The sequence below is a fragment of the Streptomyces sp. NPDC090994 genome (assembly GCF_044768905.1).
Classification (GTDB): domain Bacteria; phylum Actinomycetota; class Actinomycetes; order Streptomycetales; family Streptomycetaceae; genus Streptomyces.
In genome coordinates this window covers 393,221-505,097 of the sequence record NZ_JBIVWS010000002.1, presented here as the reverse complement: position 1 = coordinate 505,097, position 111,877 = coordinate 393,221, and the positions used below count along the sequence as shown (strand labels likewise).

108 protein-coding genes (2 of these 108 cut by a window edge) are annotated in these 111,877 nt (G+C 73.7%); 57 read left to right on the top strand and 51 right to left on the bottom strand.

Annotated features, from left to right (window positions below; genetic code table 11):
* The 6 genes from ACIQR3_RS06875 to rhaI all read right to left on the bottom strand — a co-directional run.
* A protein-coding gene (locus ACIQR3_RS06875) for a lactate utilization protein C (protein ID WP_403535156.1) crosses the window boundary here: on the bottom strand, positions 1-65 show its start. It extends 571 nt beyond the left edge of the window; 65 of the gene's 636 nt are visible here — the first part of the coding sequence; its start codon is at positions 63-65; the stop codon falls past the left edge of the window.
* Complete coding sequence (locus ACIQR3_RS06870; RefSeq protein WP_403535154.1) at positions 62-1,567, bottom strand: LutB/LldF family L-lactate oxidation iron-sulfur protein; 1,506 nt, start codon at positions 1,565-1,567, stop codon at positions 62-64. Before ACIQR3_RS06870 ends, ACIQR3_RS06875 begins: the two co-directional genes overlap by 4 nt.
* Positions 1,564-2,319, bottom strand: coding sequence for a (Fe-S)-binding protein (locus tag ACIQR3_RS06865; RefSeq protein WP_403535152.1), 756 nt, complete (start codon positions 2,317-2,319; stop codon positions 1,564-1,566). Before ACIQR3_RS06865 ends, ACIQR3_RS06870 begins: the two co-directional genes overlap by 4 nt.
* Positions 2,320-2,391: 72 nt before the next feature.
* Entirely contained in the window at positions 2,392-3,840 is a 1,449-nt protein-coding gene (locus ACIQR3_RS06860; protein WP_403535149.1) for a rhamnulokinase family protein, read from the bottom strand.
* Positions 3,837-5,876, bottom strand: a complete 2,040-nt coding sequence (locus tag ACIQR3_RS06855) for a bifunctional aldolase/short-chain dehydrogenase (RefSeq protein WP_403535146.1) — start codon at positions 5,874-5,876, stop codon at positions 3,837-3,839. The genes ACIQR3_RS06860 and ACIQR3_RS06855 overlap by 4 nt, the downstream gene beginning before the upstream one ends.
* A gap of 109 nt (positions 5,877-5,985) precedes the next feature.
* A complete protein-coding gene (gene rhaI, locus ACIQR3_RS06850) occupies positions 5,986-7,146 on the bottom strand; it encodes an L-rhamnose isomerase (RefSeq protein ID WP_403535144.1) in 1,161 nt (386 codons plus the stop codon).
* Positions 7,147-7,415: 269 nt separating this feature from the next.
* Here rhaI and ACIQR3_RS06845 point away from each other — a divergent pair, with 269 nt between their 5' ends.
* Positions 7,416-8,933, top strand: a complete 1,518-nt coding sequence (locus ACIQR3_RS06845; protein ID WP_403535142.1) for a sugar ABC transporter ATP-binding protein — start codon at positions 7,416-7,418, stop codon at positions 8,931-8,933.
* Here the strand turns inward: ACIQR3_RS06845 and ACIQR3_RS06840 are convergent.
* Entirely contained in the window at positions 8,899-9,207 is a 309-nt protein-coding gene (locus ACIQR3_RS06840; protein ID WP_403535139.1) for a hypothetical protein, read from the bottom strand. The two genes, ACIQR3_RS06845 and ACIQR3_RS06840, sit on opposite strands and share 35 nt — an antisense overlap.
* Before the next feature lie 15 nt (positions 9,208-9,222).
* Between ACIQR3_RS06840 and ACIQR3_RS06835 the strand changes: the two genes are divergently transcribed.
* From ACIQR3_RS06835 to ACIQR3_RS06790, 10 genes are all read left to right on the top strand, one after another.
* Entirely contained in the window at positions 9,223-10,263 is a 1,041-nt protein-coding gene (locus tag ACIQR3_RS06835) for an ABC transporter permease (protein WP_403535136.1), read from the top strand.
* A complete protein-coding gene (locus tag ACIQR3_RS06830; protein WP_403535133.1) occupies positions 10,256-11,281 on the top strand; it encodes an ABC transporter permease in 1,026 nt (341 codons plus the stop codon). Before ACIQR3_RS06835 ends, ACIQR3_RS06830 begins: the two co-directional genes overlap by 8 nt.
* Before the next feature lie 23 nt (positions 11,282-11,304).
* On the top strand, positions 11,305-12,387 hold the full coding sequence (gene rhaS / locus ACIQR3_RS06825) for a rhamnose ABC transporter substrate-binding protein (RefSeq protein ID WP_403535130.1): 1,083 nt from the start codon (positions 11,305-11,307) through the stop codon (positions 12,385-12,387).
* 35 nt (positions 12,388-12,422) lie between these two features.
* The gene (locus ACIQR3_RS06820; RefSeq protein ID WP_215170841.1) at positions 12,423-12,743 is read left to right on the top strand and encodes an L-rhamnose mutarotase; all 321 of its coding nucleotides are present in this window, start codon (positions 12,423-12,425) and stop codon (positions 12,741-12,743) included.
* 19 nt (positions 12,744-12,762) lie between these two features.
* The gene (locus tag ACIQR3_RS06815; protein ID WP_403535127.1) at positions 12,763-14,178 is read left to right on the top strand and encodes a BNR repeat-containing protein; all 1,416 of its coding nucleotides are present in this window, start codon (positions 12,763-12,765) and stop codon (positions 14,176-14,178) included.
* Between the two features lie 102 nt (positions 14,179-14,280).
* The gene (locus ACIQR3_RS06810) at positions 14,281-15,306 is read left to right on the top strand and encodes a LacI family DNA-binding transcriptional regulator (protein WP_403535124.1); all 1,026 of its coding nucleotides are present in this window, start codon (positions 14,281-14,283) and stop codon (positions 15,304-15,306) included.
* 109 nt (positions 15,307-15,415) lie between these two features.
* Complete coding sequence (locus ACIQR3_RS06805) at positions 15,416-16,717, top strand: alpha/beta fold hydrolase (protein WP_403535121.1); 1,302 nt, start codon at positions 15,416-15,418, stop codon at positions 16,715-16,717.
* A gap of 57 nt (positions 16,718-16,774) precedes the next feature.
* A complete protein-coding gene (locus tag ACIQR3_RS06800) occupies positions 16,775-17,527 on the top strand; it encodes a PIG-L deacetylase family protein (protein WP_403535119.1) in 753 nt (250 codons plus the stop codon).
* 5 nt (positions 17,528-17,532) lie between these two features.
* Complete coding sequence (locus tag ACIQR3_RS06795) at positions 17,533-18,414, top strand: sigma-70 family RNA polymerase sigma factor (protein ID WP_403535471.1); 882 nt, start codon at positions 17,533-17,535, stop codon at positions 18,412-18,414.
* A 41-nt stretch (positions 18,415-18,455) separates the two neighbouring features.
* On the top strand, positions 18,456-19,277 hold the full coding sequence (locus tag ACIQR3_RS06790) for a pentapeptide repeat-containing protein (protein WP_403535117.1): 822 nt from the start codon (positions 18,456-18,458) through the stop codon (positions 19,275-19,277).
* Here ACIQR3_RS06790 and ACIQR3_RS06785 read toward each other — a convergent pair.
* Entirely contained in the window at positions 19,239-20,846 is a 1,608-nt protein-coding gene (locus ACIQR3_RS06785; RefSeq protein WP_403535114.1) for a cytochrome P450, read from the bottom strand. The genes ACIQR3_RS06790 and ACIQR3_RS06785 overlap by 39 nt on opposite strands.
* Before the next feature lie 130 nt (positions 20,847-20,976).
* Between ACIQR3_RS06785 and ACIQR3_RS06780 the strand changes: the two genes are divergently transcribed.
* Together ACIQR3_RS06780 and ACIQR3_RS06775 are read left to right on the top strand one after the other, a co-directional pair.
* Entirely contained in the window at positions 20,977-21,585 is a 609-nt protein-coding gene (locus ACIQR3_RS06780; protein WP_403535111.1) for a TetR/AcrR family transcriptional regulator, read from the top strand.
* A gap of 105 nt (positions 21,586-21,690) precedes the next feature.
* Complete coding sequence (locus ACIQR3_RS06775) at positions 21,691-22,416, top strand: DUF2470 domain-containing protein (protein WP_403535109.1); 726 nt, start codon at positions 21,691-21,693, stop codon at positions 22,414-22,416.
* A gap of 87 nt (positions 22,417-22,503) precedes the next feature.
* On the opposite strand, the gene ACIQR3_RS06770 is transcribed toward ACIQR3_RS06775, so the two are convergent.
* The gene (locus ACIQR3_RS06770) at positions 22,504-23,751 is read right to left on the bottom strand and encodes an aromatic acid exporter family protein (RefSeq protein ID WP_403535106.1); all 1,248 of its coding nucleotides are present in this window, start codon (positions 23,749-23,751) and stop codon (positions 22,504-22,506) included.
* A gap of 291 nt (positions 23,752-24,042) precedes the next feature.
* On the opposite strand from ACIQR3_RS06770, the gene ACIQR3_RS06765 reads away from it, so the two are divergent.
* Positions 24,043-25,419, top strand: coding sequence for an erythromycin esterase family protein (locus ACIQR3_RS06765; protein ID WP_403535470.1), 1,377 nt, complete (start codon positions 24,043-24,045; stop codon positions 25,417-25,419).
* Here the strand turns inward: ACIQR3_RS06765 and ACIQR3_RS06760 are convergent.
* A complete protein-coding gene (locus ACIQR3_RS06760) occupies positions 25,416-25,910 on the bottom strand; it encodes an FBP domain-containing protein (protein WP_403535104.1) in 495 nt (164 codons plus the stop codon). The genes ACIQR3_RS06765 and ACIQR3_RS06760 overlap by 4 nt on opposite strands.
* Positions 25,911-26,187: 277 nt before the next feature.
* On the opposite strand from ACIQR3_RS06760, the gene ACIQR3_RS06755 reads away from it, so the two are divergent.
* Entirely contained in the window at positions 26,188-26,496 is a 309-nt protein-coding gene (locus ACIQR3_RS06755) for a hypothetical protein (protein ID WP_403535101.1), read from the top strand.
* Between the two features lie 102 nt (positions 26,497-26,598).
* On the opposite strand, the gene ACIQR3_RS06750 is transcribed toward ACIQR3_RS06755, so the two are convergent.
* From ACIQR3_RS06750 to ACIQR3_RS06730, 5 genes are all read right to left on the bottom strand, one after another.
* Complete coding sequence (locus ACIQR3_RS06750; protein ID WP_403535098.1) at positions 26,599-27,633, bottom strand: SDR family oxidoreductase; 1,035 nt, start codon at positions 27,631-27,633, stop codon at positions 26,599-26,601.
* A gap of 107 nt (positions 27,634-27,740) precedes the next feature.
* Entirely contained in the window at positions 27,741-28,703 is a 963-nt protein-coding gene (locus tag ACIQR3_RS06745) for an SDR family NAD(P)-dependent oxidoreductase (protein WP_403535096.1), read from the bottom strand.
* A gap of 318 nt (positions 28,704-29,021) precedes the next feature.
* Positions 29,022-30,320: an aromatic acid exporter family protein gene (locus ACIQR3_RS06740; protein WP_403535093.1), complete on the bottom strand. Its 1,299-nt coding sequence runs from the start codon at positions 30,318-30,320 to the stop codon at positions 29,022-29,024.
* Positions 30,321-30,351: 31 nt separating this feature from the next.
* Positions 30,352-31,008 carry an HAD family hydrolase gene (locus ACIQR3_RS06735; protein WP_403535090.1) on the bottom strand — a complete coding sequence of 219 codons (657 nt, stop codon included), beginning with the start codon at positions 31,006-31,008 and terminating at the stop codon, positions 30,352-30,354.
* 101 nt (positions 31,009-31,109) lie between these two features.
* Complete coding sequence (locus tag ACIQR3_RS06730; protein ID WP_403535468.1) at positions 31,110-32,147, bottom strand: PHP domain-containing protein; 1,038 nt, start codon at positions 32,145-32,147, stop codon at positions 31,110-31,112.
* 205 nt (positions 32,148-32,352) lie between these two features.
* On the opposite strand from ACIQR3_RS06730, the gene ACIQR3_RS06725 reads away from it, so the two are divergent.
* Both ACIQR3_RS06725 and ACIQR3_RS06720 read left to right on the top strand, forming a co-directional pair.
* Positions 32,353-33,150 carry an SDR family oxidoreductase gene (locus ACIQR3_RS06725; protein WP_403535087.1) on the top strand — a complete coding sequence of 266 codons (798 nt, stop codon included), beginning with the start codon at positions 32,353-32,355 and terminating at the stop codon, positions 33,148-33,150.
* A 104-nt stretch (positions 33,151-33,254) separates the two neighbouring features.
* Positions 33,255-33,491, top strand: coding sequence for a hypothetical protein (locus ACIQR3_RS06720; RefSeq protein ID WP_403535085.1), 237 nt, complete (start codon positions 33,255-33,257; stop codon positions 33,489-33,491).
* A 23-nt stretch (positions 33,492-33,514) separates the two neighbouring features.
* Here ACIQR3_RS06720 and ACIQR3_RS06715 read toward each other — a convergent pair whose 3' ends face one another.
* The 4 genes from ACIQR3_RS06715 to ACIQR3_RS06700 all read right to left on the bottom strand — a co-directional run bounded on the left by ACIQR3_RS06715 (position 33,515) and on the right by ACIQR3_RS06700 (position 36,482).
* Positions 33,515-34,057 carry a VanZ family protein gene (locus tag ACIQR3_RS06715; RefSeq protein WP_403535082.1) on the bottom strand — a complete coding sequence of 181 codons (543 nt, stop codon included), beginning with the start codon at positions 34,055-34,057 and terminating at the stop codon, positions 33,515-33,517.
* Positions 34,058-34,131: 74 nt separating this feature from the next.
* Complete coding sequence (locus ACIQR3_RS06710; protein ID WP_403535079.1) at positions 34,132-34,794, bottom strand: DUF4230 domain-containing protein; 663 nt, start codon at positions 34,792-34,794, stop codon at positions 34,132-34,134.
* A gap of 174 nt (positions 34,795-34,968) precedes the next feature.
* On the bottom strand, positions 34,969-35,373 hold the full coding sequence (locus tag ACIQR3_RS06705) for an anti-sigma factor antagonist (RefSeq protein ID WP_403535076.1): 405 nt from the start codon (positions 35,371-35,373) through the stop codon (positions 34,969-34,971).
* Between the two features lie 158 nt (positions 35,374-35,531).
* The gene (locus ACIQR3_RS06700; RefSeq protein ID WP_403535073.1) at positions 35,532-36,482 is read right to left on the bottom strand and encodes an NADP-dependent oxidoreductase; all 951 of its coding nucleotides are present in this window, start codon (positions 36,480-36,482) and stop codon (positions 35,532-35,534) included.
* Between the two features lie 71 nt (positions 36,483-36,553).
* Here ACIQR3_RS06700 and ACIQR3_RS06695 point away from each other — a divergent pair, with 71 nt between their 5' ends.
* A complete protein-coding gene (locus ACIQR3_RS06695; protein ID WP_403535070.1) occupies positions 36,554-37,510 on the top strand; it encodes a GlxA family transcriptional regulator in 957 nt (318 codons plus the stop codon).
* A 286-nt stretch (positions 37,511-37,796) separates the two neighbouring features.
* Positions 37,797-38,189, top strand: coding sequence for a VOC family protein (locus tag ACIQR3_RS06690; protein ID WP_403535068.1), 393 nt, complete (start codon positions 37,797-37,799; stop codon positions 38,187-38,189).
* A gap of 54 nt (positions 38,190-38,243) precedes the next feature.
* On the opposite strand, the gene ACIQR3_RS06685 is transcribed toward ACIQR3_RS06690, so the two are convergent.
* Both ACIQR3_RS06685 and ACIQR3_RS06680 read right to left on the bottom strand, forming a co-directional pair.
* Positions 38,244-38,516: a DUF4235 domain-containing protein gene (locus ACIQR3_RS06685; RefSeq protein ID WP_215167037.1), complete on the bottom strand. Its 273-nt coding sequence runs from the start codon at positions 38,514-38,516 to the stop codon at positions 38,244-38,246.
* Positions 38,517-38,590: 74 nt separating this feature from the next.
* Positions 38,591-39,616 (bottom strand): glutathione S-transferase family protein, encoded by a 1,026-nt coding sequence (locus ACIQR3_RS06680; protein ID WP_403535066.1) that lies wholly within the window; start codon positions 39,614-39,616, stop codon positions 38,591-38,593.
* Positions 39,617-39,882: 266 nt separating this feature from the next.
* Here ACIQR3_RS06680 and ACIQR3_RS06675 point away from each other — a divergent pair, with 266 nt between their 5' ends.
* Positions 39,883-40,794 (top strand): cation diffusion facilitator family transporter, encoded by a 912-nt coding sequence (locus ACIQR3_RS06675; RefSeq protein WP_403535465.1) that lies wholly within the window; start codon positions 39,883-39,885, stop codon positions 40,792-40,794.
* 73 nt (positions 40,795-40,867) lie between these two features.
* On the opposite strand, the gene ACIQR3_RS06670 is transcribed toward ACIQR3_RS06675, so the two are convergent.
* Positions 40,868-41,317, bottom strand: coding sequence for a nitroreductase family deazaflavin-dependent oxidoreductase (locus ACIQR3_RS06670; RefSeq protein WP_403535463.1), 450 nt, complete (start codon positions 41,315-41,317; stop codon positions 40,868-40,870).
* Between the two features lie 174 nt (positions 41,318-41,491).
* On the opposite strand from ACIQR3_RS06670, the gene ACIQR3_RS06665 reads away from it, so the two are divergent.
* The 3 genes from ACIQR3_RS06665 to ACIQR3_RS06655 all read left to right on the top strand — a co-directional run bounded on the left by ACIQR3_RS06665 (position 41,492) and on the right by ACIQR3_RS06655 (position 43,576).
* The gene (locus ACIQR3_RS06665) at positions 41,492-42,682 is read left to right on the top strand and encodes a cytochrome P450 (protein ID WP_403535063.1); all 1,191 of its coding nucleotides are present in this window, start codon (positions 41,492-41,494) and stop codon (positions 42,680-42,682) included.
* A gap of 14 nt (positions 42,683-42,696) precedes the next feature.
* On the top strand, positions 42,697-42,900 hold the full coding sequence (locus ACIQR3_RS06660) for a ferredoxin (protein WP_403535061.1): 204 nt from the start codon (positions 42,697-42,699) through the stop codon (positions 42,898-42,900).
* Positions 42,901-43,006: 106 nt separating this feature from the next.
* Complete coding sequence (locus ACIQR3_RS06655) at positions 43,007-43,576, top strand: flavoprotein (RefSeq protein ID WP_403535059.1); 570 nt, start codon at positions 43,007-43,009, stop codon at positions 43,574-43,576.
* Here the strand turns inward: ACIQR3_RS06655 and ACIQR3_RS06650 are convergent.
* A complete protein-coding gene (locus tag ACIQR3_RS06650) occupies positions 43,516-44,385 on the bottom strand; it encodes a hypothetical protein (protein ID WP_403535057.1) in 870 nt (289 codons plus the stop codon). The two genes, ACIQR3_RS06655 and ACIQR3_RS06650, sit on opposite strands and share 61 nt — an antisense overlap.
* A gap of 257 nt (positions 44,386-44,642) precedes the next feature.
* On the opposite strand from ACIQR3_RS06650, the gene ACIQR3_RS06645 reads away from it, so the two are divergent.
* Complete coding sequence (locus ACIQR3_RS06645) at positions 44,643-45,611, top strand: aldo/keto reductase (protein WP_403535054.1); 969 nt, start codon at positions 44,643-44,645, stop codon at positions 45,609-45,611.
* Between the two features lie 10 nt (positions 45,612-45,621).
* Here the strand turns inward: ACIQR3_RS06645 and ACIQR3_RS06640 are convergent, their stop codons facing one another.
* A complete protein-coding gene (locus ACIQR3_RS06640) occupies positions 45,622-46,326 on the bottom strand; it encodes a DUF4232 domain-containing protein (protein ID WP_403535051.1) in 705 nt (234 codons plus the stop codon).
* A gap of 102 nt (positions 46,327-46,428) precedes the next feature.
* Positions 46,429-48,822 (bottom strand): SpoIIE family protein phosphatase, encoded by a 2,394-nt coding sequence (locus tag ACIQR3_RS06635; protein ID WP_403535048.1) that lies wholly within the window; start codon positions 48,820-48,822, stop codon positions 46,429-46,431.
* 261 nt (positions 48,823-49,083) lie between these two features.
* Here ACIQR3_RS06635 and ACIQR3_RS06630 point away from each other — a divergent pair, with 261 nt between their 5' ends.
* The 6 genes from ACIQR3_RS06630 (at position 49,084) to ACIQR3_RS06605 (ending at position 58,670) form a co-directional block, all read left to right on the top strand.
* Positions 49,084-52,173 (top strand): glycoside hydrolase family 2 TIM barrel-domain containing protein, encoded by a 3,090-nt coding sequence (locus tag ACIQR3_RS06630; RefSeq protein ID WP_403535046.1) that lies wholly within the window; start codon positions 49,084-49,086, stop codon positions 52,171-52,173.
* Between the two features lie 293 nt (positions 52,174-52,466).
* Positions 52,467-53,726, top strand: a complete 1,260-nt coding sequence (locus ACIQR3_RS06625; RefSeq protein WP_403535043.1) for a hypothetical protein — start codon at positions 52,467-52,469, stop codon at positions 53,724-53,726.
* Between the two features lie 164 nt (positions 53,727-53,890).
* The gene (locus tag ACIQR3_RS06620; protein WP_403535040.1) at positions 53,891-56,128 is read left to right on the top strand and encodes a glycoside hydrolase family 9 protein; all 2,238 of its coding nucleotides are present in this window, start codon (positions 53,891-53,893) and stop codon (positions 56,126-56,128) included.
* A gap of 88 nt (positions 56,129-56,216) precedes the next feature.
* Complete coding sequence (locus tag ACIQR3_RS06615) at positions 56,217-56,465, top strand: hypothetical protein (protein ID WP_215166918.1); 249 nt, start codon at positions 56,217-56,219, stop codon at positions 56,463-56,465.
* A gap of 3 nt (positions 56,466-56,468) precedes the next feature.
* The gene (locus ACIQR3_RS06610) at positions 56,469-56,846 is read left to right on the top strand and encodes a toxin Doc (protein WP_215166919.1); all 378 of its coding nucleotides are present in this window, start codon (positions 56,469-56,471) and stop codon (positions 56,844-56,846) included.
* Positions 56,847-57,071: 225 nt separating this feature from the next.
* A complete protein-coding gene (locus ACIQR3_RS06605) occupies positions 57,072-58,670 on the top strand; it encodes an RICIN domain-containing protein (RefSeq protein ID WP_403535036.1) in 1,599 nt (532 codons plus the stop codon).
* On the opposite strand, the gene ACIQR3_RS06600 is transcribed toward ACIQR3_RS06605, so the two are convergent.
* From ACIQR3_RS06600 to ACIQR3_RS06555, 10 genes are all read right to left on the bottom strand, one after another.
* Complete coding sequence (locus tag ACIQR3_RS06600) at positions 58,671-59,840, bottom strand: lactate 2-monooxygenase (RefSeq protein WP_403535034.1); 1,170 nt, start codon at positions 59,838-59,840, stop codon at positions 58,671-58,673.
* A gap of 108 nt (positions 59,841-59,948) precedes the next feature.
* The gene (locus ACIQR3_RS06595) at positions 59,949-60,188 is read right to left on the bottom strand and encodes a CDGSH iron-sulfur domain-containing protein (protein ID WP_403535031.1); all 240 of its coding nucleotides are present in this window, start codon (positions 60,186-60,188) and stop codon (positions 59,949-59,951) included.
* The gene (locus tag ACIQR3_RS06590; RefSeq protein ID WP_403535028.1) at positions 60,169-60,822 is read right to left on the bottom strand and encodes a HemK2/MTQ2 family protein methyltransferase; all 654 of its coding nucleotides are present in this window, start codon (positions 60,820-60,822) and stop codon (positions 60,169-60,171) included. The genes ACIQR3_RS06595 and ACIQR3_RS06590 overlap by 20 nt, the downstream gene beginning before the upstream one ends.
* A gap of 21 nt (positions 60,823-60,843) precedes the next feature.
* Complete coding sequence (locus ACIQR3_RS06585) at positions 60,844-61,857, bottom strand: iron-containing redox enzyme family protein (protein WP_403535025.1); 1,014 nt, start codon at positions 61,855-61,857, stop codon at positions 60,844-60,846.
* Positions 61,858-61,951: 94 nt separating this feature from the next.
* Positions 61,952-62,143, bottom strand: coding sequence for a hypothetical protein (locus ACIQR3_RS06580; protein WP_403535023.1), 192 nt, complete (start codon positions 62,141-62,143; stop codon positions 61,952-61,954).
* Between the two features lie 80 nt (positions 62,144-62,223).
* On the bottom strand, positions 62,224-63,279 hold the full coding sequence (locus tag ACIQR3_RS06575) for a Ppx/GppA family phosphatase (protein WP_403535020.1): 1,056 nt from the start codon (positions 63,277-63,279) through the stop codon (positions 62,224-62,226).
* Positions 63,280-63,358: 79 nt separating this feature from the next.
* Complete coding sequence (locus ACIQR3_RS06570) at positions 63,359-66,178, bottom strand: NHLP bacteriocin export ABC transporter permease/ATPase subunit (RefSeq protein WP_403535017.1); 2,820 nt, start codon at positions 66,176-66,178, stop codon at positions 63,359-63,361.
* Between the two features lies 1 nt (position 66,179).
* Positions 66,180-68,402: an NHLP family bacteriocin export ABC transporter peptidase/permease/ATPase subunit gene (locus tag ACIQR3_RS06565; RefSeq protein ID WP_403535014.1), complete on the bottom strand. Its 2,223-nt coding sequence runs from the start codon at positions 68,400-68,402 to the stop codon at positions 66,180-66,182.
* Complete coding sequence (locus ACIQR3_RS06560) at positions 68,399-69,205, bottom strand: HlyD family efflux transporter periplasmic adaptor subunit (protein ID WP_403535012.1); 807 nt, start codon at positions 69,203-69,205, stop codon at positions 68,399-68,401. The genes ACIQR3_RS06565 and ACIQR3_RS06560 overlap by 4 nt, the downstream gene beginning before the upstream one ends.
* Positions 69,206-69,323: 118 nt before the next feature.
* Positions 69,324-69,539: a type A2 lantipeptide gene (locus ACIQR3_RS06555; RefSeq protein WP_403535009.1), complete on the bottom strand. Its 216-nt coding sequence runs from the start codon at positions 69,537-69,539 to the stop codon at positions 69,324-69,326.
* A gap of 543 nt (positions 69,540-70,082) precedes the next feature.
* On the opposite strand from ACIQR3_RS06555, the gene ACIQR3_RS06550 reads away from it, so the two are divergent.
* From ACIQR3_RS06550 to ACIQR3_RS06515, 8 genes are all read left to right on the top strand, one after another.
* Positions 70,083-71,363 (top strand): S1 family peptidase, encoded by a 1,281-nt coding sequence (locus ACIQR3_RS06550; protein WP_403535006.1) that lies wholly within the window; start codon positions 70,083-70,085, stop codon positions 71,361-71,363.
* A gap of 147 nt (positions 71,364-71,510) precedes the next feature.
* Positions 71,511-73,955: a SpoIIE family protein phosphatase gene (locus ACIQR3_RS06545; protein WP_403535004.1), complete on the top strand. Its 2,445-nt coding sequence runs from the start codon at positions 71,511-71,513 to the stop codon at positions 73,953-73,955.
* A 67-nt stretch (positions 73,956-74,022) separates the two neighbouring features.
* Complete coding sequence (locus tag ACIQR3_RS06540) at positions 74,023-74,442, top strand: CBS domain-containing protein (RefSeq protein ID WP_403535002.1); 420 nt, start codon at positions 74,023-74,025, stop codon at positions 74,440-74,442.
* Between the two features lie 70 nt (positions 74,443-74,512).
* Positions 74,513-74,698 carry a hypothetical protein gene (locus tag ACIQR3_RS06535; protein WP_403535000.1) on the top strand — a complete coding sequence of 62 codons (186 nt, stop codon included), beginning with the start codon at positions 74,513-74,515 and terminating at the stop codon, positions 74,696-74,698.
* Positions 74,699-74,853: 155 nt separating this feature from the next.
* Positions 74,854-75,921 carry a glucose-1-phosphate thymidylyltransferase gene (locus ACIQR3_RS06530; RefSeq protein WP_403534998.1) on the top strand — a complete coding sequence of 356 codons (1,068 nt, stop codon included), beginning with the start codon at positions 74,854-74,856 and terminating at the stop codon, positions 75,919-75,921.
* Positions 75,918-76,898, top strand: coding sequence for a dTDP-glucose 4,6-dehydratase (rfbB, locus tag ACIQR3_RS06525; RefSeq protein WP_403534995.1), 981 nt, complete (start codon positions 75,918-75,920; stop codon positions 76,896-76,898). Before ACIQR3_RS06530 ends, rfbB begins: the two co-directional genes overlap by 4 nt.
* Positions 76,895-77,767, top strand: a complete 873-nt coding sequence (gene rfbD / locus ACIQR3_RS06520) for a dTDP-4-dehydrorhamnose reductase (protein WP_403534992.1) — start codon at positions 76,895-76,897, stop codon at positions 77,765-77,767. Before rfbB ends, rfbD begins: the two co-directional genes overlap by 4 nt.
* Complete coding sequence (locus ACIQR3_RS06515; RefSeq protein WP_403534989.1) at positions 77,764-78,567, top strand: class I SAM-dependent methyltransferase; 804 nt, start codon at positions 77,764-77,766, stop codon at positions 78,565-78,567. Before rfbD ends, ACIQR3_RS06515 begins: the two co-directional genes overlap by 4 nt.
* A gap of 244 nt (positions 78,568-78,811) precedes the next feature.
* Here the strand turns inward: ACIQR3_RS06515 and rfbC are convergent, their stop codons facing one another.
* The 4 genes from rfbC to ACIQR3_RS06495 all read right to left on the bottom strand — a co-directional run bounded on the left by rfbC (position 78,812) and on the right by ACIQR3_RS06495 (position 82,588).
* Complete coding sequence (rfbC, locus tag ACIQR3_RS06510; protein ID WP_403534987.1) at positions 78,812-79,408, bottom strand: dTDP-4-dehydrorhamnose 3,5-epimerase; 597 nt, start codon at positions 79,406-79,408, stop codon at positions 78,812-78,814.
* Between the two features lie 3 nt (positions 79,409-79,411).
* A complete protein-coding gene (locus ACIQR3_RS06505; protein WP_403534984.1) occupies positions 79,412-81,355 on the bottom strand; it encodes a glycosyltransferase family 2 protein in 1,944 nt (647 codons plus the stop codon).
* A 136-nt stretch (positions 81,356-81,491) separates the two neighbouring features.
* A complete protein-coding gene (locus ACIQR3_RS06500) occupies positions 81,492-82,073 on the bottom strand; it encodes a hydrolase (RefSeq protein WP_403534981.1) in 582 nt (193 codons plus the stop codon).
* A gap of 47 nt (positions 82,074-82,120) precedes the next feature.
* Positions 82,121-82,588, bottom strand: a complete 468-nt coding sequence (locus tag ACIQR3_RS06495) for a MarR family winged helix-turn-helix transcriptional regulator (RefSeq protein ID WP_403534978.1) — start codon at positions 82,586-82,588, stop codon at positions 82,121-82,123.
* A gap of 107 nt (positions 82,589-82,695) precedes the next feature.
* On the opposite strand from ACIQR3_RS06495, the gene ACIQR3_RS06490 reads away from it, so the two are divergent.
* Positions 82,696-83,214 (top strand): metallophosphoesterase family protein, encoded by a 519-nt coding sequence (locus ACIQR3_RS06490; protein WP_403534975.1) that lies wholly within the window; start codon positions 82,696-82,698, stop codon positions 83,212-83,214.
* 70 nt (positions 83,215-83,284) lie between these two features.
* Here the strand turns inward: ACIQR3_RS06490 and ACIQR3_RS06485 are convergent, their stop codons facing one another.
* Positions 83,285-85,039 (bottom strand): ABC transporter ATP-binding protein, encoded by a 1,755-nt coding sequence (locus tag ACIQR3_RS06485; RefSeq protein WP_403534972.1) that lies wholly within the window; start codon positions 85,037-85,039, stop codon positions 83,285-83,287.
* Positions 85,040-85,155: 116 nt separating this feature from the next.
* Here ACIQR3_RS06485 and ACIQR3_RS06480 point away from each other — a divergent pair, with 116 nt between their 5' ends.
* The 5 genes from ACIQR3_RS06480 (at position 85,156) to ACIQR3_RS06460 (ending at position 89,083) form a co-directional block, all read left to right on the top strand.
* Positions 85,156-86,244, top strand: coding sequence for an S-(hydroxymethyl)mycothiol dehydrogenase (locus ACIQR3_RS06480; RefSeq protein WP_403534969.1), 1,089 nt, complete (start codon positions 85,156-85,158; stop codon positions 86,242-86,244).
* A complete protein-coding gene (locus tag ACIQR3_RS06475; RefSeq protein ID WP_403534966.1) occupies positions 86,244-86,873 on the top strand; it encodes an MBL fold metallo-hydrolase in 630 nt (209 codons plus the stop codon). The genes ACIQR3_RS06480 and ACIQR3_RS06475 overlap by 1 nt, the downstream gene beginning before the upstream one ends.
* A 99-nt stretch (positions 86,874-86,972) precedes the next feature.
* Complete coding sequence (locus ACIQR3_RS06470; RefSeq protein WP_403534963.1) at positions 86,973-87,887, top strand: SDR family oxidoreductase; 915 nt, start codon at positions 86,973-86,975, stop codon at positions 87,885-87,887.
* Between the two features lie 118 nt (positions 87,888-88,005).
* Complete coding sequence (locus tag ACIQR3_RS06465) at positions 88,006-88,191, top strand: hypothetical protein (protein ID WP_215166945.1); 186 nt, start codon at positions 88,006-88,008, stop codon at positions 88,189-88,191.
* Positions 88,192-88,255: 64 nt separating this feature from the next.
* Complete coding sequence (locus tag ACIQR3_RS06460) at positions 88,256-89,083, top strand: EamA family transporter (RefSeq protein ID WP_403534960.1); 828 nt, start codon at positions 88,256-88,258, stop codon at positions 89,081-89,083.
* A 7-nt stretch (positions 89,084-89,090) separates the two neighbouring features.
* On the opposite strand, the gene ACIQR3_RS06455 is transcribed toward ACIQR3_RS06460, so the two are convergent.
* Positions 89,091-90,410, bottom strand: a complete 1,320-nt coding sequence (locus ACIQR3_RS06455) for a S1 family peptidase (protein WP_403534957.1) — start codon at positions 90,408-90,410, stop codon at positions 89,091-89,093.
* Positions 90,411-90,494: 84 nt separating this feature from the next.
* Here ACIQR3_RS06455 and ACIQR3_RS06450 point away from each other — a divergent pair, with 84 nt between their 5' ends.
* The gene (locus tag ACIQR3_RS06450) at positions 90,495-91,652 is read left to right on the top strand and encodes a MalY/PatB family protein (RefSeq protein WP_403534954.1); all 1,158 of its coding nucleotides are present in this window, start codon (positions 90,495-90,497) and stop codon (positions 91,650-91,652) included.
* Between the two features lie 52 nt (positions 91,653-91,704).
* Positions 91,705-92,109, top strand: coding sequence for a PPOX class F420-dependent oxidoreductase (locus ACIQR3_RS06445; RefSeq protein WP_403534951.1), 405 nt, complete (start codon positions 91,705-91,707; stop codon positions 92,107-92,109).
* Between the two features lie 7 nt (positions 92,110-92,116).
* Here the strand turns inward: ACIQR3_RS06445 and ACIQR3_RS06440 are convergent, their stop codons facing one another.
* Both ACIQR3_RS06440 and ACIQR3_RS06435 read right to left on the bottom strand, forming a co-directional pair.
* Positions 92,117-92,530 (bottom strand): Zn-ribbon domain-containing OB-fold protein, encoded by a 414-nt coding sequence (locus tag ACIQR3_RS06440; protein WP_403534949.1) that lies wholly within the window; start codon positions 92,528-92,530, stop codon positions 92,117-92,119.
* A 113-nt stretch (positions 92,531-92,643) separates the two neighbouring features.
* Complete coding sequence (locus tag ACIQR3_RS06435; protein WP_403534946.1) at positions 92,644-93,420, bottom strand: TetR family transcriptional regulator; 777 nt, start codon at positions 93,418-93,420, stop codon at positions 92,644-92,646.
* A 113-nt stretch (positions 93,421-93,533) separates the two neighbouring features.
* Here ACIQR3_RS06435 and ACIQR3_RS06430 point away from each other — a divergent pair, with 113 nt between their 5' ends.
* Positions 93,534-94,022, top strand: a complete 489-nt coding sequence (locus ACIQR3_RS06430) for a flavin reductase family protein (protein WP_403535461.1) — start codon at positions 93,534-93,536, stop codon at positions 94,020-94,022.
* A gap of 30 nt (positions 94,023-94,052) precedes the next feature.
* Here ACIQR3_RS06430 and ACIQR3_RS06425 read toward each other — a convergent pair whose 3' ends face one another.
* The 3 genes from ACIQR3_RS06425 to ACIQR3_RS06415 all read right to left on the bottom strand — a co-directional run bounded on the left by ACIQR3_RS06425 (position 94,053) and on the right by ACIQR3_RS06415 (position 98,094).
* Positions 94,053-96,482 (bottom strand): SpoIIE family protein phosphatase, encoded by a 2,430-nt coding sequence (locus ACIQR3_RS06425; protein ID WP_403534943.1) that lies wholly within the window; start codon positions 96,480-96,482, stop codon positions 94,053-94,055.
* 174 nt (positions 96,483-96,656) lie between these two features.
* Entirely contained in the window at positions 96,657-97,040 is a 384-nt protein-coding gene (locus ACIQR3_RS06420) for a hypothetical protein (protein WP_403534940.1), read from the bottom strand.
* Between the two features lie 139 nt (positions 97,041-97,179).
* Positions 97,180-98,094: a MurR/RpiR family transcriptional regulator gene (locus ACIQR3_RS06415; RefSeq protein ID WP_403534937.1), complete on the bottom strand. Its 915-nt coding sequence runs from the start codon at positions 98,092-98,094 to the stop codon at positions 97,180-97,182.
* A gap of 125 nt (positions 98,095-98,219) precedes the next feature.
* On the opposite strand from ACIQR3_RS06415, the gene ACIQR3_RS06410 reads away from it, so the two are divergent.
* Positions 98,220-98,384 carry a hypothetical protein gene (locus ACIQR3_RS06410; protein ID WP_403534934.1) on the top strand — a complete coding sequence of 55 codons (165 nt, stop codon included), beginning with the start codon at positions 98,220-98,222 and terminating at the stop codon, positions 98,382-98,384.
* Between the two features lie 43 nt (positions 98,385-98,427).
* Here ACIQR3_RS06410 and ACIQR3_RS06405 read toward each other — a convergent pair whose 3' ends face one another.
* Together ACIQR3_RS06405 and ACIQR3_RS06400 are read right to left on the bottom strand one after the other, a co-directional pair.
* Entirely contained in the window at positions 98,428-98,925 is a 498-nt protein-coding gene (locus ACIQR3_RS06405) for a nitroreductase/quinone reductase family protein (protein ID WP_403534931.1), read from the bottom strand.
* Positions 98,922-100,451, bottom strand: a complete 1,530-nt coding sequence (locus ACIQR3_RS06400; protein ID WP_403534928.1) for an FAD-dependent oxidoreductase — start codon at positions 100,449-100,451, stop codon at positions 98,922-98,924. Before ACIQR3_RS06400 ends, ACIQR3_RS06405 begins: the two co-directional genes overlap by 4 nt.
* Before the next feature lie 75 nt (positions 100,452-100,526).
* On the opposite strand from ACIQR3_RS06400, the gene ACIQR3_RS06395 reads away from it, so the two are divergent.
* The 4 genes from ACIQR3_RS06395 to uppS all read left to right on the top strand — a co-directional run bounded on the left by ACIQR3_RS06395 (position 100,527) and on the right by uppS (position 104,840).
* Entirely contained in the window at positions 100,527-101,906 is a 1,380-nt protein-coding gene (locus tag ACIQR3_RS06395; RefSeq protein ID WP_403534925.1) for a cytochrome P450, read from the top strand.
* Between the two features lie 108 nt (positions 101,907-102,014).
* A complete protein-coding gene (locus tag ACIQR3_RS06390) occupies positions 102,015-102,617 on the top strand; it encodes a DUF6230 family protein (RefSeq protein ID WP_403534922.1) in 603 nt (200 codons plus the stop codon).
* On the top strand, positions 102,614-102,994 hold the full coding sequence (locus tag ACIQR3_RS06385) for a DUF6114 domain-containing protein (RefSeq protein ID WP_403534919.1): 381 nt from the start codon (positions 102,614-102,616) through the stop codon (positions 102,992-102,994). The genes ACIQR3_RS06390 and ACIQR3_RS06385 overlap by 4 nt, the downstream gene beginning before the upstream one ends.
* Before the next feature lies 1 nt (position 102,995).
* Positions 102,996-104,840, top strand: coding sequence for a polyprenyl diphosphate synthase (gene uppS / locus ACIQR3_RS06380; RefSeq protein ID WP_403534916.1), 1,845 nt, complete (start codon positions 102,996-102,998; stop codon positions 104,838-104,840).
* Positions 104,841-104,876: 36 nt separating this feature from the next.
* On the opposite strand, the gene paaK is transcribed toward uppS, so the two are convergent.
* Positions 104,877-106,223 (bottom strand): phenylacetate--CoA ligase PaaK, encoded by a 1,347-nt coding sequence (paaK, locus tag ACIQR3_RS06375; protein WP_403534913.1) that lies wholly within the window; start codon positions 106,221-106,223, stop codon positions 104,877-104,879.
* On the bottom strand, positions 106,220-106,669 hold the full coding sequence (paaI, locus tag ACIQR3_RS06370) for a hydroxyphenylacetyl-CoA thioesterase PaaI (protein ID WP_403534910.1): 450 nt from the start codon (positions 106,667-106,669) through the stop codon (positions 106,220-106,222). Before paaI ends, paaK begins: the two co-directional genes overlap by 4 nt.
* A 216-nt stretch (positions 106,670-106,885) precedes the next feature.
* Here paaI and paaA point away from each other — a divergent pair, with 216 nt between their 5' ends.
* From paaA to paaE, 5 genes are read left to right on the top strand one after another with little or no spacing between them, the layout of a single operon-like run.
* Positions 106,886-107,872, top strand: coding sequence for a 1,2-phenylacetyl-CoA epoxidase subunit PaaA (paaA, locus tag ACIQR3_RS06365; protein WP_403534908.1), 987 nt, complete (start codon positions 106,886-106,888; stop codon positions 107,870-107,872).
* Positions 107,869-108,162, top strand: a complete 294-nt coding sequence (gene paaB, locus ACIQR3_RS06360) for a 1,2-phenylacetyl-CoA epoxidase subunit PaaB (RefSeq protein WP_403534905.1) — start codon at positions 107,869-107,871, stop codon at positions 108,160-108,162. The genes paaA and paaB overlap by 4 nt, the downstream gene beginning before the upstream one ends.
* A gap of 10 nt (positions 108,163-108,172) precedes the next feature.
* Positions 108,173-109,015: a 1,2-phenylacetyl-CoA epoxidase subunit PaaC gene (gene paaC, locus ACIQR3_RS06355; RefSeq protein WP_403534902.1), complete on the top strand. Its 843-nt coding sequence runs from the start codon at positions 108,173-108,175 to the stop codon at positions 109,013-109,015.
* Entirely contained in the window at positions 109,009-109,587 is a 579-nt protein-coding gene (gene paaD, locus ACIQR3_RS06350) for a 1,2-phenylacetyl-CoA epoxidase subunit PaaD (RefSeq protein WP_403534899.1), read from the top strand. The genes paaC and paaD overlap by 7 nt, the downstream gene beginning before the upstream one ends.
* Entirely contained in the window at positions 109,587-110,705 is a 1,119-nt protein-coding gene (gene paaE, locus ACIQR3_RS06345; RefSeq protein ID WP_403534896.1) for a 1,2-phenylacetyl-CoA epoxidase subunit PaaE, read from the top strand. Before paaD ends, paaE begins: the two co-directional genes overlap by 1 nt.
* A gap of 657 nt (positions 110,706-111,362) precedes the next feature.
* Here paaE and ACIQR3_RS06340 read toward each other — a convergent pair.
* Positions 111,363-111,877, bottom strand: the 3' portion of a protein-coding gene (locus ACIQR3_RS06340; RefSeq protein WP_403534893.1) for a nucleoside/nucleotide kinase family protein. The gene runs 178 nt beyond the window's last position; only the last 515 of its 693 coding nucleotides appear in the window; the start codon falls outside the window, past its right edge; the stop codon is at positions 111,363-111,365.

Sequence of the window (111,877 nt, the reverse complement as noted above, 5' to 3'; positions counted from 1 at the left end):
TCCTCCTCCGGTACGTCCGCCAGCGCGCGCCGCACCCGGCCCAGGATCCGTTCCCTGCTGCTCACTTGGCCCCGCCTTCCTCGCCGCCGTGCGTGCGCTGCCACCAGTCCCGGAACGGCTCCGCCGGCACCGCCGGCAGATCCCGGCCCCCGGTCCACGCCCGGCCCGGCCCGGGCAGCGTGCGCGGATGGAAACGCCGGGTGCGCGACGCCAGCCGCTGCCCGGCGCGCAGCGCGCCCGGATGGGCGAACGCCCACTGCGCGGCCCGCATCGCCGCCCGCTCGGCGGCGTGTCCCTTGGCCGGTCTCAGGACGACCCTGTTGCCCTCGCGGACCGCCGGCCCGCCCTGCACCACCCGCTCCCGCAGGTGCACCAGTACCTCGGGGATGTCGATGGCCACCGGGCACACCTCGTAGCAGGCCCCGCACAGCGAGGAGGCGTACGGCAGGGAGGCGTCGATCTCGCTGCCGGTGCCCCGCAGCTGGGGGCTGAGGATGGCGCCGATCGGCCCCGGGTACACCGACCCGTAGGCGTGGCCGCCCGCCCGCTCGTACACCGGGCAGACGTTCAGGCAGGCCGAGCAGCGGATGCAGCGCAGCGCCTGGCGGCCGACCTCGTCGGCGAGGGTGTCGGTGCGGCCGTTGTCGAGGAGCACCAGGTGGAAGGTGCTCGGGCCGTCGCCGTCCGTGGTGCCGGTCCAGGTCGAGGTGTACGGGTTCATCCGCTCGGCGGTGGAGGAGCGGGGCAGGGTCTGGAGGAAGACCTCCAGGTCCCGCCAGGTCGGCACGATCTTCTCGATGCCGACGACCGAGATGAGCGTCTCCGGCAGGGTCAGGCACATCCGGCCGTTGCCCTCGGACTCCACGACGACCAGGGTGCCGGTCTCGGCGACCATGAAGTTGGCGCCGGAGACGCCGACCTTGGCGCGCAGGAACTTCTCCCGCAGGTGCAGCCGGGCCGCCTCCGCCAGTTCGGCGGGGGTGTCGGTCAGTCCCTCGGGGGCCGGGCGGCCCCACTCGCTCATCTCCCGCTCGAAGATCTCCCGGATCTCACCCCGGTTGCGGTGGATCGCCGGGACCAGGATGTGCGAGGGGCGGTCCTTGCCCAACTGCACGATCAGCTCGGCGAGATCGGTCTCGTAGGCGCGGATGCCCTCCGCTTCGAGGGCCTCGTTGAGACCGATCTCCTGCGTGGCCATCGACTTGACCTTGACGACCTCCGTCTCGCCGGTCGCCTTGACCAGATCGGTGACGATCCGGTTGGCCTCGGCGGCGTCGGCGGCCCAGTGGACGATGCCGCCCGCTGCCGTCACCGACGCCTCCAGCTGCTCCAGGTAGCGGTCGAGGTGGCGCAGCGTGTGGTCCTTGATCCGCTTGCCGGCCTCGCGCAGCTCGGCCCAGTCCTCGACCTCGGCGACGGCCTTGGCCCGCTTGGCGCGGATGGTGTGCGTGGCGTGGCGCAGGTTGCCCCGCAGGGTCGTGTTCCGCACCGCCTCGTGCGCGGCCTTCGGGAAGGCCGGGTGGGCGGGCGGGGGAAACGCAGGCATTCCCACGAATGTGCCGCTCATACCGCCGGTTCCTCCTCCGTGCTCGCCAGGATCTCGGCGATGTGCACCGGCCGCATGCCGGTCCGCAGCCGGGTCATGGTCCCGCCGATGTGCATCAGGCAGGAGTTGTCGGCCGCGCACAGCACCTCGGCTCCGGTCGACTCCGCGTTGCGTACCTTGTCCGTGCCCATCGCCAGCGACACGTCCGCGTTCTTCATGGCGAAGGTGCCGCCGAACCCGCAGCACTCCTCCGCGCCCGGCAGCTCGACCAGGTCGAGGCCCTTCACGGCGCGCAGCAGCGCGAGCGGACGCTCACCGAGCCCGAGGGAGCGCAGCCCGTGACAGGTGGGGTGGTACGTCACCGTGTGCGGGTAGTACGCCCCGACGTCCGTCACCCCCAGCACGTCCACCAGGAACTCCGTCAGCTCGTACGTCTTCGGCACCACCGGCGCCAGCGTGGCCGCGAGGGAGTCCCCGCGGCCCTCGGCCCGCGCCCGCTCGCCCATCCGCGGGTACAGCTCCCGCACCATCGCCCCGCAGGACCCCGAGGGCGTCACGATCGCCTCGTACTCCTGGAAGACCTCGGAGAAGTGCCGGGCCAGCGGCTCCGCCTCGTGCCGGTAACCGGTGTTGTAGTGCGCCTGCCCGCAGCAGGTCTGCCCGGCCGGGAAGTCGACGTCGACGCCCAGCCTGGTCAGCAGTTTCACCACCGCGCGCCCGGTATCGGGATAGAGCGTGTCGTTGACGCAGGTCAGGAACAGGGCGACACGCATCGCGGCTCCTTGCTGTTGATCATCGGACGGAAAAAGGGTAGTGCGCGGGCCGGGACCCGGGACAGGCCCCGGTCACCGGTCGGCGAGCCGTGCCTCGGCGGCCCGCCAGCGGGCGGCGTCCCCGCGCGGCTCGTAGCGGACCGGCCGCTGGGTGCGGACCAGCAGGTCGCGCATGCCGGCCAGGTCACCGACCAGGCCACCGGCCCGGGCCTGGACGAGGACGTTGCCGAGCGCGGCGGCCTCCGCCGGGCCGGCCACCACCGGCAGCCCGCAGGCGTCGGCGGTCAGTTGGCACAGCAGCGCGTTGCGCGCCCCGCCGCCGACGACGTGCACGACGTCCACCGGGTGCCCGGCGAGCCGCTGCGCGTCCTCGACCGCCTTGCGGTGGGCCAGGGCGAGGGAGTCCAGGATGCACCGGGTGATCTCGGCGGGCGTGACCGGCACCGGCTGCCCGGACGCCCGGCACGCCTCGGCGATCCGCTCCGGCATCCGGCCCGGCGCCAGGAACGCCGCGTCCCCGGCGTCCACCACCGACCGCAGCCCGGGCACCTCGCCCGCCGCCCGCAGCAGCTCGCCCAGGTCCGTCTCGCCCCAGGAGCGCAGGCACTCCTGGAGCAGCCACAGCCCCATGATGTTGCGCAGGTAGCGGACCGTGCCGTCCAGCCCCAGTTCGTTGGTGAAGTTGGCGGCGCGGCTCTCCTCCGTCAGCACCGGCGCGGACAGCTCCAGACCGGCCAGCGACCAGGTGCCGGTGCAGATGTACGCGAACCGCTCGTCCGTCGCCGGTACGGCGGCCACCGCCGAGGCGGTGTCGTGCGAGCCGACCGCCGTCACCGGCACCGGCCCGCTCAGCCCCGTCTCCTCCAGCACCTCCGGCCGCAGCACACCCGCCGGATCACCGGGCAGGCGCAGCGGCGGGAAGAGCCCGAGGTCGATGCCGAGCCGGTCGGCGACGTCGTACGCCCAGTCGCGGGTGCGCGGGTCGATCAGCTGGGTGGTGGAGGCGTTGGTCAGCTCCGTGCCCTGCTCACCGGTCAGCCAGTACGTCAGCAGATCGGGGATCAGCAACAGCCTTTTCGCGTACGCCAGTTGCGCGGTGGAGCGGGCCGCCGTCAGCTGGTACAGCGTGTTGAACGGCGCGTACTGCAACCCGGTCGCCGCGTACAGCTCGGTGGCCGGCACGCTCGCCCACACCTTCTCGGCGACGCCCTCGGTGCGGGCGTCGCGGTAGTGCACCGGGTTGCCGAGCAGCGCGCCGTCCGCGTCCAGCAGGCCGTAGTCCACCGCCCAGCTGTCCACGCCGACGGACGCCACCTGACCGGCCGCCCGCAGCCCCTCCAGCACCCCGGCGTACAGTCCCAGCACGTCCCAGCGCAGCCCCTCGGGCACCCGCACCGGCCGGTTGGGGAAGCGGTGCGCCTCGGTCAGCTCCAGGGTGCCGGGGCCGACGCGGCCGACCATGACGCGCCCGCTGGACGCGCCGAGGTCGACCGCGGCGTACGAGGTCACGGAGGTGCTCATCGCAGGAACGCGGCGGCGACGCCGGCGTCGACCGGGACGTGCAGGCCGGTGGTGTGGGTCAGGTCTCCGCCGGTCAGCGCGAACACGGCGTTCGCCACGTGCTCCGGGAGCACCTCGCGCTTGAGCAGCGTGCGCTGGGCGTAGAACTCGCCGAGCTTCTCCTCCGGCACCCCGTAGACGGCGGCCCGCTTGGCGCCCCAGCCGCCCGCGAAGATGCCCGAACCGCGCACCACACCGTCGGGGTTGACGCCGTTGACGCGGATGCCGTGCTCGCCCAGCTCGGCCGCGAGCAGGCGCACCTGGTGGGCCTGGTCGGCCTTGGTGGCGGAGTAGGCGATGTTGTTGGGACCGGCGAAGACGGCGTTCTTCGACGCGATGTAGACGATGTCACCGCCCAGCTCCTGGGCGATCATCACCCGGGCCGCCTCCCGCGACACCAGGAACGAGCCGCGCGCCATGATGTCGTGCTGGAGGTCCCAGTCCTTGACCGAGGTCTCCAGGAGCGGCTTGGAGATGGAGATGCCGGCGTTGTTGACCACCAGGTCGACCCCGCCGAACGCCAGCACGGCGTCCCGGAACGCGGCGGCGATCTGCTCCTCGTCCGTCACGTCGACCGTGACGGCGACGGCCTTGTCCGCACCGCCCAGCTCCTCGGCCACCTGCGCCGCGTTGTCCCCGTCGAGGTCCGCGATCACGACACACGCGCCCTCGGCCACCAGCCGGTGGGCGATCGCCTTGCCGATGCCGCTGCCCGCGCCGGTCACCAGCGCGACCCGCGTCGCGAGCGGCTTGGGCTTCGGCATCCGCTGGAGCTTGGCCTCCTCGAGGGCCCAGTACTCGATGCGGAACTTCTCCGACTCCTCGATCGGCGCGTACGTCGAGACCGCCTCGGCCCCCCGCATCACGTTGATCGCGTTGACGTAGAACTCGCCGGCCACCCGCGCCGTCTGCTTGTCCTTGCCGAAGGAGAACATGCCCACGCCCGGCACCAGCACGATCGCCGGGTCGGCGCCGCGCATCGCGGGGGAGTCGGGGCCGGCGTGCCGCTGGTAGTAGGCGGCGTACTCCTCGCGGTAGGCGGTGTGCAGCTCCTTCAGCCGCGCGATCGCCTCCTCCAGCGGCGCGCCCGGCGCGACGTCCAGGACCAGCGGGCGGACCTTGGTGCGCAGGAAGTGGTCCGGGCAGGAGGTGCCGAGCGCCGCCAGCCGCGGGTGCTCGGCGCGGGAGACGAAGTCCAGCACCACGTCGGAGTCGGTGAAGTGGCCGACCTGCGGCCGGTCCTGGGAGGCGATCGCCCGGACGTACGGCGCCAGCGCCGCGGCCCGCGCCCGCCGCTCGGCCTCGGGCAGCGGCTCGTACCCGTCGAGCACGGGTCCGAACGGCTCCGCCTTGCCCCGCTCCGCCAGGAACTCCTCGGCGGTGCGGATGATGTGCAGCGAGTTGCGCTCGCACTCCTCGGAGGTGTCGCCCCAGGCGGTGATGCCGTGCCCGCCGAGCACACAGCCGATGGCCTGCGGGTTGGCCTCCTTCACCGCCGCGATGTCCAGGCCGAGCTGGAAGCCGGGCCGCCGCCACGGCACCCACACGACCGTGTCGCCGAAGCACTCGGCGGTGAGCTTCTCGCCGTCGGCCGCGCAGGCCAGCGCGATACCGGAGTCGGGGTGCAGATGGTCGACGTGCGCGGCCTCGACGAGCCCGTGCATGGCGGTGTCGATGGAGGGAGCCGCCCCGCCCTTGCCGTGCAGGCAGTAGTCGAACGCGGCGACCATCTCGTCCTCGCGCTCGACACCGGGGTAGACGTCCTTGAGCGCCCGCATCCGGTCCAGCCGCAGCACGGCGAGCCCCGCCTCGGTCAGCGTCCCGAGGTCACCACCGGACCCCTTGACCCACATCAGCTCCACATCACCCCCGGTGACGGGGTCGGTCTCGGTGCCCTTGGCGGAGGCGTTGCCTCCCGCGTAGTTGGTGTTCCGCGGATCGGAACCGAGCCGATGGGAACGAGCGATCAGCGCCTCGGCTTCGGGGTGCGGTGCCATGTCTTCCAGTCCTTTTCAAACGAGGGATGAGTATCGAAGGGGCGCGGTGAACTGCGCGGCCGGCCACACCCGGCCCGCAGCCCGCGACGTCACAGAACCCGGCAGCCGCTCACGCCCCCCACCCGGCCTGCTCCCCGCCGATCCGCTCCGCGACAACCTTCTCCGCCCACCCCGACGCCTTGTACGCCTTCAGAGGCTCCGGGTCCAGCCCCATCTCCTGACGCACCTCACGGAGCAGCGGCCGCACATCCGTGTTGTACGCGTCCATCAGCACCGCGTTGGCCTCCAGCACATCCCCCGAGGCCTGCGCCGCGACCAGCGCGTCCCGGTCCACCAGCAGCGCCTTCGCCGTGGCCTCCTGGACGTTCATCACGGACCGGATGATCGCCGGGATCTTCGCCTCGATGTTGTGGCACTGGTCGAGCATGAACGCCACGTCCGACGAGAGCCCGCCCCCGCGCACCACCTCGTACATGATCCGGAAGAGCTGGAACGGGTCGGCCGCCCCGACCATCAGGTCGTCGTCCGCGTAGAACCGGGAGTTGAAGTCGAACCCGCCGAGCTTCCCCTCCCGCAGCAGCGTCGCCACGATGAACTCGATGTTGGTGCCCGGCGCGTGGTGCCCGGTGTCCACGACGACCTGTGCCTTCTCGCCGAGCTTCAGGCAGTGCGCGTACGCCGTGCCCCAGTCCGGGACGTCCGTCGAGTAGAAGGCCGGCTCGAAGAACTTGTACTCCAACAGCATCCGCTGGTCGTCACCGAGCCGCTCGTACACCTCGGCCAGCGCCTCGGCCAGCCGGTCCTGCCGCCCGCGGATGTCGTCCTGCCCGGGGTAGTTGGTCCCGTCGGCGAACCACAGCTTCAGGTCCCTGGAGCCGGTGGCGTCCATGATGTCGACGCACGCCAGCAGGTGGTCCACCGCCTTGCGGCGCACCGCCGCGTCGGGGTGGCAGACGCTGCCCAGCTTGTAGGCGTCGTCCTGGAAGGTGTTGGAGTTGATCGCCCCGACCTGCACGCCCCGCTTCTCGGCGTACTCGGCCAGCGCGGCGTAGTCGTCGACCGTGTCCCACGGGATGTGCAGGGCGACGGTCGGTGCCACGCCCGTGAACTCGTGGACCTTCGCGGCGTCGTCGAGCTTCTCGAACGGGGAGCGCGGCACACCGGCCTGCGCGAACACCTTGAACCGGGTGCCCGAGTTCCCGTACGCCCACGACGGCGTCTCGACTGCCTGCGTCTTCAGCGCGGCCTTCACCGCGGCGAGCTCGGTCACGTCGGCTCCTGATGTCGGGTCGCACCGTCCATGCGTACGACCATGAGTGAAACGATTCAGAACGCGAAGCTATGAGGCTCCCGAAGAGGTGTCAACCCTTCTGGGGGGCCGGGCTCGCCGTGACCCTGTCGTGACCTTCGGCTATCGAAAGTTTTTCGACGCGGACCCATTGACGTGACATGCCCCACCTGCCTAACGTCCCGGCAACCCAGTTGAAACCTTTCACGACGCCGTGAGGGCCGTCCCGCCGGCGTCGTCGAGGAGCCCCCATGACCCACCCGTCCGATACGGGTCCGGCCCCGGTTCTCGCATTGAAGGACGTGTCCAAGTCCTTCGGCGCGGTCCGTGCCCTGCGGGACGTCTCCCTGGAGCTGTTCCCCGGGGAGGTGCACGCCCTCGCCGGTGAGAACGGCGCGGGCAAGTCGACCCTCATCAAGACGCTCGCCGGAGTCCACCGCCCCGACGCCGGCCAGGTGCTGCTCGACGGTGAACCCGTCGTCTTCCACGGCCCCGGCGACGCCCGCGATGCCGGCATCGCCGTCATCTACCAGGAGCCGACCCTCTTCCCCGACCTGTCGATCGCCGAGAACATCTTCATGGGCCGCCAGCCGCGGCGCGCCCTCGGCCGGATCGACCACAAGGCCACCCGCGCCACCACCGCCGACCTGATGCGCCGCCTCGGTGTCGACCTCGACCCCGACCGCCCGGCGCGCGGTCTGTCCATCGCCGACCAGCAGATCGTGGAGATCGCCAAGGCGCTCTCCTTCGACGCCCGCGTCCTGATCATGGACGAGCCGACCGCCGCCCTCACCGGCAGCGAGGTGGCCCGCCTCTTCGGCGTCGTACGCACCCTGCGCGAAGAGGGCGCCGCGGTGCTGTTCATCTCCCACCGGCTGGAGGAGATCTTCCAGATCTGCAAGCGGGTCACCACCCTGCGCGACGGCGCCTGGATCTCCAGCGAGCCGCTCGACGGCATGACCGAGGACGACCTGGTGCGCCGCATGGTCGGCCGCGACCTCGACGAGCTGTACCCGAAGCAGGAGGTCACCCCCGGCGAGGTCGCCCTCAGCGTGCGCCGGCTGACCCGCGAGGGCGTCTTCACCGACGTCTCCTTCGAGGTGCGGCGCGGCGAGATCGTGGGCCTGGCCGGACTGGTCGGCGCCGGGCGCACCGAGGTCGCCCGCGCGGTGTTCGGCGTGGACCGCTGGGACGCCGGGGAGGTCGAGGTGGATGGCCGCGCACTGGTCAACGGCGCGCCGTCGACGGCCATGGCCGCGGGCCTCGCCCTGGTCCCCGAGGACCGGCGCGCCCAGGGTCTGGTGATGGACATGTCCATCGAGCGGAACATCGGGCTCACCGGTCTCCGTACCACCGTCCGGGCCGGACTGATGGACCGCGGCGCCGAGCGCAGCCGCAGCCTCGACTGGGCCGTCAAGCTCCAGGTGAAGTACGCCCGGATCGCGGACGCGGTCGGCACCCTGTCCGGCGGCAACCAGCAGAAGGTCGTCCTCGCCAAGTGGCTCGCCACCGGCCCCAAGGTACTGATCGTCGACGAGCCCACCCGCGGCATCGACGTCGGCACCAAGGCCGAGGTGCACCGGCTGCTGAGCCGGCTGGCCGCCGACGGCGTCGCCGTCCTGATGATCTCCTCCGACCTGCCGGAGGTGCTCGGCATGGCCGACCGGGTCCTCGTGATGCACGAGGGCCGGCTGACCGCCGAGATCCCCCGCGACGAGGCCACCGAGGAGACCGTCATGGCGGCGGCCACCGGGAGGGCCGCGGCATGACCCCGACCACAACGGCCACCCCGTTCGGCCGCCGTACGTTCTCGACCGCGACGCCCACGCCGGGGGCTCGCCGTACGTCCTCGACCGCGACGGCTGCCTCGGAGGGTCGCCGTACGTCCTTGACGGCGGCGGCTGCCTCGGAGGGGTGCCGTACGACTTCGCTCGCGGCGGTCGCCCCGCAGGGCAGCCGTACGTCCTCGACCACGGCGGCCGTCCCCGAGGGTCGCCGTACGACCTCGACCGGAAGGGTCGCCCCCGTGTCCCCGTGCTCCATGGGGAGGGCCGCCGCATGACGGTCACCGCCCCCGACAACGCCCCCGTCGCCGAGCTGCCCGAGGCCGGCGCCACCCGGCTGGTCGACCGCGTCTTCAAGATGCGCGAACTGGCCATCCTGGTCGTCTTCCTGGTGATGATCGCCGTCACCCAGGCGGGCAACAGCGAGTTCCTGTCCGAACAGGGCATCAAGGACCTGCTGCTCAACGCGACCATCCTGGTCCTGGTCGCCACCGGCCAGTCCCTGGTCGTCATCACCCGCAACGTCGACCTGTCGGTCGGCTCCACGCTCGGCATCAGCGCCTTCGCGGCCGGCACCTACCTCCAGGGCGGCGGCAGCTCCGTCGTCGCCATCGCCCTCGCCGTCCTCATGGGCGTCGGCTTCGGCCTGCTCAACGGCCTGCTGGTCAGCCTCGGCCAGGTGCCCGCCCTCGTCGTCACCCTCGGCACGCTGTACATCATCCGCGGCATCGACTCCATCTGGGTCGGCTCCCGCCAGATCACCGCGGCCGACCTGCCCGGCGGCTTCGTCGACTTCGGCTCCGGCGGCATCTCCGCGGTGCCCTACCTCGCGCTGATCGCCCTGGCGGTCGTGGTGGCGACGGCGTACTACCTCAAGCAGTTCGGCGGCGGACGCGAGCTGTACGCGCTCGGCTCCAACCCCGAGGCCGCCCGCCTCGCCGGCATCCCGGTGCGCAAGCGCATCCTGGCCGCCTACACCTTCTGCGGCGCCCTCGCGGGCCTCGCCGGAGCCCTGTACCTGGCCCGGTTCGGCAACGTCGACTCCGGCACCGGCAACGGCTACGAACTCACCGTCGTCAGCGCGGTCGTGGTCGGCGGCGTCGTCTTCACCGGCGGCTCCGGCAGCGTCTACGGCGCCGCCCTCGGCGCTCTGCTGCTGACCAGCATCAACAGCGTGCTGCCCGCCCTCGGCGTCAGCTCGGTCTGGGTGATGGCGATCAACGGCATCCTGCTCATCCTCGCCATCGCGGTCGACCGGATCGTCGCCCTGCGCGTGGCCACCGCCCTGAAGAAGAGGAACGCCCGCCATGGCTGACGCCCCGGCCTCACGCCTCTCGCGCGCCGTCCGCTGGGACACCGTCGTCGGCGCCCTGCTCATCGTGGTCGTCCTGCTGTCCTTCGGCTTCGTCGACGGCTTCGGCAACTCCCTGAACCTGTCGTTCCTGATCGGCAACACCCTGCCGATCGCCCTGATCGCCCTGCCGATGACACTGCTCGTGGTGGCCGGCGAGATCGACCTCTCCGTCGCCTCCACGGCCGGTCTGTCCGGCGCGGTGATGGGCGCCCTGTGGAACCAGGGCATGACCATCGAGACGATCATCCCGCTCTGCCTCGTCCTCGGCGTCGTCTGCGGGCTCGTCAACGGCCTGCTGGTGACCCGGCTCGGCCTGCCCTCGCTCGCCGTCACCATCGGCACCATGGCCGCCTACCGGGGCATCGCCCAGATCGTGCTCGGCTCCGACGCGGTCACCGACTTCCCCTCGCAGTACCTGGACTTCGCCGCCGGACGGATCGGGGACACCTTCATCCCGTACGCCCTGCTGCCCTTCCTGGTCCTGCTGGCCATCGCCGTGGTCGCGCTGCACGCCACCCCGTTCGGCCGGGCGCTGTTCGCGATCGGCGCCAGCGAGGAGGCCGCCCGGTTCGCCGGCATCCGGGTCAAGCGGCAGAAACTGATGCTGTTCGTCCTCACCGGCCTGCTCTCCTCCCTCACCGGCGTCTTCTGGGCCCTGCACTACGCCAGCGCCCGCTTCGACAACGCCACCGGCCTCGAACTCTCCGTCGTCGCCGCCGTCCTGCTCGGCGGCATCGACTTCGACGGCGGCAAGGGCACCCTCGGCGGCGCCATCGCCGGTGTCTTCCTGCTCGGCGCGCTGCAGAACGTGATGAGCCTCCAGGACGTCTCCGCCCAGTCGCAGATCGTCGTCACCGGCGTCCTGCTCGTGCTGTCCGTGCTCGGCCCGAGGGTCGCGCGCCAGATCTCCGTCGCGAGGGCGGGCCGCCGGGCAGGGTCGGCGCCACCCCTGCCGAAGACGCCCGCACCCACTTCGTAACACGTCTCCCTAAGGACTCCGCCATGCGCAAGTCGTCGATCCGCCGTACCTGTGCGGCCCTGGCCGCCGTCACCTCCCTCGCCCTCGCGGTCACCGCCTGCGGCGGCACCACCAAGAAGGACGTCGAGAACGAGGGCGGCTCCGCCGCCGCGGCCGGCAAGGCCGACCCGAACGCCGCGACCAAGAAGGGCCTGACCGTCGGCTTCCTGCCGAAGCAGGTCAACAACCCGTACTTCACCGTCGCCGACAAGGGCGGCGAGAAGGCCCTGAAGGAGCTTGGCTCCACCTACAAGGAGGTCGGCACCTCCAGCGGCACCGACACCGCCGGCCAGGTCTCCTACGTCAACACGCTCACCCAGCAGCAGGTCGACGCGATGGCCGTCTCCGCGCAGGACCCCGGCGCCCTGTGCACCGCCCTGAAGCAGGCCATGAAGAACGACATCAAGGTCGTCACCTACGACTCGGACGCCAACCCCGAGTGCCGCAACGCCTTCATCTCCCAGGCCTCCGCCGACGACCTCGGCCGCACCCAGGTGCAGCTGCTCGCCGAGCAGATCGGGGGCAAGGGCGAGATCGCGATCCTGTCCGCCGCGCAGACCGCGACGAACCAGAACGCCTGGATCGAGATCATGAAGGACGAGCTGAAGGACCCCAAGTACAAGGACATCAAGCTGGTCAAGGTCGCCTACGGCGACGACGACGCCCAGAAGTCGTTCCAGCAGACCCAGGGCCTGCTCCAGGAGCACCCGAACCTGAAGGGGATCATCTCCCCGACCACCGTCGGCATCAAGGCCGCCGCCCAGTACCTGTCCGGCTCCAAGTACAAGGGCAAGGTCAAGCTGACCGGCCTCGGCACCCCCAACGACATGCGCAAGTACGTCAAGAACGGCACCGTCGACGAGTTCGAGCTGTGGGACCCGGCCAAGCTCGGCGAACTGGCCGCCCGCACCGCCGTCGCCCTGGCCTCCGGCCAGATCACCGGCAAGGAGGGCGAGACGTTCAAGGCCGGCGACATGGGCGAGTACACCATCGGCGCGGACGGCGTGATCAACCTCGGCAAGCCCACCGTCTTCGACGCCGAGAACATCGACCAGTACGACTTCTGACGGCCAGTCGGTCCACCAAGGAGGAGCGGTACTTCATGCAGCGCGTCTGTTTCCTGCTCAAGGTCCGCGAGGACAAGCTCGCCGAGTACCGCGAACGCCACGCCGCCGTGTGGCCGGAGATGCAGCAGGCTCTCTCGGCCACCGGCTGGCACAACTACTCCCTCTTCCTGAGAGACGACGGCCTGCTCGTCGGCTACCTGGAGACCGAGGACTTCGAGGCCGCCCAGGCAGGCATGGCGGCCACCGAGGTCAACGCCCGGTGGCAGGCGGAGATGGCCCCCTTCTTCGAGTCCCTGGACGGCGACCGCCCGGACGAGGCGATGAAGCCGCTCACCGAAGTGTTCCACCTCGCCTGAACACCCACGGAGCCCCCGCATGAGACGACGCACCCTGCTGGCCGGCGCCCTCGCCGCCCCCGTCCTCACCAGCGGCACCGCCCGCGCCGCCGCCACCCCCGGCCCCTCCGTCACCTGGACGGGCACCACCACCCTGGACACCCGGGCCATCTACTTCGTGTCCTACGACGGCCTGGTCAACAACAACTCCTTCCAGAAGAACGGCCTGCTCACCTACAAGGGCCACCAGTACGCGGCCTGGTACACCGCCGACCGCGACGCGGTCGTCGCCCGCCGCGGACTGGGGGACACCACCTGGCAGACCCTCCGCATCGGCCACACCCTGCGCTACGACGACTCCCACAACGTCATCTCCATGGGCGTCTCCCGCACCGACGGCCGCCTCCACCTCAACCTGGACTCCCACAGCGACGGCTTCACCTACGTCAAGTCCGCCGCCGGGCTCCTGGACCGCCCGACCCGCAAGAGCTGGACCGCCGACAGCTTCGGCACCCCGCAGTCCACGCTCGACGGCCTCGCCCTCACCACCCAGTTCACCTACCCGCAGTTCGTCGCCACCCCCGAGGGCCGCCTCCAGCTCAGCTACCGCGCCGGCGTCTCCGGCAACGGCCGCAACGCGCTCGCCGAGTACGACGGCACCCGGTGGACGGCGCTGGGGGAGTGGAGCGCCGCCACCGGCACCTACACCAGCGAGCACGGCAGCTCCACCGCCCGCAACATGTACCTGCACGGCATCGACTACGACCGGCGCGGCCGGCTGCACGCCTTCTTCACCTGGCGCGAGCAGAACGCCGCCGTGATGTGCTCCCCGGGCGGCCTCACCAACCACGACACCGGCTACGTGTACTCCGACGACCGGGGCCGCACCTGGCGCAACGACGCCGGGGCTGCCGTGGCCACCACCGGCGGCTCCGACCTCGTCTCCGTCACCGACCCCGGCCTGGTGGTGGACCCGCTCGACCCCGACCACTCCCTGATGAACCAGGAGAGCCAGGCCACCGACTCGGCCGGCCGCCCGCACGCGATCATCTCGTACGTCCCCGGCCGCTTCGGCCAGTGCACCACCGACTACGTCGCCGACCGCACCGCCCACGGCCGCGCCTTCCACCTGCGCAAGAACGCCGCCGGCACCTGGCAGAAGACCGAGATCCCCGTCCCGCTCGGCTCCAGCCAGCGCACCCGGCTGGTCCTGGACCGGTACGACAACGCCTACGCGGTCCTCCCCTACGGCCGCATCGCCGCCGCCTCGCAGGCGTCCGGGTACACCGACTGGCGGCTGCTGTACGACGGCGCGGACCTGAACGCCTTCGGCGAGGTCCTCGTCGACGAGACACGCGTGCCCCAGGACGGGGTGCTCTCGGTGCTGTACCAGGAGCGGTCCACCGGCACCACGCCCTCCCCGCTGCACGTCGTGGACTTCCGGCTGCCCGTGTGACGGCGGCCCTTCCGGGGCGGCGACGGTAGTGTGAAGGTTCCCCGGCCGCCGCCCCGCGTCGCCCCAGCATTCCCCTAGCTCGACCCTGGAGGTCCCTCCCCGATGGCCCAGTCGGTGGGTATCAAGGACGTCGCCCGTGCCGCCGGAGTCTCCGTGGGCACGGTCTCGAACGTCATCAACCGCCCGGACACCGTCGCCACCGAGACCCGGGCGCGCGTGCTCTCGGCGATCGACCGGCTCGGCTACGTCCGCAGCGAGTCCGCGCGCCAACTGCGCGCCGGCCGCAGCCGGATCATGGGCCTGCTCGTCCTCGACATGGGCAATCCCTTCTTCGTCGACGTCGCCCGCGGCGCCGAGCGCGCCGCCCGGGACGCCGGACTCGGCGTGATGGTCTGCAACAGCGCCCAGAACCCCGGCGAGGAGGCCGAGTACCTCTCCCTCTTCGCCGAACAGCGGGTGCGCGGCGTCCTGCTCACCCCGGCCGACGCCACCGGCCGCAACATCGACGCCTTCCGGCGGCACAACATCCCCTTCGTGCTGGTCGACCGGGTCGCCGAGGGCACCACCGAGTGCTCGGTCTCCGTCGACGACATCGCGGGCGGCGCGCTGGCCGTGCGCCACCTCGTCGACGCCGGACACCGCTCCATCGCCTACGTCAGCGGCCCGCCAGGGCTCAACCAGGTCCACGACCGCCGCACCGGCGCCCTGCGCGCCCTCACCGAGGCCGGCCTCGGCCCCGACGCGCTGCGCGAACTGCCCACCGAACGGCTCGACGTCGCCGCGGGCCGGGACGCCGGCGCCCGCCTCCTCGGCCTCGCCGACCGGCCCACCGCCGTGTTCTGCGCCAACGACCTGCTCGCCCTCGGCGTCCTCCAGGCCATGTACGCGGCCGGGGTGGGCGTCCCCGACGACCTCGCCATCGTCGGCTACGACGACATCGAGTTCGCCGCCGCCGCGGCCGTCCCCCTCACCTCCGTACGCCAGCCCGCCCAGACCATGGGCGCGCTCGCCGCCGACCTGCTCCTGGAGGAGACCGAGGCGGAGGCGACGGGGGCACCGCACGAGCACCGCAAGGTCGTGCTCCAGCCCGAACTGGTGGTGCGGCGCTCCAGTCTCGCCGCCCGCTGACCACCCGCCGCGCAGGATCTCCCGGTCCCGGGGTCGGCGACCGGACGACCCTGTGCTGAACTGGGGCACGGCCGGAAAACCGTCCGCCCCAGCAGACCGGGAGTCCTCGTTGAGCGTCAGCTACCGCCAGCCCGGCGTCGTCCTCACCGACCGCCGCTTCACCGTCCCCCTCGACCACGCCGACCCCGGCGGGGAGACGATCGAGCTGTACGCCCGCGAGGCCGTCGCCGGCGACAAGGCGGACCGGGACCTGCCGTGGCTGCTCTACCTCCAGGGCGGCCCCGGCTTCGGAGCCAACCGCTTCATCGGCAAGCCGGCCTGGCTCGGCCGCGCCCTCGCGGAGTACCGCGTCCTCCTGCTCGACCAGCGCGGAACGGGCGCCTCCACCCCCGCCAACCGGCAGACCCTCCCGCTGCGCGGCGGCCCCGCCCAGCAGGCCGACCACCTCACCCGCTTCCGCACCGACTCCATCGTCCTGGACTGCGAGGCGATCCGCCCCCAGGTCACCGGCGGCGCCCCCTGGACCGTCCTCGGCCAGAGCTTCGGCGGCTTCTGCACCGTCGCCTACCTCTCCCTGGCCCCCGAGGGCCTGGCCACCGCCCTGATCACCGGCGGCCTGCCCTCCCTCGACGCCCACGCCGACGACGTCTACCGGGCCGCCTACCCCCGTGTCGAACGCAAGGTCGCCGCCCACTACGCCCGCTACCCCCAGGACGTCGAACGCGCCCGCCGCATCGCCGACCACCTCCTCACCCACGACGTGGTCCTGCCGAACGGTTACCGGTTCACGGTGGAGGCGTTCCAGTCGCTGGGCATCATGCTCGGCACCGGCGAGGGCAGCCACCGCCTGCACTTCCTGCTGGAGGACGCCTTCGTCCGCACCCCCGGCGGCCACGAACTGTCCGACGCCTTCCAGGAACAGGTACAGGGCCTGCTGTCGTTCGCGGCCAACCCGCTGTACGCGCTGATCCACGAGGTGATCTACGCCCAGGACGCCCGCCCGACCAACTGGTCGGCCGAGCGCGTCCGCGCCGAGTTCCCGCGCTTCGACGCCGCCAAGGCCCTCGCGGGCGACGAACCGCTGCTGTTCACCGGCGAGACCATCCACCCCTGGATGTTCGACTGCGACCCGGCCCTGCGCCCGCTGCGCGAGACCGCCGACCTGCTCGCCGCCCGCACCGACTGGACGCCGCTGTACGACCCGGCCCGCCTCGCGGCCAACGAGGTGCCCGTCGCCGCCGCCGTCTACCACGACGACATGTACGTCGACACCGGCCACGCCTTGACCACCGCCCGCGGCATCCGCGGCCTGCGCACCTGGGTCACCGACGAGTTCGAGCACGACGGCGTCCGGGCCGGCGGCCCCCGCGTCCTGGACCGGCTGCTCGCCCTCGCCCGCGACGAGGTCTGAGCACCGCGCGCGCCGACGCCGGGCGCGCTGTCAGTGGGCCGGGCTAGTCTGCGGAGCATGACCGAGCCGACGACGTCTGCTTCACCCCTGGAGCCCATGCCCGACGACTGGCGGCGCGCCCTCGCCGTCGTGGCCCACCCGGACGACCTGGAGTACGGCTGCTCGGCGGCGATCGCCGTGTGGACCGACGCGGGCCGCGAGGTGGCCTACGTCCTCGCCACCCGCGGCGAGGCGGGCATCGACACCCTCCCGCCCGCCGAGTGCGCCCCGCTGCGCGAGCGCGAGCAGCGGGCGAGCGCCGCCGTGGTCGGCGTGACGGAGGTCGAGTTCCTCGACCACCCGGACGGCGTCGTCGAGTACGGCACCGCGCTGCGCCGGGACATCGCCGCCGCGATCCGCCGGCACCGCCCCGAACTCGTCATCACCCTCACCCACCGGGAGGAGGTCTGGGGCGGGACGTACTGGAACACCCCGGACCACGTGGCCGTCGGCCGGGCCGCGCTGGACGCGGTGGCGGACGCCGGCAACCGCTGGATCTTCCCCGAGCTGACCGACCAGGGCCTCCAGCCGTGGAACGGCGTCCGCTGGGTCGCCGTCGCCGGCTCCGACACGCCCACCCACGCCGTGGACGTCACGGACGGTCTGGAGCGCGCGGTCCGCTCCCTGCTGGAACACCGCACCTACATCGAGGCGCTGACCGACCAGGACCCGGAAGAGTACGTCCGCGACATCGTCCTGCCGTACGCGCGGACCACCGGGGAGCGGTTCGGCGGCCGGCCGGCGGTCGCGTTCCAGGTGTTCGGCCGGTGACCGGCGTGGACGCCGCGGAGCGGCTGGCCGACCGGTTCGAGGAGCACCGCGGCCGCCTCGGCGCGGTGGCCTACCGCATGCTCGGCTCCCTGACCGAGGCGGAGGACGCCGTACAGGAGGCATGGATACGGCTGGCCCGTACCGGCGCCGACGGCATCGACAACCTCGGTGGCTGGCTGACCACCGTCACCGGCCGGATCTGCCTCGACATGCTGCGCTCCCGCGCCACCCGCCGCGAGGAGCCGATGGCCGAGGACCCCGGTACGTTCGTCCCGGACCCGCTGCTCACGCCGTTTCCGTCCGGCGACCCGGAGCAGGAGGCGCTGCACGCCGACTCGGTGGGCACGGCCCTGCTGGTGGTGCTGGAGACCCTGGAGCCCGCCGAGCGGCTGGCGTTCGTCCTGCACGACATGTTCGCGGTGCCGTTCGACGACATCGCGCCGGTCGTGGAGCGCTCCCCGGCCGCCACCCGGCAGCTCGCCAGCCGTGCCCGGCGCCGGGCACGGAACGCGGCCCCGGGCGCCGACCCCGACCTGGGCCGGCAGCGCAAGGCACTGGAGGCGTTCATGGCCGCCAGCCGCGCCGGCGACCTCGCGGCGCTGGTCGCCGTCCTCCACCCGGACGTGGTGCTGCGGGCGGACGCCGGCAGCTCCCTGTCCCGGCTGGTGCGCGGTGCCCGTACGGTGGCCGAACAGGCCAGGCTCTTCCGCCAGGACGCCCTCCGGACACGGTTCGTGCTGGTCAACGGCGCGGTCGGGGTGGTGGCCCGGCGTGCCGGGCAGCCCGTGTCCGTGCTGACCGTCACCGTCGTCGACGGCCGGATCACCGAGCTGTACATCCTGGCCGACAGCGACCGCCTCGACCGCCTGGAGCTGCCCGACGCATAAATCCGACGAGCGTCGAACGGACGTTCCGTATGCTGGCGGCCATGCGGAACGACACGGCCGAGCGGCCGTCCCTCGGGGACCTGCGAGGCGACTGCGCCCGGTGCTTCGGCTTGTGCTGTGTCGCCCTGCCGTTCGCCGCCTCGGCGGACTTCGCCTTCGACAAGGAGGCCGGCCGGCCCTGTCCGAACCTCGGCGACGACCACCGCTGCGGCATCCACGACCGGCTGCGGCAGTGCGGCTTCACCGGCTGCACGGTCTACGACTGCTTCGGCGCGGGGCAGCGGGTCTCGCGGGTCACCTTCGGCGGGGCGGACCGGCGGACCGGCGCCATGCACGAGGTGTTCCCGCTGGTGCGGCAGTTGCACGAACTGCTCTGGTACCTCACCGAGGCGCTGACCCTGCCGGCCGCCCGCCCGGTCCGCGGCGACCTGCGCCGGACGCGGGAGCGGACCGAGCGGCTGGCGGGCGGCACCCCGGAGGAGCTGGCCGCGCTCGACGTGACGGCCCACCGTCGGCAGGTCGACGTACTCCTGCTGCGCGTCAGTGAGCTGGCGCGGGCCCGGTCCGGTGGCCGCGGGAAGAGCCGCCGGCGTGCCGACCTGCTGGGCGCCCGGCTGCGCGGGGCCGATCTGCGGGGCGCCGACCTGCGCGGGGCCTGTCTCATCGCGGCCGACCTGACCGGCGCCGACCTGCGCGGCGCGGACCTCATCGGAGCGGACCTCAGGGACACCGACCTGACGGACGCGGACCTGACGGGGGCGTTCTTCCTGACCCAGCCCCAGGTGAACGCGGCCCGGGGGAGTTCCGGCACCCGGCTGCCGGGGTCAGTCACCCGCCCGGTGCACTGGACAGCGGAACTCTGACGGCTCCGGCTCCGGCTCCGGTTCCGGCTCCGGTTCCGGCTCCTGGCCCGGTGCGGGCACCGCCGGCGCCTCGGACAGGCCGGAAGCGAAGGGCGTGCCGGAAACGACGGACGTGACGGACGTGACGGACGTGACGGCCCGCCGCCGTTCGGGGCGCAGCCGCAGTCCCTCCGGCATCAGAGTCAGCCGCTCGGTCACCCGCAGCCGGTACTCCGGGTCCGGCCGCAGGTCGTAGCGGCGCAGCAGCAGCCCGAGGACCAGGGTGGCCTCGTGCAGCGCGAACTGCCGCCCGATGCAGGCCCGCGCGCCCGTCCCGAACGGCTTGAAGGTGTGCGGGGCACGGGACCGTACGGCCGCCGCCTCGAACCGGTCCGGGTCGAACCGCTCGGCGTCCGGCCCCCACACCTCGGGGTCGCGGTGCAGCATCGGCGTGAGGACCAGGGCCCACGCGCCGTGCCGCATCGGATGGACACCGCCGAGCACCGTGTCCGCGCGGGCCTCCCGGGCGAAGGCGGGCGCGGTCGGCCACAGCCGCAGCGACTCGTCGAGGACCCGGCGGACGTAGCGCAGCTTCGCCACCTGTTCGTAGCCCGGGGCCGCCGTGCCGCCCCACACCCGGTCCACCTCGGCGCGGGCCCGGTCGGCCACCTCGGGATGCCGGGAGAGGTAGTGCAGGGCGAAGGAGAGCGCGCCCGAGGTCGTCTCGTGTCCGGCCACCAGGAAGGTGATGACCTGGCGGCGCACGTTCCGCGCCGACAGCCGCTCCCCGGTGTCGGGATGGGCCGTCTCCAGCATCCGGTCGAGCAGATCCCCGTGCCCCTGTCCGGTGCGGCGGGCGCGGACCAGGTCGTCGACGGTGCGGTTCAGAAAGGCGATGTCGGCCGCGTTGCGGCGGCTCGCGCGGCGCAGCAGCCACGGGGCGAGCGGGCCGGGCACGGTGTTGCGGCGCTGCGCGAAGGTGAGCGCGCCGACCATCGCGGTCACGAAGGGATGCGGCCGGGACCGTTCGAAGGACCCGAAGTCGTGCCCGAACCCGGTGCGCGCGATCGTCTCCAGCGTCAGCTTGGTCATGTCCCCGGGCACGTCGACCGCCCGGCCCGCCGCTCCCGCGCGGTCCCAGTGGGCGAGGAGCCGGTCCGCCACGTCCAGCATCAGCGGGTGGTAGCCGGCCATCGCCTCACGGCTGAAACCCGGGGCGAGGACGTCGTGCGCGAGCTGCCAGTTGGGCTCGTGGTTGTACGCCGTGAACAGCCCGTCCCCGGCGACCGGGCGCAGATTGGCCACGCCCAGGCCGACGTGCTTGGCGAACCGCGCGTCGTCCGCCAGCTCGGCCGCGAGGGCCGCGCCCCACACGAACACGAACTCCTTGCCGAAGGCCCGCCGCCGGAAGATCGGCCCCAGCCGCTCCGCCTGGCGCATCGTGCCCTGGAGGGGAGTACGCCGGCTCGCGCCGAGCACGTCCCCGAGCAGCGGGAGCCGGTGCGGCGGACGGGGTATTCGCCCCAGCTCCGGCCAGCCCAGTTCGGCGCTGCGGAACCCTTTCGGCAGTCCGTCCCTCGTCTCCGCCATGACGCTGTCTCCGTCTGTAGGTGGGGGTGTGGTGTGCGGGGTGTGGTGCGCGGGATGTTGTACGTGGGTTCAATAGTGCGCCGCCTCAGTCTCGGCCCGTTGTTGAATCCGCGTCAAGTAAGGTGCGGGCATGGCCGCCAACCAGGGTGAGCGTGTCCGCCGCCGGCTCAGCACCGGGGAACGCCGGGAGCAACTGCTGTCGGTGGGGGCGCGACTGTTCTCGGAGAGCCCCTACGACGAGGTGTGGATCGAGCGGGTCGCCGAGATCGCGGGCGTCTCCCGGGGCCTGCTCTACCACTACTTCCCGACCAAACGGGACTTCTTCGCGGCGGTCGTCGAGCGCGAGAGCGAGCGGATGCTGCGGATGACGGCGGCGGTGCCCGGCGTCCCGGTGCGCGAACAACTCGCCGCCGGCCTCGACGCGTATCTGCGGTACGTCGAGGAGCACGCGCACGGCTACCGGGCCTTTCACCGCGCCGACGCCGCGGGGGATCCCGCCGTGCGCCGCGTCTACGGGCAGGCGCTGGCCGCCCAGCAGCGGCAGATCCTGGCCGCGCTGGCCGCCGACCCCGGCTTCGGCGCGGAGTTCGCGGGGCGGCCCGATGTCCGGCTGGCGGTCATGGGCTGGCTGGCCTTCACCACCGCCATCTGTCTGGAGTGGCTGCGCGAGGGGGAGCCGGCCCGGGAAGACGTGCGCGACCTGTGCTCCCGCGCGCTGTTCGGCGCGCTCGCGCCCTGACGCGGCACGCCCCGCACCCTGAAGGTCTCGTAAAGATCACGCGTCCTGGTTGGCGCACACCCCGATCTTCGGTAGGTTAGGTAAGGCTTACCTAAGGAGGTTGGGATGGCAGACAGCCAGACCTGGACTGCCGCGCCCGCGGCGGCGGAGCGTGCCCGGTCCGTGCTCGCCGCCGCGTGGTCCTGCGCGGTGACCGCGGAGGGAGGGCGCGAGGAGTTCGTCGGCGCGCACTCCGTGGCGGACGACGGCCGGGTGCTGCTGCACGTGCCCGAGGACAGCGCCCTGCTCGGGGCGGCGATCTGCGCGCCCAGAGGGGAGCCCTCGGCCGTCCTGGAGTTCGCCGACGTCGCGCCCGTCCCGGTGCGCGGCAGGATCCGGGCCCGGCTGTGGATGGCGGGCTGGATGGCCGTCGAGGAGGGCCACCTGGCCTTCCACCCCACGCGCGTGGTGCTGCGTCAGCAGTCCGGTTCCGTGGTGGTCGACCGGGACGAGTTCGGCGCCGCGAAACCCGACCCGCTGGCCACGGCCGAGGCCCGGCTGCTGACCCACCTCGCCGACTGCCACGGTGACGCGGTGGAGCGGCTCACCCGGCTCGTCGACCCCGACAGCCTGCACGGCGTCGTCCGGGTCCGGCCGCTCGCCGTCGACCGGCACGGGCTGACGCTGCGCATCGAACGCGCCGGTGCCCACGGTGACGTACGCCTGCCGTTCCACCGGCCCGCCGACGACGTCGCGCAGCTCACCGAGCGCATGCACGTACTGCTCACCCAGGCGAGCGGCGCGTCCTGCCCGCGCGTGCTCCAGCGCCGGCGCGCGGAGGGCGACGGCTGAGGCGGGCGGCTCGCCGGCGGTGGCGGGGGCACGCGACAGCAGGCCGTACTTCCTCGCGCCGCCCTGCCCCGCGCCCCCTCGGGCCGGTCATCCGCCGGAGGCCCCCCGCTTGCGCCGCAGCGGGCGCCTGCCGCGCAACCAGTCCCGCAGCCGGGCCAGCCGGGGCCGGCGTTCGCGTTGCTCCCGCGTGTGGCGGTCCAGTTCCTCCAGCAGCCGGCGCGACCGGTGCTCGGTGTCCATCTCGTCGATGATGCGGTTGACCTCGGTCAGCACCGCGCCCTGGAGCTGCCAGAGCCGGGAGTCGCGCCGCACCTCCTCCAGGAGCAGTTGGGCGAGCTTGTCCCGGGTCACCGCGGCCTGCCGCAGTTCGGCGGTCAGCCGCTCCTCCGCGGACTCGGCGTTCTCGCTGGCGCTGGTGGTGACCAGCACCGCGAAACTGACCACCGCGTCCCCGATCTCGGACAGCAGCTGTTCCACGGTGGCGCCTGTCTCCGCCGGGAACAGCGGCTCGGGCTCGCGTTCCTTGGCCAGGTCGGTCAGCGTGCGCGCCAGCACCCGCAGGACGACCGTGCAGATCTCCAGCGTGTCCAGGCCCGTGCGCAGCACCACCCGGTGCAGCAGCCCCTCGCGCACCCGCGGGTTGAACCGCAGACTGTCCTCCGCCTGCCGCAGGTCCTCGTCCACCTCGGCGATGTCGTGGTCCAGTGCGCGGGCCTCGTGCAGCCGCGCCGCCGCCTGCAGGAACGGGGTGTTGTCGGCGGCCTCCTCGCCCACCCGCAGCATCAGCTGCCTCAGCCGCCGCGCCAGATTCTCGATCGACGCGCCGGCCTGTTCCACCCACACCGGGGGAGCGAGGACCAGGTTGAAGGCCAGTCCGACGATCGCCCCGATCAGTGTCTCCACCACCCGGGCCCACGCCAGCGCCCCGTGCGCGGTCACCCCGAGCACCAGCATGGCGCTGATCGCCACCTCGGCCGTGAACTCGTGCGCCCGCACCAGATGGCCGACACCCAGGGCGGCCACGATGATCAGGGCCAGGCTCCACCAGCTCAGTCCCACCACCGAGCTGAAGATGATGGCCACCAGGACGCCCGCCACCACGGCGTTCACACGGCGGATGCTCATCTTCAGCGTGGCGTACAGGGTGACCTGCACGACCAGCAGCGCGGTGAGGGGAGCGGTGAGCGGCGCGGGTTCGGGACTCAGCCGCACCGCGATCACATAGGCGATCGACGCGGCGGCCGCCGAGCGGAACGCCTGCACCACCACGGGGTCGCGGTGCGCCGTCTTCAGCGACCGCGCCAGGGACACCGACCTCTCACGTACATCAAGCATCCTCGGGTCTGTTCCCCTTCCCCAGGTGCAACGAACGTCTATGGACAAAACGGACCGTAGCCGGAGGCGCAGGAGTCACCCCGCTCCCACGCGCCACGCGGGGCCGGACGTGTGGCGCGGGCCCAGGCGCCCGAACGGTGTCGGAACGGTGCCGGAAGGTGCCGCGAATGTGGCGGAACCTGTGGAAAACCTCAGTGACCGCCCGCGGTTTTCCGCAGTCGAAGACGGGGGCCGGCCTCATGGCGCCGGCCGTCCGCGGCGCGGCAGCCTTGGATCATGAGAAAGCAAGGCATGGCGCGACACATGGCAATGGCCCTGACGCTGCCCGTCGTCCTCGGCACGCTCACTCTCGGAGCCCCGGCCGTGGCGGCGGTCCCACCGTCCCCGCCGTCCTCACCGTCCTCCGCCCGGCCGGTGACAGAGCCGGGACCGGCGGCCGTGGCGGCACTCGACCGGGCCGCCCACCCGTTACGCACCGTGGAACCGGGCGGTGACACACGTGACCTGCGCCCCCTGGGCGAGATGACCGGTGACGCCCGGGTCGTCGGACTGGGCGAGGCCACGCACAGCACCCACGACTTCTTCGCCCTCAAGGACCGTGTCTTCCGCCACCTGGTGACGGAGCGGGGCTTCCGTACCTTCGCCCTGGAGGCGAGCTGGAGCACCGGCCTGCGGCTCGACGACTACGTGGTGCACGGCAGGGGCGACCCCCGGCGCATCATGCGGGACGAGTTCCAGCGCGACTACCTGTGGTGGAACAACACCGACTACCTGAAACTCGTCGAGTGGATGCGGAGGTACAACGTGCGGCATCCCGACGATCCCGTGCGCTTCCTGGGCGACGACATCGCCTGGACCGGCCCGGAGGTCTACGACGAGGTCATGGAGTACGTCGCCGGACATCATCCCGCCCTGAGCGCGCGTGTCGCCGAGCTGTACCGAGGGCTGAGGCCCGCCGTGCCGACGGGGACCTACATCGAGGAATACCTCGGCAAGCCCTACGTCGAGCGCCGCGAGGCGGCCGACCGCACCGGGGAGGCCCTGCGGCTGCTGGAGCGGCAGGGCCCCGACGGCGACCGCGCGGGGTACGACCGGGCCGTCCAGCAGGCCACCGCCATCGACCGGACCGCCCGGCAGTACGCCTTCGACTTCGACGACCCGGCGCAGACCGCCGCGGCGATGCGCTACCGGGACGAGGCGATGGCCGACAACGTCCTGTGGTGGCAGCGCCGCACCGGCACCAAGGTGCTGCTGTCCGCGCACAACGCCCATGTCTCCTACGAGACGATGGACCCGAGGCACTACCCGAGGATGCAGGGTGCCTTCCTGCGCGACCGTCTCGGCGCCGACTACGTCAGCGTCGGTCTCACCTTCGACCGGGGCTCGTTCAACGCCACCGGACAAGACGGTGCCATTCACCGCTGGACGCTCGGACCGGCGGGCCCCGGCGGCAACGAGCACATCCTGGACCGGGTGCGGCACCGCGACTACCTGGTCGACCTGCGGACCGTCGGCCCCCCGGCGGCGGCCTGGCTCCGCGAGGCCCGGCCGACCCGCAGCATAGGCACCGACTATCCGGACGGCCCCTACGACATCGCGCTCGCCCGTGCCCACGACGTGCTGATCCACCTCCACGAAGTCGAGGCGGCCCGGCTGCGCGACCGTTAGGCCGTCAGTTTGCCGAGAAACGCGTCCAGGTTGCCCAGCGTCCGGGCGACCTGCTCCTCCAGGCTGAGACTCTCCTCGAACCGGGCCCCGTTCTCCGGCACCTTCTTGCCCCGCAAGTACAGGGAGCAGGCGAGGTCGGTGCACATGTACAGCCCGACCGAGTTGCCCTCGCGCCCGGCCGGCCCCGCCTTGCGGGCGGTCATCAGCGAGACCCCGCCGCGCGGATGGGTCGTCAGGCACAGCGAACACAGGCTGCGCTGCAGGACGCCACGCCGGCCCGGCTGGAAGCGCAGCGCCACGCCGACGGGGCGGTCCTCGCGCTCGGCGACCAGATAACTCCGGTCGGGTGCGCCCGGGTCCCGCCACCCCAGGAAGTCCAGGTCGTCCCAGGGGCGGTCGCCCAGATCGCGGGGCAGGGGCAGCCGCTTGGCCTCGCCCTTCGAGCAGTTGACGAAGGACGTGCGGATGTCCCGCTCGTCGAGTGGTCTCATGGAGGTCTCCGAAAACCTAGGGGTCTGCATCCCAAGGGTCTGCACCCCAGGGGTCTCAAACCTAGGGGGTCTAGGAACCGGCCCACCGTAGGCAGCCGCGCCTGGACGAGGCCACCGAATATTCCGGGCGGGCTCGGTTCGGAGCCGAGGGCGTCGCTTCAAGGTTTCGCCGGGCGGCGCGGAGGTACCCCGGCATCGCTCGTACGAGCGCGACCGACCACAGCCAGCAGCACGACATGGAACGTCCGGAACGCGGACGGACCGGAGGGAGAGCGCCGTGACCGACCACCGTGCCGAAGGACCCGGGGAGAACGGTGCTCCGGTGCCCCGTGACATGCCGGACCAGCAGGCCGACGCGGGGGAGGACCCCTGGGACGTCGCCCCCGGTCTCGCGGCACGTGAGAGCGGCGCCGACGCGGACGACACCGAGAGCGGTGACGATGCCGAGGACGGGGCCACCGGGGCCACCGGCGTGCCGGACGCCGATGTGCCGGACACCGACGAGGCGGGGACGGGGCGGCAGGGAGCGCCGCACTCGGGAGCGGTCCACCCCGAGCACCCCGTACCGGACGAGTCCTCCGGCTGAGCTGGGCGCAGCGGGGGAGGAGGGCGCCCACCGGACGGCCCGTCCGTCGACCCGGCCGTCGGGTCGGGCCGTCCGGTGGGTCGGGCCGTCCGGTGGGCGAGGTCAGCCGGCCTTGCGTCCCCGCAGCGGTTCCGTCGGACCGCCGGCGCCCTCCCCGAACCCCTGGAGGAACTCCGCCAGCACCTCGGTGGCCGTGTGCTCCGGGCGCCAGCCCAGTTCCGCACGGGCCCGGCCGCAGTCCAGCAGCGGAAGCCGCAGTACCGCGTCGAACAGGTGCGGCGAGGCCGGCAGCAGACGCAGCCCCCAGGCGGCGGCGATCGCCGAACGTGCGGCGGACCGGGGCAGCCGGACCCGCCGCGGCGTACCGACCAGTTCGCCGAGCAGTTCCGCGTCGACCGGCGGGTCGGCCGCCAGGTTGAAGGGGCCCCGGGCGTCGGCGGAGCGGACCGCGAGCCGGTAGGCGTCGGCGGCGTCATCGGTGTGCAGAACCTGCATCCGCAGGCCCGGGATGTCCGGCAGGAAGGGCAGCAGATCCGGGCGGGCCAGCGGACCGGGCAGGTACCTGCCGCCGAAGATCCGGCGCTGCTCGCTCGCCGACTGCCGTTTGAACAGGAAGGCGGGACGCATCCGGACGACCCGGATCCCGGGGTGGTCGCGTTCGAAGACGTCCAGGGTGCGCTCCAGGTAGGCCTTCTCCCGGCAGTACGCCGCGTCGGGCCAGCCGTGTGTGGGCCAGGACTCGTCCACCGCCCGGTCCTTCGGGCCCGGCGAGTACGCGCCGACCGACGAGGCGTGCACCAGGGCCGGCACCCCGGCCGCGGCCACCGCCTCGAACACCCGGATGGAGCCGAGCACGTTCGTGCGCCATGTCGTGGCCGGGTCGTGCGTCGGCTGGAACGCCCAGGCCAGATGGACGACCGCGTCCGCTCCCGAGAACCAGCCGGTCAAGTCGGCCCGCTCGGCGGCGAGGTCGACCGCGGCCCACTCGGTCTTCGCCGGTGACCAGTCGGGGATCCGCCGGGCCAGGCCCAGCACCGAACCGGTCTCCGGATCCTCGGAGAGGAGCCGCACCACACTGGTACCCACGTTGCCGGTGGCCCCGGTGACCACGATCCTGCTGCCCGTTGCGCCGCTCACCTCGCGCTCCTCTCGGCCGCTTGTCCGGACGGAGGCCACCGAGTACCCGCACACACGGCATGCACGCGAGCCCGGGCCCGGACCCGCTTCCGCACCCCGGTGCCGGTTCAGGCGGCGAACGCGTCCACGCCGGTCAGCTCCGCCGAGAGCCGCCACAGCCGGGCGGCCTGGTCCGGGTCCACGGCCCAGTCCTTGACGCCGGAGCCCGCCCCGTCGGCCGGGGCCGGTTCGGCGACGTCGCAGTCCTCCAGGTAGACGCCGCCGAGCCCGTCCAGCCGCGGTGACGTCGCGGCCCACACCTGGGTCGCCGCGCCCTGCTGCGGTGTCTTGAAGGCGTCCGGATCGAGGAGACGGCCGTTCTCGTCGATCCAGCCGCGGTCCACCATCTCCGCCGTGGAGAGATGACGCTGGAGCGGGGTGAGGATGCCGCCCGGGTGCAGCGCGAAGGCGCGCACCCCGCGGTCCCGGGCGAGCCGGTCGAGGTGCACGGCGAACAGGACGTTGGCGGTCTTCGCCTGCCCGTAGGCCCGCCACTTGTCGTAGCCGGCGCGCCAGTGCACGTCGTCCCAGCGGATCCCGGAGGCGTAGTGCCCCCGGGAGGAGACCGAGACGACGCGGGCGCCGCCCGGTTCGAGGGCCGGCCACAGACGGTTGACCAGAGCGAAGTGTCCGAGGTGGTTGGTGGCGAACTGCGCCTCCCAGCCGGGCCCGACCCGGGTCTCGGGGCAGGCCATGATTCCGGCGCTGTCGATGACCATGTCGACCGTCCGTCCGGAGGAGAGGAACCGCTCGGCGAACGCGCGCACGCTGTCCAGGTCCCCCAGGTCCAGCTCGTCCACCTCCGCCCCGGCCAGTCCGGCCAGCGACTCCCGGGCGGCGGCGGGGCGGCGGGCGGGAACCACGACCCGCGCGCCGGCCCCGGCGAGAGCCCGCGTCGTCTCCAGGCCGATGCCCGAGTAGCCGCCGGTGACGACCGCGAGCCGTCCGGTCAGATCGAGGCCGGCGAGAACGTCGTCGGCGGTGCTGCGGCGCCCGAAGCCCGAGCCGATCTTGTGCTGTGGAGTGCTCATGCCCGCGACGCTACGAACTGGAGCGCTCTCGAAGTCAAGCGGCGTCGAGCGGTGTCAAGCGGCGTGGCCGGTCGTGGTGGGCCGGCGGGGCAGAGGAAAGCCCCGACCGGACGGGGGGATCACGGTCGGGGCGGCTCAGTGTGGGCACGGATGGCGGTCGCCTCTCGGCGAGGGGCTCCACAGGGCTTCAGCCGAACGATCTTCCCTGTGGGCGATAGGTGAGGCCCGGGGACACTGTCCCATCCGTACCCACGCCTTCTCCAACGGCGCGGGCCCCTCGGGTGTTCCGCGTTCTGGCCCGCTTTGGGGTGATGTGCGTCACCGCTGCTCGCCCTCCGCCATCGCCCCGGCGTCCCGTGCCGTCTCGGCGTCCGGCATCGCCCCGGCGTTCCGTGCCGTCTTGCCGTCCGGCATCGTCCCGGCGTCCCGTGCCGTCTCGGCGTCCGGCATCGTCCCGGCGTCCGGCAGCGTCCCGGCCCAGAGGTTCTCGGCCTGGAGCAGCAGGGTGCCCAGGACCGCCGCCGTCTCCGACCCCCGCTGAGCGTGTTCCCGCAGCCCCTCCTGGAGCCGCTGGTGCAGATCCTCCATCGCCTCCCGCGTCGGCAGTTCCGGGCCGGTCCGCCCGTCGCCTCCCCGCAGCCGCTCGGCCTCCACCAGGCAGGCATCGCCGATCAGCTCCAGCAGACGGGCGTACAGCCGAAGTACCGGCCCCTCGGGCGGAGCGGGCGTCCGGTGCTCGTCGGCCGTCACCGCCAGCGTCCGGGTCAGCGCGGTGACGTTGTCGGCGATGTGTCCCCACCGCCGGTCCTCCTCCTCGGGCGGCACGGTCGACGCCGGCGGCACCCGGTGCAGGGCCCGCAGCGGCCCGTAGGTCAGGCGCAGACTCTCCCGGCTCCAGGCGCGGGCGGAGCGCAGCGCCTCGACGCGGTACCGCAGCCGCGCTGCCTCGCTCGACCAGTCGGCGGCGCTCTGCTCGTCCCAGTCCTCCCGCAGGCCCTCGGCGACGGTGCGCAGGACGTCGCCCGTCTCCCGGGCGAGCAGCGCGAGGTTCTCCCGGACGTCCCGCAGATGCACCGGGGGCAGTACCAGGGCGTTGACGGCGACGCCGATGACCGCGCCGAGCGCCGCCTGCCCCAGCCGGTGGGCGACGGCGTACTCCGAGACGGTCCCGGAGGCCAGGATGAACACGGCCGTCGTGGCGGTGTAGATGCCCTGCGCCCCGAAGCGCGGCCAGTTGGCGAGCAGCATCAGCAGCGGCAGGGACACCGCGAGCGCGACGGTGGTGTTGTCGGTGAGCTCCTGGGCGCCGGAGGCCAGCAGCGTGCCGACGCAGATGGCCGCGAACTGCTGCGCGGCCTGCCGTACCGAGCTGTAGACGGTGGCCTGCACCAGCACCACGGCCACCCACGGCGCCATCAGCGCCATCGGGTCGTCCATCCACACACCCGCCACGAGCCAGGCGAGCAGTCCCGCCCCGGCCGCCTTCAGCGACTGCTTGACCAGGTCACGCTCACGTCCCGGTCCGCGCACCACGGCCGCGGCCGCCCGGCCCGCGGTGGACACCTCCCGCCGCACCATGTCCACGAGCCATACGGCCCCCTCGCTCAGCCCCATCATGATCCGCCGGGTATCCGCATGATCGGCACGCTCACCTCAGGGGGCTGTCGGCCAGCTCCGCCAGCAGGCCGGCGGGATCGTCGTAGACCGCGTCCGCGCCGGCCTCTACCAGGTCGGCGCGCGGGATGCCGCCGCTGAGCACACCGACGCAGCGGACCCCGGCCCGGCGGCCCGCGGCCATGTCCCAGACGGTGTCGCCGACGAAGACGGCCCGTTCGGCGGGGACACCGGCCAGTTCCAGGGCATGCCGCACGGGTTCGGGCGCGGGCTTGCCCGCGTCGACGTCGTCGGCACTCGCGGTCGCGGTGATCGCCTCGTCGGCGTCGATCGCCCGGCGCAGCGCGCTCAGTTCCGCGCCGCCCGCCGAGGTGGCCAGCACCACCCGCCAGCCGTCCCCGGCCAGCCGCCGCAGCAGTTCCCCGGCGCCCGGCAGCGCGGGCAGCCGGTCGAAGTACTGCCCGTACAGCGCCTTGTGCGCGGCGCTCAGTCCGGCGTCCTGGCCGGTGTCCCGGTCCTCGCCCAGCAGGTGGGCGATCAGGTCGGTGGAGGGCAGCCCCACGGCGCGGTGGACGGCGTGCATGGGAACCCGGTGGCCCGCCTGCCGGAACGCCTCCCACCAGGTGACGACATGCAGGTGATTGGTGTCGGCGAGAGTGCCGTCCACGTCGAACACGGCCGCGCGCTCCATGCACCGGTCCTTTCCTCTTGTCTCGATGGGTGTGCACCGATCGGATGCCTTCGTCGGTGTGTCCCGGTCGATGTGTCCGGGCCGGGCGGGCGGGTACCACGTCAGCCGCGCGTCACGCCGGGCGGTGTGCGGCCCTCGCGGGTCCAGGCGAGCAGGTCGTCCAGGGACCAGGTGGTCACCACGCGCTCCGGCGGCACACCGCACTCCTCGGCCCGCGCGCACCCGTGGATCTGCCAGTCCAGCTGACCAGGGGCGTGGGCGTCCGTGTCGATCGAGAACAGCACCCCCGCCCCCACCGCCCGGCGCAGCAGCCGCCGGGGCGGATCGAGCCGCTCCGGCCGGCTGTTGATCTCCACCGCGGTGCCGCTCTCGGCGCAGGCCGCGAACACCGCGTCCGCGTCGAACTCCGACTCCGGCCGCCCCCGCCCGCTCAGCAGCCGCCCGGTGCAGTGCCCCAGGATGTCGGCGTGCGGATCGCGTACGGCGGCGACCATGCGGCGGGTCATCGACCGGGCGTCCATCCGCAGCTTGGAGTGGACGGAGACGACCACGACGTCGAGCCGCTCCAGCAGCTCCGGCTCCTGGTCGAGCGAGCCGTCGTCGAGGATGTCGCACTCGATACCGGTCAGCAGCCGGAAGGGCGCCCAGGTCTCGTTGAGCCGCGCCACCACGTCCAGCTGTTCGCGCAGCCGGTCCGCGGACAGGCCGCGCGCCACCGTCAGCCGGGGGGAGTGGTCGGTGAGCGCCGCCCACTCGTGCCCCAGGGCCGCCGCGGTCCGGCCCATCTCCTCGATCGGGCTGCCGCCGTCCGACCAGTCGGAGTGCAGATGGCAGTCGCCGCGCAGCCGCGCCCGCAGCCCCTCACCGCCCTCGGCGAGCGGGGCGTCCACCTCGCCGGCCAGTTTCTCCAGGTAGCCGGGGACCTGACCGGCCAGTGCCTCCCGCACCACCTGTGCCGTCTTCGGGCCGACGCCCTTGAGCGACTCCAGCGAACCGGCGTCCGCCCGCTGCCGCACCTCGTCCTCGGGCAGGCCGGCCAGCACCTGGGCCGCCGTGCGGAAGGCGCGGACCCGGTAGGTCGGTGCCTGGGACCGCTCCAGCAGGAAGGCGATCCGCTCCAGCGCCCCCACGGGGTCCACGGGGTCCACGGGGGCCGCGGGGTCCACGGGGGCCGTGGGGTCCACGGGGTTCAGGGGCTCTTCGGGGTCCATCGGACCATCCACCTCCTCGCCCCACCAGGGTTCCCCGGCGACGGGCGGTTCGCACGACGGGTACCGACGGTTTGTCCCCCCGTCGCCCGGGTACTGCGTCGGCCCGTTACACGCCGCCACCGAGGAGGCCGCCATGTCCCCCACCGCCCGCGTCGCCGTGATCACCGGCTCCGACTCCGGCATCGGCCGGGCCACCGCCGTACGTCTGGCCGAGGCCGGACTGGACATCGGCATCACGTGGCACACCGACGAGCGGGGCGCCGAGCGCACCGCCGAGGAGGTACGGGCACGGGGGCGGCGGGCCGAGACCGCCCGGGCCGACCTCACCCGGCTGCCGGAGGCCGCGGACACCGTCGACGGGCTGTGCGAACGCCTCGGGCGGGTGGACGTCCTGGTCAACAACGCCGGTACGGGGACGGCCACGCCCTTCCTCGACCTGGGCCTGGACGACCTGCGGCACGTCCTGGACGTCGATCTGGCCGGGCCGTTCCTGTGCGGGCAGCGGGCGGCCCGGCGCATGATCCGGCAGGGCGACGGCGGCCGGATCGTCAACGTGACGTCCGTGCACGAGCACCAGCCGCGAGTGGGCGCCGCGCCGTACTGCGCGGCCAAGGGCGGCCTCGGTCTGCTCACCCAGGTGATGGCCCTGGAACTGGCCGAGCACGGCATCACCGTCAACGCCGTCGCCCCCGGCGAGATCGCCACGCCGATGACCGGGCAGGAGGACACCGACCCGCACACCGAGCGCCGCCCCGGCGTACCCCTGGGACGGCCCGGTGACGCCCGTGAGGTCGCCGCCGTGATCGCCTTCCTCGCCGGCCCCGACGCCTCGTACGTCACGGGCGCCTCCTGGAGCGTGGACGGCGGCATGCTCCGGATGGGCCCGATGGCCGGATCGCACCTCCGGAACGACGACTGGCGGCGGCCCTGACCAGGAACGACCCGGGAACGGCGGCGGGGGCGACGGCGCCGGAGACGGCGGGGCGGGGGAGTCCGGAGACGGCCCCGCCCGCCCGTTCGTTCTAGGCTCGATACATGACCGAAATCGTGAGCCCGCACATCGCCCGGCCGCGCATCCTGGTCCTGGGAGTCCAGCCGGCCGTTCCCCCGTTCCGGATCGTGGAGATCGACGGACAGGTCGTCGGTGAGGCGAGGACCGTCATCGACGTCCTGGAGGCCGCCGCCGCGTACGGCATCACGGTCCACGACCTGGACGATCCGGAGGTGGTCCGCTGGGTCGGCGGGGACAAGTTCACCTGGACGACCCGCTAGACAGCGGCGGACCACCCCTCGCCTCAGGCCGGTGAGCGGCGGGCATGCACCGCGCGGCTCATCCGCCGCCCCAGCAACAGATAACCCAGCAGCGCGCCACCGGTGTTGAGGATGACGTCGTCGATGTCGAAGGCCCGTCCGGTCACCATCGAGCCCTGCGCCAGCTCCACCAGCAGCATGACGACGGCGGTCAGCAGCAGCACTCGCAGGAGTCCGCGGGTACGCGGGGCGACGACCGGCACCAGCATCCCGAACGGCACGCCGAGCAGGATGTTGCCGCCGACCTGCTTGACCGCGTCGCGCAGCGCGGGCTGGCCCAGGTACTCGCGCAGGGAGCGGCCGGGATGCAGGTTGGTGTGGGTCAGCGCCTCCGAGGCGGGCGAGGGATGCAGGGTGAGCCGGGCCAGTACGACGGCGAACGCCACCATGAAGACGAAGGCGCACGCAGTGGCCAGCAGGCGCAACGGCCAGGGGACCACGTGCCGTTCACGCGGAGCGGGGTCCGCGCTCCGCGCGGCGCGGGGGCGGAGCAGGGAACGCGGCCGTGGGGTGGCGGCGCGGGCCATGGGGGATCCTCCAGTTCTCAGCGGGGACGGGGACGAGGACGGGGACGGGGACGGCGACGGAGACGTGCGGCCGTTCAGTCGGGGTAGGTGACCCGGACCTCCTTGAAGCCGAGCGAGCGCAGCAGGTTCTGGAGCATCTGCGTGGTGTTGGTCTCGGCGCGCGAGGTCAGGCCGCTCTCCTTCGCTGCCTCGCCGATGTGCCGCACCGCGAGCTTCTGTACGGCCTGCTCGCTGTTGGGGTTGTCCGAGAACAGGTCGCCGAGGCGGTCGAGCAGGCCGCGCTGCTTGGACACGGCGTAGGAGCGCTCGGGGTCGAGGGCCGGCTTGCCGAGGGCGGCGTGCGGCAGCCGGAGGGTGGCCGAGGTGCGGTCCTCGTCGACCGTGACATCGTCGCGGCCGACCTTGCCGAGGTCGACGTAGGCGTCCACCGAGCCGGCGCCGACGTACAGCGTGCGGGAGCCGCGGACCGCGTCCGGCAGGAACTTGGTGTCCTTCTCCAGGTCGACGACGACCTGAAAGTTGCCGGAGGCGGCCTCGTACCGGCTGATGTCCTGGATGGACTCCAGCAGCGCGGGGCCCGAGCGGTCGCGGGTCTCGCTGCCGAACAGGTCCTTCAGGCCCGGGATCACGCTCAGCCGGAGCCCGGCGAACAGCACGACCAGCACCAGCGCGACGGCACCGACCGCCTTGGCCCAGCCGGGCACGCGCCCGGGGAGGCGCCTGTGGGGAGTCGTCATTGGCTACGGCCCTCCTTTCTACTCACCGCATGCCCCCCACTTCGCCTGCCAGACAGGCGAGTTGGGGGACCGGGAGCAGCAGTGGGGCACGGCCGGCGCGCGCCGGCCGCCGACCTGCCGATCGGCGTCCAAGGATGTCCGGGGATGTCCGGAAGGAGTCGGAGGGAGGAGGAGCTACCGCGACGGCGGGGTACGGCTCGACGGTGGACCGGACCGGGGACCGGACCGGCCCACCACCTCGTCCACCGTCCGCCGCGGCGGCAGCAGCCGGGCCAGACCGGTGACCCGCAGGACGCGCAGCGTCAGGGCGTGGGTGCACACCAGGTGCGGTTCGCCGCCGCGGTCGAGCACCCGCTGCCTGGCCCGGACCAGCAGCCGCAGTCCCGAGCAGTCGAAGAACTCGACCCCGCTGAGGTCGAGCACGACCCGGGCGCCCGGATCGCCGGTGGCCCGGTCCAGGAGCGGGGCGATCTCGTCGGCCACGGCGAGGTCGATCTCGCCGTGGAACTCCAGCACCGTGTGTCCCCGGTCGTCGCGGACCCGCAGATGCCGGGTGAGCGGTGCGGGATCCTGCCGCACGGCTGCATCACCTCCCCGCCTGCCCTCCACAGTTTCCCTCGGTCGGAGGGATTTGAGCATGTTCGATTGACATATGTCATCGATTTCTCATGCTCGTCGCCGGTGGCGCGGGAGGAGGGGGAGGGCGGGAGGAGCGGTGGGCGTGGGCCGGACGCCGCTCAGTCCACGACCAGGACCAGCTTGCCCGTGGTGCGGCCGGTCTCGCCGAGCGCGTGCGCCTGGGCCGCGTCGGCCAGCGGGAAGCTCCGCTCGACGGCGGCCCGCAGCCTGCCCGACTCGGCCAGCGCGGCGATCTCCCGCATTCCGCCCCGGTCGGCGTCGACGAGCATCCGGGCCGCCCGCACGCCGAGCCGCTCCGCCTCCCGGTACAGCTCGTCCGACCCGGCCGGCAGGATCGAGACCACGATCCCGCCCGGGCGCAGCACGCGCAGCGAACGGGTCAGCGTGTCCCCGCCGATCGTGTCCAGGACGACGTCCACGTCCTTCGCCGCCTCGGCGAAGTCGGTCTCCCGGTAGTCCAGCGGCTCGTCCACGCCGATCGACCGCAGGAAGCCGTGCTTGGCGGCGCTGGCCGTACCGATCACATGGGCGCCCCGGGCCTTGGCGATCTGCACCGCCACGTGGCCCACGCCGCCGGCCGCCGCGTGCACCAGCACCCGCTGCCCCGGCTGGACATCGGCCCGCTCCACCAGCGCCTGCCACGCGGTCAGCGACACCAGTGGCAGCGCGCCGGCCTGTACGTGGTCGATACCGGCCGGCTTGTGCCAGAAGCCGCGCGCCGGAGCGGCGACGTACTCGGCGTGGGAGCCGTGGCCGTACGGGTACGACAGCATGCCGAAGACCTCGTCGCCCGGCTGGAACTCGGCGACGCCGATGCCCACCGCCTCGACCGTGCCGGAGACGTCCCAGCCCAGGACGAACGGCGGCTCGCCGAGGAAGCCGCCGTTCGCGCGGTGCTTCCAGTCGGTGGGATTGACGCCGGCGGCGCGCACTCGCACCAGTACCTCGTTGGGGCGGGGCGTGGGGCGCTCCAGCCGTACTTCCTTCAGGACCTCGGGTCCGCCGAGGGAGTCCTGGCGGATGGCTCGCATGGTGTTCACATCGTTCATGGTCACCCAGCCTGCCGGTCCCCGCTCGTCCGGGAAATGGCATGATGGTCATGCTCCGATAAGATCGTGCCATGTCGCACGCGGAACGCCCGGAACGAGTCGTGGTCCTCGCCCTCGACGGCGTCTATCCCTTCGAGCTCGGCATCCCCAGCCGTATCCTCGGCGCGGCCGACGGCCGGTACGAGGTGCTGACCTGCACCGTCGACGGACGTCCGGTGCGCACGGAGGCGGACTTCACCGTCACCGCCGAGCACGGCCCCGAGGTACTGGCCACGGCCGACACGGTGGTGGTCGCCGCCGTCGCGCCGTCCCGGATCACCGACGCCCTCACCGACGAGGCCACCGCCGCCCTCGCGCGCGTCCCACCGGACGCCCGCCTGCTGTCCATCTGCACCGGCGCCTTCGTGCTGGCCGCGGCCGGACTCCTCGACGGCCGCCGGGCGACCACCCACTGGCAGCTCACCGACGTCTTCCGCCGGATGTTCCCGCGCGTCACCCTCGACCCGGACGTGCTCTTCGTCCACGACGGCCGCATCCTGACCTCGGCCGGGGCCGCCTCCGGGGTCGATGTCTGCCTGCATCTGATCCGTGAGGACCACGGCAGCGCACTGGCCAACGCCGTTGCCCGGCGCTGCGTCGTCCCGCCGTTCCGGGACGGCGGTCAGGCGCAGTACATCGAGCAGCCGGTTCCGCGGACGGGAGCGGCGAGCACCGCCGCCACCCGGGCCTGGGCCCTGGAACGGCTCGACGAGTCGCTGACCCTCGCGGACCTCGCGGCGCACGCCGGGATGAGCCTGCGCACCTTCGCCCGCCGCTTCGACGACGAGGTGGGCCTCAGCCCCGGCCGCTGGCTGATCCAGCAGCGCGTCGCCCGGGCCCGGCACCTGCTGGAGTCCAGCGACCTGCCGGTCGATCAGATCGCCGGCCGGGTCGGTTTCGCCACGGGCGCCTCACTGCGCCAGCACCTGCACGCGGCGATCGGCGTCTCTCCCCAGGCGTACCGCCGCACGTTCCGCGCGCCCCGCTGACCGTCTCGCGCGCCCGCCGGCCCCACCGCGCCCGCCGGCCCCACCGCCCGCCCGGGCCCCACCGCGCCCCCCGCCGATCGGACCCCGCACACCGCCGACCGCTTCCACGCGCCCCACCGCCTGCCGCCGCCCGCCTCCGCACGCCCACCGCCCGCCCCGGCGCAAACCCGCGCCCCCGCCGCTGCCCGCCCCCCCCCGCCCGACTGATTCCGCCGGACGCGGATATCAGCTAGGTACAGGGCACGGGGCAGGCCGCCCCGCGCCCCGGACCTTCGGAGGAGAAGAGATGGCACTGGTGAATGCGGGCGTCGTGGTGCTCGACTGTGCCGAGCCCGAGATGCTCGCGGAGTTCTACAAGGAACTGCTCGGCGCGCGGGAGACCGACGCGGCCGCCAACCGGATCGAGATCAGGGGAGCCGACGGCTTCCGCATGGCGTTCCGCCGGGACGTCAACGCCACTCCGCCGAGCTGGCCCCGTCCCGAGAACTCCCTCCAGGTCCATCTGGACTTCGTGGTGGACGACCTCGACGAGGCCGAGCGCGGCATCGTGGGGCTCGGTGGGCGCCCGGTGGAGGCGAAGGACGCGCCCGGCCCCTACGAGGAGCGAGGCTTCTCCGACCCGGCCGGCCACTCCTTCACCCTGCGCCGCAATCCCTCGACCGCGCCCAAACAGGGCTGAGCCCCGCGGCGGACGGTCCGCTCGCGGGGCGTCGGCGGCGCGCCGGGGCGGTGGTCAGTCCCGGCCGCCCGAACCCGCGGCCGGCCACACCCCGGTGGAGCGCTCGATGACCTTGGCGCCCGAGCGGTCCACGGCGCTGCGCACCACGGCGAAGATGGCACCCTGGATCGCGGCGGCCAGCAGGATCTCGCCCCAGCCGCGGTCCGGGTCCAGGGCGTCGGGCGCGTCGTCCTCGTGCCGGATCAGCTTCCACGTCTTCTGGAACGCCATCCCGGCCAGCGCGCCGCCCGCCCAGCCCAGCACGAAGCCGACCGGCTTGTAGGCCATCGGCAGCTTCTGCTTCTTCTTCTTCTTTCCCACGAAATTCCTCCTTGGTACGGCGAACGGATCGGTAGGGCGGATCAGGGCCTGCCCCGCGCCGGGACCTCCTCGCCGGCGGGGACCGGGCCGGGCGGGGTGCCGTCGCCGAACGGCCGGCCCCCCAACTCCTCGCGGTGGTGCGGTGTGAGCCAGCCGGACAGGTCGGGGCCCAGCGGCACGATGCGGGTCGGATTCACGCCCGTATGCACCTGGTAGTAGTGACGCTTGATGTGGTCGAAGTCGACGGTGTCGCCGAAACCCGGCGTCTGGAACAGATCGCGGACGTAACCCCACAGCACCGGATTCTCCGTCAGCTTCCAGCGGTTGCACTTGAAGTGGCCGTGGTAGACGGCGTCGAACCGGACCAGCGTGGTGAACAGCCGGATGTCCGCCTCCGTGATGGTGTCGCCGACCAGGTAGCGCTGCCGCTCCAGCCGGGGCGTCAGCAGCTCCAGCCGCCGGAACACGCCCGCGCACGCCTCCTCGTACTCCTCCTGGCCGGTGGCGAAGCCCGCCCGGTACACCCCGTTGTTGACGTCCTGGTAGACGCCCGCCATCACCTCGTCGATCTCGTCCCGCAGCTGCTCGGGGTACAGGTCGGGCGCCCCCGGCCGGTGCAGGGCCGTCCACTCGGTCGCCAGGTCCAGGGTGATCTGCTGGAAGTCGTTGGTGACCAGTGCGCCGCTCGGCACGTCCACGATCGCCGGTACGCTCACCCCGCCCGGATACCCGGTCTCCCGCCGGTCGTACGCCTCGCTGAGGTAACGGATGCCGAGCACCGGGTCGCGGCCGTCCGGATCAAGAGTGAACCGCCAGCTGCGGTCGTCCTGGATCGGGTCGGCGATCGCGAGGGACAGGGCCTGCTCCAGGCCGAGCAGCCGCCGGGAGACCAGCGCCCGGCTCGCCCACGGGCAGGCCCGGCTGACCACCAGCCGGTACCGCCCGGCCGCCACCGGCCAGCCGTCCCGGCCGTCGGCGGTGACGCGGTCCGCGAAATGGCTCCGGGACCGTTTGAACGCCTTCCTGCCGTACGCGCTGTTGCCGGTCTCCCCGGCGTCCTCGCCCATGGCCCTCTCCTCCCTGCCGCACGGATGCCCTGGTTGACGCGTTCCCAGTTTTCGGCGCCCGGCACGGGCCGGCCACCCACAAGAGGGTGTGATCCGGGCCGGCCGGGGGCATCCGGCGAAACGTGAGCGGAACGACTACGCGGCAGACGACGCCCCGGACGGGCGAGGACAGCGAACCCGGGACACCGGAGAGCGGACCCAGGACGCCAGAAAGCGGATCGAAGACACCGGAGAGCGGGGCGACCGACCGGCGTACCCGCGTCACCGTGCTGGTGGCGCTGGCCGCCAACCTGGTGATCGCCGTCGCCAAGGCGGCCGGCGGCTTCGTCGCCGGATCACCGGCGCTGCTGTCGGAGGCGGCGCACTCCGTGGCCGACAGCCTCAACGAGGTCTTCCTCCTCGCCGCGCTGCGCCGCAGCCGCCGCCCGGCCGACCGCCGGCACCCCTTCGGCTACGGCAAGGAGCGGTACTTCTGGTCGCTGCTCGCGGCCGTCGGCATCTTCGTCATGGGCGGCTGCTTCTCCTTCTACCAGGGCGTCGAGGCCCTGCGCACCGGCGCCGAGGAGGAACTGAGCGGCTACGTCGCCGGTCTGGTCGTGCTCGGGGTCGCCTTCCTCGCCGAGGGCGCCTCGCTGCTGCGGGCCCTGCACCAGGTGCGCCGGCAGGGCGGCGGCCTGAGCGACCCGGCCCTGCGCACGGTCGTCGCCGAGGACGGCACCGCGGTGCTCGGCGTGACCCTCGCCATGATCGGCATGGCGCTGCACATGGTCACCGGACAGGTGGTCTGGGAGGCGTCCGCCTCGCTCGCCATCGGCGCGCTGCTCGTCTACGTCGCCTACCGGCTCGGCCGCGAGGCCCGCGACCAGCTGATCGGCGAGGCCGCCGACCCGGAGGCCACCGGCCGGATCCGGGCCCTGCTGGAGGCCCAGCCGGAGATCGACAGCGTCGAGGCCCTGTTCACGATGAAGACCGGCCTCGACTCCACCCTGGTGGCCGCCCGCATCGACCTGGTGCCCGGCCTGGACAGCGAACGGGTCGAAGAGGTCGCCGTACGCATCAAGCGGTCCCTCGCCAACACCGTGCCCGAGGCGGGGCAGATCTTCCTGGACGTGACCGACCGGCTCGCGCGGGAGGCAGGCGAAAGCCCCGCCGCGACGGGGGAACGCGGCGGGGCCTGACCTCCGGGTGCCCGGCGGCGGCCGGTTCATGCACGGCCGGGCAAGAAATTCTCAGCGGCCTCCCGGCCTGCTCTCAGGAACCGTCGGCGGGCTCCAGCACGAAGACCGGGATCTCCCGGTCCGTCTTCCTCTGGTAGTCGGCGTAGTCCGGGAACGCCGCGACGGCCCGCTCCCACCACTCGGCCTTCTCCGCGCCCGTGACCTCACGGGCCGTGAAGTCCCGCTTCACCGCCCCGTCCTGGAGTTCCACCCGCGGGTCGGCCTTGACGTTGAAGTACCACACCGGATGCTTCGGCGCTCCGCCCAGCGAGGCGACCACCGCGTACCGGCCGTCGTGCTCGACGCGCATCAGCGGCGTCTTGCGCAGCTTCCCGCTCTTCGCGCCCCTGGTCGTCAGCAGGATCACCGGCAGACCGGTGTCCCGCAGGGTCGTGCCCTCGGTGCCGCCGGACCTCTCGTACAGCTCCACCTGCTCCCGCACCCACTGCGTCGGGCTGGGTTCGTACTCGCCCTCAAGAGGCATCTGCATCCGTCCATTCGTCGGTCGTACGGCTCACTGGCACCGAGGTCAACGCCATCCGGTACGGAATCCATTTCTACCGCCTCCCGGACGCGATCCCCGGCTGCTGTCCCGGTGCGCCGATCTGGCCGAACTTCGCGTCGCCGCCCGGCGGAGCGCGGCATCTAATGGACTGTCATGCCGGATATGACCGAACCCGTCACCTTCCCCCAGGACCGGACCTGCCCCTACCAGCCGCCCGCCGGCTACGACCGGCTGCGCGCCACCCGGCCGCTGACCCGCGTCACCCTCTACGACGGCCGCCCGGCCTGGCTGGTCACCGGACACGCCACCGCCCGCCGGCTCCTGGCCGACCAGCGGCTGTCCACCGACCGCACCCGCCCCGGATTTCCCGCCACCTCACCACGGCTGGCCGCCACGGCCGGCCGCAAGGCCGCGCTGCTGGGCGTCGACGACCCCGAACACCGGGCCCAACGCCACCTGGTGCTCCCCGAGTTCACCCTGCGGCGGGCGACGGACCTGCGCCCGCGCATCCAGGAGATCGTCGACGAGCACCTCGACGCGCTGACCGCCCAGGGCCCGCCCGCCGACCTGGTGACCGCCTTCGCGCTCCCCGTGCCGTCGCGGGTGATCTGCGCGCTGCTCGGCGTCCCCTACGCCGACCACGCCTTCTTCCAGGAACAGTCCCGCCGGCTGCTGCGCGGACCCGCCGCCGACGCCCTGGACGCCCGCGACCGCCTGGCGGCGTACCTCGGTGACCTGATCGACCGCAAGCGCGCGGACCCCGGCACCGGCCTGCTGGACGAACTGGTCCACCGCCCCGGCCCGGACACCCCCGGCCGCGAGGAACTCGTCGCCCTGGCGGTCATCCTGCTGGTCGCCGGCCACGAGACGACCGCCAACATGATCTCCCTGGGCACCTACACCCTGCTCCGCCACCCCGAGCGCCTCGCCGAACTGCGAGCCGGCCCCGCCCTGCTGCCCGCCGCCGTCGAGGAACTGACCCGGACCCTGGCGATCACCGACGGTCTGCTGCGGCTGGCCGTCGAGGACATCGAGACGGACGGGGAGACCATCCGGGCCGGCGACGGCGTCGTCTTCGCCCTCTCCCTCATCAACCGGGACCCGGCCCTGTGCCCGGAGCCGGACGCCCTCGACTGGCACCGCCCGACCCGCCTCCACCTCTCCTTCGGCTCCGGCATCCACCAGTGCCTCGGCCAGCACCTGGCCCGTGCCGAGATGGAGATCGCCCTCGGCACCCTCCTGCGCCGGCTGCCCGGCCTGCGCCTGGCCGTCCCGGCCGAGCGGATCCCCCACAAACCCGGCGACACGATCCAGGGAGTGCTGGAACTCCCCGTGACCTGGTAGGAAGCTGACGGACCATGCGCATCGACATCGACACAGACGTCTGCATCGGCGCCGGCCAGTGCGCCCTGACCGCCCCCGACGTGTTCACCCAGGACGACGACGGCTACGGCGCCGTCCTCCCCGGCCGCGAGGACGGCGGCGGCAGCCCCCTGGTCCGGGAGGCGGCCCGCGCCTGCCCGGTGGGCGCCGTCCTCGTGACGGATCATCCAGCGGGCTGACACCTGGCATGGCATCCGGCCACCCTGCCCCGGGGGACCGGGCGGCGGCACACGAGCCGGCCGGAGACCGTCACCTCGCCGGCCGCCCGCTGAGTAGGCTTCCCGGGTGACCGAACCGGACCGGAAACCCTTCCTCTACGTGGTCGTCTGCGCCGCCGGCGTCGCCGCGGACGTCGGCGAGCTGATCGAAGCGGCGCAGGGGCGCGGCTGGGCGGTCGGGGTGATCGCCACCCCGACCGCCGCGACCGACGGCTTCTTCGACGTCGCGGCCGTCGAGACGCTGACCGGCCGCCCGGTGCGGGCCCGCTCACGCCGCCCCGGCGAACCCCGCCCGTTCCCCGCGCCGGACGCCGTGATCGTCGCGCCCGCCACCTTCAACACCCTCAACAAATGGGCCGCCGGCATCGCCGACACCCTGGCCCTGGGCACTCTGTGCGAGGCGTACGGCCTCGGCGTGCCCATCGGCGTACTGCCCTACGTGGGCGACGCGCTGGCCGCCCACCCGGCCCACCGGGAGAGCCTCGCCCGGCTGCGCGCGATGGGCGTCCGCTTCGGCACCCAGGACGCGGCCGGGTTCCCCTGGGAGCGGGCGCTGGACCTCGTCGATCGTCCGGGTCAGGACCGGTCGCAGCCCACCGTCGGCCCCACCAGCATGCCGCCGGTGAACACCTCCTGACCGCGCGGCATCCAGTACCCCAGCTTCGACACCACCGTCGAGCAGGCCGCCTTCAGGGCGACACGGACCCGCACGGTGGCCGGCCGGCCCGGCTGGAGGTCGGTGAACGCGCAGTCCAGGGAGTGCTTGAGCCGGTCGGTCGACGGGTGACGGCCCACCAGCGGATTGACGCAGCGGGCGTCGTCCGTGGCCAGCTCCACCCCCGACCCCTCCTCGCCGATGAGCCCGAAGCGGGCGCTGCCGTCCCCCGCGTCGCTGTCCCGGTGGACGGTGTAGGTGAGGGTGGTGACGGTGTCCGGCCGCAGCACGCGACGGTCGACCTCGACGCGGTGGGTGGGGGCGGGCCTGGGCGCGCTCAGCCGGAGCGTCGCGCGCACCGTGCCGCGCAGGTCCACGCCCCCGGGCTCGGAACGCGCGTGCACGGTCGCGGTGATCTCGTACGTCCCCGGGCCCGGGTAGGTGGCGTCCGCGCCGGGCAGCGTCCCGGAGGCGGCGGTCGCGCCGTCGCGCCGCGCGGTCCAGGTCCCGGAGGTCAGACAGGCGTGCCGGACGGCCGCCCGGGAGCCGGTGGTACAGGTGGCGGGCGCCGAGACGGACAGGCCGCGGGCGCCGCCGCTCGCGCACAGGCTGACCGCGGCCCGCTGACCGCCCGCGCCGCGCAGGGTGCCGGCCGGGGCGCACAGCGTCGACGCCGTCCCCTCCGCCGGCTTCGGCACGGGACCCGGCCGGCCCCAGGCGGACGGGACGAGGGCCAGGCACAGCACGGCGGCACCGGCCAGGACCGGGACACTTCTCGGACGGATCGGCACATCTTCCTCCGGAAACAGTGAGGGAAACGCTGAGGGAAACGCTGAGGGAAACGCTGACGGGAACGCTGACGGAAACGGCGGCGGACCGGAGGGCCGGGCAGCCGCCGTCTGGGCCGAGGATGCGCGAGCCCGCCCGTCCACGGGCCGCTCCCACGCCGCACGGTCACCTCAAGGCCGTAGGCTCTTCCTGGAAGATCACTCGACCTGAAGATCACTCAACCTGAAGATCACTCGTCCTGAAGGCGGGAGCGGCAACGGTGCAGTACGTGAAGCTCGGTTCGACGGGCCTGGACGTCTCGCGGATCTGTCTGGGGTGCATGACCTACGGCGTGCCCGAGCGGGGCCCGCACGAGTGGACCCTCGACGAGGACGCGGCGCGTCCCCTGATCCGGCAGGCGGTGGAGGCCGGGATCACCTTCTTCGACACGGCCAACGTCTACTCCGACGGCACCAGCGAGGAGATCGTCGGGCGGGCCCTGGCCGACTTCGCCCGCCGGGACGAGATCGTGCTCGCCACCAAGGTGCACGGCCGGATGCGGCCCGGCCCCAACGGCGGCGGCCTGTCCCGCAAGGCGATCATGACCGAGATCGACCACAGCCTCCGGCGGCTGGGCACCGACTACGTGGACCTGTACCAGATCCACCGCTGGGACCCGCACACACCCGTCGAGGAGACGATGGAGGCCCTGCACGACCTGGTCAAGGCGGGCAAGGTGCGCTACATCGGGGCCAGTTCGATGTACGCCTGGCAGTTCTCCAAGGCCCAGTACACCGCCGAGCGGAACGGCTGGACCAAGTTCGTCAGCATGCAGAACCACTACAACCTGATCTACCGCGAGGAGGAGCGGGAGATGCTGCCGCTCTGCGCGGACCAGGGCGTGGGCGTGCTGCCGTGGAGCCCGCTGGCCCGCGGGCGCCTCACCCGTGACTGGGGGACCGCCACCCGGCGCAGCGAGACCGACCGCTTCGGCGGCACCCTCTACCAGGAGGGCGACCGCGCCATCGTCGAGGCCGTCACCCGCATCGCCGGCGAGCGCGGCGTCCCGCGCGCCCAGGTGGCGCTGGCCTGGCTGCTGAGCCGGTCCACGGTGACCGCGCCGATCGTCGGAGCGGCCAGGTCCGGACACCTGGAGGACGCGGTGGCGGCGGTCGGACTGGAGCTGAGCGACAAGGAGGCCGAGGAACTGGAGCGGCCCTACGTGCCGCACCCGGTCGCCGGGCACTGAGCCGGGCGGCTCAGGGGCCCGTGCCGGGGGTCAGGGCGGTGAGCGAGACCTCGGACTCGTTGCCGCCCACCGGAACCTCGCCCGCCTTCCAGGTCACCTCCAGGGCGTCCCGCTCGTCCGGCGGGGTGACGAGCAGGGTCGCCGGGGCGGCGGTGCGCGCCCCGCTGATGTCCGGACTGGCGAACGACAGCGCCGACCAGGCGCTCTTGCCCGGGGTGAGGGTGACGGTCCGGGGCGAGGCCGGGTCGCGCACCGGGTCCGGGCCCAGCTGCTTGCCGGACGCGTCGACGAACGCGGCGCCCGGATAGCCGTACAGGGTGCAGGTGCGGGACGAGGTGTTGGTCAGGACCACGGGGAAGTTGCGCTGGCCGGCGCCCGGGTCGACGCGGCCGACGGAGGCCCGCAGCTCGGTGGTGCGGCAGCGGCCGTCGGTGCGGGCGGAGGCCGACGCGGACCCGGCCGTGTCGGTCGGGGCGGTGCTCGGTGCGGCGCCGGACGCGGGGGCGCTGGGGGAGTCCGTGCCGGGTGCGGCCGTGGTCCCGGCCGTGTTCCCGCCCGTGGCCGTCCCCGTGGCCGTCCCCGCGGTCGTCGGGGAACGGTCCGGTGCCGTCGCCGTACCGCCGCTGTCGCCGCCGCAGGCGGTCAGGGCGCCGAGCAGCGCGACCGCGCCCGCGAGCAGCGCCGTCCCGCGTACCGGCCGGTATGTGTTCACCATCGCTGCCTCACCCTCCTGGGGATTCGTCACGACCGGACCGGGGTTGTTTCCCTCCGTCCTGTCTGTCCGGATGTCCCGTCGCGAGGCCGGGGAAACCGGCGTTCATCTCTGGTCCAGCAGCGCCATCTCCGCCCAGATCGTCTTGCCCTCGGCGGTGTGCCGGCTGCCCCAGCGCTGGGTGAGCTGGGCGACCAGCAGCAGACCGCGTCCGCCCTCGTCCCAGGTCTTGGCGCGGCGCAGGTGCGGGGCGGTGTGGCTGGTGTCGGACACCTCGCAGATCAGCGTGGTCGCGTCATGGATCAGCCGCAGCCGGATCGGCGGGGCGCCGTAGCGGATGGCGTTGGTGACCAGTTCGCTCACCACCAGCTCGGTGGTGAAGGACGCCTCCGTCAGCGACCAGGTGGCCAGCTGTTCCAGGACCTGCTTGCGGACGGGGGCGACCAGCGCCGGGTCGGCGGGGATGTCCCAGGTCGCCACCCGGGACGGGGGCAGGCCCCGGGCGCGGGCCAGCAGCAGGGCCACGTCGTCGGCGGCGCCGCCCGGCGGCAGCAGGGTGCGCAGCACCCGGTCGCAGGTCTCGTCCAGGGCCGCGGACGAGGTGCCGGGCGGGGCTGCCGCCAGGGTCTCGCACAGCAGGGCGATACCGGTGTCGCCGTCCCGCTCCCGGCTCTCGATCAGCCCGTCGGTGTAGAACGCCAGTACGGAGCCCTCGCTGAGGTCCAGTTCGGCCGACTCGAACGGCAGCCCGCCCACGCCCAGCGGCGGCCCGGAGGGCAGTTCGACGTGGTGGGGCCGTCCGTTCGGCGGGACCAGGACGGGCGGCGGATGACCGGCCCGGGCCAGGGTGCAGCGCCGGGAGACCGGGTCGTACACCGCGTACAGACAGGTGGCGCCGACCTCGCCGGTGCCGTCGCCGCCGGACTCGTCGGAGAGCCGGACGACCAGGTCGTCGAGGTGGGTGAGGAGTTCGTCGGGGGCCAGGTCGATGTCGGCGAGGGTGCGCACGGCGGTGCGCAGCCGGCCCATGGTGGCCGACGCCTGGATGCCGTGGCCGACCACGTCCCCCACGACCATCGCGACCCGCATCCCGGACAGCGGGATGACGTCGAACCAGTCGCCGCCCACTCCGGCGCGGGCCGCCGGAAGGTAGCGGGAGGCGGCCTGTACCGCCGCCGTGGGCGGCAGCTGGCGGGGGAGCAGGCTGCGCTGGAGGGTCAGGGTGGTCTCCCGCTCCCGGGAGTAGCGGCGGGCGTTGTCGATGCAGACGGCGGCCCGCGCGGTGACCTCCTCGGCCAGCAGCACGTCCTCGTGGGTGAACGGCACCGGGCTCCGGAAGCGGGCGAAGACCGCGACCCCGAGGGTGGCGCCCCTGGCCTGGAGCGGGACGCACAGCATGGAGTGGACGCCGTCCTCCCGCACCCCCCGGAACGGGACCTCGTCCCGGTTCTGCCACCCCTCGCCGTCCCCGGAGGGCACCGTGGTCACGATCGCGCGTCCGGTGACCAGGCACTCGGCCTGCGGGGAGACGGCCGGGTAGTCGTCGAGCCGGCCCGGTTCGGCCACCGCCTCGGGACAGCCCGGGGTGATCGACGTGTGGGCGGCCCGGCGCAGGGTCACCGGCGGCAGGGGCCGGTCCGGGTGCTCGCCGCCGTGCTCCCCCGGGTCGAGCAGGTCGACGCTGACGAAGTCGGCGAGGACCGGGACGCAGACCTGGGCCAGTTCCTGGGCGGTACTGGTGACGTCGAGCGTGGTGCCGATGCGCACGCTGGCCTCGTTGACCAGCTGGAGCCGCTCCCGGGCCCGGTGCTGCTCGGTGAAGTCGTGGACGCTCGCGCAGACGCCGCGGATCCGGCCGTCGGGGCCGGTCAGCCGCGCGACGCGGGCCAGCCACGCCTGGGGGTGCGTCTCGCCGGGGACCGGCTGGAACGTCTCCACCTCGTGCGGCTTCCCGGTGACGAGCACCCGCCGGAGGTTCTCCTCGTACTTGGCGTACTCCGGGTGGCTGTCGATGTCGGTGAGCCGCAGGCCGAGCAGGTGCTCGGACGGCACCATCGTCAGACGGGCCATGGCGTCGTTGACGCCGCACAGGCGCAGCTGTTCGTCGAAGATCAGCATGGCGCAGGGCGACTGGGTCAGCGCCAGGTTGACCAGGGGGTCGTCCGCCGGGTCGGGGACGCTGTCCAGCGCCGCGACCGCCAGCCAGCCGGCCGGACGGCCGTCGTCCGGCCACCGGCGGTGGGCCAGCACCCGGGCGGACACCACGTGTCCGTCGCGGTGCCGCAGCTTCAGCACGCCGTGCCAGCGCGCGTCGCCGGGTTTCGGGAACTCGTCCTGGCCCGCGCCGGCCAGCAGATCGGCGGCGGGCCGCCCCACGACTCCTTCCGGCGGGTGGCCGAGCAGTCTGCTCGCCCCCTCGTTCCAGTGCAGTACCACGCCGGTGTCGTCGATGACAGCCCGGGCCGTGGCGGCATCGTCGTACGGATTGACCGGGCTCATCGTCGCCACTCCATCGCGCACACTCACAGTGAACGGTGTGTCACTTGGGGCACAGCGTAGTGCGTCACAGGGGTCGCGCGGACCCGAATGCGGGCTGTACGGCACTTGGTGGGCGCACGGGGTCTTCAACAGGCGCGTCGGGGGCGGCGCGTGCGGTAGAAGTGCGCCTCCGCCCCCTTGACGGACTGCTGTGACGCATCGACAGAATCTGTTTGTTCGCGATCGCTTGTGAGTACTTCTGGGCCCTGATGAGGGAGAGCCATGACAGTCACGCGCAGATCGGTCCTGATCGCCTCCGCGGCCACCCCGGCGGCCGGGGTGCTGCCGGTCGCCCCGGGGGCGTGGGCGGCGGATGAGAAGGAAGGTTTCTCCGGCCGTCGTACCGTCCCCCTGCGGGACGGCTGGCGCTTCACCCTCGCCGATCCCGTGGGCGCCGACGAACCCGACGCGGACGCCGCGGACCCCGGATACGACGACTCCGCCTGGCGCGAGGTCGCCGTCCCGCACGACTGGAGCATCGAACAGGCGCCCACCACCGAGCACGGCACCACCAGCGGTACCGGCTTCCTGCCGGGTGGCCTCGGCTGGTACCGCCTCTCCTTCACGCTGCCGGCCGCGCTCGCGGGCAAGCGGATCGCGGTGGAGTTCGACGGCGTCTACATGGACGCCCACGTCTGGTGCAACGGCACCGAGGCGGGCCGCCACCCCTACGGCTACACGGGTTTCGCCCTCGACCTCACCGGCCTGGTGCACACCGACGGCCGGACCCGGAACGTGCTCGCGGTCCGGGTCCGCAACCGGCTGCCGAGCAGCCGCTGGTACTCCGGCAGCGGCATCTACCGCGAGGCCCGCCTGGTCGTCACCGAGCCCGTGCACGTGGCGCGCTGGGGCACGTACGTGACCACCCCGGAGGTGACCGGCGAGCGGGCCGTCGTCCGGGTGGCGACCACGGTGGCGAACGCCTCCGGCGCCTCGCGCGAGGTCGAGATCCGCTCGGCGGTCCAAGACCCCGACGGCCGCACCGTGGCCCGCGCCTCCTCCACGGTCGCCGTCGGCGCCGACGACCGGAGCGAGACCCACGAACTGGCCGTCGCCCGGCCCCGCCGCTGGGACTTCGCCGCCCCCGACCGGTACACCCTGCGCACCGAACTGCGCGTCGGCGGCCGGACGGTGGACACGTACGACACCGTGTTCGGCATCCGCACCGTCCGGATCGACCCCGAGGAGGGCTTCCACCTCAATGGCGTCCACGCCAAGCTGAAGGGCGTCGACCTCCACCACGACCTGGGCGCGCTCGGCGCCGCCGTCAGCGCCGACGCGGTCCGCCGGCAACTGGAGATCATGAAGTCGATGGGCGTCAACGCCCTGCGCACCTCGCACAACCCGCCCGACCCGGCGGTGATCCGGGTCTGCGAGGAACTCGGGATCGTCATGCTGGTCGAGGCCTTCGACTGCTGGCGCACCGGCAAGAACCGCTGGGACTACGGGCGGTTCTTCGACGAGTGGTGCGAGACGGACGCCGGCGAGATGGTCCTGGCGGCCCGCAACTCGCCCGCCGTCGTGATGTGGTCGATCGGCAACGAGGTCCCCGACTCCACCTCCACCGCCGGTCTCGCCATGGCCGACCGGATCATCGGCGCGATCAGGGCCGCCGACGGCACCCGCCCCCTGGTCATCGGCTCCGACAAGTACCGCAGCATGCCCGCCAAGGGCTCGGCGGCCGACCTCATGCTCGCCAAGCTCGACGGACTCGGCCTCAACTACAACACCGCCAAGTCGGTCGACGCGCTGCACGCCGCCTATCCCCACCTGTTCCTGTTCGAGTCGGAGTCCTCCTCGGAGACCTCCACGCGCGGCACGTACCAGGAGCCCGAGCACCTCAACACCGGGGAGAACCACACCCCCGGCAGGCGGGCCACCTCCTCCTACGACAACAACCTCGCCTCCTGGACCATGAGCGGCGAGTACGGCCACAAGAAGGACCGGGACCGCAGGTGGTTCACCGGGCAGTTCCTGTGGTCGGGCATCGACTACATCGGGGAGCCGACGCCGTACGACGTCTTCCCGGTGAAGGCGTCCTTCTTCGGCGCCGTGGACACCGCGGGCTTCCCCAAGGACATGTACCACCTCTTCCGCAGCCAGTGGACCGAGGAGCCGATGGTCCACCTGCTGCCGATGACCTGGAACCACGCGGCGGGCGACACGGTCGAGGTGTGGGCCTACGCCAACGTGGACACCGTCGAGCTGTTCCTCAACGGGGCGTCGCTGGGCGTGCGGAGGTTCGACACCAAGAAGACCGTGGACGGGCGGAGCTACCTGGAGACCACCGAGGCCACCGGCGACGACAAGACCTTCACCGACGGTCCCTGGCCGGGCAGTTACACCAGCCCCAACGGCAGCGCGGGCAAGCTCCACCTGACCTGGAAGGTGCGGTACGCGCCGGGCGAGCTGAAGGCCGTCGCCCGGCGGGACGGGAAGACGGTCGCCACCGACGTGCTGCGCACGGCCGGTGAGCCGTACGCGATCCGGCTGACGCCCGACCGGAAGTCCCTCGCGGCGGACGGCCGTTCCCTGGTCTTCGTCACCGCCGACGTCGTCGACCGGCACGGCACGGTGGTGCCCGGCGCCGAGCACCTGATCACCTTCGACGTGACCGGCGGCTGTCTCGCCGGGCTCGACAACGGCCGGCAGGAGAGCGCCGAGCCCTACCAGGCGAGCACCCGCACCGCCTTCCACGGCAAGGCCCTCGCCATCGTCCGCTCCGGCACCCGGGCCGGGACGCTGAAGGTGACCGCCCGCGCGGAGGGCCTGCGCACGGGCACGGCCACGGTGCGCGCCGAGCGGGCGGCGGACCGCGCCACCACGCCGGCGCCCGCGTTCCGGGCGGAGCACCCGGCGCCCGTGGAGACCCCGCACGCGGACGCGAGTTACTCCGGCCGCCCCGACACCCTTCCGGCCGCCATGCTCGACGGCGACCCGGCGACCGGCTGGTCCAACGGCTTCGTCAAGGCGGCCACCGCCCTGCTGCCCGCCTTCGACGGCGCCCGCGCCGAGGACTGGGTGAGCGTCGACTACGGACGCGCCCGCCGCTTCGACCGGATCGAGGTCTCCTTCACCACCGACGCCACGTACAGCCTGCCCGCCGCGATCGGGGCCGAGGTGTGGAACGGCCGGGCCTGGCGGGCCGTCGAGGGCGCCCGTACCGACTGGGCCACCGCCTCCGACCGGCCCACGGTCGTCACCTTCGACCCGGTCCGCGGCTCCCGGATCCGCCTCACCCTGACCAGCGGCCACCCCGGTGAGCCCCGGGGCGCGGTACGGATCAGCCGGCTGGAGGCGCCGGCCGCCTGACCGGTACCGGGGAGGGCGCACGCCCAGGAGCGGCTCGCGCCCTTCCCGGCCCACGCGGACCGCCGATCTCGCCGGGGGGTTGTACGGCGTTCTGCGGATTGTCGCGGTGCGGAGGGTGCGCCTTGACTGGAGGGTGCCCGGTGGGGGCCGGTCGGGGTGGATCGGGGGCGCACGGTCGTACGAGGGGGACCGACCACCCTCTCCCGCGGCTCCCGGTCCGGGCCCGCGGCCGTCACAGGGCCGGGACACCGACATCCGAGGGGGACTGATCCATGCGCAGCAGACACCGATCCATGCGCGGCAGAGGGGCAACGGCCGTCGCCGCCCTGACCGTCGCCGCGTCCGTCGCGGTACTGCCGGTACCGGCGACGGCGCACGGCCGGCCCGACGACCGGCCGAAGGCGCACAACATCAGACTGACCCAGGGCGCCGACGCGGGTTCCCAGGAGCCGTCCCTGAGCGCCGACGGCCGCTACGTCGTGTTCACGTCGAAGGCGTCCAACCTGGTCCGCGGTGACACCAACGGCGTCACCGACGTCTTCCTGCGGGATCTGCGGACCGGCCGCGTCCAGCGCGTCAGCACGGACGCCACCGGAGGCCAGTCCGCGCAGGGCGCCATCTCCGGAACCATCAGCGCGGGCGGCCGCCACGCCGTGTTCATCTCGGACTCGCCCGACCTCGTCCCCGGGCAGACGCACGCCAAGCGGTCGGTCTACTGGCGTGACCTGCGGACCGGGCAGGTCAGGTACGTCGGCAACGACATCGGGCAGAACATGGTGTACGCGCGGTCCGCCACCGTCAGCGCGGACGGCCGGTACGTCGCGTTCGGGGCGGGCACCGGGATACCCAGGCCGGGCGTGGGGATCGGCGTGCGCGACATGCGGACCGGGAAGCTGACGGTGCTCTCCGGCTCCACGTCCTACAACGAGTACCTGGGCGCCCTCAGCGACGACGCGCGCGTGCTGGTGCACACGGTCGGCTTCTACTACAGCTCGTACAGCGACGTCCAGGTGGTGAACCCGCTCACCGGGGAGCGGCGGTCGGTGTACCTCACGCCCGGGGGAGCGCGTGCGAACGGGACCGCGTTCGACGCGGACGTCAGCGGCAACGGCCGCTATGTCGCCTTCGGTTCGACGGCCACGGACCTCGGCCCCCAGGACGCCAACGGCGCCGGCCGCAACGTCTTCGTCCGCGATCTGCGGACGGGCTCCCTGCGGATCGTCGAGGCGTCCGACCCGTCCCTGTGGACGCTGGACGGGAAGCTGAGCCGGGACGGCCGGTACCTGCTCTTCCGGGCGGCGGCGAAGTCGTCGGACTCGGGGATCTGGTACCTGCGCGACCTGCGGACCGGCCGCACCAAGGTGGCCGTCACCGATGCCTCCGGCGATCCGGCCCTCGTCGGCGGTTCCGGCGGGCCGGCCCCCGCGTACCTCGGCGAACGGCCGCTCGACGCGCGCGCCGGGACGGTCGCCTTCCACACGGCGGCCGAGAACATGGCCCCGGGCCCGCGTTCCGGGGACGGCAATGACGCCTACGTACGCCGGATCCGCTGAGACGGCTCGGCCAGGCGCGCGGCGGTCCGGACGGAACGCGTTCCGTCCGGACCGTTGACGCGATGTCATGGCTCCAACAAACATGGTCGGCGTCCGCCTATGGGAGCGCTCCCACGCCGCCGCGCCGGGAGCGTCGCCCGCACCTCCCCCCGAGGAGCCCAGACGTGAGAAGACGCAGCACCGTCCTCGTGCCCCTGACCGCCCTGCTGGCCGCGGCCCTCACCGCGCTGCCCGCGGGCCCGGCGGGCGCCGAGGAGACCGAGCAGGTCAGGAACGGCACGTTCGACGACGGCACCGAACCCTGGTGGACGACCGGCAACCTCGCCGCCGCCGTGGACGACGGGCGGCTCTGCGCCGACGTCCCCGGCGGCACCGCCAACCGCTGGGACGCGATCATCGGCCAGAACGACATCCCGCTCGTGGCGGGGGAGACGTATCGTTTCTCCTTCCGTGCGAGCGGCACGCCCGGCGGACACCCGGTCCGGGCCCTGGTCGGCCTCGCGGTCGAGCCCTACGACGCCTACCACGAGGTCAGCCCGCAGCCGAGCGTCTCCGGCGACAGCTACTCCTACACCTTCACCGCACCCGCCGGCACCGCCCAGGGCCAGGTCGCCTTCCAGGTCGGCGGGAGCGCCGAGCCGTGGCGGTTCTGCGTGGACGACGTGTCCCTGCTCGGCGGAGCGGAACCGGAGCCGTACGAGCCCGACACCGGGCCGCGGGTCCGGGTCAACCAGGTCGCCTACCTGCCGGACGGGCCGAAGAACGCCACCCTCGTCACCGACGCGACCGGCGCGCTGCCCTGGCGGCTGGAGGACGCCGGCGGTGCGGTGGTCGCCCGCGGCCGGACGGTGCCGCGCGGCACCGACGCCTCCTCCGGGCAGAACGTCCACACCATCGACTTCGGCCGCTACGGCAAGCGGGGCACCGGCCTCACCCTGGTCGCCGACGGCGAGACCAGCCGCCCCTTCGACATCGGCACCGCCGCCTACGAGCGGCTGCGCGCCGACGCCGCCAAGTTCTACTACACCCAGCGCAGCGGCCTCGCGATCCGCGACGACCTGCGTCCCGGCTACGCCCGCCCCGCCGGGCACGCGGGTGTCGCACCCAACCAGGGCGACACCGACGTGCCCTGTCAGCCCGGTGTCTGCGACTACCGGCTCGACGTCTCCGGCGGCTGGTACGACGCCGGCGACCACGGCAAGTACGTCGTCAACGGCGGCATCTCGGTGTGGGAGCTGCTGAGCACCTACGAGCGCGCGCTGCACACGCGGGGAGCCGAACGCTTCCGCGACGGCACCCTCGCCATTCCCGAGAGCGGCAACAAGGTGCCCGACCTGCTCGACGAGGTCCGCTGGGAGCTGGACTTCCTGCTGAGGATGCAGGTCCCCGAGGGGCAGCCGCTGGCGGGCATGGCCCACCACAAGGTCCACGACGAGCAGTGGACCGGCCTGCCCCTGCTGCCCAGCGACGACCCGCAGAAGCGCGAACTGCACCCGCCGACCACCGCGGCCACCCTCAACCTCGCCGCCACCGCCGCCCAGGCGGCCCGCCTCTACGCGCCCCACGACCGCGCCTTCGCCGCGCGGGCGCTGAAGGCCGCGCGCACGGCGTGGGCGGCGGCGCTGGCCCACCCCGAGGTGTACGCCGACGAGAACGACGGCGTCGGCGGCGGCGCCTACCCCGACCGGGACGTGCGCGACGAGTTCTACTGGGCGGCGGCCGAGCTGTACCTCACCACCGGCGAGAAGGACTTCCGGGACCACGTGCTCGCCTCGCCGGTCCACACCGCCGACGTCTTCGGCCCGCTCGGCTTCGACTGGGCCCGCACCGCCGCCGCGGCCCGCCTGGACCTGGCGACCGTGCCGAGCCGGCTCCCCGGCCGGGACGCCGTCCGCCGCTCCGTCGTCCAGGGCGCCGACCGCTACCTGGCCACCCTGGACGCCCACCCCTACGGGATGCCGTACGCCCCCGAGAACAACGTCTACGACTGGGGCTCCAGCCACCAGGTCCTCAACAACGCGGTCGTGCTCGCCACGGCCCACGACCTCACCGGCGCCGCGAAGTACCGGGACGGCGCCCTGCAGAGCATGGACTACATCCTCGGCCGCAACGCGCTGAACATCTCCTACGTCACCGGCTACGGAGAGGTCAGCGCCCACCACCAGCACAGCCGCTGGTACGCCCGCCAGCTCGACCCGGCGCTTCCCGACCCGCCGGCCGGCACGCTCTCCGGCGGTCCGAACTCCAGCATCCAGGACCCCCTGGCCCAGGCGAAACTCCAGGGCTGCGTCGGCCAGTTCTGCTACATCGACGACATCCAGTCCTGGTCGACCAACGAGACCACCATCAACTGGAACGCCGCGCTGGCCCGCATGGCGGCCTTCGTGGCCGACCAGGGCTGAACCCGCCTCCCGCCCCGGCGGTACCGCCCGGAGCCCGTTCTGACCTGCCGGTATTTACGAGTCAGTACCCGAGCGGTACCGTGGAGGCATGCCAGCCTTGAACGTGGAGTTCAGTGACCGCGAACTCGAGGACCTGCGTCAGATCGCCAAGGAGCGCGGTACGTCGATGAAGGCCCTGGTCCGAGAAGCCGCCGCCGCCGACATCGCGCGGCACCGGGCGCTCCAGGAAGGCGCGGAGGCGTTCCGCCGGTTCTTCCAGGGGCACGCCGAGGAGTTCGCCGCCGCCTTTCCCGACGACGAGCCGCCGCCCGCCCGGGGCGAGGGACGGGCCGCCTGACGCATGGCTTCCGTGCTCCACATCGACGTGCCCTGGCTGCTCCAGCGCCACGAGGAAGTGCTCCCGGACCAGCCCGTCGTCAACGACTTCTCCGCCCTGGTCGCCGCCGTCGCCCGGCACCGGGTCGACCCGCCCCGCCTCGGCGTGGACTCCGACCCGGCCTGGCGGGCCGCCGCCCTGCTGCACACACTCGCCGTGCTCAAGCCGCTGCCGTCGGCCAACGCCCGGTTCGCCTGCGCGACCGCCGTGGCCTACATGTTCGTCAGCGGCGCCGGCATCGACCCGCCCTACGGCGCGCTGGTCGACCTGGCCCGCGATCTGATGTCCGGCAAGGCCGACATCTACCGCGCGGCCGACCGGCTGCGCTCCTGGCAGATATGACGCGCCGGGGCCCACGCAGCGGCTCGTACGAGGGCTGACTTTCCTTCAAGTGTGCAGGTTTCCCAAGTACCTTGTTGACCTTCTGTGTTCGTGCCAGAGTGATGCCCCCGTGCGGGGGGTGACGGCCGGGTGACGCACGCGCCCTGATGGACCGGGTCCGCTTCACCGTCGGTGCGCGCTCCCCGCTGTCGGCATTCGCCTGCGCGTGGGAAGGAAAACCCCTCAGTGCCCACCCCTCGTCCCCCTCGTCCGCTCCGGCCCCCGTCCGGCGGAGACCCGGGGGAGTCCGACGACGTCCTCGCCGCCAGACTGCGGGAGCGTCCGGAGAACCTGGCCGCCTCCGCCGCCGCGCTGCTCACCGCGCGGCACTGGCGGCCGGCGCACGACTACGCCGCCATCTGCCTCGCCACCCCGGCGGACGTCGCCGCGATGGTCACCGCCGCCGCCTTCCGCAAGGTCCTGGACCGGCTCGCCCAGGGAGACCCGGCCGAGGCCCTGCGCCCCCGGCTCCTGGTGGCCGTGCGCGACACGGTCCGGCAGTGGTCCGCCGACGACCGGATGTCCGCGATCCTGCCGGAACTGCTCAAACCGGCGGGCGGACGCGGCATGCGCACCGCCACGTCGCTGACCCCGGAGAACCGGACGCTGGCCGCGCGGGCCTTCGCGTCGCTCCCGGCGACCGCCCGCTGTCTGCTGTGGCACACGGAGGTCGAGGCCGAGCCCGTCAGCGTCCCGGCCGGCCTGCTGGGCCTGGACCACGACACGGCGACGGCGGCGCTGGCACAGGCGCGGGAACACTTCCGCGAGGCGTGTGTGCGCGCCCACCAGCAGTTCGCGCCCACCCAGGACTGCCGGTTCCACAACCGGCTCCTCGACGTCCCGATCCGCCGGGGCACCGAACTGCTCCCGGACGTCCGCGACCACCTGGAACGGTGCCGGCACTGCCGGCACGCGGCCGAACAGCTCGCCCTGGCCGAGACCGGACCGGCGACCCTCATCGCCGAGGCCGTACTCGGCTGGGGTGCCCGCCGCTACCTCGACTCCCGGCCCGGCCGCGCCGCCCCCGGCCCCCGCGCCGGGGACACCGCCCGGCACCGCGGCGCCCGCACCGGCCTGCTGGCCCGGATGCCCGTGCGCCGCCCGCGCTCGGCCGGGTCGGTCCTCCGCGGCGTCGGTGCCGCCTCGGCGGGCGTCCTGATGACCGCCCTGGTGATCAACTCCTGGAGCTACGACGGCAGCAGCGCGGGACCGGCCGCCTCCACCGGCGTCACCGGCCACGAGCCCTCCGCCTCGGCGCCCGCCGCGCCCGCGCCCACCGGGGCCGCCGGACCGCCCGCCGCACCGGTCGGCACCCGGCTGCGCAACGAGGCCGCCGGGCTGTGCCTGGACGTGCCCGGCGTGCCGGAGGCCGGGGCGGGCGCCCGGCTGACGCCCTGCTCGTCGCGGTGGACCCAGCAGTGGACGTACGAGGACGACGGGCTGCTGCGGTCGGTGGCCGACCCCGGGCTGTGCCTGGACTCGCGGGCGGACGCCGGCGTCGTCGTCCTGGGCACCTGCGCCGACGAGGGCAGCGCCCGGGGCCACGACGTGCGCTACGCCCTGACCACGGACGACGAACTGGTGCTCCGCCGGGACCCGCAGCTCGCCCTCGCCGCCACCGCCGCCGAGCCGGGCGCCGACATCGTGGTCAAGCTGCGCGACAACTCCACCGGACAGCGCTGGCGCACCGACCCGGCCCCGACCTCCCCGACGCGCTCCGGGGCGGCGTCGGCCGCCGGGCGGGGGGACCCGGCGGCGCGCTCCGTCGGGCTGGCCGGCCGCTGATCAGCCGGTCTCCTCGACGAGGTCGGCGGGGCCGGGGCCGGCCGGTGTGGCGTGTCCGGACAGGGCGAGGGTGAGGTCCAGTTCGGCGAGCAGGCACCGGACGACGTGCTCGACGCCCGCCTGGCCGTCCAGGCCGAGGCCGTAGACGTAGGGCCGGCCGAGGAGGACGGCTCGGGCGCCGAGGGCCAGTGCCTTGAAGACGTCGTCGCCGGTGCGGACCCCGCTGTCGAACAGGACGGTGAGCCGGTCGCCGACCGCGTCCGCCACCCGCGGCAGCGCGTCGGCGGCGGCGACGGAGCCGGCCACCTGCCGGCCGCCGTGGTTGGACACCACCACGCCGTCCATCCCCGCGTCCGCGGCGAGCCGCGCGTCGTCCGGGTGCAGCACGCCCTTCAGCACGATCGGGCCGTCCCAGTGCTCCCGCAGGAAGGCCAGGTCCGGCCAGGTCTTGGCGGGGTCGGAGAACATGCCGACGAAGTGCAGCACCGCCGCTCTCGGGTCCTCGTGCACCGGCTTGGCCAGGCCGGCCTGGAAGGCGGGGTCCGAGAAGTAGTTGGAGGTGCCCACGCCGTGCAGGAACGGCAGGTACGCCTGGTCGAGGTCGCGCGGGCGCCAGGACAGCAGCGGGGTGTCCAGCGTGACGAACAGCGCGGTGAACCCGGCCGCCGCGGCCCGGGCCAGGAAGCTGCGGGCGACCTCGCGGTCCTTGGGCCAGTACAGCTGGAACCAGCGCTCGGCGTCGCCCATCGCCTCGGCCACCTGCTCCATCGGCGTGCTGGACGCCGAGGACAGGACGAACGGCACCCCGTGCGCGGCGGCGCCCCGGGCGGCGGCCGGCTCGGCCTCCGGATGCATGATCGACAGTACCCCGACCGGTGCGAGGGCCAGCGGCGCCGGCAGGCTCCGGCCCAGTACCTCCACCGACAGGTCCCGCTCGTGCACGTCCCGCAGCATCCGCGGCACGATCCGGCGCCGGGCCAGCGCCGCCCGGTTGGCGCGGGCGGTGGAGCCGTCGCCCGCGCTGCCCGCCACGTACCCGACGGGGCCGGGTCCGAGCCGTTGCCCGGTGAGCGCCTCCAGCCGGGTCAGGTCGGTGGGCAGCCGGGGCACGGCGCCCGTCGTCCCGTTCAGGTAGATCTCGTACTGGAAGTCCGCCCAGTGCTTGGCCATCCGTGGGTCCGCCTCTCGTCGTCGGCCCGGCGCGCCCGACGATACTCACCGGTAGGCGGGGGCCGTCCAACGGCCGGGGACGGGGTGACGGGGGCGTGCGCGCCTGATTCAGTCCTTCGGCGCCGCGCCGTCGGCCGGGGCGTCGCCGGGCTGCCGGCGGGCGCGGTGGCTGGTGTCGCACCACGGGAAGCGGCGGCTGCGGCGGCAGGTGCACAGGGCGACGCGGAACCGGTCGGAGGAGACCGTCGTGCCGTCCTCCAGCTCGATCTCCACCGGGCCCTCCACCAGCAGGGGGCCCTTGCGCTGGACCGTGATCCGGCGGGGGGTGTCAGACGGGGAGTTCGGCACGGACGACCACCAGTTCTTCCTCGTTGTCGGTCCCGGACAGCAGCCCCCGCCGCCGCAGCCAGGCCTCCCGGCCGCGCAGCACCGGGCCGAAGGCGATGCGGCGCCGCCGGGTCACCGCGGCCTTGAGCCCGGCGGTCCGCAGGTGTCCGACGGTGCCGTCGGGGTCGCTGAACGCCGACTGCACCAGCAGCAGCACTCCGCCGGGCCGCAGCCGCGCGGGGGCCTGCCGGCAGATCCGGTCCAGGTGCAGCCGGCCGTCGTGGCCCGCCTCCCAGGCGCGGGCCGCGCCCCGCGGCCGCCGCTGCCCGGCGGGCGAGGGCACGTACGGCGGGTTGGCCAGGATCAGGTCGAAGGTCTCGCCCAGCACGGGCGTGAACAGGTTCCCGTGCCGCACCCGGACCGGCAGACCGGCCCGCGCGGCGTTCAGCCGGGCCGTGCACACCGCCCGCCAGGACACGTCCACCGCGGTGACCCGGGCGCCCCGGCGGGCGGCGGCCAGGGCCAGCGCCCCGCTTCCGGTGCACACGTCGAGGACGTCCGCGCCGGCGGCGAGCGGCTCGTCGTTCAGGGCGTCGGACAGCAGCGCCGTGTCTTCTTGCGGGGCGTACACACCCGGCAGCACCAAGGGACTCACGCGCCCCGGGTACCCCACCGGTCAGGAAGTATGGGCCACGGCTTCCGCCAGCGGGGTGCGCAGGGACGAGCGGCCCGCCCGCCACTCGGTGAGCAGCCGGGCGGCGAGGAGGTCCTCGACGTGCCCGGTCGCGTCGATGCCGAAGACCACGTCGGGCGCGAGGTGCGGCTCCTGCTCCAGCAGGCCGCCGATCACCTCGTGGCGGACGACCTGCTCATGGACCGCGTCGGCCTCGACGTGCTCGTCGTAGAAGTGCTCGGCGGCCGGTCCGGCGCCGGTGCGGCGCATCGCCTCGGCCAGCCGCCGGGAGCCGGGCGAGGAGGTGATCTCGACCGCCGCGAAGTGGCCCACGAGGGCGCCGCGCAGGGACCGGTGCAGTCCGAACAGGGACATCATGTTCACCGTGGCCAGCGTCTCCGCGCACGCGGCGTCCAGGTAGCGGCCGTACGTGGTGTCCAGGCCCAGGTCGGTCATCAGGTCGGCGAACAGCTGGGCGTGCACGCGGTCGGCGCGTCCGCCGCCGTACTCGTCGTACTCCACCGCGGCCATCCCCGCCTTGGCCCGCCCCCACAGCCGGGGCAGCACCCAGGCGTGCGGGTCGGCCTCCTTCAGGTGGTACAGGGAGCGCTGGGCGGCGTACTCGCGCAGGTGCCACAACTCGCCCTTGTCGCGCAGGAAGTGGGTGACGCCCGTGCCGTCCACCGGCTCCACCAGCAGGTCGCCGACCGCGTCCTCGACGGTGTCGTGGACGCGGGTGCCGGCCCGCAGGGCGGCCAGGAAGCGGCTTTCCAGCGCGGCGCGGAAGCGGAGCAGGGCGGGGTCCCACTCCTTCTCGGCGTCCACTCCGGCGAAGCCGCGGTAGTGCAGCTCGTAGCACTGGTAGAGGGCGAGCTGGAGGTCGTCGCCCCAGGCCGGGACGGACTCCACGGTCTCGGTCCGGGGGAGGGGGCCGGTGCCCCGCAGGTGGTCCCGGACGGCCGCGGAGAGGGGGCCCCGGGGGGACGGCAGTGAAGGTTCTTCGCGGTCGGTGTGCATGGGGTGGCGGGTACCCGGGAGGACGGCCGGCATCCCCGTCAGGGGGTGGGGGTGAGGGTTGTGGGGCGCCCGTGCCCCACAACGGTCAGGCCCCTCAGTCGCCCTCCGACTGCTCCTGCGCCCCCGTGTTGGGGGAGATCGCGTCCCCCGCCTCGCCGCGGTGCCGCCGCTCCCGCTTCGCCTCGGGGTCGCGCGTCTCCGCCTCCTCGATCTCGCGCATGACCTCTTCCAAGGCCGTCTCGGGCTTCTCGCCGCGGTTCTCGCCGTTCTCGCCGTTCTGGGTCATGAACGCTCCTTGCCTCGACATTCGACAGTGCGTGGTGGAAAGTGCGTGGTGGAAAGTGCGCGGTGGAAAGTGCGTGGTGGTCAGCGCAGGGCCGCCGCGATCCGCAGCGGCACCGGGCCGCCCGGACCGACGGACTCCTCGTTCTTCCCGTTCTTCCCGTTCTTCTCGTTCCGCTCGTCCTGCTCGTTCTGCCGGATGATCTCCGCCCACCAGGAGGGGCCGTCCTCGATGTGGCGCAGCAGCACCCCCTCGCGGATCGCCCACGGGCAGACGGTCACCGTGTCCAGGCCGGTCAGCTTCATCGCGGTGTGCCCGATCACCGCGCCGGCCAGGCTCTGCGCGGCGCGCGGCGCGGAGATGCCGGGCAGCCGGGCCCGTTCGGCGGCGGGCAGCGCGGCCAGCCGGTCGATCGCCGTCCTCAGGTCGCCGCAGTGCAACTCCCGCTCCACGAACGGCCCCTGGCGGCCGGGCGCGGCACCGCACAGCCGCCCCAGCTGCTGGAAGGTCCGTGAGGTGGCCACGGCGGTGCGCGGCCCCTCCCAGCGGATCCGGGCCGCCGCGTCCCGCAGCTGGTGGCGCACCCGGCGGCGCAGCGCCCGGATCGCCTCCGGCGCCGGCGGGTCCTGGTCCCCGAAGAACTCGTGGGTCAGCCGGTTCGCGCCCAGCGGCAGCGAAGCCACGAAGTCGGGCAGCCGGCCGCGGCCGAAGGCGACCTCCAGGGAGCCGCCGCCGATGTCGAGCAGCGCCAGCGGACCGGACCGCCAGCCCATCCAGCGCCGCGCGCCGAGGAAGGTCAGCTCGCCCTCCACCTCGCCCGGCAGGGTGCACAGGGGGACGCCCGTGCGGGCCCGCACGGCGCGCAGCACCTCCTGCCGGTTGGGCGCGGACCGCACCACCGCGGTCGCGAACGCCAGCGGCCCGGACGCGCCCCAGCGGGTCGCGGTCCGGCTCGCGGCGGCGACCGCCTCGACCAGCCGTTCGACCGCCTCCTCGGGGATCGGCCCCCCTGGTCTGACCTGCTCCGACAACCGCAGCCGCCATTTGGCGGTGTGCACCGGCAGCGGTATCCCGCCCTCCGCGTCCGCCACCACCAGCCGGACCGTCTTCGACCCCACGTCCACCACGCTGATTCGCATGCTGCCGCAGGTACCCATTTACCGAGCGGATCAACGTCGTTCACCGAGAGTTGGCCGGTCGAGGCCCCTTTACGGCCGGTCAGGCCAACTGGCGCCGGACCAGTTCGCGCAGCCGGCCGCCGGTGTCCGCGAGCAGCGCGGCCGGCGGCCCCTGCTGGACGACCTTGCCGTCCTCCATGACGATCACGCGGTCGGCGTCCAGCACGGTGGACAGGCGGTGCGCGATGACGATCCGGGTGGCGTCGAGCGCCTTGGTGGACTCGATCACGGTGCGCTGCGTCGCGTTGTCCAGGGCGCTGGTCGCCTCGTCGAAGAAGAGCACGCGCGGCCGGCGGATCAGCGCCTGCGCGATCATCAGCCGCTGCCGCTGGCCCCCGGAGACCGATCCGGCGCCCGAGACGATGGTGTGCAGGCCCATCGGCATCCGCCGGATGTCGTCGGCGAGCCCGGCCAGCTCGGCCGCCGCCATCGCCTCCTCGGGCGTGTACGGCTGGGTGCCGCAGATGACGTCCAGGATCGACCCGGTGAACGGCTGGGCGTGCTGGAGCACCACCCCGCACTGCCGCCGCACCGCCGACTGGTCGAGCGCGGCCAGGTCCTGCCCGTCGTAGAGGACGCTGCCGGAGAGCGGGCGGTCGAAGCCGATGAGCAGTCTGAGCAGTGTGGACTTGCCGCAGCCGCTGGGGCCGACGATCGCCGTGAACTCGCCCGGCCGCACCTCGAAGGACACGTCGTCCAGCACCAGCGGACCGTCGTCGGTGTACCGGAACGACAGCCTCCGCGCCTCGATCGCCCCCGTCAGCCGGCCCGGCCGGGTGCTTCCCGTGCGCACCTCCGGACTCGCCTCCAGCACCGGCTTGATCTCCTCGAACAACGGCAGCGCGGCCACCGCCGACACGAACGCGCCGGTCAGCTGGGTGACCGAGGTCAGCAGCATGGTCACCGAGGTGTTGAAGGTCAGGAACTGGGCCGCCGACATCGAACCGCGCGCCGGGCCCGCCAGCAGCATGAACATCAGCAGCGTGCACAGCGGCAGGTAGACCGCGCCCAGCACCGCGTTGAGGTTCTTGATGTGCCCGGCCTTGCGCTGCAGTTCCCGGCTGCGCGCGAACTGGCCGGCCCACGCCGCGTAGGCGTAGTTCTCGGCCGCCGCCACCCGCAGCTTGGGCAGGCCGCGCAGGGTCTGGAACGCCTGGTTGTTCAGCTTGTTGCCGAGCACCACGAGCCGCCGCTGCCAGCGCACCTGCCACAGCCCCAGCCCCAGGAACACCGCCGCCACGACGACCAGCATGCCGACCGCCGCCAGCGCCATCGGCACGCTGTACCAGAGCAGCAGCGCCAGGTTCATCACCCCGACGGTCACCGACTGGGCCACCGACGGGCCGACCCCGGCCAGCAGCCGGCGGATCTGGCTGATGCCCATGGCGGCACTGGCCAGCTCCCCGGTGGAGCGCTCGGTGAAGAACTTCGTCGGCAGCCGCAGCAGCCGGTCCCAGACGGCGGGCTGGAGGATGGCCTCGATCCGGCCCTCCAGGCGCAGGATGGTCAGGTTCTGCAACAGTGTGAAGGCCGCCGCCACGACACCGCCGATCATCACCGCCAGACAGACCTGCGGGATCAGACCGGTCTGCGCCTTCGGCACGTACTCGCCGAGCACCTTGCCGGTGGCGACCGGCACCAGCGCCCCGATCGCCACCGTGACCAGGCCGGCGAGCAGGAGACGTGCCAGATCGCCACGGGTGCCCCGGAGACAGAACCGCAGCAGCCGCAGCGGACCGGTCCGGCGCTCCGGCAGCGGACGGTAGAACATCACCGCGCGCGGCTCGAACTCCCCGGCGTTCGCCTTCTCCACCGGCGTCCGCCGGCCGGTCGCCGGATGCACGGCCACATACCCGCCGCGCCGCCACAGCAGCGCCACCGGCGCCCCGGACAGCGCCCGGTGCCCCACCAGCGGCCCGACGTCCTCCCGCCACCAGCGTCCTTCAAGGCGCACCGCCCGGGTCCGTACCCGCGAGGCCAGCGCGATCCGCTCCACCTCGTCGAGGCGGTCGCTCTCGGCGGTGCCGCGCGAGGGCTCGGCGAGCGCGATCCCGGCGGCCCGGGCGACCAGCTCGCAGGCCGCGTACGTGGCGTCGGCGTCGGCGGCCGTGGCGCGCGGGTGGTCCCGCTTGCCGAGGGAGGCGAGCAGGGTGCGGTCCGCCCGGGCGCGCACCGCCTCGCCGGCCTTGATGCCGGCGGCGGTGCGGGTCTCGTGGGTGCGCTCCAGCTGCTCGATCCAGCGGTCCAGGGCGGTCAGCAGCCGGTACTGCTGGTCGACCATGGACTGCCACAGCGCCGGGTCCATCAGCAGGTCGGCCGCCGCCTGGTCGCCGTAGACCGCGCCGTACTGGACACTGCCCGGCGGGACCTGCATCCAGAACACGTCGTCGTCGCCGACCGTCCCCGCCTGGTCGCCCGCCATCGGCGCCTGGAAGAGGACGGACAGGCCCCGGCCGACGCCGAGGGCGAGGGCGTACTCCAGCGGGCTCGTCGTCGGCGGCACGTACTGGGGGTTGCCGTACTCGTCGTAGGACCAGGTCTGGGTGCTCGCCGGCTGGTACAGCTCGCGCAGGCCGACGCGGCGCACCACGCAGTTGCGCAGCGGGCGGGCGACCAGGGTGTGCCCGGGGCCCGCGACCGGGCCGAGCAGCAGCGCGCCCGCCTCGAGGCGGCCCAGGTGGTGCCAGGTGCCCTGCTGCCGCGCGTCCACCGCGAACAGGTCGACGGCACCCGCCGCGACCAGCCACAGCACCTGCGGCCCTTCCAGGTCCAGGCGGCCGAGCCCGGCGCAGTCGACCGGTGTGCCCAGCGCACCCAGCGCGCCCAGGACGACATCGCTCCCAGGGTGTACGTCGGTCATCTCATCGCTCCCTGACCAGCGCCGCGTAGGCGCCGCCGCGCGCCACCAGTTCCTCGTGCCGCCCGCGTTCGACGACCGTGCCCTGGGTCAGGACGACGATCTCGTCGCTGTCCCGCACCGTGCTCAGCCGGTGCGCGATCACCACGCAGGCGCAGCCCCGCCGGCGGAGGTTGTCCATCACGACCTGCTCGGTCTCCGCGTCCAGCGCGCTGGTCACCTCGTCCAGGACCAGGATGCTGGGGCGGCGCACCAGGGCCCGGGCGATCTCCAGGCGCTGGCGCTGCCCGCCGGAGAAGTTCCGGCCGTCCTGCTCGACCCGGCTGCGGATGCCGCCCGGTCGGCGCATCACGACGTCGTACAGTGCCGCGTCCTTCAGCGCCTCCACCACCGCGTCGTCGGGCACGGACGGGTCCCACAGCGCCACGTTGTCCCGGACGGTGCCCTCGAAGAGGAACACCTCCTGGTCGACGAAGGAGACGGAGGCCGCCAGCGCCCCGCGCGGGATGTCCTCCAGACGCTGCCCGTCGATGCGGATCACGCCGTCCCACGGGGCGTACAGCCCCGAGATCAGCCGGGACACCGTGGACTTGCCGCTGCCCGAGCCGCCGACCAGCGCCACCTGCTGCCCCGGGCCGACGGCCAGGTCGAAGCCGGTGAGCAGCGGCTTGTCGAGGGGGTTGTAGCCGAAGGAGACGTTCTCCAGCTCGATGTGACCGCGCAGGCGGCGCGTCGACTCGTCCGCGCCGGGCCGGCCGTAGAGCGGATCGGCGTCGAAGTTCTCCACGTCCTTCAGCCGGGCCACGTCGGCCGCGAAGTCCTGGATGCGGCCGGCGACACCGTTGAGCCGGGTCAGCGGCGCGGTGAAGCGGGTGACCAGGGCCTGGAAGGCGACCAGCAGACCGACCGAGATGTGGCCCTCCACCGCGCGCAGCCCGCCGATCCACAGGATCAGCGCGCTGTTGAAGGTGGCCAGGGCCGGCGCGACCACGCCCAGCCAGGCACTGGGCACCCCGAGGCGCTGCTGCTCCTCCAGCGTGGTGGCGTGCTGTCCGGCCCACTTGCGGAAGTAGCCGTCCTCGCCGCCGGTCGCCTTCATCGTCTCGATGAGCTGGAGGCCGGTGTACGCGGTGTTGGTCAGCCGCGCCGAGTCCGCGCGCAGCTTCGCCGTGCGGGTCGCCCGCAGCTTGACCACGACCCGCATCGCCACGATGTTCAGCAGCGCCACCCCGATGCCGACGAAGGTGAGCTGGGGGTCGTAGGTGTACAGCAGCAGCGCGTACAGGACGACGACCACCGCGTCCACGCCGGCCGCCGCGAGGTCCCGGGAGAGGGTCTCGGCCACCGCGTCGTTGGACTGCAGCCGCTGCACCAGGTCGGCCGGGCTGCGCTGCGCGAAGAACGTCACCGGCAGCCGCAGCAGGTGCCGCAGGAACCGGGCGCTGGAGAGGGTGGAGGAGATCAGCCGGCCGCGCAGCAGGTTGCCCTGCTGCAGCCAGGTCAGCACCAGGGTGAGCAGCACGCACGCCGCCATGGCGGCGAACAGCACGCCCAGCAGCGAGGTCTGCCCGCCGATCAGGAACATGTCGATGTAGGTACGGCTGAGCGCGGGCACCGCCGCGCCGACCAGCACCAGCAGCAGGCTCGCCAGCACCGCCGCCGGCAGGGTGCCGGCGGTGCCGCGCAGCCGGGCCGGCATCGCGCCGAGCACCCCGGGCCTGCGTCCGCCCGTGCGGAAGCCGGGGCCGGGTTCCATGGTCAGGACCACGCCGGTGAAGGAGCCGTCGAACTCCTCCAGGGTGACGAACCGGCGTCCCTTGCCGGGGTCGTTGACGAAGACGCCCCGGCGGCCGAAGCGGCGGCCCATGCCGTCGTAGACGACGTAGTGGTTGAACTCCCAGAACAGCACGGCCGGGGCCGCGACCTCGGCGAGGGCGGCCAGGTCCATCTGCATGCCCTTGGCGGTCAGGCCGTAACCGCGCGCCGCCTTCAGGAGGTTGCTGGCGCGCGAGCCGTCGCGGGAGACGCCGCAGGCGATGCGCAGTTCTTCCAGCGGGACGTGCCGGCCGTAGTGGCCGAGGACCATCGCGAGCGAGGCGGCGCCGCACTCCACGGCCTCCATCTGGAGCACCGTGGGCGTACGGACCGTCTTCGTCCGGCTCCTGGGCACCGTGCGTTCCGGCGGGGCGGCGCGGCGGCGGCCCCGGCGTCCGGTCGTGGCGCTCATGGCAGCAGCCAGTCGACGGGGTGCTGGTCGGCCAGCCGCACCGAACCGGTGGCCATGGTCATCGAGGACAGCGAGAACGGCGGCCCCTCGGCGGACGACCAGGCGTAACCGCTCTCCGTCGCGGCGGACTCGTCGAGGCTGACGGTGACGGCGACCGGCCTGCCGTCCTTGGTGAACTGCTCGCCGAGCTGGCTGTCGCCGAGGAAGGCGGCGATCTGCGACGCGGACTGGGCGGCCCGGTCCACGGACGTCACGTGGCCGCGCAGCACGCCGTACTCCTGGGCCGGCACCGACTGCACGGTCAGGTCGACGGCGGCGTGCGCGGGGATGGCGGCGGCGCTCTCGGCGGGCACGTACACCGTGGCGTAGAGGGGGTCGTCGGCGTGCGCGACCTTCTCCACGGCGGCCACGTCGGCGCCGGTCCGGATGATCTGGCCGACGGTGGCGGCGAGCGCGCTGACCCGGCCCGCGTCGACGGTGCGCACGACGGTCTCGCCCTCGGCGGTACGGACCTTGAGGACGGGCGCGTCGGCGCCCAGCCGCTGGCCCTGCTTCGCCACGACGGCGGTGACCTGCCCGGCGACCGGGCTCTGGAGCAGATAACTGCCCTGGTTGTGCGTGAGGACGGCCGGCGCGTCGACCGTGGAGGCGACCGAGCCGGTCACGGCCCATACGGAGGCGGCCGCCATCGCGAGCACGGTGACGGACAGCACCAGCCAGCCCTGGGGACGGGCGAAGCGCACGGGGAGGTCGAGCTCCTCCGGCGACTGGAGCTTGGCGAGGGCCTGTTGGCGGAACTGCACGGGAGATGTCCAGGTGTCCGGTTTCCGGGTTTCCCGGGGAGGGCTTCCGGGGGAGGGGACGCCGAAAAGTCCCGGAGCCGGGGATGCGGCTCCGGGACTCAGCGGCACGTGGGTGCGGTCAGAGACCGGCGACCAGGCCGGTGACCGGGGCGGTGTTCAGGCCCGTGACACCCTCGACCGTGCCGACGACCGTGCCGACCACGTCGGAGACCGGGGCGATGCCGTCCACGGCACCGGTGACGGTGCCCAGGGCGTTCACGCTCAGGCCGCCGGAGACGTTGTCCAGCTCGGCGTCCGAGATCTCGACGGTCTCGACCTGGGGGGTGGAGTTCATGATGGAACTTCCCTTCGTATAGCCATTTCACAAGGGGGGAGCGGCCCCCTCTGGGGACAGATGACGGCCGCGACCACGGGCGCCGGGCGCTTGGGTCCGGAGCCCTGCGCGGCCCCCGTGGTGCGATGGATCAAAGCACGCCGTCCCGCTGCGCTTCCACTCAATCACCCGTCCCACCAGGCAACTTGCGTCACACGCGGGGTCAACCGTGCAGGCACCCGCACGCCTTCGCGGCCACTTCTTCACACGCGGCGCAGCATCGCCCCACGGGCCCCCCTTGTCCCGCCGCCGGCGAACCGGGCACTCCTCTCCAATGGCGTGCGCGGGGGCGCGCGTTTGTGCAGAACCGCCAAAGGCCGTGACCGGGGTGGGCATTCGATGTGCAGATTCCCTGGAGCGGTGGTTCCGTTTCGCAGTAGCTACAGCACGTAGTCGACCGCATGCTTTCGGTGGTGGACGGCGGATTTTGAACGGCCCGTGCGGTCCTCCCGTACCTCCTGCCAGCCATGCGCCCCGAACCCCGTCCCCAGGAGGTCGAGAAGGTTGAGTCACAAGCGAATGCCGAAGCGCAAGGCCGCGCTGGCCGCGGGCGGCGTCGCCGCGCTGGGAGCCGCCGCGATCCTGCTGCCGCAGGCGGGCGCCGCGCCGAGCGGCGGACCGGACACCGCGGCGGCGCCCCGCACCCTGAGGGCGGCGGACGCCTCCGGCCTCGCCTCGCGGCTCGCCGGAACCCTCGGCGACGCCTTCGCCGGCGCCTACTACGACGCCGACGACCAGCGGCTCGTCGTCAACGTCGTCACGGGCGACGACCACGACGTGGTCGTGCGGGCGAAGAGCGCCGGCGCGGAGGTCCGCGAGGTCGACAACACCCTCGCCGAGCTGGCGGCCGGGGCCCGGATCCTGACGTCCGAGGCGGCCGTCCCCGGCACCGCGTGGGCCGTGGACCCGCGCACCAACAAGATCCTGGTCACCGCCGACAGCACCGTCACCGGCGACCGGTGGGACCAGGTCGAGTCCACCGTCCAGGAACTGGGTGCCGGCATGGCGACGCTCAGGAAGTCCGCCGGCACCTTCGAGACGTTCGCCTCGGGCGGCGACGCGATCTTCGGCGGCGGAGCGCGCTGCTCGCTCGGCTTCAATGTCACCGCCGCCGACGGGGCGCCCGCCTTCCTGACCGCCGGTCACTGCGGGGTCGCCGCCGAGCAGTGGTCCGACGCGCAGGACGGGGCGCCGGTCGCCACCGTCGAGGAGGCGGTCTTCCCCGGCGACGGCGACTTCGCGCTCGTCCGCTACGACGATCCGGGCACCGAGGCGCCGAGCGAGGTGAACGTCGGCGAGCAGACGGTCGCCATCAGCGAGGCCGCGGAGGCCGCCGTCGGCGCGCAGGTTTTCCGGATGGGCAGCACGACCGGCCTGGCCGACGGGCAGGTGCTCGGGCTGGACGCCACGGTGAACTACCCCGAGGGCACGGTCACCGGGCTCATCCAGACCGACGTGTGCGCCGAACCCGGGGACAGCGGCGGCCCGCTGTTCACCCAGGACGGCCTGGCGGTCGGCCTCACCTCCGGCGGCAGCGGCGACTGCACGGTGGGCGGCGAGACGTTCTTCCAGCCGGTGACGACCGCGTTGGAGGCGGTGGGGGCGACACTCGGGGAGGGTGCGGGCGCGGGTGCCGGGGACGATGGTGCCGGCGCCGGCGCGGGTGCCGGGGACGGCATCGGTACGGGGGAGGAGCCCGGCGCCGGAGAGGAGACCGGCGACACGGGCACCGGCGCCGGTGACGGCGCCGCCGCCGACAGCTCCGCGCCGGCCTCGACGCACTGAGGCGCCGTACGCGCCGCTCCGCGCCCGGCACTGACGCACTGACGCACTGACGCGCCGTACGCGCCGCGCCCCGCCCGGCCCGTGGCGCGTCGGCGCGGTCCGCGCACAGGGGCTGCGCGGGCCCCGCGCAAGCGTTGTAATGGCGGCGTGACCAGTGAGGGTGACGTGGAGCGCGGAGCGGGAACGGCGCGTGCCGCGCGGGCCCTCGCGGAGCTCGCGTCCGTCGCCGGTCCGGGCGACCGGCCGCGCCGCGCCCTGGAACTGGCGCTCGTCTTCGCCGGCGCCTCCTTCGCCGGCCTCTACGCCCCCGGCGAGGACCCCGGCCTGCTGTGCCTGGCGGAGTCGGCCGGGGTGCCCCGGACGCTGTACGGGCTGCGCGACGCGTACCCCGTGTCCGGCGGCTCCCCGGTCGCCGACGCCCACCGCGGCGGCCGTCCGGTGTGGCTCGGCCCGGAGGAACTGGCCGGCCACCCCGCGGCCCGCCGCGTACCGCCGGACGGCTTCTGGCTGGCGGCGCTGCCCCTCCCCGGGAACGGCGGCTGCCTCCTCGCGGTCACCGAGCGCCCGGCGGGTTTCGGCACCGGCGGGCGCGCGCACCTGGAGCTGATCGCCGGGTCCGTCGTCCGGCCCGCCCCGCCCCCGGCCGCCCCGGACGACGCACTGCCACCGGACATGTTCACCCTCGCCGTGGACACCGGCCGGGTCGAGGTCGGCGACGACATCCTGGACGTGTTCGGCCTGGACCCCCGGGAGTTCGACGGCCGGATCGAGACGCTGCTCCGGCTGACCGTGCCGGAGGACCTGCCCTCCCTGATGTCGGTGGTCGAGGCCGACCACATGTCCCTCGGCGAGCGGGAACTGGAGTTCCGCGTGCTGCGCCCCGGCGGGGCACCGAGGTGGCTCAGACTGCGCGGACGCCTGCGGCCCGCCGGCGAGGGCCGGCCCGCCCGCCTCGTCGGCACCGTCGCCGACGCCGCCACCCTCCGCTCCGACGTCACCGACGTCGCCCGCGTCCAGCGCCTGGCCGCCGCGCTGGCCACCGCGGGCACCGTCCGCGAGGTCGGCCGGGCCGTCGTCACCGCCCTGCGCGGACCACTGCGCGCCGACCGCATCGCCCTCGCCGGACTGGAGAACGACCGTCTCGTCGTCACCGTCCTCGACCCGCCCGACCCCGAGGCATGGCCGGCAGTGTGGCGTACCGAATGGCGCTCCGAGTGGCCCGACGCCCCGCTGCGCGCCACGCCCACCCTCGCCGCGGCCCTGCGCGAGGGCCGCGCCCAGGTCTGGCCGGCCGGCACCGGCTCCCTGGAACCCGCCCTCGCCGACGTCGGCCCCGGCGGGCTCGCCGTACTGCCGCTGCCGGCCGGCGACCGGGCCGTCGGCGTCTGCCTCATCGGCTGGGACCGCCCGCACGACGTCGGCCCCGACGAACGCGCCCTGCTCACCGCCTCCGCCGGCCTCGCCGGCCAGGCCCTGAACCGGGCCCACGCCTTCGACGCCGAACACGAACTCGTCGGCATGCTCCAGCGCCAACTGCTGCCCCGCCGCCTGCCGAAACTGCCCGGCGCGGTCGCCGTAGCCCGCTACCTGCCCAGCACCGCCGGCCTCGAACTGGGCGGCGACTGGTACGACGTGATCCCGCTGCCCGACCACCACGTGGCCCTCGTCATCGGCGACGTCCAGGGCCACAGCGCCGGCGCCGCCACCCTCATGGGCCAGATGCGCACCGCCCTGCGCGCCTACGCTGTCGAGGGACACCCGCCGGACGTGGTGGTCGCCCGCGCCAACCGGCTGCTGGCCGAGATGGAGACCGACCTCTTCGCCACCTGCGCCTACGTCGACCTCGACATGGAGGAGGGCACAGCCTGGTGCGTACGGGCCGGTCATCCGCCCCCGGTGCTGCGCCACCCGGACGGCCGGACCGAGATCGCCGAGGCGGAGGGCGGCCCGCCGCTCGGCGTGGTGGCCGGGGCCGACTTCCCGATGAGTCCGCTCGGCCTGAGCCCCGGCACCCTGCTCGCCCTGACCACCGACGGCCTGGTGGAGTCGGCCGACACCGACCTCGACCAGGGCATGGACCGGCTGGCCCGCGGGCTCGCCGCGGCCGACCCCGGCCACCTCGACCTCGTCGCGGACGCCCTGCTCGAAGGAGCCCGCCGCAGCGACGACGTGGCCCTGCTGCTGGTCCGCTACGACGGGATGGCGCTGCGCCCGCTGCGCGAGAGCTGGACGGTGTGGCGGGTCCCCGAGGCGGTCCGGCACGCCCGCCGCTTCACCCGGCGCACCCTGCGCGCCTGGGACGTGGCGGACGGCGGCGTCGACGCGGTCCTGCTGGTCGTCTCCGAACTGGTCACCAACGCCCTGGTGCACACCGACGGCCCGGTCCGCCTCGACCTCACCCTGGTCGGCGGCCGGCTGCGCGTCGCGGTCGCCGACTCCTCGCCCCGCACCCCGGCCAGGCCCACCGGCGTCGGCTGGGAGGCCACCGGCGGGCGCGGCATCCTCCTCGTCGAAGCGGTCTCCGCGGCCTGGGGGACGCTGCCGGTCAGCGGCGGCAAACAGGTCTGGAGCGAACTGCCGGTCGGCCGGTGACGGCGCCCGCCATCGGGTTACCCGGCCCCCGACCGCACGTACGCGTAGGGAAGAAGAGGCAGCAGTCATGACCCAGTACGTCCGCGACATCATGACCGGCGACCCGGTGACCGTCGAACCGCAGACCTCGGTGACCGCGGTGGCCCGCATCATGCGCGACCAGGACCTCGGCGCCGTCCTGGTCACCGACGGCGACGACCTGCGCGGCCTGGTCACCGACCGGGACCTGGTGATCCGTGCCCTGGCCGAGGGCGGCGACCCGGAACGGACCACGGTGGCCGGCGCGTGCAGTGACGACCTGGTGACCGTCCGCCCCGACGAGGAACTGGACCACGCGGTGCAGGTGATGCGCGAGCACGCCGTACGCCGCGTCCCGGTGGTCGACCAGGGGCACCCCGTCGGCATCGTCTCGCTCGGCGACCTGGCCATGGAGCGCGACCCGGAGTCGGCGCTGGGCGACATCAGCGTGGCCCGGCCCAACACCTGAGCGGGTTTGGCCGTCCCGGGACCCGGGAACCCGGCCGGGGTCCCGGAGAGCAGAAGGAAGTGGATGTTCCGTGGTCACGGAGACCAGTGAGAAACCCGCCGCCCGCCACCCGGCCACCGGTTGGTCCGAGGCCCGCCGCCGACCCGGGACGGGCCCGGTGCGCACCTGGGTGCCTGCCGTCGAGGACCCCGGCGCCCCGCGCGCGACGCCGCCGGGACGGGAGCCGGAACCGCACATCGTCCGGGGCGAGGACTGACGCCCGGACCGATCCGCGCGGCGACGACGGCTGACCGACACGACGAGGGCGCGGCGACCTGACCCGGTCGCCGCGCCTTCGCCGGCACGGCTTCGCCACCACCAGGTCGATCAACTAACGTTCCGTTCACCCGGATCGACAGTAGGGTGAACCAGATGAAGGCACTGGTGCTGTCCGGCGGCGCGGGCACCCGGCTGAGGCCCATCACACACACCTCGGCCAAGCAACTCGTCCCGGTCGCCAACAAAGCTGTCCTGTTCTACGGACTGGAGTCCCTGGCCGAGGCCGGGATCACCGACGTCGGCATGATCGTCGGCGACACCGCGGCGGAGATCGAGGAAGCGGTCGGCGACGGATCGAGATTCGGCCTGAAGGTCACCTACATCCCGCAGGAACGCCCGCTGGGGCTGGCCCACGCGGTGCTGATCGCCCGGGAGTACCTGGGCGACGACGACTTCGTCATGTACCTCGGGGACAACTTCATCGTGGGCGGGATCACCGGCCTCGTCGAGGAGTTCCGCACCCACCGGCCGGACGCCCAGATCCTGCTCACCCGGGTCGCCGACCCGCGCGCCTTCGGGGTCGCCGAACTCGGCCCGGACGGCAGGGTGATCGGCCTGGAGGAGAAACCGGAGCGGCCCAAGAGCGACCTCGCCCTGGTCGGCGTGTACCTTTTCACCCCGGCCATCCATGAGGCGGTACGTGCCGTCGAGCCGTCCTGGCGCGGGGAGTTGGAGATCACCCACGCCCTCCAGCACCTCATCGACACCCGGGCCGACGTACGGTGCACGGTCATCGAGGGCTACTGGAAGGACACCGGCAACGTCGGCGACATGCTGGAGGTCAACCGGATGGTCCTGGAAGGCATGGAGCGCCGCATCGACGGCGAGGTGGACGACGTGTCCGAGACCATCGGCCGGGTCGTGGTGGAGGAGGGGGCACGGATAGTGAACTCGCGCATCGTCGGCCCCGCCGTCATCGGCGCGGGCACCGTGGTCAGCGACTCCTACGTCGGCCCGTTCACCTCCGTCGCGGAGAACTGCCGGATCACCGACAGCGAGGTGGAGTTCTCCATCGTGCTGCGCGACTCCTCGATCCACGGGGTGGGCCGGATCGAGGCATCGCTGATCGGCCGGCACGTGGAAGTGACACCGGCACCCAGTGTGCCCAGCGCCCACCGACTCGTCCTCGGAGACCACAGCAAGGTGCAGATCCACTCATGAACCTCCTCGTCACCGGCGCCGCCGGGTTCATCGGCTCCCGCTACGTCCGCAGACTCCTCGCCGACGACGCGCCGGACGCGCCGCGCGTCACGGTGCTGGACAAGCTCACCTACGCGGGCACCCTCGACAACCTCGAACTCGACCACCCGCGGCTGGAGTTCGTCCAGGGCGACATCCGCGACGCCGAACTGGTCGGCAAACTGGTCGCCGAGGCCGACCAGGTGGTGCACTTCGCCGCCGAGTCGCACGTCGACCGGTCCATCCTCGGCGCCGACGACTTCGTCCTCACCAACGTCGTCGGCACCCAGACCCTCCTCGACGCCGCCCTCAGGCACGGCCTGGAGACGTTCGTGCACGTCTCCACCGACGAGGTGTACGGCTCGATCGCCGAGGGGTCGGCGGCGGAGGAGTGGCCGCTGCGGCCCAGCTCCCCGTACTCCGCCTCCAAGGCCTCCTCCGACCTGATCGCCCTGGCCTACCACCACACCCACGGCCTGGACGTGCGGGTCACCCGCTGCTCCAACAACTACGGCCCGCACCAGTTCCCCGAGAAGGTCGTTCCGCTGTTCGTCACCAACCTCCTCGACGGGAAGAAGGTGCCGCTCTACGGCGAGGGCCTCAACGTCCGCGACTGGCTGTACGTCGACGACCACTGCCGCGGCGTCGAACTGGTCCGTACCCGGGGCCGGGCCGGGGAGGTCTACAACATCGGCGGCGGCACCGAGCTGACCAACAAGGAGCTGACCGGCCTGCTCCTGACCGCCTGCGGCGCCGACTGGGACCGGGTCGAGTACGTCGAGGACCGCAAGGGCCACGACCTGCGCTACTCGGTCGACTGGAGCAAGGCCCGCGACGAACTCGGCTACCGCCCCGAGCACGACTTCACCACCGGCCTCGCCGAGACCGTCGCCTGGTACCGCGACAACCGCGCCTGGTGGGAGCCACTGAAGCAGCGCGCCGCCCGGGGGGCCGCGTGAGGTGGCTGGTCACCGGCGCGGGCGGCATGCTCGGCCGGGACGTCGTCGCCGAACTCACCCGGCGCGGCGCCGACGTGACCGGCCTGGACCGCACCGCCCTGGACATCACCGAACCGGCCGCCCTGGAGCAGGCGTTCACCGCCCACCGCCCCGACCTGGTGGTCAACTGCGCCGCCTACACCGCCGTCGACGACGCCGAGACCGACGAGGCCCGCGCCCTGGAGATCAACGGCGAGGGCCCCCGTCTGCTCGCCCGGACCTGCGCCGCGTACGGCGCCCGCCTGGTCCACATCTCCACCGACTACGTCTTCGACGGCGCCGGCCGCGACGCCCCCTACCCGGAGGACCATCCCCCCGCCCCGCGCACCGCCTACGGCCGCACCAAGCTGGCCGGCGAGCGGGCCGTGCTGGAGGAACTCCCCGAGGCGAGCGCCGTGCTGCGCACCGCCTGGCTCTACGGCGTCCACGGCCGCAGCTTCGTCCGCACCATGATCGAGCTGGAGGGCCGCCGGGACACCGTCGACGTCGTCGACGACCAGCGCGGACAGCCCACCTGGAGCGCGGACGTCGCCGCCCGCGCGGCCGACCTCGGCCCGCTGGTCGGCTGCGGCGCGAGCGGCGTCTACCACGCCACGAGTTCCGGCGAGGCGACCTGGTACGACCTGGCCCGGGAGATCTTCTCCCTCCTCGGCGCCGACCCGGACCGGGTCCGTCCCACCGACAGCGCGGCCTTCACCCGGCCCGCGCCCCGCCCCGCATACAGCGCCCTCGCGCACGGCCGCTGGCAGGAGACCGGCCTGTCCGCGCCCCGCGACTGGCGTTCCGCCCTGCACGAGGCTCTTCCCCGAATCCGCAAGGAGTCCAGTTGAAACGCCACGAGTTCCTGCGGGAACTGCACAAGGTCAGCGCCAACCGCAACTACCTGGAGATCGGCGTCAACGACGGCCGCAGCCTGCGCCTGTCCCGGGTCCCCAGCATCGCGATCGACCCCGCGTTCAAGGTCGTCTCGGAGCTGAAGTGCGACGTCCACCTGGTGAAGGCCACCAGTGACGACTTCTTCGCCCGGAAGAACCCCCTCGCGCACCTCAAGAGCGGCCGCCACCCGCTGCGCAACATGCGCCGCGGCCGGTCCCTGACCGGTTACTGGCGGCGGACCACGCTCGACCTGTCGTTCATCGACGGAATGCACCTGTTCGAGTACGCGCTGCGCGACTTCATCAACGTGGAGAAGCACTCGGACTGGTCCAGCGTGATCGTCCTCGACGACATGCTGCCGCGCAGCGTGGACGAGGCGGCCCGGGACCGGCACACCGACGCCTGGACCGGTGACGTCTACAAGATCACCGAGGTGCTGGCCCGGTACCGGCCCGACCTGGTGACCGTCCTGGTGGACACCCGGCCCACCGGCCAGCTCGTGGTGTTCGGCGCCGACCCGGACAACACCGTGCTCCAGGACAAGTACGACGAGATCATGGCCGAGTACCTCGTCGAGGACCCGCAGAAGGTGCCGGAGACGCTGCTGGAGCGGTCCGGGGCGGTACCGGCCGAGACCCTGCTCCAGGCGGGCTTCTGGAGCCGCCTGGTCAAGGCCCGCAACCTGGGCCTGGGCCGTTCCCGCGGCTGGGAGCCGCTGCGCCGCGCGGTGGAACAGGTCGGCGTCAGCCGCTAGGCGCATCGATCACGGGAGCCGCCGGGGACCTCGGGCCCGGCGGCCGTCCCCCGGCCCGTCCCGCACGCGAGCGGGACGGGCGGGACGGGCGGGACGGGAGAACGGCAGCGACGTCGCGGGCGCCCCGGACCGGGCCCCGCGCCGAGGCCCCCACCGAGGAGGTCGTCGCCGCCGGTCCCGAGGCCGCGAAGCCCCGCCTCACCGGCCGCCCCGCCGACGCGCGGCACGGCGCCCGGCACCCCGGCTACCGGCCGCGCAGCCGCTCGTAGTACGCGGAGCAGTCCGCGAACCTCGGCAGCAGCCCCGCCCGCTCCGCCTCCGCCAGCGTCGGCGCCGCGGCGTCCTTCTCGGACAGCACCGGCGTGATGCCCTCCGGCCAGGCGATGCCCAGCTCGGGGTCGAGCGGGTGCACCCCGTGCTCTCGGCCGGGCGCGTACCCCGTCGAGCACAGGTACACCACCGTGGCGTCGTCGGTGAGCGCCATGAAGGCGTGCCCGAGCCCTTCGGCGAGGAACACCGCGTGCCGGGTGTCGTCGTCGAGCCGTACCGCCTCCCACTGCCCGAAGGAGGGGGAGCCGGTGCGGATGTCGACCACCACGTCCAGGACCGCGCCCCGCACACAGGTGACGTACTTCGCCTGGCCGGGCGGCACCTCGGAGAAGTGCACGCCCCGCAGCACGCCCCGGCGGGAGACCGAGCAGTTGGCCTGCGCCAGCGCCAGGTCGTACCCGGTGGCCTCCCGGAACTCCGCGCCGCGGTACCACTCGTGGAAACTGCCCCGGTCGTCCGGGAACACCTTGGGTTCCAGTACCCAGGCGCCCGCTATCCCCAGTGCCCGCACGTCTCACGTCCTCGCTTTCCGGGCTTCCGCGATCCGGGAAGCCGTCTTCCGTACGGCGGCGCCCAGCATCCGCCGGGCCGTGCGCCACAGTCGCTCCCCGAGCCCGGGGCGGGGCGGCGGACCCACCCGCACCGCGCCGCCCTCGACCCGCAGGGGCTGCGGCAGGCCGTGGAACCGGGGACGGTCGGCCTGCGGGGTGAGGCAGAGGGCGGCCTTCCAGGTCCCGCCGGCCAGGACGGCGGCGGGCAGCACGGCCGCGAGCCGCGACCGCGCGGGGTCCGGCGTCGGCGCCAGGGTGCCGGGCACGTCGACGGACCGGCCCGGCGCGGTGAACCGCACCAGTACCTCCGTCTCGCCGGGCACGTACAGCGGCAGTCCCGTGCCCAGCCGGTCCCCGGACACCGACAGGTCCGCGCGCGGCACCCCGAGCCGCTTGGCGGAGGCGCCGAGGTCCAGGGAGAGGTTGCGGTGCGGATCGGTCCAGTACGGCAGTACGGCCCGGGCGGCGACGACCCCGGCGGGCGGGGCGAGCCGTCCCTCGGGCCGGGGGACGGGCCCCAGCCGGCACTCCTTGGTCCAGCCGCCCAGCTTGACCCGGACCAGGGCGTCCCAGATCCCGGTGCCGGGCAGCGTGCCCGGGTCCACGGTGGCCGTCGCCCGCAGGGTGAGCCGCACCCGGCCGTCGCCGGCGGGAACCGGCTCACGGGTGAACCGCACCGGCTGGAAGTGCTGGGCGGCGCTGGAGCGTTCGCGCAGCAGCAGATCGGCGGTGGCGGCCTCGAAGCGGACCGCGGTCTGCTCCTCGACCCACGCGATCGCCTCGGCGACGTCCTTCGGCGCACCGTCCAGGGGCGTGCTCGCGGCCTCCGCGGGGAAGGTCATCGGCTGTCCGGCGCACGTGTACTCGGTCCGGAAGCCGATCTCCAGCGCGCCGTCCCGCCAGGTCACCGTCTCGGGCACGGAGCCGAGCGCGACGGACGCCTCCCACTCGGCGAACGCCACCAGGTCGTCGAACCGGTCGGCGGCGGTCAGCGCCGCGACGACCCGCTGGGTCGGCTGGAGCCCGGCCGCCACGCCGGGACCGAAGCGCTCGACGACGACCTTGTGGATCTCCGTGAACAGCTCCCGGCGGTAGTCCTCGGGCGCGGCCAGCAGCCGCTTGCCGCGCAGCCGTTCGACCATCTCGTTGCGCAGCCAGCGCCGGAACAGCCGGTCCCGCAGGGCCCCGGGCTCGGTGTACTTCTCGACGATGTCGAGGGCCTCGCGGAGGTTGCCGAAGTAGCCGACCGGGTCGAAGCGCTGGAAGCCCGCGTTGGCGGCGTCGTCCCGCTTGACGTGGTAGTAGCAGACGTAGTCGCTGAGGACGGAGACGTTCTCCGCGCGCAGGTACGCCTCCGTCACGAAGACGTGGTCCTCCAGGCGCCGCCGGCCCTCCGGGAACCTCAGCCCGATCCGGTCCAGGAACTCCCGGCGCACCATCTTGTGCGGGGTGAGGCTGTCGATCAGCGGCGTGCCGGCCAGGGTGGCCCGGGGGTGGTTGCGGCGGAACAGCTCCACGGGCACCGGGCGGCCCTTGCCGGCCATCTTGCCGACGACGACATCGGCACCGTTGGCGACGCCGTAGTCGTACATCCGCTCCAGGGCCTCGTCGCCCAGGTAGTCGTCGTTGTCGACGAACATGACGTACTCGCCCCGGGCGGCCTCGATGCCGACGTTGCGGGGCTTGCCCGACCAGCCGGAGTTCTCCTGGTGGATCACGCGCATCCGGGGGTCCTCGGCGGCGAGCGCGTCGAGCCGGGCCGGGGTGGCGTCGGTGGAGCCGTCGTCGACGAAGATCACCTCGTACGCTTCCGGAGGCAGCGACTGCCGCTGCAACGAGGCGATGCAGTCCTCGATGTATGTCCCCGGGTTGTAGACGGGAACGATGACGCTGACCTTGACCGGCATCAGGCTGGGGCCCCCTGGGTCTCTTGCCGTTCATGTGCTGGTGTGGCGAAGGTGGCCCGATGCTAACGCGGTCCGCTGTGCTCGCCGTCCCCGGCCCGTGGAAGAGGCCGTGCCGTGCGGCGACTTCGGCCGTGCGTCAGCCGTGCGCCCTGTCCAGCAGGGCGAGGACGTCGGCCGTCGTGCCCGTCTCGCCGAGCCGCGGGAAGATCCGCTCCACGCTGTTGCGGTGCGTCCGCTCGTCCATGTCGCTCATGGCGTCGGTGACCAGGGTGACGTGGTAGCCGTGCTCGTGCGCGGCGCGGGCGGTGGACTCCACGCCGATGCTGGTGGCGATGCCGGTCAGCACGATCTGGGTGACGCCCCGGCGGCGCAGCTGCACATCGAGGTCGGTGCCGTGGAAGGCGCCCCAGTTGTGCTTGGTGACGGTGATGTCACCGGGGTGCCCGGACAGTTCGCCGGCGACGACGTCCCAGCCCTCGGGCCGGGTGCCCCCGGAACCGGCCTCGGTGCGGCCCGGTGCGGCGTCCGCCCCGTCGGCCGCGAAGGAGACCCGGACCAGCACCACGGGCAGGTTCCGGGCACGGAAGGCCTCGGCCAGCTCGACGCTCCGGGCGAGGACGTCGGCGCTGCTGTGCGGGACGACGGGCGCGGCGAGGATGCCGGCCTGGAGGTCGATGACGACGAGGGCGGTACGGGGGTCGAGGGCGGTGAGAGCCATGGGGCAGGGGCCTTTCGGTGGTGCGGTGTGCGGGGGTCGGATGCCGGTCACGGCCGGGTGAGCCGCTCCAGTACGGCGAGCGCGTCGAGAACGGTCTGCCGTTCCTCCTCGCTGCACCGGTCCTGGAACGCGTGGGCCAGCCACTCGCCCCGTAGCTCCCGGTCGCCGTCGACACGGGCCCGGCCCGCGTCGGTGAGGATGACGAGCTGCCGGCGGCCGTCGTCGGGGTCGGGGGTGCGGCGGATCAGTCCGTGCCGCGCCAGTGCGGCGAGCGTCGCCGCCATGGACTGCGGACGGACCCCCTCGGCGGAGGCGAGCGCGCTGGCGGTGGCGGCACCGTGCTTGCCGACGAGGGTGAGGGCCGACACCTGCGACGGGGTGAGGTCCTCGTCCCGGGCCACCTCCCGGATCCGGCGGCGCAGCCGGCTGAACACCACGCGCAGGTCGTGCGCGGCACGGGCGGCGGAGTCGGAGACACCCTCGGCGGCTTGCCTGTTCATACTCCCGGCGTTCATGCTCCGACCCTAAAATCGACAGGACAGACTGTCCAGTCGAGGCTGCACAGTTTTACCTGTTCATGTCCGTACGGCCCGTCCGGCCGACGGGGATCTACGCTGGGCCGGTGCGCCTGCTGATCATGTCCGACACCCATCTGCCGAAGCGCGCCCGGGAGCTGCCCGCCCCGCTGCTGGCCGAACTGCCGCGCGCCGACGTCGTGTTCCACGCGGGGGACTGGGTCGACACGGCCACCCTCGACCTCCTGGCGGACTGCTCCCGCCGGCTCGTGGCCGTGTACGGCAACAACGACGGGCCCGAGCTGCGGGCCCGGCTGCCGGAGGTGGCCCGCGCCGACCTCGGCGGCCTGCGCTTCGGCGTCGTCCACGAGACCGGCCCGGCCCAGGGACGGGAGGCACGCTGCGCGGCCCGCTTCCCCGATCTGGACGTCCTGGTGTTCGGCCACAGCCACATCCCGTGGGACACCACCGCGGGCACCGGCCTGCGGCTGCTCAACCCGGGCTCCCCGACCGACCGCCGCCGCCAGCCGTACTGCACGTACCTGACCGCGACGGTCGCCGGCGGCCGGCTCGACGCCGTCGAACTCCACCGGCTGCCGCCGCGCACGCCGTCGCGGCGGCGCTGACCCCCCCCGGCGTACCGCACCTCGTCGACGGCGCTCGCGCGGGCGGCCACCCGCGTAGGCGTCTCCCCGGTCAGCCGCCGGCGGTCAGGAACTGGGTCGCCGCCAGCTCCGCGTACAGCGGGTCGGTGCCCACCAGCTCCCGGTGGGTGCCGACCGCGCGGACCCGGCCCGCGTCCATCACCACGATCCGGTCGGCCATCGTCACCGTGGACAGCCGGTGGGCCACGACCAGCACCGTCGTCGTGCGGGCCACGTCGGCGACGGTGTCGCGCAGCGCCGCCTCGTTCACCGCGTCCAGCTGCGAGGTGGCCTCGTCGAGCAGCAGCAGCCGGGGGCGGCGCAGCAGGGCCCGGGCGATCGCGACGCGCTGGCGCTCACCGCCGGACAGCTTGGTGCCCCGGTGCCCGACCAGCGTGCCCAGCCCGTCGGGCAGCCGCGCGACCAGCCCGTCCAGACGGGTCGTCTTCACCACCCGGGCGACCTCGTCGTCGTCCACCTCGGCGTTGCCCAGCAGCAGGTTGTCCCGCAGGGAACCCGACAGCACCGGCGCGTCCTGCTCGACGTACCCGATCGCGGCGCGCAGCGCGGGCAGCTCCCAGTCGGCCAGGTCCCGGCCGTCCACGGTGATCGTGCCGGACTCGGGGTCGTAGAACCGCTCGATCAGGGAGAAGACGGTGGTCTTGCCCGCGCCGGACGGGCCGACGAACGCCGTCATGCCCTGGGCGGGCACGGAGAACGTCACACCGTGGTGGATGTGGGGCAGGTCGTCGGCGTAGCGGAAACGCACGTCGTGGAAGGCGACGGCGGCCGGCCGCGTGCCGGGGGAGGGCAGCGGGGCGGCGTGCGCCGGGGGCTCGGCGGGCAGGCGCAGCGCCTCCTGGATGCGGAGCACGGCCGCCGCGCCCGTCTGGTACTGGGTGACCGCGCCGATGACCTGCTGGAGCGGGGAGATCAGGAAGAAGACGTACAGCAGGAACGCGACCAGGGTGCCGATGTCGACCGCGCCCGTGGCGACCCGCGCGCCACCCACCGCGAGCACCGTGATGAAGGCGATCTGGAGGGCGAGTCCCGCCGTGTTGCCCGCCGCCGCCGACCACTTGGCGGCGCGCACGCTCTGCCGCCAGGACTCCTCGGCCGCCTCGTGCAGGGCGCGCTCCTCGCGGTGCTCGGCACCCGACGCCTTGACCGTGCGCAGGGCGCCGAGGACCCGCTCCAGCGCGGCGCCCATCAGCCCCACCGCCTGCTGGGCCTGTCTGCTCGCCCGGTTGATGCGCGGCGCGATCAGTCCGATCACCGCGCCCGCGCCCGCGATCACCGCCAGGGTCACGCCGAGCAGCACGGTGTCGACCAGCCCCATCATCACGATCGTCGCGAGGAGGGTGAGCCCGCCGGTGGCGAGACCCACCAGGGACTCGGAGGTGACGGTGCGCAGCAGGGTGGTGTCCGAGGTGATCCGGGCCATCAGGTCGCCCGGTTCGGTGCGGTCCACGGCCGTGATCCGCAGCCGCAGCAGGTACGAGGACAGGGCGCGCCGCGCGCCGAGCACCACCGACTCGGCGGTGCGCCGCAGCACGTACGAACCCAGCGCGCCCACCACCGCGTTGACGACCACCAGGGCCGACATCGCGAGCAGCGCGCCGGTGATGGCCCGCTCGTGCGACAGGTCGTCGATCAGCCCGCGGGCGACCAGCGGGAGCAGCAGCCCGGTGGCCCCGGTGAGCAGCGACAGCACGGCGCCGCCGAGCAGGGCCCACCGGTGCGGCCGTATGTACTCCAGGAGCAGCCGCCAGGGAGGCGGGCCGGTCTTCTCGGCGATGGCGCTCACGGTGCTCCTTCGGCGGGTCGGCGCGACGACTCAGGTTACGTCGGCACTGCGCACCGTCGGCTTGCGGCTAGGGTCGGCAGGGATACAACCGTGGCCGAGAACAAGGAGCCAGCACCATGGCGCAGGAAGTACGCGGCGTGATCGCACCGGGCAAGGACGAGCCCGTGCGGATCGAGACGATCGTCGTGCCCGATCCCGGACCCGGCGAGGCCGTGGTCCAGATCCAGGCCTGCGGCGTGTGCCACACCGACCTGCACTACAAGCAGGGCGGCATCAGCGACGACTACCCCTTCCTGCTCGGCCACGAGGCCGCGGGCGTCGTCGAGTCGGTCGGCGCGGGCGTCACCGACGTCGCCCCCGGTGACTTCGTGATCCTCAACTGGCGTGCCGTGTGCGGCAAGTGCCGGGCCTGTCTGCGCGGCCGGCCCTGGTACTGCTTCGACACCCACAACGCCGAGCAGAAGATGACCCTCGCCGCCACCGGCCAGGAACTCTCCCCGGCGCTCGGCATCGGCGCCTTCGCCGAGAAGACGCTGGTCGCCGCCGGACAGTGCACCAAGGTCGACCCGGCCGTCGCCCCGGAGGTCGCCGGGCTGCTCGGCTGCGGCGTGATGGCCGGCATCGGCGCCGCGATCAACACCGGGAACGTGGGCCGCGGCGACACCGTCGCCGTCATCGGCTGCGGCGGCGTCGGGGACGCGGCGATCGCCGGTTCGTACCTGGCGGGCGCCGCCAAGGTGATCGCCGTGGACATCGACGACCGAAAGCTGGAGACCGCCCGCACCATGGGCGCCACCCACACCGTCAACTCCCGCGCCACCGACCCCGTCGAGGCGATCCGCGAGCTGACCGGCGGTTTCGGCGCCGACGTCGTCATCGAGGCGGTCGGCCGCCCGGAGACGTACCAGCAGGCGTTCTACGCCCGTGACCTGGCCGGCACGGTCGTCCTGGTCGGCGTCCCGACCCCCGAGATGAAGCTGGAACTGCCGCTCCTGGACGTCTTCGGCCGCGGCGGCGCCCTCAAGTCGTCCTGGTACGGCGACTGCCTGCCCTCCCGCGACTTCCCCATGCTGATCGACCTGCACGTCCAGGGCCGCCTGGACCTGGCCAAGTTCGTCACCGAGACCATCCGGCTCGACGAGGTGGAGCAGGCGTTCGAGCGGATGCACGCCGGTGACGTGCTGCGTTCGGTGGTGGTCCTCTGATGGCCGCCCGCATCGAACGCGTCGTCACCTCCGGGCAGTTCAGCCTGGACGGCGGCACCTGGGACGTCGACAACAACGTGTGGCTCGTCGGTGACGACCACGAGGTCGTCGTCATCGACGCCGCGCACGACGCCGACGCGATCCTGGACGCCGTCGGGGACCGCCGGCTGGCCGCCGTCGTGTGCACCCACGCCCACAACGACCACGTGGGCGCCGCCCCCGCGCTCGCCGAGCGCACCGGTGCGGTGATCTGGCTGCACCGCGACGACCTGCCCCTGTGGCGGCAGACCCACCCCGACCGCGACCCCGACGCCTGGCTGGCCGACGGCCAGGTGATCGAGGCGGCCGGCACCGACCTGACCGTGCTGCACACGCCGGGACACGCGCCCGGCGCCGTGTGCCTGTACGACCCCGGGCTCGGCACCGTCTTCACCGGCGACACCCTCTTCCAGGGCGGCCCCGGCGCCACCGGCCGTTCCTTCTCGCACTTCCCGACGATCATCGACTCGATCCGCGACCGGCTGCTGACGCTGCCGCCCGAGACGAAGGTCCTCACCGGCCACGGCGACCCCACCACCATCGGCGCGGAAGCCCCCCACCTGGACGACTGGATCAAGCGCGGGCACTGAGCAAGCCCGTCCGCAAAGACGACAGAAGGTGTCCGGCTTTCCGGGAATCCTCGATACCGGTAACGCACGAGGACTTCTCCACGCAACGGAAGGCCGGACATGTCACAGCCGCTCACGGGCAAGGTCGCACTCGTCGCCGGGGCGACCCGGGGCGCCGGACGGGGCATCGCCGTCGAACTCGGCGCGGCCGGCGCCACCGTCTACGTCACCGGGCGCAGCACCCGCGCCCGGCGCTCCGAGTACGACCGTCCCGAGACCATCGAGGACACCGCCGACCTGGTCACCGAGGCCGGCGGCCGGGGCATCGCCGTCCCCGTCGACCACCTGGAACCGGACCAGGTCGAGGCACTCGTCGACCGGATCGACCGCGAACAGGGCCGCCTGGACGTCCTGGTCAACGACATCTGGGGCGGCGAGAACCTCTTCGACTGGGACGTCCCGGTCTGGGAGCACGACCTGGAACGCGGCCTGCGGCTGCTGCGGCTCGCGGTCGAGACCCACGCCGTCACCAGCCACCACGCCCTGCCCCTGCTGCTGCGCCGCCCCGGCGGCCTGGCCGTCGAGGTCACCGACGGCACCGCCGACTACAACCGCGACCACTACCGGGTCTCCTTCTTCTACGACCTCGCCAAGACGTCCGTGCTGCGCATGGCCTTCGCCCTGGGACACGAACTCGGCCCCCGCGGCGCCACCGCCGTGGCGCTCACCCCCGGCTGGCTCCGCTCGGAGATCATGCTCGACCACTACGGCGTACGGGAGGAGAACTGGCGCGACGCCCTGCCGGCCACGCCCCACTTCGCCATCTCGGAGACACCCCGCTACGCCGGCCGCGCCGTCGCCGCGCTCGCCGCCGACCCGGACGTGGCACGCCACAACGGCCGCTCCCTCTCCAGCGGCGGCCTGGCCCGGGAGTACGGCTTCACCGACCTCGACGGCAGCCGCCCCGACGCCTGGCGCTATCTCGTCGAGGTCCAGGACCCGGGCAAGCCGGCCGACGTCACCGGGTACCGCTGACGTCGGCCGAACGGTGTGAACTCCCGCACACGCCGCGGCATATGACGTGACCAGAGACACGGTCCGGTATGTCCGTTTAGCTCGCGATTACTCACGGTGCCTTCACGTCGCGAGCCGTATGCTTCACACCATGTCCACCACTGTTGATCCTTCCTCCGAGCGATCGGCTGCCGAGGTCAACGAGGAGATCCGGGCCCTGTGGCACCGGTCGGGCGGAACCCTGAGCGGCGAGCAGCGCGAGGAGTACCAGCGACTCGTCCTGGAGTGGGCCGCCGCGGTCCCGCATCCGGTGAAGGCGGCCTGACCGCCGGCCTCCCGGTCTCCCCTCGGCAGCGCATCGCGGCTTCCGTCCGGGGCACCCCCACCGGATGGGAGCCCTCCTCGCACTGGCCTCGGCCGCCTGCTACGGCCTCGTGGACTTCGCGGGCGGCATGCTCTCCCGCCGGGTCCACCACCTCACCGTCTCCCTCCTCGGGCAGCTCGGCGGGCTGCTGCTCGCCTGTGCCGCGGCGCTCCTGTTCACCGCACCGGAGCCGCACCACGCCGACCTGCTGTGGGGCGCGCTGTCCGGCCTCGGCAGCGGCGTCGCCATGCTCTTCCTCAACCGGGGCCTGAGCCGTGGCGCGATGAGCGTCGTCGTGCCGGTGAGCGCCGTCACCGGCGTCGCGCTGTCCGTGCTGTGCGGGGTGCTCGTCCTCGGCGACCGGCCCGGCGCCGTCGCCTGGGCGGGCATCGCCGTCACGGTGCCCGCGCTCTGGCTGGTCTCCGGCGGAGGCGGCACCGGCCGCGGGCCCGCCGTGACGGACGGGCTGCTGGCCAGCGCCGGGGTCGCCGTGCAGTACCTCGCCCTGGGACAGGCCGGTCCCGGCAGCGGACTGTGGCCGGTGGCCGCCGGCCGCGCCGCCGCCGTCCTCCTGCTCCTGCCGGCCGCCGCCCGGCACCCGCGACGCCTGCGGACCCCGCCGCACCGGGCCGCCGGGGCGCTGCTGATCGGCGCCGGTGCCGCCCTCGCCCTGATCCTGTACCTGCTCGCTGCCCAGCGGCAGCTCCTGGCCGTCACCGTCGTCCTCGCCTCGCTCTACCCGGCCCTGCCGGTCCTCCTCGGCCTCGCCCTGCTGCACGAGCGGCTCACCCCGCGCCAGACGGCCGGCCTGCTCGGAGCCGCGGCGGCCACTGTCCTGCTCACCCTGGGCTGAGCCGGGCTCACCCCCAGGTCGCCGAGTAGTGCCGCCGGTACGCCTTGCGGTCGTGCTCGGTGCGGATCCAGCGGGCCGCGACCCACATGAGCAGGCTCCCGGCGACGACCAGCAGACCGGGGCCGACGTTCTGCCGGTCGGTGAGGCGGGCCAGCAGCGTCGAGGCCTGCGTGCCCGACGCCGGCGCCGCCCCTCCCGGCGCCGCGGCACCCGGCGCCGACGCCGACGGCGCGGCGGAGGCACCCTGCCCCGGCCCGGCCGGCCCGGCGGTGATCAGCCGCACACCGAGCGACCGGAGCGCCTCCGACACCGGCTGGAAGAACGTCGTACCGCCCGACGCGCAGTCCCCGTTCCCGCCCGAGGTGATGCCGAGCGCGACCCCTTCCGAGAACAGCGGGCCGCCGCTGTCCCCGGACTCCGCGCACACGTCGGTCTCGATCAGACCGGTGACCGTGCCCTCCGGATAGTTCACCGTCGCGTCCACCGCCGTCACCCGGCCGTCCCGCAGCCCGCTGGTACTGCCGCTGCGGAACACCCGCTGTCCCACGGCCGCCTCCCCGGTGCCGGTGATCCGCACGCCCTTGCCGTCGCCCACCGCCACCACCTCGGCGCCGTCGCCCGCGTCCCCGTCCGCGTACCGCACCAGCGAGAAGTCGTCGCCGGGAAAACTCCCGGCGACCGTCGCCCCGACCTCGCGGCCGTCGGCGAACCACACCGATCCCGTCGGGCCGCAGTGCCCCGCCGTCAGGACGAAGTCGTCGGTGCCGTCCGTCACGTTGAACCCGGCCGAACAGCGCCCCGCGGTGGACAGGATGGGCTGCGCCCCGCTCACCCGCGGGGTGAAGGCGCCCCCGGTGCGTTCCGTGCGGACGAAGCCGCCGATCTCCTCGGCGGCGTCCGTCACCTCCGACCAGTCGTCCGTCGAGACGGTGCTGTCGCCCCGTACCACCACCTCGTTCGACCGGTAGTCCACGGTCCACGCGGTCCCGGCCACCCGCGGCAGCGAACGCAGCGTCGCCGTCGCCGACTTCAGCTCGCGCATGCTGTGCGTCACCAGCTTCGCCGTGGCGCCCGCGCGGCGGACCTCGGCCGCCGCCCCCGCGTCGGTGACCGCGACCACCGGCCGCCCGTCGGCCCCGATCCAGTGCCCCGCCGTACGCGAGGCACCGAGCCGCGAGACGAGTCCGGCGGCCGTCACCTCCTCGGCCCGCGGGGCGGCGGGTTCGTCCGCGACGGCCGTGGTCACCATCGTGCCCCCGAGGAGCAGTCCGCCGACGGCCGCCAGCCGCACCGCCCGCCGGACGATGCGTCGTCGTACATGGCTCATACGTGCTCTCCCGTGGCCGGACCGGCGCCGTCGCCCCTCCATACGTCCCCGCGGCCGGTCGCGTTCAGCCCTATCTTGTGGGCCATGACCGGTGAACCGAACCCCCTGCGCGCGCTCACCCTCGACCGCCTGAGACGACGTACGAGCATGAAGTGGCGTACCTACCCCGAGGACGTACTGCCGCTGTGGGTGGCCGAGATGGACGTGCCGCTCGCGGCGCCGGTGGTGCGTGCCGTCACCGAGGCGATGGAACGCGGCGACACCGGCTACTCCGCCGGCACCGCCTACGCCGAGGCACTGGCCCGCTTCGCGAGCGCGCGGTGGACGTGGGACGGGCTCGCCGTGGCGCGGACCGCCGTCGTGCCCGACGTCATGCTGGGCGCCGTCGAACTGCTCAAGCTGGTCACCGGGCCGGGCGACCCGGTGATCGTCAACTCGCCCGTGTACCCGCCGTTCTACCAGTTCGTCACCCACCTGGACCGCCGGGTGGCCGAGGCCCCGCTCGGCCCGGACCTGCGGCTGGACCTCGCCGGGCTGGAGGACGTCTTCCGGCGCTGCGTCGCGGACGGCGGACGGGCCGCCTACCTGCTGTGCAGCCCCCACAACCCCACCGGCACCGTGCACACCGCCGAGGAACTGACCGCCGTGGCGACGCTCGCCGAGCGGTACGGCGTCCGGGTCGTCGCCGACGAGATCCACGCCCCGGTGGTCTTCCCGGACGCGCGGTTCGTGCCGTACCTGAGCGTGCCCGGCGCCGAACGCGGTCTGTCGCTGATGTCGGCGTCCAAGGGCTGGAACCTGGCGGGACTCAAGGCCGCCCTCGCCGTGGCCGGCCCCGGTGCGGCGGACGACCTGGCCCGGATGCCGGAAGAGGTCGGACACGGCGCGAGCCACGTCGGGGTGCTCGCCCACACCGCCGCCCTGCGCGACGGCACCGCCTGGCTGGACGCGCTGCTCACCGGACTCGACGACAACCGGCGGCTGCTCACGGACCTGCTGGCCGAGCGGCTGCCCGGCGTCGTGCACCGCGCGGGGCAGGCCACCTTCCTCGCCTGGCTGGACTGCCGCGCCCTCGGCCTCGGCGACGATCCGGCCGAGGTGTTCCTGCGGCGCGGCCGGGTGGCCGTCAACTCCGGCCTCCCGTTCGGCACCGGGGGCGCCGGGCACGTACGGCTCAACCTGGCGACGTCACCGGAGGTGCTCGACGAGGCGGTGCGGCGGATGGCGTCCGTCCTGTCCTGAACGGCGGGGGCGCCCTCGTGGCCGGCGGCGAAGCGGCCTAGACTGCCCGGCCATGGACGAGGCGTCGCTGGCCCGGCTCGGCGCGGGCCGCTATCTGCTGTTCACCAGCTACCGGAAGAACGGCACCCCGGTCGCCACCCCGGTGTGGGTGGTGCGCGACGGGGACGCGCTCGGCGTGTGGACGGTCGCGGACTCGTGGAAGGTGAAGCGGGTCCGCAACCGCCCCGAGGTCCTGGTCGGGCCCTGCGACGTGCGCGGCAACCCGACCGGTGACCTGACCCCCGCCACCGCGCGGATCTGCGACGCGGCGACCACCGCCCGCTACCGCAGGCTGATCGCCCGCAAGTACGGGATCGCCGGCCGGGTCGTCCTCCTCGGCAGCCGGCTGCGCCGGGGCCTCGACGGCACCGTGGGCATCCGGGTCACCCTCACGCCCGGGGCCGGGACCGGCACCTGACCCTCCGTCAGGTCCAGGCCCGGTAGGGCTCGTCGACGAGCTGGAAGACCGGCTCGCCGCGCACCGGGTCCTTGGCCGTGGACAGCCGCACCCGGTCCCCGCTGTGGATGCCGAGGGGCGGGCCCATGACCCGGCCGCGCAGCACGAAGCCCTCCGCCATCTCTATCAGCGACACATTGCGCGTCGCGGGGGTGTTGCGGTGCACCACCGTGGAGTGGCGGACCGTCCCGGTGCCCTCGCTGCGCTCCGTGCGCAGATCGCTGCCCCGGCACACCGGACACAGCACCCGGTGGTACATGGCGGTCCCGCACCAGGTGCAGCGCTGGAAGACAAGGGCGTCCGTGACCGGGGCGGAGGCTTCGAGCACCCCTGCCGGGGCGCCGGCGGTCTGCTGGGCGACGCTTCCTGAGTGGTGGTACACGCTGGTCAACTCCCTGCGCTCGGCCGGAAAGCCGTGTGCGCGGTCCCCCGGGCACACGGGTGCGCGGTTCCGCTGGTGCCACCGTGCACGACAGCAGAGTATGGCACTCAGTGTCAGCCGTAAAGGCACTCCGTATCATCTGAAGGATCGGTCTCCCGGCCGCGCGGGCCGCGCGTGGACTCCAGCTCCTGGACCACCCGCCACAGGGGCGCGTCCCGCCGGGCCACGACGACCACCACGTCCTCGGGCCCCTCGGCGACGGCGGCCGGCACGGGCGCCGCCGCCGGCGGGCCGTCACCGAACGCCGACTGCACATACCCCAGCGCGTGGTCCATGGGGCCGGCCGCGTCGCCCGCGCCGTCCGCACGCAGCCAGGCGCGCAGCGCGTTGTTGTGCGCCGCGACCACCGCGGCGGCGATCACGTCGGCCCGCAGCGTCCCGTCCGGACGGTCGGCGAACCGGCCGCGCAGATAGGCGGCAAGGGCGCGCTCGTAGCGCCACACCACGGACAGCTCGTACGCGCGCAGCCCGGGAACCCGCTTGGTCAGCCGGTAGCGCTGCACCGAGAAGGACGGGTTCTCGGCGTACATGCGCGACGCCAGCCGGGCGGCGTCGCAGACCCGGCGCACCGGTTCCGCGTCCGCGGGGGAGGCGGCGAGGAAGGCGGTCAGGTCGGCCAGGCACCGCTCGTGGTCCGGGAAGACCACGTCCTCCTTGGAGGGGAAGTAGCGGAAGAACGACCGCCGTCCGACCCCGGCCAGCGCCACGATGTCGTCCACGGTGGTCTGTTCGTAGCCCCGCTCCAGGAACAGCCGGAAGGCGGCCGCTACCAGGGCCTCGCGCATCGGCGGCCGACCGTCGCGGCGCGGTGCCGCACTGCTGGCGTTCATGGACGCCGAACGTAGCACCTGACCGGACGGATGGCACTCGGTGCAGTGCTGGGCAGCGCTGGACGGTACTGAGTGCTTGATTCAGCGGGCCCGTGGCGGGAAGCGGTGTGAGCATGGTGGAGATGGACGCGTTTCTCGGGCGGCTCGATCCCGACATGTGCGTGGTGACGGCCGCGGCGGGCGGCGAGCGGGCCGGCTGTCTGGTCGGCTTCGCCTCGCAGTGCTCGCTGCGTCCCGTGCGGTTCGCGGTGTGGCTGTCCGAGCTCAACCGGACCTACGAGGTCGCCCGCTCGGCGGAGTTCCTCGCGGTCCATCTGCTCGCCCGCGACCAGCGCGCCCTGGCGGAGCTGTTCGGCGGCCGGACCGGTCACCGGACGGACAAGTTCCAGGACGTCCGGTGGCGTGCCGGGCACGGCGGGGCCGTGGTCCTGGAGGACGTGGAGGCGTGGTTCGTCGGGCGGATCGCGGGCCGGGCCGACGGGGGCGACCACGTCGGGTTCGTCCTCGATCCGGTCGAGTGCGGCGGGCGCGCGGACGGGGACCGGCCGCTGCTGCGGCAGCGGGACGCGGCAGCCGTCCGTCCCGGTCACCCGGTGGACTGACCGCCCGCCGTCCCCGCGTCCCCGAGCCGGTCAGGCGGTTTCGTCCGGCACCCGGATGTCCAGGACACAGACGTCGTCCCGGCGCTCCTCCCCTTCCAGCAGCGTGGCCAGCAGCGGCTCCAGGGAGTCCGGCGCGTCCTCGGCGGGGGCCGCGGCGGCCCGAGCGAGCCGTTCCAGACCCCGGTCGATGTTCTCCGGGGGCCGCTCGATCAGGCCGTCCGTGTACAGCACGAGCCGGTCGCCCGGCCGCAGCACGCACTCCCCCTCCCCGAAGACCGGGGACGGCGTCGCGCCGAGGAGTATGCCGCGCGGGCGGTCGAGATAGCGCGCCGTGCCGTCGCGCACCAGCAGCGGCGGCAGATGCCCCGCCTGCGCCCACAGCAGCCGGTGCCGGGCGCGCTCGTAGCGGGCCAGGACCATGCTCGCGGTGCCGTGGGTGTCGCGGGAGTGCAGCAGCAGCGTGTTGAGCCGGGTGAGCGCACCGGTCAGCGACGACCCGGTGATGACCATGCCCTTGGCGGTGAACCGGAGCTGGGCCATGGTGGCGACCGCGTCGACGCCGTGCCCGGCGACGTCGCCGACCACCAGCAGGGCGTCGCCGTCGGGCAGCTCGATGGCGCTGAACCAGTCGCCGCCGACGTACACCCCCGACTGCGCCGGCAGGTAGGAGACCTCGACGCGCAGCCCGGCCAGCCGGAGCCGGCCCTTGGGCAGGGGCAGCAGCGCGTGCTGGAGCTGCGCGGCCAGGGAACGCTCGGCCCGCAGCACGTCGTGCTGGGTCAGCATGGCCTGCTCGCTCTCGACCAGGGCCAGTTCCACCCGGCGCCGGGCGGTCAGGTCCTGCACGAACCCGTGCACCTCGACGGGGGTGCCGTCGGCGTCCCGCGCCGCCTCGGCGACGACGCGCAGGTGCCGGACGCCGGCCGGGGTCCTGGTGCGGAACGGGACGTCGCACGGCCGTCCCTCGTCCACCAGGGCCCGCACGGCCCGGGCCAGCGCCGGCCGGTCCTCCGGCAGGGACAGCGCGGGCAGCTCGGCCAGGCGGACCGGGCCGAGCCCGTGGTCGCGCCCGAAGATGGCGAAGACCTGGGCGGACCAGCCGGCCTCGTGGGTGACCAGGTTCCAGTTGACCCAGCCGAGGTCGCCCAGCCGTTGCAGATCGGCCAGCCGCTGTTCCTGCCGGTCGGAGGAGCCGTGCCGGAGCCAGGTCAGCACCAGCCCGCCGCCCAGCGGCGCCACCCGCACCGAGTACGTGCCCGGCTCGGTGGTGCCGGGCACCACGTTCCGGTGCGCGAACGGCTCGCCCTCGTACGGCGTGCCGGTGGCGAGCGTGGCCAGGCAGGCCGGCCACAGCGGCTCGTCCGCCAGGGCCGGGAAGCACTCCGAGAACCACCGCCCGACCAGTTCCGGACCGGTGCGTCCGGCGGCCCGGCCGGCCGGTTCGGTCGCGGCGTCGATGCGGTAGTCCCGGACCTCTCCGGTGGGCGACCGCACCGGGGTGAGCAGCACCGCCCCGACCGGCAGCGCGTCGAACACCCGCTGCACGGCGGCGGCGTCCGCGGCCGGCTCCTGGCGGGTGCCGAAGGCGCGCAGCCGGCCGGCGCACAGTCCGGCGACGGCGAGCAGGCGTTCCCGGTCGGCGGGCGGGAAGGCACCGCCGCGGCGCCGCAGCACACCGAGGCAGAAGCCGGGCGCCTCGCCGCCCGGCACCGGCAGCCAGGCCCGTGACCGCCAGCGCTCGGGCGGATCGCCGATCAGCAGGTACCGCTCCCGGTCGCGGTCGAAATCCTCCAGCCAGCGCGGCTCACCGGTGCGCAGGACGTCCGGGGCGACCAGTGCGCCGAGCGGGGGCACCTGCCGCCACTGGGCGGCCAGGGTGTCGTCGATCCCGGCGTGCCCCACCAGCTCCAGCGCGCCGGAGGGCAGCCGCGCGTAGAGCAGGACGGCGTCGGCGGCGGTCTCGGGGCCGAGGTGTTCCAGCAGGGCCCGGGCCAGCTCCCGCGGGGACCCGACGCGGAGCAGGGTCCGGGCGAGCCGGGCGAGGGCCGCCGGGACGCCGTCCGGGGCGGAGGCCGACGGGATGTCGTCCGGGGCGGGGGACGCCGACGGGACCGCGGGGGCGGCGGAGCCGGATGCCGGGCCGCCGGTGCCGGCCACCGCCAGCTCCGGCCGCCGGTCCGGTCCGGCGACCGGCGGCCCCAGTGCGCCGAGGGTGATCCAGCACTCCTCCAGCAGCGTGCGGCGCCGGTCCTTCGCCCGCTGGAGCAGTGCCTCGCGCGCCTCGTCGGCCGAGCATCCGCGCAGGGCCATCTCCGCGCCCTTGGCGCGTTCGAGGACGGCCGACGTCGCCGCCAGGTCGCGCAGCCGGTCCATCTCGGCGCGCTGTCTGGCGACGACCTTGGCCAGAGTGGCCAGATCGGGCGTGGCGTGCTCGCTCGTCACGCCACGAGCATCGCACATCGGGCTGTCTCCGTTGTCCTGCTCGTCGCGTCGCCCCGGCGGGGGGCCGCCGGCCGCCGGAAGCCGGTGCCGACGGGCCGGGCCTGGTGCCGCCGGGCCGGACCCGCCGCCTGCCTGGGCCTCCCGCCCGCCGCCCCGGGCGCCGGCAGCCCGGCGTACGCCCGCCGGGCTCCGTCAGCGGCTGCCGCCGGCGCCGACTCCGTCGGAGAGCGCCGTCGTGACCGCGCGGACGCTGCGGGCGATGTGCTGCAACTGACCGATCTCCGCCGCGTACAGCTTGATCGTGTGCTCGATGACGGACTCGGGCAGGCCCAGCCGGGGCAGGTCGGCCCGGGCGCTCTGCAGCGCGGTGCGGGCGACCCGGATCTCCTGCTGCACCTGGAGGTGCGCGTGGCGGGCGAGCAGCACCGGGTGGCGGATCAGGGCGGGGTAACCGGCGTAGCGGGCCGGCACCAGCTCACGCAGCCACCTGACCGCGGAGCGCTCCCAGTCGTAGCTGCCGGGGGGCTTGACCTGGCACGGCCAGTCCGGGCCGGTGCGCGTGGGCGTCAGGGGCATGATCTTCGCTTCCGGGTGTGCGGTCTCGCGGATGCGGTCCGGTACGGCCGGGTCGCGTTCCGTGAGCAGTATTTATATATACGGTCCGCTTTTCAAGAAGCATGAAAACATTCATACGGACTCGGCACAGGACCCGCACTCAGTCCCGCAGGAAGAAGCGGTGCTCCTCGGCGATCTGCTCGTACGCCTCCAGCCGCGCCTGCGTCCGCTCCGGGTCGGCGTCGGTCATGGCCTGGAGCAGCGCCGCGCACAGCACCCCGGTGGCGGCGTAGGAGTCGAAGACCAGCCGGGACCCGGTGCCGGTGGCGAAGACGACGTCCGCCTCGTCCGCGACCGGTCCGAGCGCCAGGTCGGTGACGAGCGCCACCCGCAGGCCGGCCCGCCGCGCCACCCGCACCGCCTGCAGCGTCTCCCGGGCGTGCCGGGGCATGGAGAACGCCAGCACCCAGGTGCCGCCGGCCTCCCGCGACTGGAGCAGGGCGTCGTAGGCGACGCTGCCGCCCCGCGTCACCAGGCGGACATCGGGGTGGATGCGGCGGGCGGCGTAGGCGAAGTACTCGGCGTGCGAGACGGAGATGCGCAGCCCGAGCACGGTCAGCGGTACCGACGCCGACAGCGCGCGGCCCGTGTCGATCACCGCGTGCGGGTCGGCGAAGTCGCGCCGCAGGTTCTCCAGGTTCTCGATCTCGGCGTCGACCGCGGCCTGGAGCTCGTTGCCGCGGTACTCCTCGGCGGGACCGCCGCGCGCGGCGAGTGTCATCGACTGGAGCCGCTCCCGCAGCGCGGGGTACCCCGTGAAACCCACCGCCGAGGCGAACCGCGTCACCGACGGCTGGCTGACCCCCACCCGGTCGGCGAGGTCGGTGATCGACAGGAACGCCGCCTCGGTGAGGTTCTCGATCAGGTACTGGGCGATGCGCCGTTGCCCGGGGGAGAGCCGGGGACGGTCGAACAACGTCCTGAGCTGGGACGCCGGGGAGGGTTCCGGCTCCGGGGCGGCAGGTTTCGAGGTGATCGCTGACGCCTGTGCGCGTGCCTGCTGCGGCGATGGCACCGTGCGCCTCCTTCGTCTGCCGAGGACGTCTCCCGCGGAAGGTTCAACATAGCCCAGGGATAGCCGCGGCCGGTCCGGGAACCCGCTGCCTCGGAACACCCGTACCACCGACGAGGAGAGGCGCCATGACCGTCCCCGAAGAGAACCGGCCGAAGACCGACACGACCGACGAGGTCCTCGAACGGGAGAATCGCGAGGACGACGCCCACGGCCAGGCCGGGGCGACCGGCCGCACGATGCGCGAGGCGCTGGAGGAGGCCCACGTCCGCCCTGCCGACTACGAGGAGTAGCCGCCCGGTCGGCAGGAGCGTCCGTCCCCGCCGGTTCCCGTGCTCACGCGCGAGCGGGGCGGCCGGCGGGCGCAGCGGTGACCGGGGTGAGGCAGAAGACGCGGATGTCCCGGCCGGAGCGGGCGGCGTAGACGTCGTAGAAGGGGACGGCCAGCAGGACGCGGTCGCGCTGCCGCTCCTTCTCCCGGGCGGTGAGCAGGCGGGCGGTGACCTGCCAGGAGCGTCCCTCCGCGGTGACCGTGGCGTGCGGGCGGAGCAGGAGGTTGGTGCTCCAGGCCGGGTGGTGGGAGCGGCCGAAGTTGCTGCCGACCACCAGCCAGGTGCCGTCCGCCGCCCGATGCGCCGCCAGCGGAGTGGAGCGCGGGGCTCCGCTGCGGTGGCCCGTGGTGGACAGCACGATCGTGTCCAGGGCGATCCGGCTCGGCAGCAGCCGGCCCCCGGTCAGGCGGTGGACGAACAGGTCCCAGCGCGGAAGGACATGAGGGGCGACCCGCAGTACGGCACGGCTGGTGGCGAGCCGGACGAGAACGGGGTGGGTCACGGGGTCTCCTCCGTCGTGGGAAGCGGTACGCGCCGGTACGGCTCGCCCTGGGCGGGGCGCCGGTCGGGACGGCCGGCGGCGGGCCAGGCGGCGCAGGCCCGTTCGGCCATCGCCGTCACGGTGAGCGCGGGATTGGCGCCCAGGTTGCCGGGCACGGCCGAGGCGTCGGTGATGTGCAGGGCCGGGTAGCCGTGCACGCGGTGGTAGAGGTCGACGACGCCGGTGGCGGGGTCGGCGCCGACCGGGCAGCCGCCCAGCAGATGGGCGGTGACCGGCAGGCCGAGGGCGGTGCTCCACGGCAGCGCGGCCCGGCCGCCGGTGTGCCGGGCGTAGTGGTCCGCCACCGCCTCGGCGGCGGCCAGCCGTACGGGTTCGGGCCGCGGGCCGCCCCGCAGGAAGGTCAGCCTGCCGTACCGGTAGCGGCTGGTCAGGTGGGAGTCGCCCCGCTCCATGGCGAGCAGCACGGCGGTACGGCGGCCGAAGTCCCGCCAGGGGAGGCCGGCCGGCGCCGTGAGCAGCGCGGCCGGGTGGGAGCCCGGCCCGAGCCGGCACAGCTGGACCAGGAGGTCCGGGCGGGGCCGCAGCGCGGAGCTGATCGCGACGCCGGGCCCGATGTCGAAGCCTTCCGCGTGCACGGCGGCGAACACCTCCCGGTTGGTGCGGGTGCGGGTGCCCAGCGCGGGTGACAGCCTCGGCAGGTACGGCCGGGAGCGGTGCAGGAGTTCCGCGGTGCCCCAGGCCCCGGCCGCGAGGACGACCTGGTGCGCCGACAGCGCCGCGCGGCGCCGGACGGGACCGGCGCCCTCGCGGACGTGCGCCCGCCAGGTGCCGTCCGGCCGTGGCTCCAGCGCCCGGACCTCGGTCAGCGGCCGGATGCGGGCTCCGGCCCGTTCGGCGAGGTACAGGTAGTTGTGGTCCAGGGAGTTCTTCGCTCCGGCGCGGCAGCCGAGGGTGCACCGGCCGCACTCCGAGCAGCCGGCGCGGGCCGGCCCCCGGCCGCCGAAGAACGGGTCCGGCATCGTCCGGCCGGGTGGGCCGAAGTGGATGCCGACCCGGGTGGCACGGACCCCGCCGGGCACCCCGAGGGTCTCGGCCGCCCGGCGCAGGGCATCGTCCCCCGCCGCCCGCCGGGGGACCGGCGTGGTGCCCAGTATCCGGTCCGCCACCGCGTAGTGCGGGGCGAGTTCGTCCGCCCAGTCCAGGGACGGGTCCCAGCAGGAGTCGCGGAACACGGCCGCCTCGGGCCGGTGGTGCACCCCCGCGTAGACGAGGGAGCCGCCGCCGACTCCGACACCGGTCAGCGCGGCCAGCCGGCGCCGCACCCGCAGGCGGGCGATGCCGCGCCAGCCGAGCCAGGGCACCCACAGCAGGCGGTGCGCCTGCCAGGGGGAGGCGGCGAACTCCTCCGGCCGCCAGCGCCGCCCGGCCTCGACGACCGTGACGCGGTACCCCTTCTCCGCGAGCCGCAGCGCCGCGACGCTCCCGCCGAACCCGGAGCCCACGACGAGCACTTCGTGCGGAACCACGCACCCCACCTCTCACTACCACCGGTACATTGTCGATCACAGTATGTGCGTGTCATCCGATTTCAGAGAGGGCCCGTGGCTGTTTCCGTGCCTCCCACCGCCGTACCGACCGCTCCTGGCGCACTGCCCCTGCTCGGCCACGGCCTGAAGCTGCTGTGCGACCCGCTCGGCTTCATGACGTCGCTCAACGCGTCGGGCCCCCTGGTGCGGATGCGGGGCCCCGCCTTCACCCCCGACGTCTACCTGGTCAACTCGCCGGAACTCCTGCACCAGGTCCTGGTGACCGACGCCCGCAGCTACTCCCAGGCACGGATCACCGCCGGAATCGGCTCCCAGTTCGGCATCAGCCTGGTGATGGACATGGAGTTCGACGGGTTGACGCTCTTCGCGTCGCACCTCCGGCACCGCCGTGCCGTCCAGCCGGCGTTCCACCCGCACCGGATCGCCGCCCGGACACCGGCGGTCCGGGACGCCACGTACGAGGCCGTCGCCGGCTGGACCCCCGGCGCCACCGTCCGCGTGGACCAGGCGGCGGCCCGCCTCGCCTACGACGTCAACGCCCGCGCCGTCTGCGGCGACACACCGGCGCTCGGCCGGGTCAAGGCCGCGCTCGCGGCCCTGAGTTCCCGGACCACCCCCGGCATGTACTGGCGCCTCGCCCTCCCCGGGCTCGCCCACCTCCGGAACGTGCCGGGCACCGGCGGCTTCCGGCGGGCCCTGTCCCGCCTGCGCGCCGCCGTCGCGGCCTCCCTCGACCACCACCGCGGCCGGGGCGCGACCGGCGACGACGTCCTCTCCCAGCTCCTGCGGGCCCGCTACTCCGACACGGACGAGCCGCTCGGCGACCGGCAGATCATCGCCGACACGCTCTTCCTGCTCTGGGCCGCGACGCACGGCCTGAAGGACGTACTGCCCCACGTCCTCTACGAGTTGGCGCTCCATCCCGACGTCGAACAGCGGGTGCACGAGGAGATCGGCTCCGTCCTGCGGGGGCGTCCCGTGCGGGCCGAGGACCTGCCCGCGCTCGACTACACCCGGCGGGTCGTCAAGGAGACCCTGCGGCTGCACCCCGCTCCCTGGATGCTGGGCCGGCGCACCCTCGTCCCGGTCCGCCTCGGCGCCGCCGAGCTGCCGGCCGGTACCGAACTCGCCTACTGCACCTACGCGGTGCACCGCAATCCGGCGGTCCACCCCGACCCGCTGCGGTTCGACCCCGACCGCTGGCTGCCCGACCGCACCAGGGGCCTGGCACGCTGCTCGGACATCGCCTTCGGCGCGGGGGTGCGCAAGTGCGTCGGGGACGCGATGACGGTCAACCAGGTCCTCACCGCCGTGGCCACCATCGCCGCCCGCTGGCAGTTGCGCACCGTGCCGGGACACCGCCACCGACCGCGCGCCCGCATCGTCATCTCCCCCGGCCCGCTGCCCATGACCTGCCGTCCGCGCGGCAGTTGACCGCCGCCCCGGTGTGTCCGTACCCGGCGGGGGCAACCGGTCGCGACGGCTCTTCATCCGATGGTGTGATTGGCAGTACTTCGGTCCGGGGTGGTCGTTGGGCCGGGCGTGATCGATGACGACTCCTCCGTGCGGACGAGCGGCGGGCGCACCAGCCGCCGGCGGTTCGCTCTGGCGCTGGCCCCCCTGCTCGTCGGCGCCTGCGCCCTGCTCGCCGGGAGCGCCGCGGGGGTCGTCTCCGTGGCGTTCGCGGGCGAGGTGCCGGTCACGGTCCACGCCGCGCGGGTGTCCGGGTCGGGTGTGACGGCCTCCCCGGCCGCCTCGGGCCGTGGCGGACTGCTGCCGGCGCTGGCCACGCGGATGGAGCGGGCGACCGTCGAGGACGCCTGTGTCCACTCCACCGCCCACCTGCCGGTCATCGGAGCGGTGACGGCCGTCGTACGCATCGAACGGGCCACCGCCACCGGTCTGACGGTGGAGGCGGGCATGGCCACAGCCCGGTCGGTGCGGCTCTCCGGAGCGGAGTTCAGCACGCCAGGAACGTCCCCGGACCGGCCCACCGGACTGTTCACCGTCGGCGCGCGGGAGGTCACCGGCAGCGCGGTGACCACGCGGCCGCACGCCTTCACCGCCGGGACCATCACGTCCCGGGGCGTCGCCGTCGACCTGCGCCGCGGAGCGGGCGGCTGCACGCCGGGGACCACCCGATGACCACGGGGACCCGGCCCGGAGGGCGGGGGTGGCGCCGGGGCCGCCCGTTCGCGGCGGGACTGCTGCTGTGCCTCGGCGGTCTGGAACTGGTCTGTGTCTCCTGGGCGGGGCTGGGCTTCCTCCGGTTCACCGGCACCGCGGGCGCCGCCTCGTGGACCCTGGGCGCCGGGTTCGTCGTCGCCGGGGCGACGACGTGGCACAACCCGGCCCTGCGCCACTTCTCCGGCGTACTGGCCGGGGTGCTCTCCCTGGTCAGCCTGGTCGCCGCCAACCTCGGCGGCCTGCTGCTCGGTTTCCTGCTCACCGCCGTCGGCAGTGCCCTGGCCCTGGCCTGGATTCCCCAGCCGGCGCCTTCGACCCCACAAGAGGAGGCGTGAGGTGCGTTCCCTCGCCGTGCCCGCCCCCGGCGTCTACCGGCGCGGCGGCATCCACGACCCGGCCCTGCGCCGCGGCTACGAGGCGTGCCGCCGCGCCACCCGCGCGACGGGTGAGATCGAGTACGCCGTCTCGCTGCTGCTGCCGCCCCCGCTGCGGACCGCCACCTGGGCGCTGTACGGCGCCGTCCGCGCCGTGGACGACCTGGCCGACGCGGCCGGACCCGCGGGCGAGGCGGACCCGGGGCGGGCCGACCGGCTGGAGGCGTGGATCTCGGCGTTCGACACGGACCTGCGCGAAGGCCGCGGCAGCGACCCGGTACGGCGGGCACTGATCCACACCATGCTGACCTGGAACCTGCCACCAGGGTTCCTGCACACGCTGTTCGAGGAACTCCGCCAGGACGCCGACGGACGGCAGTTCGCCACCTGGCAGGAGTGGCGGCACTACAACAGCCTGATCAACACCCCGCTCGTGCTGCGCGCGGGTTCACTGCTGCTGCGGGCCACGGGCCTGTCCACCGAACCGGAGGCGCTCGCCGCGGGCGTGCCGGACGTGGCCGTGGCCTGCCGGACCGCCGTCGAGGCGGTCTACCTCACCGACGCCCTCGTCGACCTCTCCGACGACCTCGGCCGCGGCCACGTACCGCTGCCGCAGGAAGCCCTGGACGAGACCGGCGTGCGCCGGGCGGACCTGCTGGCCCGGCGCGCCACCCCGGCCTTCGAGGAACTGGTGCGCCGCCTCGCCGACCGGGCCCGCACCTGGCTCGACCGCACCCCACCGCCGCCGGCGCTGCACCCGGCGGTCGGCGTCGCGCTCGGCGCTTACACCGACCTGTACCGGCTGCGCCTGAAGGCCGCGGCCGACACGCCCGCCGCGCTGCTGCACCGCCGGCCGGCCCTGCCGCGCGGCGCCCGGCTGCGCCTGCTGCTGCCCGCCCGGGCCAAGGCCGCGCTGGCCTGGGGCCTGTTCCCCTTCCCTGTCCGGCCCGGCTCACCGCAACCGGCGCCGGCCTCCGAAGGGCCCGGCCCGGCCGAGCAGGCGCGGTCGGCCGCTCCCGGGCGCCCCCCGGCCGTCGCTCCGACGCCCCACCCCTCCGGCGCCCGCCCGCCCCGGCTGCCCGCCGAGGCCACACCCCGCCACGTCGCCATCGTGATGGACGGCAACGGCCGCTGGGCCACCGCCCGCGGCCTGCCCCGCACCGACGGCCACCGGCGAGGAGCCGAGGCACTGGTCGACGTCGTCCACGGCGCCCTGGAGATCGGCCTGGAGTACCTGACCGTGTACGCGTTCTCCACCGAGAACTGGAAACGCCCCGCCGCCGAGCTGCAGGCCCTGATGTACGAGATCCCCCAGATCGTGCGCCGCCTGGTGGACGAGAACCTGGACGTCCGCGTCCGCTGGGCCGGCGCGCGCTCCCGGCTCCCGGCCGACGTCGTCGAGCAACTCCTCCACTTCGAGCGGATCACCCGCGACCGCACCGGACTGACCCTGACCATGTGCGTCAACTACGGCGGCCGGGCCGAGATCACGGAGGCCGCGGCGAGACTCGCCCGGGAAGCGGCCGCCGGGAAGGCCGACCCCGATGCCGTCTCCGAGCACGCCTTCGCCCAGTACCTGTACGTCCCCGAACTGCCCGACGTCGACCTGCTCCTGCGTACCGGAGGCGACCACCGCACCTCCAACTTCCTGCCCTGGCAGGCCACCTACGCCGAGCTGCTGTTCCTCGACACCCCGTGGCCGGAGGCGGACCGCCGCGACCTGTGGGACGCGATGGGCCAGTACGCCCGCCGCACCCGGCGCTACGGCTCCGTCCCCCGCGTCGTCGCCCAGGCCGCCGCGCCTTGAGCGTTCCGCGGGGGCAGCCGGTCCGCGGGAAGCGGATCACGACCCGCGCTGATCCTTGACCCGGCGGAGCTTGCCGACGGAACGCTCCAGGCTCTCCGGTTCCACGACGAGCACCTCCACGGTGATGCCGACGCCGTCCTTGACGCCCTGCGCGATGGCACGGACGGCGTCGGCGCGCTGCTGCGGGCCGGCGTCCGGCCGGGCCTCCACCCGGACGGTCATGTGGTCCATGCGGCCGCGCCTGGTCAGCTGGATCTGGAAGTGCGGGGCCACGCCGGGTGTGCGCAGGACGACCTCCTCGATCTGGGTGGGGAAGACGTTCACCCCGCGCAGGATGATCATGTCGTCGCAGCGGCCGGTGATCTTCTCGATGCGGCGGAAGGCGGGCCGGGCGGTGCCGGGCAGCAGCCTCGTCAGGTCGCGGGTGCGGTAGCGGACGACCGGCAGGGCCTCCTTGGTGAGGGAGGTGAGGACGAGTTCACCGCGCTCGCCGTCGGGGAGGACCCCGGGGGAGAGGGGGTCGACGATCTCCGGGAGGAAGTGGTCCTCCCACACGTGCGGGCCGTCCTTGGTCTCCACGCACTCCTGGGCGACGCCGGGACCCATGACCTCGGAGAGGCCGTATATGTCGACGGCGTGCAGGTCCACGCGCTCCTCGATCTCGCGGCGCATCTCCTCCGTCCACGGCTCGGCACCGAAGATGCCCACCTGGAGGGAGGTGGAGCGCGGGTCGACGCCCTGTCTCTCGAACTCGTCGAGGAGGGTGAGCATGTAGGACGGGGTGACCATGATGATCTCGGGCCGGAAGTCCTGGATGATCTGGACCTGGCGGGCGGTCATGCCACCGGAGGCGGGGATCACGGTGCAGCCCGCGCGCTCGGCGCCGTAGTGGGCGCCGAGGCCGCCGGTGAACAGGCCGTACCCGTAGGAGATGTGGACCTTGTGGCCGGGGCGGCCGCCGGCCGCGCGGATCGAGCGGGCGACGAGGTCCGCCCAGGTGGCGAGGTCCCGCTCGGTGTACCCGACCACCGTGGGGCGCCCGGTGGTGCCGCTGGAGGCGTGGACGCGGCGCACCTCGGACAGGGGGACGGCGAACATGCCGAAGGGATAGGTGTCCCGCAGGTCGGCCTTGGTGGTGAAGGGGAACCGGGCCAGGTCGGCCAGGGTCCGGCAGTCGTCCGGCGTGACACCGGCCGCGTCGAACTTCCTGCGGTACAGCTCCACATGGTCGTAGGCGTGCCGCAGCGTCCGGCGCAGCCGGCGCAACTGGAGGGCCTCCACCTCCTCGCGCGGCATGCGCTCGGCGTCGTCCAGCAACTCCGCCGGCAGGGGCTCGCCACGACGGGACCGGGTGCCCACCGGGTCGGTCGGTTCGCTGATCATCGCGGCTCCTCGTATCCCGTGTTCCGGACAGCTCCCGTGTGCCGGACAGCGCGGCTGCGGCCGCGGAACTCCGCGATCACCGTCTCGCCGCGTACGACGCTCACGTCGTAGATGCCGCTGCGCCCGAAACGGGTGACCTCCCGGGCGGTGGCCGTCAGAACGTCCCCCTCGCGGGCCGGGGCCACGAAGGTGACATCCGCTCCGGAGGCGACGGTGACGGGGCCGTGGCTGTTGCAGGCGCAGGCGAACGCGGTGTCGGCGAACAGGAACAGGTAGCCGCCGTGGGCGGTCCCGTGCCCGTTGACCATCGCTTCCGTCACGGTCATGCGGAGCACGGCGGTCCCCTCGCCCTGCTCCAGGAGTTCGATGCCCAGCAGCCGGGAGGCCCGGTCGGCGGCGAACACGCGTGCTGCCGGCCCCGGGACCGCGGGGGTTGCTTCCGTCACGGTTCACACCACCTCGTGTACCGACCGAACATTCGGTTAGCGTGCGGCTCGGATCAGTAAGTCAAGTCGCGCCGGGGACTGTCAAGGGGCGCGCCGCTTTGGGAGACCGGCCGTCCGCTTCCTTCGGTGAACGATTCGCTCCCGCCACTTGCCGGACAGGGGGAGGGGCGCCGTATCATATACCGAACGAACGGTCGGTTGGGATGGGTGGTACGGATGACGGAACAGCGGGCCGCCTCGTCGGCCGCGGACACCGCGATCGGCGGACCCCAGGAGCACTTCGACGCGACGATCGCGCGGGACCAGCGGATCGAGCCGCGCGACTGGATGCCGGAGGGCTACCGCAGCACACTGATCCGGCAGGTGGCGCAGCACGCGCACTCCGAGATCATCGGGATGCAGCCGGAGGGGGAGTGGATCACCCGCGCCCCGTCGCTGCGCCGCAAGGCGATCCTGTTCGCCAAGGTCCAGGACGAGGCGGGCCACGGCCTCTACCTGTACTCGGCGGCCGAGACCCTCGGCGCCGACCGCGCCGACCTCACCGAGCGGCTGATCGAGGGCCGGCAGAAGTACTCGTCGATCTTCAACTACCCGACGCCGACCTTCGCCGACGTCGGCGTGATCGGCTGGTTCGTGGACGGCGCGGCGATCTGCAACCAGGTCCCGCTGTGCCGCTCCTCCTACGGGCCGTACGCCCGCGCGATGGTGCGCATCTGCAAGGAGGAGTCCTTCCACCAGCGGCAGGGCTACGAGCTGCTGATGACGATGATGCGGGGCACCGACGCCCAGCGGGAGACGGTGCAGGACGCGGTGGACCGCTGGTGGTGGCCGTCGCTGATGATGTTCGGCCCGCCCGACGACGCCTCGCCCAACTCGGCGCGGTCCATGGCGTGGAAGATCAAGCGGCACAGCAACGACGAACTGCGCCAGCGCTTCGTCGACATGACCGTCCCCCAGGCCGAGAAGCTCGGCGTGACCCTGCCCGACCCCGAGCTGCGCTGGAACGAGGAACGGGGGCACCACGACTTCGGCACCCCCGACTGGGACGAACTGACCCGGGTCATCAAGGGCGACGGCCCGTGCAACGCCGAGCGGATCGAGCGGCGCCGCACGGCGCACGAGGAGGGCGCCTGGGTGCGCGAGGCGGCACTGGCCCACGCCGCCAAGCGGGCGGCCCGCGCGCGGAAGGGAGCGGCGGCATGACCGGCGAGAAGCGGGAGTGGCCGCTGTACGAGGTGTTCGTCCGGGGCAAGCGCGGCCTGAACCACGTCCACGTCGGCTCGCTGCACGCCGCAGACGACCGGATGGCCCTGACCCACGCCCGGGACCTGTACACCCGGCGCAACGAGGGCGTCAGCATCTGGGTGGTGCGCAGTGAGCACATCACCGCCTCCACCCGCGACGAGAAGGACCCCTTCTTCGACCCGAGCGGGGACAAGGTCTACCGGCACCCCACCTTCTACGACATCCCCGACGACGTCCCCCACATCTAGGAGCGCGGGCATGAGCGACGACCACGTCTACATGTCCCTGGCCGAGGGACACGGGGACGACACCCGGTGGGCGTACGGCACCGGCTTCGAGGACCCGCTGCACGGCGTGGACACCACCGTCCCGGCCGGCGTCGACCGCGACGGACTCGCCGCGTGCTGCCTGGCCCTCGGGGACGACGCCCTGGTGAGCGCCCAGCGCCTGGCGCAGTGGACCACCCGTGCCCCGGAGCTGGAGGAGGAGGTGGCCCTCGCCAACATCGGCCTCGACCTGCTCGGCCAGGCCCGCCTGCTGTACGCCCGCTGCGGCCAGGCCGACGGCACCGGCCGCGACGAGGACGCCTACGCCTACTTCCGTGACCCGGACGACTTCCGCAACGTGACGCTGGCCGAACTGCCCAACGGCGACTTCGCGTTCACGGTGGCCCGGCTGCTGGTGCTCTCCAGCTGGCGGCTCGCGCACTTCGAGCGGCTGTCCGGGTCGCCCGACCCCGTGCTGGCCGCCGTCGCGGCCAAGGGCGTGAAGGAGCTGACGTACCACCGGCAGTACGCGGCCGAGTGGGTGGTCCGGCTCGGTGACGGCACCGAGGAGTCGCACCGCCGCATGCGGGCCGGGCTCCAGCGGGTGGTGCCGTACCTGGGCGAACTCCTCGACGCCCACGACGCCCGGGACGAGGTCCTCGGCGTTCTGCGGCAGGTCACCGACGCGGCGGGCCTCGACCTGCCGGACGAGCCGCCGGAGGTGCCGCCAGGCGTCGACGGGCCCGGTCGGCAGGGCCGGCACACCGGACACCTGGCGCCGCTGCTGGCCGAGTTGCAGTCCGTGGCCCGCGCCGACCCGGAGGCGACATGGTGACCCCCGGAGGCGACATCGTGCCCCCCGGAGGCGACCCGGTGCCCCCCGGAGGCGGCCCGGTGACCGCCCTCACCCCGGCGCGGCACGCCCGGCACGTCGCCGAGCAGGTGCCGGACCCGGAGCTGCCCATGCTCACCCTCGCCGACCTCGGAGTACTGCGCGCCGTAGAGGTCACCGACGACGGCACGGTCGTCGCGCGCCTCACCCCGACCTACTCGGGCTGCCCGGCGATGGCCGAGATGCGCGCGGGCGTGGCCGCCCGGCTGAGGGAGGCCGGCTTCGACCGGGTGGAGATCCGCACGGTCCTCGACCCGCCGTGGACCACCGACTGGATCACCCCCGAGGGCCGGCGCAAGCTCACCGAACACGGCATCGCCCCGCCCGGCCCGGCACCGCGCCACCCGCCCGGACCCGTGCCGCTCACGCTGGCGCCGACGCGGCACCGGGTGACGTGCCCGCGCTGCGGTTCGGCGGACACCGAGGAGAGTTCACGGTTCGGCGCCACCTCGTGCAAGGCGCTGTGGCGCTGCCGCGCCTGCCGCGAGCCGTTCGAGTACGTCAAGGAGATCTGATGGCGGACCTGTCGGCCCCTGCCTGCGCGACCCCCGCTCCCGGCCGCCGCACGCGCCGCCGCCCGGCCTTCCACGCCCTGCGGGTGGCGGCCGTACGGCGGCTGTGCGAGGACGCGGCCGAGGTGAGCTTCGACGTCCCCGGGGAACTGGCGGAGGAGTTCGCCTTCGCGCCCGGACAGGCGCTCACCCTGCGCCGCGAGGTCGGCGGACGCGAGGAGCGGCGTTCGTACTCGATCTGCTCACCGGTCGGCGACCAGCCCCGCATCGGGGTCCGTACGGTGCCCGGCGGGCTGTTCTCCTCCTGGCTGGTGCGGGAGGTCCGGCCGGGAGACGTCGTGGACGTGATGGCCCCGACCGGAACCTTCACCCCCGACCTGTCCGTACCCGGGCACCACGTCCTGGTCGCGGCCGGCTCGGGCATCACGCCGATGCTCTCCATCGCCGAGTCCGTCCTCGCCGCCGACGACCGCTCCCGCGTCACCCTCTTCTACGGCAACCGCCGCACCGACTCGGTGATGTTCGCCGACGAACTGGCCGACCTGAAGGACCTCTGCCCGGACCGGTTCCAGCTCGCACACGTGCTCTCCCGGGAACCCCGCGAGGCGGAACTGCTGTCCGGACGGCTGGACGCCGGCCGACTGGCCGCGCTCGTCGACGGGCTGGTCGACGTGGCCGGGGCCGACCACTGGTGGCTGTGCGGCCCGCACGGCATGGTCCAGGACGCGCGACGGGTGCTGTCCGGGCTCGGAGTGCCCGACGACCGGGTCCACCAGGAGCTGTTCTACGCCGGTGAGGAACCGTTCGCACCCGTGCGCCGGGAGGACCGGCGGCCCGACGGACCGGTCAGCCAGGTCACCGTCGTCCTGGACGGCCGCTCCACCACGTCCCCGCTCTCCCGCGAGGAGCCGCTGCTCGACTCGGCGTCGCGGGTCCGGCCCGACCTGCCGTTCGCCTGCAAGGGCGGCGTCTGCGGCACCTGCCGGGCCCTCGTCACCGACGGCGAGGCCGACATGCGCCGCAACTACGCCCTCGAACCGGCGGAGGTGGCCGGGGGGTACGTGCTGACCTGCCAGACGTTCCCCGTCTCGGACGCCCTGACCGTCGACTTCGACAGCTGAGCGGACGGCGGACCGTGGTGGCGGGGCCTGGGGGATCTCGGCCTGGGGGTATGTCCGGCTCGGGCCGGTCGGGTGAGGGCCGGTCGGGTGAGGGCCGGTCGGGTCGGTCCGTTCCGGGTCGGACGTACGGGGGTGGGGCGGGGCGTTTCGTCGGGGGTGCTCCTCTGCGGGGGTCGGGGCGTTCCGTCACGGGCCGCCGCTCCGCGGCCCGGTCGGTCGCTTGACCAGGGCCACCGCCCTGGGTCCGGTCGGGGCGACATGCCAAGGGCGACCGCCCCGGGGCCCGGTCGGGGCGATGCGCCGCGGGGCACGGCTCCGGGGCCGGCCGGGGCCATCCGTCTCGGGCCGGGCATGCCGGGCCCGGCCGGGCCCGTCCGCCCGGGTCAGCCGCGCCGTGCCCGGCCGGTGCCGACCGGCGGGTGCCGACCGGCGGGTGCCGGACCGGCCCACGACGTGACCGGTCTCCGCCGAGTCGGCCTCCGCCGGTCCGGTCCCTGCCGGTCCGTGCCTTGCTGTACCGGGACACCGGACCGGTCCTCGCCGGTCCGGGCCTTGCTGTACCGGGACACCGGACCGGTCCTCGCCCGTCCGGGCCTTGCTGTACCGGGACACCGGACCGGTCCCCGCCGGTCCGGGCCTCGCTGTACCGGCCCCCGCTCAGCCCACCCCCGCTGATCCAGCCCCCGCCGGACCACCCCGCAGCGCCGCCCCGGGTACCACCAGGTCGGCCCGTCCCCGGGTCGTGGCGACCAGGGCCGCGTTGCGTTCGTCGGTGCGCCGTACCCAGGCCGCCGCCTCCTCGGGGGACTTGCCGAACCGCTCGTGCCGGGCGATCAGCCGGCGTACCCGTTCCGCGTCGTCGATCTCGCAGAACCAGACCTCGTCCAGCGCCCGCCGGACCCGGCCCCAGGCACCGCTGTCCAGCAGCAGGTAGTTCCCCTCCGTCACCACCAGCCGGGCCCCCGGTTCCACCGGGACGGCCCCGGCGATCGGCTGCTCCAGCACCCGTTCGAAGCCGGGCGCGTAGACGACGTCGCGGCACCCGTCGGAGTCGTTCTCGCGCAGGCGCCGCAGCAGCGCCGCGTACCCCGCCGCGTCGAAGGTGTCCGGCGCGCCCTTGCGGTCCCGGCGGCCCAGCCGGTCCAGTTCGGCGTCGGCGAGGTGGAAGCCGT

Coding starts and splice junctions, on each gene's coding strand:
- ACIQR3_RS06870 (WP_403535154.1), bottom strand. CDS start 1,567: ATGAGCGGCACATTCGTGGGAATGCCTGCGTTTCCCCCGCCCGCCCAC.
- ACIQR3_RS06865 (WP_403535152.1), bottom strand. CDS start 2,319: ATGCGTGTCGCCCTGTTCCTGACCTGCGTCAACGACACGCTCTATCCC.
- ACIQR3_RS06860 (WP_403535149.1), bottom strand. CDS start 3,840: ATGAGCACCTCCGTGACCTCGTACGCCGCGGTCGACCTCGGCGCGTCC.
- ACIQR3_RS06855 (WP_403535146.1), bottom strand. CDS start 5,876: ATGGCACCGCACCCCGAAGCCGAGGCGCTGATCGCTCGTTCCCATCGG.
- ACIQR3_RS06845 (WP_403535142.1), top strand. CDS start 7,416: ATGACCCACCCGTCCGATACGGGTCCGGCCCCGGTTCTCGCATTGAAG.
- ACIQR3_RS06840 (WP_403535139.1), bottom strand. CDS start 9,207: ATGGAGCACGGGGACACGGGGGCGACCCTTCCGGTCGAGGTCGTACGG.
- ACIQR3_RS06835 (WP_403535136.1), top strand. CDS start 9,223: ATGACGGTCACCGCCCCCGACAACGCCCCCGTCGCCGAGCTGCCCGAG.
- ACIQR3_RS06830 (WP_403535133.1), top strand. CDS start 10,256: ATGGCTGACGCCCCGGCCTCACGCCTCTCGCGCGCCGTCCGCTGGGAC.
- rhaS (WP_403535130.1), top strand. CDS start 11,305: ATGCGCAAGTCGTCGATCCGCCGTACCTGTGCGGCCCTGGCCGCCGTC.
- ACIQR3_RS06820 (WP_215170841.1), top strand. CDS start 12,423: ATGCAGCGCGTCTGTTTCCTGCTCAAGGTCCGCGAGGACAAGCTCGCC.
- ACIQR3_RS06815 (WP_403535127.1), top strand. CDS start 12,763: ATGAGACGACGCACCCTGCTGGCCGGCGCCCTCGCCGCCCCCGTCCTC.
- ACIQR3_RS06810 (WP_403535124.1), top strand. CDS start 14,281: ATGGCCCAGTCGGTGGGTATCAAGGACGTCGCCCGTGCCGCCGGAGTC.
- ACIQR3_RS06800 (WP_403535119.1), top strand. CDS start 16,775: ATGACCGAGCCGACGACGTCTGCTTCACCCCTGGAGCCCATGCCCGAC.
- ACIQR3_RS06790 (WP_403535117.1), top strand. CDS start 18,456: ATGCGGAACGACACGGCCGAGCGGCCGTCCCTCGGGGACCTGCGAGGC.
- ACIQR3_RS06785 (WP_403535114.1), bottom strand. CDS start 20,846: ATGGCGGAGACGAGGGACGGACTGCCGAAAGGGTTCCGCAGCGCCGAA.
- ACIQR3_RS06780 (WP_403535111.1), top strand. CDS start 20,977: ATGGCCGCCAACCAGGGTGAGCGTGTCCGCCGCCGGCTCAGCACCGGG.
- ACIQR3_RS06775 (WP_403535109.1), top strand. CDS start 21,691: ATGGCAGACAGCCAGACCTGGACTGCCGCGCCCGCGGCGGCGGAGCGT.
- ACIQR3_RS06770 (WP_403535106.1), bottom strand. CDS start 23,751: ATGCTTGATGTACGTGAGAGGTCGGTGTCCCTGGCGCGGTCGCTGAAG.
- ACIQR3_RS06765 (WP_403535470.1), top strand. CDS start 24,043: ATGGCGCGACACATGGCAATGGCCCTGACGCTGCCCGTCGTCCTCGGC.
- ACIQR3_RS06760 (WP_403535104.1), bottom strand. CDS start 25,910: ATGAGACCACTCGACGAGCGGGACATCCGCACGTCCTTCGTCAACTGC.
- ACIQR3_RS06745 (WP_403535096.1), bottom strand. CDS start 28,703: ATGAGCACTCCACAGCACAAGATCGGCTCGGGCTTCGGGCGCCGCAGC.
- ACIQR3_RS06740 (WP_403535093.1), bottom strand. CDS start 30,320: ATGATGGGGCTGAGCGAGGGGGCCGTATGGCTCGTGGACATGGTGCGG.
- ACIQR3_RS06735 (WP_403535090.1), bottom strand. CDS start 31,008: ATGGAGCGCGCGGCCGTGTTCGACGTGGACGGCACTCTCGCCGACACC.
- ACIQR3_RS06725 (WP_403535087.1), top strand. CDS start 32,353: ATGTCCCCCACCGCCCGCGTCGCCGTGATCACCGGCTCCGACTCCGGC.
- ACIQR3_RS06720 (WP_403535085.1), top strand. CDS start 33,255: ATGACCGAAATCGTGAGCCCGCACATCGCCCGGCCGCGCATCCTGGTC.
- ACIQR3_RS06715 (WP_403535082.1), bottom strand. CDS start 34,057: ATGGCCCGCGCCGCCACCCCACGGCCGCGTTCCCTGCTCCGCCCCCGC.
- ACIQR3_RS06710 (WP_403535079.1), bottom strand. CDS start 34,794: ATGACGACTCCCCACAGGCGCCTCCCCGGGCGCGTGCCCGGCTGGGCC.
- ACIQR3_RS06700 (WP_403535073.1), bottom strand. CDS start 36,482: ATGAACGATGTGAACACCATGCGAGCCATCCGCCAGGACTCCCTCGGC.
- ACIQR3_RS06695 (WP_403535070.1), top strand. CDS start 36,554: ATGTCGCACGCGGAACGCCCGGAACGAGTCGTGGTCCTCGCCCTCGAC.
- ACIQR3_RS06690 (WP_403535068.1), top strand. CDS start 37,797: ATGGCACTGGTGAATGCGGGCGTCGTGGTGCTCGACTGTGCCGAGCCC.
- ACIQR3_RS06685 (WP_215167037.1), bottom strand. CDS start 38,516: ATGGCCTACAAGCCGGTCGGCTTCGTGCTGGGCTGGGCGGGCGGCGCG.
- ACIQR3_RS06680 (WP_403535066.1), bottom strand. CDS start 39,616: ATGGGCGAGGACGCCGGGGAGACCGGCAACAGCGCGTACGGCAGGAAG.
- ACIQR3_RS06670 (WP_403535463.1), bottom strand. CDS start 41,317: ATGCCTCTTGAGGGCGAGTACGAACCCAGCCCGACGCAGTGGGTGCGG.
- ACIQR3_RS06665 (WP_403535063.1), top strand. CDS start 41,492: ATGCCGGATATGACCGAACCCGTCACCTTCCCCCAGGACCGGACCTGC.
- ACIQR3_RS06660 (WP_403535061.1), top strand. CDS start 42,697: ATGCGCATCGACATCGACACAGACGTCTGCATCGGCGCCGGCCAGTGC.
- ACIQR3_RS06640 (WP_403535051.1), bottom strand. CDS start 46,326: ATGGTGAACACATACCGGCCGGTACGCGGGACGGCGCTGCTCGCGGGC.
- ACIQR3_RS06635 (WP_403535048.1), bottom strand. CDS start 48,822: ATGAGCCCGGTCAATCCGTACGACGATGCCGCCACGGCCCGGGCTGTC.
- ACIQR3_RS06630 (WP_403535046.1), top strand. CDS start 49,084: ATGACAGTCACGCGCAGATCGGTCCTGATCGCCTCCGCGGCCACCCCG.
- ACIQR3_RS06625 (WP_403535043.1), top strand. CDS start 52,467: ATGCGCGGCAGAGGGGCAACGGCCGTCGCCGCCCTGACCGTCGCCGCG.
- ACIQR3_RS06615 (WP_215166918.1), top strand. CDS start 56,217: ATGCCAGCCTTGAACGTGGAGTTCAGTGACCGCGAACTCGAGGACCTG.
- ACIQR3_RS06610 (WP_215166919.1), top strand. CDS start 56,469: ATGGCTTCCGTGCTCCACATCGACGTGCCCTGGCTGCTCCAGCGCCAC.
- ACIQR3_RS06600 (WP_403535034.1), bottom strand. CDS start 59,840: ATGGCCAAGCACTGGGCGGACTTCCAGTACGAGATCTACCTGAACGGG.
- ACIQR3_RS06585 (WP_403535025.1), bottom strand. CDS start 61,857: ATGCACACCGACCGCGAAGAACCTTCACTGCCGTCCCCCCGGGGCCCC.
- ACIQR3_RS06580 (WP_403535023.1), bottom strand. CDS start 62,143: ATGACCCAGAACGGCGAGAACGGCGAGAACCGCGGCGAGAAGCCCGAG.
- ACIQR3_RS06575 (WP_403535020.1), bottom strand. CDS start 63,279: ATGCGAATCAGCGTGGTGGACGTGGGGTCGAAGACGGTCCGGCTGGTG.
- ACIQR3_RS06570 (WP_403535017.1), bottom strand. CDS start 66,178: ATGACCGACGTACACCCTGGGAGCGATGTCGTCCTGGGCGCGCTGGGT.
- ACIQR3_RS06565 (WP_403535014.1), bottom strand. CDS start 68,402: ATGAGCGCCACGACCGGACGCCGGGGCCGCCGCCGCGCCGCCCCGCCG.
- ACIQR3_RS06555 (WP_403535009.1), bottom strand. CDS start 69,539: ATGAACTCCACCCCCCAGGTCGAGACCGTCGAGATCTCGGACGCCGAG.
- ACIQR3_RS06540 (WP_403535002.1), top strand. CDS start 74,023: ATGACCCAGTACGTCCGCGACATCATGACCGGCGACCCGGTGACCGTC.
- ACIQR3_RS06530 (WP_403534998.1), top strand. CDS start 74,854: ATGAAGGCACTGGTGCTGTCCGGCGGCGCGGGCACCCGGCTGAGGCCC.
- rfbB (WP_403534995.1), top strand. CDS start 75,918: ATGAACCTCCTCGTCACCGGCGCCGCCGGGTTCATCGGCTCCCGCTAC.
- ACIQR3_RS06505 (WP_403534984.1), bottom strand. CDS start 81,355: ATGCCGGTCAAGGTCAGCGTCATCGTTCCCGTCTACAACCCGGGGACA.
- ACIQR3_RS06500 (WP_403534981.1), bottom strand. CDS start 82,073: ATGGCTCTCACCGCCCTCGACCCCCGTACCGCCCTCGTCGTCATCGAC.
- ACIQR3_RS06495 (WP_403534978.1), bottom strand. CDS start 82,588: ATGAACGCCGGGAGTATGAACAGGCAAGCCGCCGAGGGTGTCTCCGAC.
- ACIQR3_RS06480 (WP_403534969.1), top strand. CDS start 85,156: ATGGCGCAGGAAGTACGCGGCGTGATCGCACCGGGCAAGGACGAGCCC.
- ACIQR3_RS06475 (WP_403534966.1), top strand. CDS start 86,244: ATGGCCGCCCGCATCGAACGCGTCGTCACCTCCGGGCAGTTCAGCCTG.
- ACIQR3_RS06470 (WP_403534963.1), top strand. CDS start 86,973: ATGTCACAGCCGCTCACGGGCAAGGTCGCACTCGTCGCCGGGGCGACC.
- ACIQR3_RS06465 (WP_215166945.1), top strand. CDS start 88,006: ATGCTTCACACCATGTCCACCACTGTTGATCCTTCCTCCGAGCGATCG.
- ACIQR3_RS06460 (WP_403534960.1), top strand. CDS start 88,256: ATGGGAGCCCTCCTCGCACTGGCCTCGGCCGCCTGCTACGGCCTCGTG.
- ACIQR3_RS06455 (WP_403534957.1), bottom strand. CDS start 90,410: ATGAGCCATGTACGACGACGCATCGTCCGGCGGGCGGTGCGGCTGGCG.
- ACIQR3_RS06450 (WP_403534954.1), top strand. CDS start 90,495: ATGACCGGTGAACCGAACCCCCTGCGCGCGCTCACCCTCGACCGCCTG.
- ACIQR3_RS06445 (WP_403534951.1), top strand. CDS start 91,705: ATGGACGAGGCGTCGCTGGCCCGGCTCGGCGCGGGCCGCTATCTGCTG.
- ACIQR3_RS06435 (WP_403534946.1), bottom strand. CDS start 93,420: ATGAACGCCAGCAGTGCGGCACCGCGCCGCGACGGTCGGCCGCCGATG.
- ACIQR3_RS06430 (WP_403535461.1), top strand. CDS start 93,534: ATGGTGGAGATGGACGCGTTTCTCGGGCGGCTCGATCCCGACATGTGC.
- ACIQR3_RS06425 (WP_403534943.1), bottom strand. CDS start 96,482: ATGTGCGATGCTCGTGGCGTGACGAGCGAGCACGCCACGCCCGATCTG.
- ACIQR3_RS06420 (WP_403534940.1), bottom strand. CDS start 97,040: ATGCCCCTGACGCCCACGCGCACCGGCCCGGACTGGCCGTGCCAGGTC.
- ACIQR3_RS06410 (WP_403534934.1), top strand. CDS start 98,220: ATGACCGTCCCCGAAGAGAACCGGCCGAAGACCGACACGACCGACGAG.
- ACIQR3_RS06385 (WP_403534919.1), top strand. CDS start 102,614: ATGACCACGGGGACCCGGCCCGGAGGGCGGGGGTGGCGCCGGGGCCGC.
- paaK (WP_403534913.1), bottom strand. CDS start 106,223: ATGATCAGCGAACCGACCGACCCGGTGGGCACCCGGTCCCGTCGTGGC.
- paaA (WP_403534908.1), top strand. CDS start 106,886: ATGACGGAACAGCGGGCCGCCTCGTCGGCCGCGGACACCGCGATCGGC.
- paaB (WP_403534905.1), top strand. CDS start 107,869: ATGACCGGCGAGAAGCGGGAGTGGCCGCTGTACGAGGTGTTCGTCCGG.
- paaC (WP_403534902.1), top strand. CDS start 108,173: ATGAGCGACGACCACGTCTACATGTCCCTGGCCGAGGGACACGGGGAC.
- paaD (WP_403534899.1), top strand. CDS start 109,009: ATGGTGACCCCCGGAGGCGACATCGTGCCCCCCGGAGGCGACCCGGTG.
- paaE (WP_403534896.1), top strand. CDS start 109,587: ATGGCGGACCTGTCGGCCCCTGCCTGCGCGACCCCCGCTCCCGGCCGC.